The sequence below is a fragment of the Paenibacillus massiliensis subsp. panacisoli DSM 21345 genome, from assembly GCF_000426545.1.
Lineage (GTDB): Bacteria > Bacillota > Bacilli > Paenibacillales > Paenibacillaceae > Paenibacillus > Paenibacillus panacisoli.
Genome location: NZ_KE384535.1, coordinates 265,257 through 380,599, shown reverse-complemented (window position 1 = coordinate 380,599; position 115,343 = coordinate 265,257). Strand labels below are relative to the sequence as shown.

Annotated in this window: 82 protein-coding genes and 1 other annotated feature (1 of these 83 only partly in view); of the genes, 18 read left to right on the top strand and 64 right to left on the bottom strand. The window is 49.1% G+C overall.

From position 1 onward, the window contains the following. The 7 genes from K331_RS0127085 to K331_RS0127055 form a co-directional block, all read right to left on the bottom strand. Positions 1 to 10, bottom strand: partial view of a GerAB/ArcD/ProY family transporter gene (locus K331_RS0127085; protein ID WP_028592742.1) — the start only. It extends 1,121 nt beyond the left edge of the window; the window shows 10 of its 1,131 coding nt (coding positions 1–10); it begins with the start codon at positions 8 to 10; the stop codon falls past the left edge of the window. A 30-nt stretch (positions 11 to 40) separates the two neighbouring features. After that, positions 41 to 1,258 (bottom strand): Ger(x)C family spore germination protein, encoded by a 1,218-nt coding sequence (locus K331_RS0127080; protein ID WP_028592741.1) that lies wholly within the window; start codon positions 1,256 to 1,258, stop codon positions 41 to 43. Positions 1,259 to 1,269: 11 nt separating this feature from the next. Further along, positions 1,270 to 2,877 (bottom strand): spore germination protein, encoded by a 1,608-nt coding sequence (locus tag K331_RS0127075; protein ID WP_028592740.1) that lies wholly within the window; start codon positions 2,875 to 2,877, stop codon positions 1,270 to 1,272. 200 nt (positions 2,878 to 3,077) lie between these two features. Then, the gene (locus K331_RS0127070) at positions 3,078 to 4,088 is read right to left on the bottom strand and encodes a Gfo/Idh/MocA family protein (protein WP_028592739.1); all 1,011 of its coding nucleotides are present in this window, start codon (positions 4,086 to 4,088) and stop codon (positions 3,078 to 3,080) included. A 2-nt stretch (positions 4,089 to 4,090) separates the two neighbouring features. Continuing rightward, positions 4,091 to 5,212: a Gfo/Idh/MocA family protein gene (locus K331_RS30710; RefSeq protein WP_036635988.1), complete on the bottom strand. Its 1,122-nt coding sequence runs from the start codon at positions 5,210 to 5,212 to the stop codon at positions 4,091 to 4,093. Continuing rightward, positions 5,209 to 5,991 (bottom strand): sugar phosphate isomerase/epimerase family protein, encoded by a 783-nt coding sequence (locus tag K331_RS0127060; protein WP_028592738.1) that lies wholly within the window; start codon positions 5,989 to 5,991, stop codon positions 5,209 to 5,211. Before K331_RS0127060 ends, K331_RS30710 begins: the two co-directional genes overlap by 4 nt. Positions 5,992 to 6,017: 26 nt before the next feature. After that, a complete protein-coding gene (locus K331_RS0127055; protein ID WP_028592737.1) occupies positions 6,018 to 7,181 on the bottom strand; it encodes a Gfo/Idh/MocA family protein in 1,164 nt (387 codons plus the stop codon). A 169-nt stretch (positions 7,182 to 7,350) separates the two neighbouring features. On the opposite strand from K331_RS0127055, the gene K331_RS0127050 reads away from it, so the two are divergent. After that, positions 7,351 to 8,178 carry a helix-turn-helix transcriptional regulator gene (locus K331_RS0127050; RefSeq protein WP_028592736.1) on the top strand — a complete coding sequence of 276 codons (828 nt, stop codon included), beginning with the start codon at positions 7,351 to 7,353 and terminating at the stop codon, positions 8,176 to 8,178. 237 nt (positions 8,179 to 8,415) lie between these two features. After that, positions 8,416 to 9,258, top strand: a complete 843-nt coding sequence (locus K331_RS0127045) for an aldo/keto reductase (RefSeq protein WP_028592735.1) — start codon at positions 8,416 to 8,418, stop codon at positions 9,256 to 9,258. A 188-nt stretch (positions 9,259 to 9,446) separates the two neighbouring features. Here the strand turns inward: K331_RS0127045 and K331_RS0127040 are convergent, their stop codons facing one another. From K331_RS0127040 to K331_RS0127010, 7 genes are all read right to left on the bottom strand, one after another. Then, entirely contained in the window at positions 9,447 to 10,079 is a 633-nt protein-coding gene (locus tag K331_RS0127040) for a DUF1963 domain-containing protein (protein WP_051290064.1), read from the bottom strand. 234 nt (positions 10,080 to 10,313) lie between these two features. Beyond that, on the bottom strand, positions 10,314 to 11,069 hold the full coding sequence (locus tag K331_RS0127035) for an SDR family NAD(P)-dependent oxidoreductase (RefSeq protein ID WP_028592733.1): 756 nt from the start codon (positions 11,067 to 11,069) through the stop codon (positions 10,314 to 10,316). Between the two features lie 71 nt (positions 11,070 to 11,140). Then, on the bottom strand, positions 11,141 to 12,868 hold the full coding sequence (poxB, locus tag K331_RS0127030; protein WP_028592732.1) for a ubiquinone-dependent pyruvate dehydrogenase: 1,728 nt from the start codon (positions 12,866 to 12,868) through the stop codon (positions 11,141 to 11,143). Between the two features lie 262 nt (positions 12,869 to 13,130). Beyond that, positions 13,131 to 14,033: a carbohydrate ABC transporter permease gene (locus K331_RS0127025; protein WP_018884579.1), complete on the bottom strand. Its 903-nt coding sequence runs from the start codon at positions 14,031 to 14,033 to the stop codon at positions 13,131 to 13,133. A gap of 40 nt (positions 14,034 to 14,073) precedes the next feature. Further along, complete coding sequence (locus K331_RS0127020) at positions 14,074 to 15,036, bottom strand: ABC transporter permease (RefSeq protein WP_084165592.1); 963 nt, start codon at positions 15,034 to 15,036, stop codon at positions 14,074 to 14,076. 47 nt (positions 15,037 to 15,083) lie between these two features. After that, positions 15,084 to 16,697 carry an extracellular solute-binding protein gene (locus K331_RS0127015; RefSeq protein ID WP_028592730.1) on the bottom strand — a complete coding sequence of 538 codons (1,614 nt, stop codon included), beginning with the start codon at positions 16,695 to 16,697 and terminating at the stop codon, positions 15,084 to 15,086. A 233-nt stretch (positions 16,698 to 16,930) separates the two neighbouring features. Then, complete coding sequence (locus tag K331_RS0127010; protein ID WP_028592729.1) at positions 16,931 to 19,546, bottom strand: beta-L-arabinofuranosidase domain-containing protein; 2,616 nt, start codon at positions 19,544 to 19,546, stop codon at positions 16,931 to 16,933. Between the two features lie 236 nt (positions 19,547 to 19,782). Between K331_RS0127010 and K331_RS0127005 the strand changes: the two genes are divergently transcribed. Then, positions 19,783 to 20,637 (top strand): AraC family transcriptional regulator, encoded by an 855-nt coding sequence (locus K331_RS0127005; protein ID WP_028592728.1) that lies wholly within the window; start codon positions 19,783 to 19,785, stop codon positions 20,635 to 20,637. A 214-nt stretch (positions 20,638 to 20,851) separates the two neighbouring features. On the opposite strand, the gene tyrS is transcribed toward K331_RS0127005, so the two are convergent. The 6 genes from tyrS to K331_RS0126975 all read right to left on the bottom strand — a co-directional run bounded on the left by tyrS (position 20,852) and on the right by K331_RS0126975 (position 28,595). Beyond that, entirely contained in the window at positions 20,852 to 22,111 is a 1,260-nt protein-coding gene (tyrS, locus tag K331_RS0127000; protein ID WP_028592727.1) for a tyrosine--tRNA ligase, read from the bottom strand. A gap of 157 nt (positions 22,112 to 22,268) precedes the next feature. Then, positions 22,269 to 22,508 (bottom strand) — a binding site (T-box leader). A 75-nt stretch (positions 22,509 to 22,583) separates the two neighbouring features. Next, positions 22,584 to 24,656, bottom strand: a complete 2,073-nt coding sequence (locus tag K331_RS0126995) for a serine hydrolase domain-containing protein (RefSeq protein WP_028592726.1) — start codon at positions 24,654 to 24,656, stop codon at positions 22,584 to 22,586. Positions 24,657 to 24,797: 141 nt separating this feature from the next. After that, a complete protein-coding gene (locus K331_RS0126990) occupies positions 24,798 to 26,087 on the bottom strand; it encodes a sensor histidine kinase (protein WP_028592725.1) in 1,290 nt (429 codons plus the stop codon). Next, positions 26,084 to 26,827, bottom strand: coding sequence for a LytR/AlgR family response regulator transcription factor (locus K331_RS0126985; protein WP_028592724.1), 744 nt, complete (start codon positions 26,825 to 26,827; stop codon positions 26,084 to 26,086). Before K331_RS0126985 ends, K331_RS0126990 begins: the two co-directional genes overlap by 4 nt. Before the next feature lie 285 nt (positions 26,828 to 27,112). Next, a complete protein-coding gene (locus K331_RS0126980; protein ID WP_028592723.1) occupies positions 27,113 to 28,165 on the bottom strand; it encodes a threonine aldolase family protein in 1,053 nt (350 codons plus the stop codon). A 7-nt stretch (positions 28,166 to 28,172) separates the two neighbouring features. Then, positions 28,173 to 28,595 (bottom strand): MarR family winged helix-turn-helix transcriptional regulator, encoded by a 423-nt coding sequence (locus K331_RS0126975; RefSeq protein WP_036635985.1) that lies wholly within the window; start codon positions 28,593 to 28,595, stop codon positions 28,173 to 28,175. Between the two features lie 345 nt (positions 28,596 to 28,940). On the opposite strand from K331_RS0126975, the gene K331_RS0126970 reads away from it, so the two are divergent. Next, the gene (locus tag K331_RS0126970) at positions 28,941 to 29,318 is read left to right on the top strand and encodes a VOC family protein (protein ID WP_028592721.1); all 378 of its coding nucleotides are present in this window, start codon (positions 28,941 to 28,943) and stop codon (positions 29,316 to 29,318) included. 153 nt (positions 29,319 to 29,471) lie between these two features. Here the strand turns inward: K331_RS0126970 and K331_RS0126965 are convergent, their stop codons facing one another. From K331_RS0126965 to K331_RS0126900, 14 genes are all read right to left on the bottom strand, one after another. After that, entirely contained in the window at positions 29,472 to 30,239 is a 768-nt protein-coding gene (locus K331_RS0126965) for an ATP-binding cassette domain-containing protein (protein ID WP_028592720.1), read from the bottom strand. Further along, entirely contained in the window at positions 30,236 to 31,036 is an 801-nt protein-coding gene (locus tag K331_RS0126960; RefSeq protein ID WP_028592719.1) for an ABC transporter ATP-binding protein, read from the bottom strand. The genes K331_RS0126965 and K331_RS0126960 overlap by 4 nt, the downstream gene beginning before the upstream one ends. A 31-nt stretch (positions 31,037 to 31,067) precedes the next feature. Further along, complete coding sequence (gene nikC / locus K331_RS0126955) at positions 31,068 to 31,919, bottom strand: nickel transporter permease (RefSeq protein WP_028592718.1); 852 nt, start codon at positions 31,917 to 31,919, stop codon at positions 31,068 to 31,070. Then, on the bottom strand, positions 31,916 to 32,863 hold the full coding sequence (gene nikB, locus K331_RS0126950; RefSeq protein WP_028592717.1) for a nickel ABC transporter permease: 948 nt from the start codon (positions 32,861 to 32,863) through the stop codon (positions 31,916 to 31,918). The genes nikC and nikB overlap by 4 nt, the downstream gene beginning before the upstream one ends. Before the next feature lie 4 nt (positions 32,864 to 32,867). Further along, a complete protein-coding gene (nikA, locus tag K331_RS0126945; RefSeq protein ID WP_156897724.1) occupies positions 32,868 to 34,484 on the bottom strand; it encodes a nickel ABC transporter substrate-binding protein in 1,617 nt (538 codons plus the stop codon). A gap of 123 nt (positions 34,485 to 34,607) precedes the next feature. Further along, entirely contained in the window at positions 34,608 to 35,021 is a 414-nt protein-coding gene (locus K331_RS0126940; protein ID WP_028592715.1) for a (2Fe-2S) ferredoxin domain-containing protein, read from the bottom strand. Positions 35,022 to 35,117: 96 nt separating this feature from the next. Further along, positions 35,118 to 36,338: a GTP-binding protein gene (locus K331_RS0126935; RefSeq protein WP_028592714.1), complete on the bottom strand. Its 1,221-nt coding sequence runs from the start codon at positions 36,336 to 36,338 to the stop codon at positions 35,118 to 35,120. A 502-nt stretch (positions 36,339 to 36,840) separates the two neighbouring features. After that, complete coding sequence (locus K331_RS0126930; protein ID WP_028592713.1) at positions 36,841 to 38,901, bottom strand: iron ABC transporter permease; 2,061 nt, start codon at positions 38,899 to 38,901, stop codon at positions 36,841 to 36,843. Next, the gene (locus K331_RS0126925; RefSeq protein ID WP_028592712.1) at positions 38,898 to 39,908 is read right to left on the bottom strand and encodes an ABC transporter substrate-binding protein; all 1,011 of its coding nucleotides are present in this window, start codon (positions 39,906 to 39,908) and stop codon (positions 38,898 to 38,900) included. Before K331_RS0126925 ends, K331_RS0126930 begins: the two co-directional genes overlap by 4 nt. A gap of 314 nt (positions 39,909 to 40,222) precedes the next feature. After that, on the bottom strand, positions 40,223 to 40,960 hold the full coding sequence (locus K331_RS0126920; protein WP_025681793.1) for an NADPH-dependent oxidoreductase: 738 nt from the start codon (positions 40,958 to 40,960) through the stop codon (positions 40,223 to 40,225). A 392-nt stretch (positions 40,961 to 41,352) separates the two neighbouring features. Continuing rightward, on the bottom strand, positions 41,353 to 42,186 hold the full coding sequence (gene licT, locus K331_RS0126915) for a BglG family transcription antiterminator LicT (protein ID WP_028592711.1): 834 nt from the start codon (positions 42,184 to 42,186) through the stop codon (positions 41,353 to 41,355). Further along, complete coding sequence (locus K331_RS30700; protein ID WP_036635983.1) at positions 42,158 to 43,615, bottom strand: glycoside hydrolase family 1 protein; 1,458 nt, start codon at positions 43,613 to 43,615, stop codon at positions 42,158 to 42,160. Before K331_RS30700 ends, licT begins: the two co-directional genes overlap by 29 nt. 105 nt (positions 43,616 to 43,720) lie before the next feature. After that, a complete protein-coding gene (locus tag K331_RS0126905) occupies positions 43,721 to 45,175 on the bottom strand; it encodes a glycoside hydrolase family 1 protein (protein WP_156897723.1) in 1,455 nt (484 codons plus the stop codon). Positions 45,176 to 45,190: 15 nt separating this feature from the next. After that, positions 45,191 to 47,080, bottom strand: a complete 1,890-nt coding sequence (locus K331_RS0126900) for a beta-glucoside-specific PTS transporter subunit IIABC (RefSeq protein WP_028592709.1) — start codon at positions 47,078 to 47,080, stop codon at positions 45,191 to 45,193. 321 nt (positions 47,081 to 47,401) lie between these two features. Between K331_RS0126900 and K331_RS0126895 the strand changes: the two genes are divergently transcribed. Beyond that, complete coding sequence (locus K331_RS0126895) at positions 47,402 to 47,806, top strand: CidA/LrgA family protein (protein ID WP_028592708.1); 405 nt, start codon at positions 47,402 to 47,404, stop codon at positions 47,804 to 47,806. Beyond that, complete coding sequence (locus K331_RS0126890) at positions 47,776 to 48,465, top strand: LrgB family protein (RefSeq protein ID WP_028592707.1); 690 nt, start codon at positions 47,776 to 47,778, stop codon at positions 48,463 to 48,465. The genes K331_RS0126895 and K331_RS0126890 overlap by 31 nt, the downstream gene beginning before the upstream one ends. Positions 48,466 to 48,616: 151 nt before the next feature. On the opposite strand, the gene K331_RS0126885 is transcribed toward K331_RS0126890, so the two are convergent. The 9 genes from K331_RS0126885 to K331_RS0126845 all read right to left on the bottom strand — a co-directional run bounded on the left by K331_RS0126885 (position 48,617) and on the right by K331_RS0126845 (position 59,608). Next, positions 48,617 to 49,093 carry a hypothetical protein gene (locus K331_RS0126885; RefSeq protein WP_028592706.1) on the bottom strand — a complete coding sequence of 159 codons (477 nt, stop codon included), beginning with the start codon at positions 49,091 to 49,093 and terminating at the stop codon, positions 48,617 to 48,619. Positions 49,094 to 49,416: 323 nt separating this feature from the next. Continuing rightward, a complete protein-coding gene (gene glpX / locus K331_RS0126880; protein WP_028592705.1) occupies positions 49,417 to 50,394 on the bottom strand; it encodes a class II fructose-bisphosphatase in 978 nt (325 codons plus the stop codon). Positions 50,395 to 50,454: 60 nt separating this feature from the next. Further along, positions 50,455 to 51,258, bottom strand: a complete 804-nt coding sequence (locus K331_RS0126875) for a pyruvate, water dikinase regulatory protein (protein WP_028592704.1) — start codon at positions 51,256 to 51,258, stop codon at positions 50,455 to 50,457. Positions 51,259 to 51,271: 13 nt separating this feature from the next. Continuing rightward, entirely contained in the window at positions 51,272 to 51,892 is a 621-nt protein-coding gene (locus tag K331_RS0126870; protein WP_036635982.1) for a helix-turn-helix transcriptional regulator, read from the bottom strand. Between the two features lie 376 nt (positions 51,893 to 52,268). Continuing rightward, entirely contained in the window at positions 52,269 to 52,754 is a 486-nt protein-coding gene (locus K331_RS0126865; RefSeq protein WP_028592702.1) for a hypothetical protein, read from the bottom strand. Next, a complete protein-coding gene (locus tag K331_RS0126860) occupies positions 52,754 to 53,548 on the bottom strand; it encodes a DUF3100 domain-containing protein (RefSeq protein WP_028592701.1) in 795 nt (264 codons plus the stop codon). The genes K331_RS0126865 and K331_RS0126860 overlap by 1 nt, the downstream gene beginning before the upstream one ends. A 122-nt stretch (positions 53,549 to 53,670) precedes the next feature. Next, positions 53,671 to 54,933: a M20/M25/M40 family metallo-hydrolase gene (locus tag K331_RS0126855; protein WP_028592700.1), complete on the bottom strand. Its 1,263-nt coding sequence runs from the start codon at positions 54,931 to 54,933 to the stop codon at positions 53,671 to 53,673. A 303-nt stretch (positions 54,934 to 55,236) separates the two neighbouring features. Next, positions 55,237 to 57,324, bottom strand: coding sequence for an assimilatory nitrate reductase catalytic subunit NasC (nasC, locus tag K331_RS0126850; RefSeq protein WP_028592699.1), 2,088 nt, complete (start codon positions 57,322 to 57,324; stop codon positions 55,237 to 55,239). Positions 57,325 to 57,433: 109 nt separating this feature from the next. Beyond that, the gene (locus K331_RS0126845) at positions 57,434 to 59,608 is read right to left on the bottom strand and encodes an FAD-dependent oxidoreductase (protein WP_028592698.1); all 2,175 of its coding nucleotides are present in this window, start codon (positions 59,606 to 59,608) and stop codon (positions 57,434 to 57,436) included. Positions 59,609 to 60,090: 482 nt separating this feature from the next. Here K331_RS0126845 and K331_RS0126840 point away from each other — a divergent pair, with 482 nt between their 5' ends. Continuing rightward, positions 60,091 to 61,308, top strand: coding sequence for an MFS transporter (locus K331_RS0126840; RefSeq protein ID WP_028592697.1), 1,218 nt, complete (start codon positions 60,091 to 60,093; stop codon positions 61,306 to 61,308). A gap of 142 nt (positions 61,309 to 61,450) precedes the next feature. Here K331_RS0126840 and K331_RS0126835 read toward each other — a convergent pair whose 3' ends face one another. The 3 genes from K331_RS0126835 to nirB form a co-directional block, all read right to left on the bottom strand. Beyond that, positions 61,451 to 61,987: a GNAT family N-acetyltransferase gene (locus tag K331_RS0126835; protein ID WP_028592696.1), complete on the bottom strand. Its 537-nt coding sequence runs from the start codon at positions 61,985 to 61,987 to the stop codon at positions 61,451 to 61,453. 357 nt (positions 61,988 to 62,344) lie between these two features. After that, complete coding sequence (gene nirD / locus K331_RS0126830) at positions 62,345 to 62,668, bottom strand: nitrite reductase small subunit NirD (RefSeq protein ID WP_028592695.1); 324 nt, start codon at positions 62,666 to 62,668, stop codon at positions 62,345 to 62,347. 19 nt (positions 62,669 to 62,687) lie between these two features. Continuing rightward, complete coding sequence (gene nirB, locus K331_RS0126825) at positions 62,688 to 65,117, bottom strand: nitrite reductase large subunit NirB (RefSeq protein ID WP_028592694.1); 2,430 nt, start codon at positions 65,115 to 65,117, stop codon at positions 62,688 to 62,690. A 431-nt stretch (positions 65,118 to 65,548) separates the two neighbouring features. On the opposite strand from nirB, the gene K331_RS0126820 reads away from it, so the two are divergent. Together K331_RS0126820 and K331_RS0126815 are read left to right on the top strand one after the other, a co-directional pair. Continuing rightward, positions 65,549 to 66,127, top strand: a complete 579-nt coding sequence (locus tag K331_RS0126820; protein WP_018884622.1) for an ANTAR domain-containing response regulator — start codon at positions 65,549 to 65,551, stop codon at positions 66,125 to 66,127. A 23-nt stretch (positions 66,128 to 66,150) separates the two neighbouring features. Then, positions 66,151 to 67,209, top strand: a complete 1,059-nt coding sequence (locus K331_RS0126815) for an anthranilate phosphoribosyltransferase (RefSeq protein ID WP_028592693.1) — start codon at positions 66,151 to 66,153, stop codon at positions 67,207 to 67,209. A 209-nt stretch (positions 67,210 to 67,418) separates the two neighbouring features. Here K331_RS0126815 and K331_RS32075 read toward each other — a convergent pair whose 3' ends face one another. Both K331_RS32075 and K331_RS0126810 read right to left on the bottom strand, forming a co-directional pair. After that, positions 67,419 to 67,664, bottom strand: a complete 246-nt coding sequence (locus tag K331_RS32075) for a hypothetical protein (protein WP_018884624.1) — start codon at positions 67,662 to 67,664, stop codon at positions 67,419 to 67,421. Positions 67,665 to 67,943: 279 nt separating this feature from the next. Further along, a complete protein-coding gene (locus K331_RS0126810; protein ID WP_028592692.1) occupies positions 67,944 to 68,876 on the bottom strand; it encodes a family 43 glycosylhydrolase in 933 nt (310 codons plus the stop codon). Between the two features lie 253 nt (positions 68,877 to 69,129). Between K331_RS0126810 and K331_RS0126805 the strand changes: the two genes are divergently transcribed. Next, the gene (locus K331_RS0126805; RefSeq protein ID WP_084165590.1) at positions 69,130 to 69,417 is read left to right on the top strand and encodes a hypothetical protein; all 288 of its coding nucleotides are present in this window, start codon (positions 69,130 to 69,132) and stop codon (positions 69,415 to 69,417) included. 125 nt (positions 69,418 to 69,542) lie between these two features. On the opposite strand, the gene K331_RS0126800 is transcribed toward K331_RS0126805, so the two are convergent. After that, a complete protein-coding gene (locus tag K331_RS0126800; protein WP_133566813.1) occupies positions 69,543 to 70,463 on the bottom strand; it encodes a helix-turn-helix transcriptional regulator in 921 nt (306 codons plus the stop codon). Positions 70,464 to 70,552: 89 nt separating this feature from the next. On the opposite strand from K331_RS0126800, the gene K331_RS0126795 reads away from it, so the two are divergent. Then, positions 70,553 to 71,986, top strand: coding sequence for a glycoside hydrolase family 1 protein (locus K331_RS0126795; protein WP_028592689.1), 1,434 nt, complete (start codon positions 70,553 to 70,555; stop codon positions 71,984 to 71,986). Positions 71,987 to 72,244: 258 nt separating this feature from the next. Here K331_RS0126795 and K331_RS0126790 read toward each other — a convergent pair whose 3' ends face one another. The 3 genes from K331_RS0126790 to K331_RS0126780 all read right to left on the bottom strand — a co-directional run bounded on the left by K331_RS0126790 (position 72,245) and on the right by K331_RS0126780 (position 78,200). Beyond that, positions 72,245 to 75,409: a hybrid sensor histidine kinase/response regulator gene (locus tag K331_RS0126790; protein ID WP_226383707.1), complete on the bottom strand. Its 3,165-nt coding sequence runs from the start codon at positions 75,407 to 75,409 to the stop codon at positions 72,245 to 72,247. Positions 75,410 to 75,618: 209 nt separating this feature from the next. Beyond that, complete coding sequence (locus K331_RS0126785; RefSeq protein WP_028592687.1) at positions 75,619 to 77,649, bottom strand: hypothetical protein; 2,031 nt, start codon at positions 77,647 to 77,649, stop codon at positions 75,619 to 75,621. 242 nt (positions 77,650 to 77,891) lie between these two features. Continuing rightward, positions 77,892 to 78,200, bottom strand: coding sequence for a hypothetical protein (locus K331_RS0126780; protein ID WP_028592686.1), 309 nt, complete (start codon positions 78,198 to 78,200; stop codon positions 77,892 to 77,894). Between the two features lie 224 nt (positions 78,201 to 78,424). On the opposite strand from K331_RS0126780, the gene K331_RS0126775 reads away from it, so the two are divergent. From K331_RS0126775 to K331_RS0126760, 4 genes are all read left to right on the top strand, one after another. Further along, positions 78,425 to 79,699 carry a stalk domain-containing protein gene (locus K331_RS0126775; RefSeq protein WP_028592685.1) on the top strand — a complete coding sequence of 425 codons (1,275 nt, stop codon included), beginning with the start codon at positions 78,425 to 78,427 and terminating at the stop codon, positions 79,697 to 79,699. A 253-nt stretch (positions 79,700 to 79,952) separates the two neighbouring features. Beyond that, entirely contained in the window at positions 79,953 to 81,416 is a 1,464-nt protein-coding gene (locus K331_RS0126770) for a spore germination protein (RefSeq protein ID WP_028592684.1), read from the top strand. Next, on the top strand, positions 81,409 to 82,500 hold the full coding sequence (locus K331_RS0126765; protein ID WP_028592683.1) for a GerAB/ArcD/ProY family transporter: 1,092 nt from the start codon (positions 81,409 to 81,411) through the stop codon (positions 82,498 to 82,500). Before K331_RS0126770 ends, K331_RS0126765 begins: the two co-directional genes overlap by 8 nt. 5 nt (positions 82,501 to 82,505) lie before the next feature. Next, entirely contained in the window at positions 82,506 to 83,618 is a 1,113-nt protein-coding gene (locus K331_RS0126760; RefSeq protein ID WP_028592682.1) for a Ger(x)C family spore germination protein, read from the top strand. Positions 83,619 to 83,695: 77 nt separating this feature from the next. On the opposite strand, the gene K331_RS0126755 is transcribed toward K331_RS0126760, so the two are convergent. Both K331_RS0126755 and K331_RS0126750 read right to left on the bottom strand, forming a co-directional pair. Further along, entirely contained in the window at positions 83,696 to 84,901 is a 1,206-nt protein-coding gene (locus K331_RS0126755; RefSeq protein WP_028592681.1) for an MFS transporter, read from the bottom strand. A gap of 62 nt (positions 84,902 to 84,963) precedes the next feature. Continuing rightward, the gene (locus K331_RS0126750) at positions 84,964 to 86,475 is read right to left on the bottom strand and encodes an MFS transporter (protein ID WP_028592680.1); all 1,512 of its coding nucleotides are present in this window, start codon (positions 86,473 to 86,475) and stop codon (positions 84,964 to 84,966) included. A gap of 172 nt (positions 86,476 to 86,647) precedes the next feature. Between K331_RS0126750 and K331_RS0126745 the strand changes: the two genes are divergently transcribed. Continuing rightward, on the top strand, positions 86,648 to 87,466 hold the full coding sequence (locus K331_RS0126745) for a MerR family transcriptional regulator (protein ID WP_028592679.1): 819 nt from the start codon (positions 86,648 to 86,650) through the stop codon (positions 87,464 to 87,466). Between the two features lie 125 nt (positions 87,467 to 87,591). Here the strand turns inward: K331_RS0126745 and K331_RS0126740 are convergent, their stop codons facing one another. The 3 genes from K331_RS0126740 to K331_RS0126730 all read right to left on the bottom strand — a co-directional run bounded on the left by K331_RS0126740 (position 87,592) and on the right by K331_RS0126730 (position 91,395). Further along, positions 87,592 to 89,235 carry a DUF4179 domain-containing protein gene (locus K331_RS0126740; protein ID WP_028592678.1) on the bottom strand — a complete coding sequence of 548 codons (1,644 nt, stop codon included), beginning with the start codon at positions 89,233 to 89,235 and terminating at the stop codon, positions 87,592 to 87,594. Further along, complete coding sequence (locus tag K331_RS0126735; RefSeq protein WP_028592677.1) at positions 89,222 to 89,755, bottom strand: RNA polymerase sigma factor; 534 nt, start codon at positions 89,753 to 89,755, stop codon at positions 89,222 to 89,224. The genes K331_RS0126740 and K331_RS0126735 overlap by 14 nt, the downstream gene beginning before the upstream one ends. Positions 89,756 to 90,006: 251 nt before the next feature. Next, positions 90,007 to 91,395: a family 4 glycosyl hydrolase gene (locus K331_RS0126730; protein WP_028592676.1), complete on the bottom strand. Its 1,389-nt coding sequence runs from the start codon at positions 91,393 to 91,395 to the stop codon at positions 90,007 to 90,009. A 173-nt stretch (positions 91,396 to 91,568) separates the two neighbouring features. Between K331_RS0126730 and K331_RS0126725 the strand changes: the two genes are divergently transcribed. After that, entirely contained in the window at positions 91,569 to 92,423 is an 855-nt protein-coding gene (locus tag K331_RS0126725) for an AraC family transcriptional regulator (RefSeq protein ID WP_028592675.1), read from the top strand. 48 nt (positions 92,424 to 92,471) lie between these two features. Here K331_RS0126725 and K331_RS0126720 read toward each other — a convergent pair whose 3' ends face one another. From K331_RS0126720 to K331_RS0126710, 3 genes are all read right to left on the bottom strand, one after another. Further along, complete coding sequence (locus K331_RS0126720; protein WP_028592674.1) at positions 92,472 to 93,404, bottom strand: 5'-nucleotidase; 933 nt, start codon at positions 93,402 to 93,404, stop codon at positions 92,472 to 92,474. A gap of 19 nt (positions 93,405 to 93,423) precedes the next feature. Further along, complete coding sequence (locus K331_RS0126715; protein ID WP_028592673.1) at positions 93,424 to 93,867, bottom strand: GNAT family N-acetyltransferase; 444 nt, start codon at positions 93,865 to 93,867, stop codon at positions 93,424 to 93,426. Positions 93,868 to 93,971: 104 nt separating this feature from the next. Beyond that, the gene (locus K331_RS0126710) at positions 93,972 to 94,358 is read right to left on the bottom strand and encodes a MerR family transcriptional regulator (RefSeq protein ID WP_028592672.1); all 387 of its coding nucleotides are present in this window, start codon (positions 94,356 to 94,358) and stop codon (positions 93,972 to 93,974) included. 260 nt (positions 94,359 to 94,618) lie between these two features. On the opposite strand from K331_RS0126710, the gene K331_RS0126705 reads away from it, so the two are divergent. Next, positions 94,619 to 95,659 (top strand): NAD(P)-dependent alcohol dehydrogenase, encoded by a 1,041-nt coding sequence (locus K331_RS0126705; RefSeq protein ID WP_028592671.1) that lies wholly within the window; start codon positions 94,619 to 94,621, stop codon positions 95,657 to 95,659. A gap of 131 nt (positions 95,660 to 95,790) precedes the next feature. Here K331_RS0126705 and ectB read toward each other — a convergent pair whose 3' ends face one another. The 4 genes from ectB to K331_RS33255 all read right to left on the bottom strand — a co-directional run. Continuing rightward, positions 95,791 to 97,059 (bottom strand): diaminobutyrate--2-oxoglutarate transaminase, encoded by a 1,269-nt coding sequence (ectB, locus tag K331_RS0126700; RefSeq protein WP_028592670.1) that lies wholly within the window; start codon positions 97,057 to 97,059, stop codon positions 95,791 to 95,793. Between the two features lie 400 nt (positions 97,060 to 97,459). Continuing rightward, positions 97,460 to 99,367 (bottom strand): serine hydrolase domain-containing protein, encoded by a 1,908-nt coding sequence (locus K331_RS0126690; RefSeq protein ID WP_028592669.1) that lies wholly within the window; start codon positions 99,365 to 99,367, stop codon positions 97,460 to 97,462. Between the two features lie 185 nt (positions 99,368 to 99,552). Then, on the bottom strand, positions 99,553 to 111,054 hold the full coding sequence (locus K331_RS0126685; RefSeq protein ID WP_028592668.1) for a non-ribosomal peptide synthetase: 11,502 nt from the start codon (positions 111,052 to 111,054) through the stop codon (positions 99,553 to 99,555). Between the two features lie 183 nt (positions 111,055 to 111,237). Then, positions 111,238 to 115,343, bottom strand: a 4,106-nt coding sequence (locus K331_RS33255) for a non-ribosomal peptide synthetase (protein ID WP_211237366.1), incomplete at its 5' end; no start/stop codon positions are given.

The window sequence follows — 115,343 nt, the reverse complement described above, 5'->3', positions numbered from 1 at the left end:
ATTTACTCAAGACAGTTCTCCTTCGATGATGGACTAGTTTTTATTCTAGATTTCGAAACGAATTCTGGAACATTCCCGGTCGTTTTATGGTCACGTTAACCTGAATATTCAGATCCACGTTCTTAAACTCTCTTCCCCAATTTTTCTCAAGTCCTCTCCAGTCCTTCGGATACTCACGATGGAGGATATCAGCAAATCCGCCCAAATCTGCCCCAAGCTGCTGCATAACTTCCCAGCTCGCACGAATTTCGTCTCCAATTTGCTTTGCCGCCTGCTTCTCTATTTGTTTGACCGCCGTCACTTGGGACGAATTCAACTTGGACCCAGATTCACTTATATTCGCCTTTGTGTTAACACGGACATTCATTATGTAGTGATATCCTTGTTTCACTAGTTGAAGTCTCGTTTTGGATCGTAGAACAGTAAGAGAGATATTCTGCTTGGATTTATGCTCTGAGGAAGATAAGGACAAGACGGTTCCATTCACTCTATTAGTAAGCCAGCTCAGTCCTCTGCTCTCATGCTGATTCATGAATCCAACGAGGCGGTCGTTCTGAATAATAGCTAGCTCAGAAATTCGAATTTTTAGAGGTGGGCTAACCTCTTTATAAATATCCAGTGATTCCAGCATTTTTTCATTTTCGGAGCTTTCGGCACCCGCTAATGTAATCATAGGTATGCCAATGGCCTTTGCGTCAGAATTCATTTTATAGGCATAGTCAAACACAGTGACGGGTGGAAAAATAGAAGAAATTCGCTTCTCTTTTGTCAGCATTTGCGAAATGCTTGAACCAGGTACCTTCTCAGGTGGGATTAGCTTACGTAGAATACTGTCAGCCTTTTTATCTGTCAGGAGCAGCCACACCGTTTCACGCGACTCCGTGTTACGCAAGTATGTGTCGATGAGTTGGCTGATTCCTTTGTCCATGGCCTCTTTCCCAATGATGACTACGTTATTATGCGCCAAATATAACCTCCGCGGATTGTCCAGGTTGCTTAAATTGGCTGCTTCCGAGATCGTACTGCCTTTTACAGAGAATACATTTATCGCAGGCTGGGAGGTGCCTGATCCACCTCCTGTATTTGAAGTGATGGATGACGGCACGATGACTTGATATGTTGCTAACCAATCATTCCCATCCCGGTCAAATCCAGTAGCCGAAGTAATCCCAATTTCATTAAGCTCAATTCGATTCCAGCATCCTGGGAGAATGAATATAAGAATCACTGAAACATAAATTTTACAGATTTTGAGCATCCGTTACCCTCCTAATTGCCTGAGTGATCATTCCGTTCATCACTTGTCAATAGAGAATTTGGCTTCTGTTCGGGTCCCTGTCTGATGTGATTGATATCACCGATCATGGCAGGCCTTGTTCGCATTTTCCACCAAGGAAAACGAAGTACAAAATCCTTCATATTATTACCTTTGAAGGGCGATGCGGGTAGAAGATAGGGAACACCGAATGTTTGAAGAGATGCCAAGTGAACTAAGATCGGCACCAACCCTACTAAAATGCCGAATAGACCTAGTGAGCCTGCAAGCAACATGAGTGCAAAACGCAACAATCGAACAGCAGAAGCCATATTAATAGCTGGCAGCACGAAGTTGGATATGGCCGTAAACGAGACGACGATGACCATAGCCGCCGAGACAAGCCCCGCTTGAACAGCTGATTGTCCCAATACTAAGGCTCCAACAATAGAGATAGCTGGACCTATTGCCCGCGGCATACGCACACCTGCTTCTCGTATGACTTCAAAAGTCAGTTCCATGAGAAGAGCCTCCACTACTGCGGGCAAAGGGGTATTCTCCCGCTGAGCAGCAAGACTAATTAACAGGGTTGTAGGTAACATCTCCTGCTGGAAGGTAGTTAATGCAATGAAAAAAGAAGGCAGCAGAAGAGCAACGAAGAAAGAAGTGAAGCGAATGATTCGTAAAAAGGAGGCGATATCATATCTTTGATAGTAGTCCTCACTTGATATAAAGAATCTGAAAAAAGTCACGGGAGCAAGAAGTACGAAGGGAGTACCATCAACTATGATCGCTACTAACCCTTCCAATAACCCACCAGCTACAGCATCAGGCCGCTCCGTATCCAAAATCGTTGGAAAAGGTGTGTATACCCCGTCCTGTATAAATTCCTCAATATATCCACTCTCCAAAATACTATCTGTATTGATGGATTCAAGTCGCTTTTTCACTTCCTTAACCACATTCGGATCAGCAATACCCTTGATAAAAGCTACAGACACTTTAGTTTGTGTATATTCTCCAATTGTTAATGAATCGAATTGCAGCTCTGGTGTTCGCATTATTCTACGCAAAAGAGCCATGTTTGTGGAGATGTCCTCCGTAAACCCCTCTTTGGGGCCGCGAAGCACCGTTTGTGAAGTTGGTTCTTCAACCGATCTTCGAACTCCACCCGCAATCGCTACAGTAAAGGCTGCGTTCTCGTCGTCAACAATGATTGCCGCCTGGCCATCCAGGATCGATTTCAGAAGCTTATTTTTATCTGTAGACTTGAGACTCCCTACTGGGAGGTGGGTTTTCAGCCAAGTTACTGGATCGAGCGCATCACGAAGCCTGGTCTCTGTATTAGACAATACATCTAACATCTTCGTTAGTAATTGTTGATCTACAAGGCCTTCGATATAGATAATGGTCACCTGGGAATTGCACGTTTCACTTGAACTGGATAGTGTGCGAAAAACGACGTCTGAACTCCCACCTATTTTTTTTTGAATCCAATCGACTATGCTCATCCGCTGGAGGTCAGAAACATCTTCAATGTTTGTTTTACTAGGCTCGTGATAATGGTCTCTGGGGGCATTTTTAAATGGCTTAAACAATTTTTTATGTTTTTTGAATTTCATAAAAGCCCTCTTTACTATATTTTCCTTAAGTTGTTCGCTTTAATGCACTTTTATTCAAAGCACACCATCAAAATAGAAAAGCCCTACTAGCGTTACCCAGCAGAGCACTGATATCAATTGTGAATTCGTATTGACCTCGAAAGAAGTACGAGCCGTTGATCTTGCTAGACTCTTGGTTGAATTTCTCTATTCGGCTGCCTTTACGAGGTTCTTCTATGAATAGAAGATTCATAGATCTCATGGATCAGCTGTATAGCCTTCAGTCCTTCTAAGGCATCAATCGGGAAGGGCGTACCAGACTTCAGGCACTGATAGTAATGCTGAATCAAATGAACATGACTAATCCCCCAGTAGGATCTTCCCGTGAAGCCGTCGTACGTAGGGGCTCCGCAGAGCATTGTCTCTGCGCCATCCTTCTGAAGGAATAACGAGTGGCTTCGCTGGATCAGCCTGCCCTCCTCAAAGACAATTTCCAGCTCAAGCGGGGAATTCTCGACATATCCATTTGTGGCGTAGAATATAGCTGTGGCTCCATTGGCAAAGCGGACTCTGGCATGCGCCGTATCCTCCACCTCAATGCAATGTCCAAGTGCGTCCGTCGTCACACTTCCGTGAACAGTAGCAATCTCCCCACCGAACCACTGTAGTAGATCCAATGTATGGATGGCCTGGTTCATCAGGACACCGCCACCTTCCGTTGCCCATTGCCCACGCCACGGACTCTGCGTATAATAAGCCTCTTCCCTGTACCAGGTCAGGACGGCCTTCATTCCCACAAGTCTTCCGAGCTCACCGGAGCTTGTCATCTCCTTGATGCGGATGGAAGATTCATTATAGCGATTCTGGAAGCATACGCCGAGCTGTAATCCACTCGTTGAAGCGGCTTCAACCAGTTGCCTACCTTCCGCAAGCGTATGCGACATTGGCTTCTCGGTGAGCACATGCTTGCCCGATTTCAGCATCATTAGTGCCATTGGAACGTGGAGATAATGCGGCGTACATAGATGTACGACCTGAATGTCTGATCTTTGGGTCAACTGATGTATATCACCTAGGGCTTCACATCCATACTCCCTTCCTATTGACTGAGTTCGCTCCAGATCGGTATCGACTACCGCACGTAGCTGAACGCCTTCCAATTCGGATAACGCCTGCGCATGAACCGTGCTGATATTGCCACAGCCGACAATGGCCGCTCCAATCTCCTTCATAGCTATCGCCTCACTTCATCATGATCCACATGTAGTACCTGACCTCCGGCGGATACGAGATTCACTGCTTGAGCCTGAGCTTGAAGACATAGCTCCGCTGCCTTGAAGACATGGTGCTGTGTCATAGCCCGCTCGGTCCGATGCAAGCAGTCGAGGATCAGCTCTCCGAAGAAGGGATAACCCACCTTCCCTCCCACGTCCAAGTAATGTTCTCCTTTTTGATCCACCCAGTAGACATGATCACCTTTCTGGGAGCGGGCAATATCTACATATTTTCGAAGCTCGATATATCCTTCTGTCCCCAGAATTGTACATCTGCCATCACCCCATACGCTGAGTCCACTCGGAGTGAACCAGTCCACCCGAAAGTAGTTCGTTGCTCCATTGTCGCCAACCAGCATGGCGTCCCCGAAATCCTCCAATTCCGGGTAAATGGCATTTGCATAATTCCCCACATGGCTACGAACCACGCTAGCATCCCTGCAGCCTGCATAATACAAAAATTGCTCGATCTGATGGCTGCCAATATCGCAGAGAATGCCTCCATATTTGCTCTTCTCGAAGAACCATGCCGGTCGATCCGGCGCACTCAGACGATGAGGTCCTGTACCCATTACCTGAATGACACGTCCAATGGCTCCCTCTTTGATCAATTGGCCTGCATATACAGCACTTTCCACGTGCAAACGCTCGCTATAGTACACCATGTATTTTCGTCCAGTTCGTTGAACTACTTGTCTGGCTGCCTCCAATTGCTCCAGTTCGGTGAATGGCGTCTTGTCTGTAAAATAATCCTTGCCTGCATTCATTACCTGAATGCCGAGTGGTCCTCTCTCACAAGGTACAGCAGCGGCGGCTACCAGTCGGACGTCAGCATCCTCCAGTATCTCTTCAGCAGATTGTGCAGCCTGCACTCCTGTATAGCGTGCCATGAATTCCTGCACCTTGATCGGATCTGGATCGTATACCCATTTCAATGTCCCGCCTGCTTCAAGCAATCCATTACACATTCCGTAGATATGCCCATGGTCCAGTGCCATAGCTGCAAATACAAATTCTCCTGGCTTTACGACGGGCTTCGCCTCAAAGACTGGGGCATACATCATGCCATTGTTCGTATTCATGCTGTTATCTCCTCCTCGCACTTCCCAAGCAGATACTGCCAGCTGATCTCAATGCTCTCGAACGGATCGCGCTGACACTCGTCCTGTTCCACTACCACCCACTCGATGCCTGTTTCATTACAGGCCTTAATAATCGCAGGATAGTTCATGTTTCCTTCACCAATCTCCGCAAATAGCTGCTTCTCGGCTACGATCGCCATATCCTTGAAATGCACGACCTGCATCCGTCCAGCAGTCTTGCGAATCCATTCCACCGGGTCACCGCCACCTGCCTGAATCCAGTACAAATCCAGCTCCAGGCCGAAGGAAGCGGGGTCCGTCTCATCAAGTATGATTTGCAGGCCAGCCTTCCCCTCAAAGCGCTCAAATTCAAAATGGTGATTGTGATACACGAATTGCAGACCGTAATCATGCTTGAGCTTATTCGCAATGGACCCTGCTTTTGCAATGAAAGCTCGATAGCCCTCTGCCGAGCCCCGGAAAGCCTGAGGCATTCCCCCAAGACCTACGTACGAGCAGTTCCACAGCTTATGCTGCTCCGCAACCGCTTCCAGGTTGTTCTCCAGCCGATCCCACGGAATATGGGTAGCGCATATGGACAGACCCGCTTCATCAGTCAATTGCTTAACCGTGTGAGGGGGTATGGGACCAATACCAGATACCTGCACAGAACGGTAGCCTATCTTGGCCACCTTGGAGAGCGTCTCCCTGAGTCCCTCCTCTGTCTGCGTGTAATTACGCAGCGTATATAGCTGAACAGCCAATTTTTCCGGTGTCATGGCAAGTGTTCCTCCTTCAGTTCGTATTAGTGGGTTCCCGTCACGTCCAGCGTAATATCAGCCGCGTTCTTCTTTACATATTTTGAGTCAGCAATTTTGCTCTCCAGCAGCTCCAGGAACCGATCCTCATCCAGTGGAAGGTCGACCCAGTCATCCTCCCAAGCAGACAGATACATCGCATTGGACAAGGTAAGCCCATGAATACCTTGCTCACCGGGGGCAAGTAGCTGTTCGCCGTGCAGGATCGCATTTGTAAAATTACGTAGAATGCCCACGTGCTGCTCTCCATGCCCGACAGGAACAGGAATGTCGCAGGTCCAGCATTCTGGCGAGCCGAATCCACCAGTGTAGCTTGCATTCCATTCAGGCTCGGGGACGCGCAGTCGCCAGAAGGTAAGCTTCCCATCCTCCACTACGATTTTGCCACGTGTACCGTTTACCTCGAATCGATTCGTACCGGGTGCCTCTCCAGTAGTCGTGACGAACAGCCCGGTAGCTCCATTGGCGTATTCCACATAGGCTGTTACATCGTCCTCGACCTCAATATCGTGGTATTTGCCAAAATAACAGAAGGCCCGGACTCTCGTCGGCATTAATCCTGTCGTCCACTGCCACAGATCAAGCTGATGCGGGTCCTGATTCAGTAGTACGCCTCCACCCTCTCCAGCCCAGGTTGCTCTCCAGCCACCTGAATCATAGTAGCTTTGAGAGCGGTACCAATTCGTGACAATCCAATTGGTACGGCGGACTTCTCCCAGCTCACCTGACGAGATCAGTTCCTTCAGCTTCTGGTACAGTGGATTGGTTCGCTGATTATACATAATGCCGAACACCCGGTCCGAAGCCGCCGCCTTCTCATTCATCTGTCTGACCGCCTTGGTATAGACGCCTGCCGGCTTCTCAATCAGCACATGCAAGCCTGCATCGAACGCCTGAATAGCAAGTGTAGGATGGTCATAATGTGGTGTAGCGACAATCACTGCGTCAATCTGACCCGACTGGAGCATGGCCTCAGGCTGCTCATAGTGATGTATCCCTGCTGGCAGCTCTTCCTTAGCCCACTTCAGGCGCTCTGGAGATATATCACATACGGCGGCTAACTCGGCCCCCTCTATCTGATTCAACAGCTGAATGGCATGGGACTTCCCCATATTCCCAATGCCAATAATTCCGTAACGTACCTTCTCCATTCCGCTTGGATGACCTCCTTGGTTATGGTATGGATAGAGAATATAACGTTTTCATTGGAAGTAGAATACCTGAAACTAAGACATATTTGTATAATACTAAGGTGTTCATGCCAATTGTTTGGATTATAATAAAGACAACTATCACGGACACGAGGCAGGAGGCTGCAATATGTCTGAATCCCTATCCTTTAGCGAGAATCTGCTGGAGAATCTCAAGGTATCTATATCATTAGTTCATTCAAAATCCCAATTTGCAGGCTGGAATCATACCGATGAGGTCCCTTCATTCTGTCGGCTATATTACATTGCAGATGGCGAGGGGTCTGTCATAGTGAATGGTGAAACCTATTATCCCAGGCCTAGACAGCTTATGATCATGCCGGCAGGCTCTGTTCAGACAGCCATGACCTCTCGCTTACATCCCTATACACGCCACTTTTGTCATTTTGACGCCAAGATCGGGGAATGGCCTCTCTTTCCAGCCGATGTCGGCTTGATCCTTGTCGATGCAGCCGATCCCGAGGCAACGCGGAGCCTATTTCTGGACATGGAGGAGCAGTTTCATCAAGGTGGTTATCTCGCTCCATTACGCCTTAAAGCAGCACTTCTTCATATTCTTGCCTACTGTATGGAGCAGTGCGAGTATGCTACAGAGCTTAATCGCTTCCTCTATCATGAGGAACGCCACAAGCTTGGAAGTGTGCTTCAGTATATTGAAGAGCACCTGGATCGCCAGATCGAGATTGACGCCCTGGCGGACATCATTCATCTGCATCCGAATTACTTCATTCCCTATTTCAAAAGATTAATGGGCGTCACGCCGATGCATTATGTCCAGCAAAAGCGAATGGATAAGGCAAAGCGACTACTTTCATTTACGGATCTGTCCATTTCGGAGACTGCTGAGCAGCTCGGTATGGATCTTCCCTATTTCTCGCGTACCTTCAAAAGAGCAACCGGCGTCAGCCCCAGTGCCTATCGAAGCGGTACGAAGTAATCGCCAGAAAGCTACTGTGTCGCCTTCCAGTATCTATAGCACTGCCGAGTATCTATAGCACTTTCAAGTACCTATGGCACTTTGGAGTACCTAAATTACAAAAAAGTACGTTCTTCACAAAACGAATCCTGTGCAGCATAATGGCAATGGTCAACGGTAATGAGCTGAAATTCATTTCATACCATTTGAGCTATTAGGATATTGGCAAAATATATGATTGTGAGCGGAGGAAAAGATATGGCAACTCATTTACAGGATACAACGATATTGGCGAACGGGGTCAAGATGCCCTGGCTTGGACTTGGGGTATTCAAGGTCGAAGAAGGCCCGGAGCTGGTAAGCGCTGTGCGCGAAGCCATCACCCAAGGCTATCGCAGTGTGGATACGGCCGCGATCTACGCCAATGAAGAAGGTGTCGGTATGGGTATTCGCGAAGGCCTAGAGGCGGCAGGCATAGAGCGCGAAGACCTGTTTGTCACCTCCAAGGTGTGGAATAGCGAGCTAGGCTATGAATCCACACTGCAGGCCTATGATGAAAGTCTGCGTAAGTTAGGTCTGGAATACCTGGATCTATACCTCATCCACTGGCCTGTTGAAGGAAAATTCAAAGAGGCCTGGCGAGCTCTGGAGACGCTGTACACAACAGGACGCGTCAAAGCCATTGGTGTCAGTAACTTCCAGATTCATCATCTGGAGGAGCTGATGAAGGATGCAGAGATCAAGCCCATGGTGAATCAGGTGGAATACCATCCTCGCCTTACACAGGTTGAGCTCAGAGCCTACTGTCAGAAGCATGGCATTCAATTGGAGGCTTGGTCCCCTCTTATGCAGGGACAATTGCTCGAGCACAAAGAGCTTCAGGAGATTGCTACGAAACATGGGAAGTCGGTTGCCCAGATCATTATCCGCTGGGACCTGCAGAATGGCGTAGTAACCATTCCGAAGTCCATCAAGGCCCATCGCATTGCTGAAAATGCTAATGTGTTTGATTTTGAGCTGTCCCCGCAGGATATGCAGCTGATCAGCAGCTTGAATCAGGATATGCGCGTTGGCCCCGATCCGGATAACTTTGACTTCTAATTATTTCCGTAGCCAGTATGGCATCTGTATGCTCCAGTCATACAGGTGCCTGCTGTTAGATTATAACAAAAAAGCCGCTGAGCTTTATCAAAGCCAACGACTAGATCCATTATTTCCGCTTGTACATCTATTAAATGATGCAGAATACTTTATATGTGCCAACACATCAAAGCCACTTCAAATTCACCTCAAGAGCACTGTACAAAGAATATACCAGCGTCTTCATCCTCGTTCGAAGGGTGGAAATTGCGTGAAAGCAGCAAGTATCCTACAGAATCACTCAGGTAGAATATATCATTGTACCCTTCAGGATAATCGCCTCCATAGAGCTGAATACAAAACAAGAATTGTTCAAGCTGTAGACCCTCGTTCTGCAAATATCCCGGACTGCCACCTAGCTTCGAGCCCGTGAATGAGGCTTCTGCTTCATCCTCAATCCTATCCCCGAGTGAGATCGCTCGCGCAGGGACTGTAAATTCTGATTCATTGCGTGGTTGTCCTATGGGGTGCGCAATCACCTTCGTAAATCCCATTTTGATCATATTCAGCTCTAGTGGGTCACCATGATACACGATATTATCAAGGAAATAGGTGTTTCTATTATAAGTTGTAAACACAGATATAGCCGTTGCTTCAGGATAGCTACAGCCAAACGTATCATTCAAAAAACGGGCTGGCAAATGCATTGCTAACGTCAGTTTCTCACCATCTGGATTTTCTGGCCACGAGATTCCCTCAGGTAACAGACTTAATCCGCCTGTTCGGGGCTCATTAGCGTCTTGAGTAGTATCTGTGAAAGCCATTGTTGTCGCTCTTGTCACAGTCCTCCTCCTTCACTTTTGGCATAGTTCATTTGGTATGATCTGTTTCTAACCAGTTTTTCAACTACGAAATTCTGATCTAGAAAAGAGGCCACTCGAACCGAGCAGCCTCTCTTACAACATTCATGAACCATCTATATTCTAAAACCATCTTATACACATTCATAGTCGTCATCGCTCAGGCTCCGTCCCTCTCAACCTTACCGGAGCAGCAATGAGTCCATGGAATTCCCTTTACTGCGCCGTAACGCCTCCATCAATGGAGTAGACAGAACCGTTAATGTACGGGGCCTCATCTCCCAGCAGAAATGCAACCAGATTCGCAATCTCTTCAGGCTTGCCAAGTCTTCCCGATGGAATACTATCCAGTGTAGCCTGGAACACTTCCGGGTTATCCTTGCCGAATTGGACCACCATCGGCGTCTCGATCGTCCCCGGCGCGATTGCATTAACCCGAATATTGTCTTTACCATACTCAATAGCTGCTGTTCTCGTAGCGCCGATAACGCCATGCTTGGTTGCCGCATAGGGAGCAACGGATTGCACACCTACGACACCTGCTGTAGACGCCGTATTGACGATAGAGCCTCCACCCGTCTTGAGCATTTCCGTAATGACATATTTCAGACCATACAATACACTTCTCAAGTTAATATCAATAATCTGGTCGAACTGCTCAATGCTATGATCCGCCAGCTTGAGTCCAGGACCGGAAATACCTGCATTGTTGAAGAACATGTCCACTCGGCCAAAGGCCTCTACCGTTGTCTTCACATAATTCTCCACCTCGGCTGCTTTGCTAACATCTGCCTTGACGAAGATCGCTTTGCCGCCTGCGGCTTCAATCTGCTGCACCGTCTCCTGACCGGCTGGCTCCACCAGGTCAACAACCGAGATCAAGGCCCCTTTCTCCGCCAGCTTCAAGGCGGCAGCACGTCCCAGACCGCTTCCCGCTCCTGTGATGATTGCTACTTTTCCAGTATGACTCATGTTCTCTCCTCCTAGGATGCATTAGGACTGCTTCTATGCGGTTGTAATACCCAACCATGGCTAATTATAGACTAGCGTATCAGGTTTGTCTTGGCTAATTCAACCAGTTCGTCTCCTCTTCCGTTCAGCACAGCCTTCATCATCCATAGTGTAAATCCCTCTGCCTGCTTGAGGTTGATTTTGGGCGGGAGGGACAGCTCCTGTCGATTGACTACCACGTCGATCAGTGCAGGGCCATCGTGCAAGAGTGCTCGCTTCATGGCATCCTCAAGGTCTGCTGGGTCTTCAACGCGGATACCCTCGATTCCCATGGCCTGCGCCACCATTGCAAAATTCGGATTAACCAGCGTCGTCCCTGACTCCAGAAGGCCAGCAGCCTTCATCTCCAACTCGACAAAGCCGAGCGCCCCGTTGTTATACACGACGACCTTTACTGGCAGGCGATGCTGGTGCAGTGTCAACAAATCGCCCATGAGCATGGTCAGGCCACCATCACCAGACAGTGAGATCACCTGCCGATCCGGGGCTGCCTTCTGGGCACCAATCGCTTGGGGCAAGGCATTGGCCATGGTACCATGATTGAACGAACCCAGCAATCGCCGCTCTGGTCCCATTTTCAGATAACGGGCTGCCCATACGGTAGGCGTCCCCACATCACAGGTGAAGATGGCCCGATTATCCGCTGCCTCACTGACCACTTTGGTCAAGAATTGCGGGTGAATAGGCTGCTTGCCTGGCTTGCCAACTGCTAGATCATCCAGCTCTTGGCGTACCTTCGCGTATCGATCTACGCATTTAGCAAGATGCTTGCCGTTATGCTCCGCCCTAAGATATGGCAGCAGCTCTGTAATTGTCGCCTTGATGTCTCCACATAATCCATAATCCAGCTTCGTGCGCCGTCCTAGATGAGCGGGCTCAATATCTACCTGTACAATCGTTGCATCCTCAGGATAGAACTGGCGGTACGGAAAATCTGTCCCCAGCATGAGTAATACGTCACAGTCCATCATGGCATGATAACCAGACGAATAGCCGATGAGTCCGGTTAGACCTACGAGATAGGGATTATCGTATTCGAGATATTCCTTCCCACGTAAGGCAATAACCATCGGAGCCTGCAGTCGTTCACATAGCTCCATAAGCTCAGGACGTGCCTCTGCACAGCCCGCTCCGCATAATAATGTGATTCTCTTCCCGGCATTTAGATACGCTGCCAGCTTCAAGAGCTCTTCCCTCGCCGGATGGATGACTGGCTTCGTTACGTGGTATACATGCTCAGGCACAGGCTCTGCAGAAGCCTCAAGCGCGCCCACATCACCGGGCAGGACGATGACAGAGACTCCCGAACGAGCAATGGCAGTCTGAATCGCCATCGTGACCATGCGCGGCATCTGCCGTGGTGTCGTGATCACCTCGCAGAAGTGGCTGCACTCCTGAAAGATCTGCTCGGGATGAGTCGCCTGGAAGTATTCACTTCCGAGCTCATCGCTTGGAATATGAGCGGCAATGGCCAGCACCGGGACACCGTTGCGATGGCAGTCATACAAGCCGTTGATAAGGTGCATATTTCCTGGGCCACTACTGCCCGCGCATACCGCAATGCTCCCACTCACCTGTGCGTCGGCCCCTGCTGCAAAAGCTGCTACCTCTTCATGGCGGACGTGAATCCATTCAATCTGATCTGAGCGGCGGATGGAGTCGAGTATGGCATTCAATGAATCGCCGACGATTCCATAGATTCGCTTGATGCCCGCATTCAGAAGTGCTTCTAGTACCTGATCTGCTATGGATTTCTTCATGGGTGAAGCCTCCTTCGTACGATAGTCTTCCTTCTAGCGGTAGCTTATCCATGTCACAATATACCTATTCTCTTACCCCACGCTTGCCAGGGTTGAATCCCTGCATGTGTTTTTCCCAAGATAGCGTAAGACATAACCATGGACACAAATAACCGAGCAACCATAATGGCTACTCGGTAACGAGCTACTCTGCAATGATCTACTCCGTATTTAAATTGTGGATGTTTATGCTAGACGTACTATGCTGTCTTAATCCACGTCCTCAACCTTTGACGGAACCAATCATAACCCCCTTCTCAAAATATTTCTGAATGAATGGATAGACAATAAGTATTGGCAGAGTAGAAACAATAATCACAGCATATTTCACCTGATCCGCATATTGCTGGGCATATCCCCCCGCTGAACCGCCAGCTCCTGCACCAGAAGCAAAAACCTGATTGGATAGCAGGATATCCCGCAATACAATCTGAAGGGGCTGCAAATGATTGCTCTGGATATAAATGAGCCCTGTAAAGAAATCATTCCAATGGGCTACTAGGTAAAAAAGGGCTACTACCGAGACCACCGCCTTGGAGAGCGGAAGTGCAATCTGCGCGAAGAATTTGAAATGACTACAGCCATCCATCTGCGCTGCCTCGAACAGCTCCTTCGGTAATGAATGCTCAAAGAAGGAACGTGTGATGATCAGATTGTAGACGTTCACTGAGAACGGGACAATGAACACCCACATCGTATTGGTCAGATGAAGCTCCTTCATCAACAGGTACGTGGGAATCAGACCACCATTGAAGAACATCGTAATTACAAAAGCAAACATGATCCATCTTCTGGCCCGGAATTCCGGTCTGGAGAGCACATAAGCCGCAGGGAGCGTGAACAGCAGATTGACAAAGGTGCCAAGCGTTGTATAGATAATCGTGTTCTTGTACCCTGTCCAGATGCGTGTGTCCTGGAAAATCTCCTGATAGCCGAAAAAGCTGATATTGCGTGGCAGCCAGGTCACCTGTCCAGTCGATACAAGAGTAGAATCACTAATCGACGCGATGATTACAAAATAGATGGGATAAGCCACGATCAGAAATACCAACAGAGACAATATCACAACAGCCGCATCAAATGCATAATCCGAGAGCGGTCGTTCTCTTAGCCGAATCTGGTTCAAGGTGATCTCCTCCCTTTGCCCGAGTGATGCCGCTTATCATTTACCATAGACTGATATTGGAGAATTTCTTGGCGATGAGATTCATGGCATATAGGAAGAAAAAGTTGATCAGCGTATTGAAGAGCCCGATCGCCGCCGAATAGCTGAATTGGTTGCTGACAATACCGATCTTGTATACATAAGTTGCTATGACCTCAGAGACTGGGAGATTCAGCGGATTCTGCATCAGAAACACCTTCTCGAAGCCAGTACCAAGCACATTGCCCATGCTGAGAATGAACAAAATAATAATTGTCGGCACCAGTGCGGGAAGCTCTACATAACGGATCAGGTGCCAGCGACTGGCACCGTCGATCTTGGCCGCATCGTATAGCTGCGGATCAATCGTGGACAAGGCGGCAAAGTATATAATGCTGTTCCAGCCGGCATGCTGCCATATGTCCGACATGACATAGATCGGGACGAAGGCCTCCGTCGAGCCGAGCAGGTTCGTACCACCAAGACCGATTGCACTGAGCACATGGCCGATGACCCCTGAATTCGGCGACAGCAGGACGTTCAGCAAGCCCACCATGACTACTATTGAAATAAAATGTGGAAGGTACACCGTCGTCTGCAGCGTCTTCTTGGCACGTTTCCAGCGAATCTGATGAACAAGCAGTGCCAGAATAATCGGGGCTGGGAAGCTGAAGATAATGGTAGCCAGACTGATGACGATCGTATTTTTCATCAAATCCATGAACATATAGTTGTTGAAGAACTGCTCGAAGTAATAAAAGCCCCGCCACTCACCGCCAGTAAGCCCTTGTGTGAAGTTATAATCCCGAAAAGCTAGCTGGATGCCGTACATGGGAATGTAATTGAATACGAAGATGACGATAATCGCAGGCAACACCATGATCCACAGCTGATAGTCTCTTGTAACCGTATTCAGTAATGTGCGCTTGGGTACCTCTGTTGCACGGGAGAGCTTCTTATCCGATTTGGATGCCTGACTAATCATAAGATACCTCCATTCAGCACGAATTGTAGGCGGGAACGATCCTCAGGTTATTGCTTACTCTTATACTCATCGTAGTATCGCTGCATGATCTCCAGATTGGCCACCAGCCCGGTCCGCTGAGCATCTGCCACATACGCATCCCATTGCTCCTCAACGCCGCCCTTCGTAATCCACTCCGACCATTTGGCAATAGCCATACTGATGAATGACGTATTATTAAGTGCCATCATGCTATTATCCTGAGGTGCGTATTTCAGAAAGACGCCAGGCATCACATCATTGTCCAGATCAATCGCATCAAGGGCCGGCTTGAGCGGCTCGGTCTGCTTGCCTACCGATTGCATATCTGTGCCAAGCGTCAGCTTCAGATCGTCCGCAATGTACATAGGGCCATTGTCTGCCCAGGTCGAGGTCCATTTCCAGGTACCCGGGTCCATGGCGCTGTCCTCTGGCGGGAGTATAGTATAAGAACCATCGCCGTTATCCTGAATGTTCGTGCCGAGAGATCCGAACAGTACCTGCATGCTCACCTTGGGATCATATAGCTCATTAATGAAACGCATGGCCGCCTCTTTACTTGGTGAAGTAGCTGACATCTGAACGGTGTTCACTCCATAGTTCAGAGAATTGTAATCATAGCTCCACGACATCGGAGCCGTCGAATCGGCTGACACCTTGAGTGGTGCCAATGACGTATATTGCGGGCTAACCGCATTGCCGAATCGGTCTGATACCTCCCACCCGAAGGTGTATCCTACCTTGGCGGTATCTCCCGAGCCACGTGCCACGGATTGATACTTGGTATAATCCTGCGTGAATACCTCAGGGTTAATCAAGCCCTCGCTGTACAGCTTATGAAGGAACTGCACCAGCTCCTTGTATCGTTCGTCGATGAAGAAATTTTTGACTTGGCCATCCTCCATGAAGTATCCCATGCCGCCGTTATCTGTCAGAGTGATTCCCTGACTTCCGAGTAATACGATCGGCATGAACGCTCCGAAGCCTGTTTTTCCAGTCGGTGCAAAATCCATCGGAATCTCATCATTCGGATCACCGTTCCCATTCGCATCCTGTTCTTTGAAAGCCTTCAGCACGGTATGCAGCTCATCCCATGTGGTCGGCGTCTCCAGTCCCAGACGATCCAGCCACTCCTGGTTGATGAACTGTCGGGTTGTTGTCTCAGGCCAGAAGCGTTGATATTTGGGGAGTCCGTAGATTTTGCCATCCACCTGTGTAGCAAGCGCCTTCGTCTCGGGCTTGGCCTCGAACATAGCTTGGACATTCGGGGCATGAGCCTCAATCAGACCAGTCAAATCCTCGAAGAGACCTTGGAATTGGGCGAAATCAGCATCTGTAATGGAGTTCACACCAACGATGAGATCGGGGATGTCGCCACTGGCGAGCAGCGCCCCCTTCTTCTGATCCCAATCTGCTGATATCTCCTGCCATTCAATTTCTACACCAGCCCGTGCCTCCGCCTCCTTCAGCCATTCCATCTTATCGAGCTGCTGCGTAAGCGGGTGCTTAATCATAATTGCCTTCAGTTTCACCTTCCCATCCGGCGTGAGCTGTGGCTCAGCCGACTCCTGGCCCCCACCGCAAGCAGACAGTAACAAGCTGGTCATACATACTACTAGCAAGACGATGAACATTTTTCGCATAAGCTGCTCCTCCATTGCTGTAAAATGTACACATTATAGATTGAACTGGAGATGCTGAGAGTTCGAGTGCTCGCAACTGCGGTGAACATTTGGAGCTCCGGCCGCTGTTGTCTCCAGATTTCTTCCATGGAAACGGCTTTTGGCCGTGGAAATCCAGAGACAAAGGCGGTCGCTATCCCTCCTCCACTTCCAAACGTCCCCTCCGTTGCCCACCCTTCCTCAATAATACAGGTTCAATTTATATACGGTTCTCTCTGAATGGTTATCAGGTAGCTTCTCTCGGAAGTGAAATCCTCCGCTACCACTCTGACGACTAGCTCTTGACGTTCACCAGATAGCTTCACAGTACGCATAACAGATTCATCAATCAGAGTGCCATCGACATAGATTAGTGCATGATCATTCTGTGGTACAAAGCTTGCTTGCAGTGCCTTAACATTAGCTCCAATGGTCAAGGTATAGTCATTAAGCTCAGGTGCGAAGGCTGGAGACAGTGTTCCTTCATTAAATAGCAGCTGCTGCAGAGCAGCCTCAGCGTCAAAGGCTCTCATCGTTCGTAAAATATGATAAATGCTGATCTCTGTGTCAGAAGCTGCGAAGGTAACTTTCACATGCTGCGACGCTAATCCTTGCTGTTCCAGTCCATCCTGCGTCATACTGATATGATCTGGCAGGAGATACATCTTCTCCGTCAAAGTGCGAGTGTTGGTTCGCGGAATGTGCTCCCGCAGCCAGAAGTGATCATTCAACCGGATCTCCATCTCTTGAGCTGTATGGGCAGTATAATACAATACCGATAAATAATTAGGCTGCTGCGGCTCTACTCGCATCATGTAGCTGAACCAGCCACCTGTATCCGCTTTGCGCAAGCTGTAGCCGTCCCAAGTGCCTGCGGAGGTACGTTCCCCCTGCACCTGATGCTCAAGCTCATACTGATCATTTCCCACGGGGAGGCTATCAACGGTCGCCTTCACCATTCGGCGCTCAGCCTTACTACGCTTGATATGCTGCTGCAATTCCGTTGAGTCAGGCTGCACCAGATGCCAATAAATGCCGTATCGCTCCCGATGCTGCAGATAGTGCGGGGTAAATACGAGACGTTCATCGTCATCGGTATGACGCAATCTGAAGGACAATTCCCCCTTCTCCTGCACCAAATGCTCAGGCAAGCGTGTAAGCCACTCGGCAGGCGTCATGCCAGCTTCCAAAGTGATGAAATCCTTCATTGGCATATGCCGGGTCGGAACGCTCACCATGACTCCAGTCGCGGAGGTACTCAGATCCTCCTGTCCCAGCGCAGCGCTGAGCACTACTGGACCATAGCGAAATCCAACCGCATGCTGTGCATCAGGCAACGCTTCATAGGTAATGCTCATCGGCAGCCTGATGCGTACCTTATCGCCATCGGTCCAGATCCGCTTCAGCGTCAGCCATCCCTCATGGGGTGTGAACATCACATTCTCTCCATTGACCTCCAGCTCCACAGGTGCAGTACTCCAGTACGGTACCCGCACATGAATAGAGCATTCAGCCTGATGCCCCTCTTGGGCTTGAATCTGCAACATGATCTGATCCGAGGTTGGTACCCGTGCATCTACATGCACCTTCAGACCTTCCGTCTCCCAGTCCACTGTCGAGCTCATGAACTGTGTAATGTATAATGCATGCTCGCCTTCATAATACAGACTGTCATTCAGCTTCGTGAAGCTCTCCATTCCCGTCCCTGTACAGCACCAGAAATGCTCAAATTCAGAGCTGTATACCTTGAAATATCCTGTAGCCATTGGCTGAAAATACATCGTCATGCCCGTCTCGGGATGCTGAGAGGATAGAATCGCATTACGGAACGTATTCTCGTAAAAATCAGCATACTTCATATCGCCCGTCAGCTTGAACAGCTCCCGGCTCAGCTTAAGCATGTTGTAGCTATTGCAGGTCTCACAGGTGAATGCCGAACGCTTCGCATCCAGTTGATCCGGTTCACCGAAATGCTCCCATTCACTATTGCCTCCTGTCATATAGCTATGATGCTCCACCACCATATCCCAGAAGCGTGCGCTAGCCTCCAGATAGAAGCTCTCTCCAGTAAGCTGGTAGCGATGCAGTGCACCAAGAAATTTGGGTATCGTCGTATTGGCATGCTTCCCCTGAAGAATATCCCGTCCCTGCTGTACTGGGTGGAATAAAGTCAGTTCATCAAAGCGATGGGCAGCTTCCATATGGGATGGTTTGGCGGTAATGCGATACAGGTGGTACAGTACATCGTTCATCCCTCCGTATTCTACAGCCAGCACCCTATTGTGAATCTCTTCTGTCCAGCCCAATGCCCGATTAGCAACCCAATCGCCTAGCCGATCAGCCAAGCGGTATGCAACCATATTCTGGGTAGCGTGATAAACTGACACAATTCCTGCTATAATCTTATGCATAGTGTACCAAGGTACCCATGCAGGCTTTCCATTCTCTACATGATCGAATAGCATTTCGGGAAATGCAGAAATGTATCCGTTTTCAAATTGACACACCTCTAACTCTTCCACGATATACACGAGCCGCTCATGCAGGTCAGTATCTTGAGTCGTGGAATAGGCTTGTGCTACTGCCGTTAAATAATGTCCTAGCGTATGGCCGCGAATCTCTGTGCTTTCCCAGCCAGGATAAGGCTCAGCCTTGGGTGAAAGTCCCCTGTTCGTTCGAAATGAGGACAATAAGCGATCTGGCTCATAGCGGCGTAAGTAAGCCAGCTCTTTATCAAAAGCGTTGATACAATATTCATCCTGCAGCCGGACCTGAGCGAGCCGTAGGTCCTTGAGCGGGACGTCTAACAGCGTCCCCTGGACGTTTGCCATAAGCGCTCCACACTCCTGTCATCTTTCTCATGCGTCTTACAGATCTCCCCGTCGGGTGACGTAAGGTTCATTCGATAGTACAGCATAGTCATTTGCCATGGCTTGTCGTCTGACCAGACTCATGCTTACGATATTGTGTTCAGCCGGCTTAGATCTAGATTAGCGTGATTTGAAGCCTGAATAAATAGGGCAACGTTCGAATTAGTGGCAAAAGGTTAGAAAGGATGGTGAAGCAGATGTACAGCTACGAGGTCAATATACAATCTCCGGTGCACATGACGATGACGGGGAAATTCTCTGCTCCCACCGCAGCTTGGCAGCATATGGAGCGTGATCTCACTGATTATGAACTGATTATCATGACTCAGGGCTGTCTGTATCTGGAGCTCAATGAGGAGCGATTCGCTGTCGAGCGTGGGGAATATTTGTTCATGCCACCGTATATGCGCCAGCGAGGCTTCAAGCCTTCGGATTGCAGCTTTTACTGGCTTCACTTCTCACCGAATCATGGCATGATCCGAACAGATCAACCCTTACACTCCCTTTCCTCCAGAAAAGAGGCTACCATTACACTTCCGCAGCATGGCACTCTCAGAGACCCTGAGAGACTCATCGTCATGATGAAGCAGCTACAGGATTCCGTAAGAAGCTACAATGAGCAGACCCTAAGCAACTATATGTCTACGGTGATTCTTTGTTCCCTTTACAATCAGCTGCTACAGCAGGCCCCTGTGGCAGACGGGTCCAAGCAGACACAGCTGTACAATGATATTCTCGACTACATCAAGTGGAATTGGCACGAAAATATGAAGGTGTCCCAGATCGCTCAGCATTTCGGCTATAACGAGAAGTACTTGTCACATCTGTTCACCACCATGGGAGGAGTCTCACTTAAGCAGTACATTTTGCAGCAGAAGATGGAGGCTGCCAAGTTCCTGCTTACAGATACGAACAATAATATCGGCGAAATAGCTGCTCAACTGGGGTATAAAGATGCGCATCACTTCATGAAGTATTTCAAGAAGATCGTCGGCCTGACACCTACGGACTTTCGCAATGCCTATGCCAAGCGATTACTCTATTATGAGTGATGAAGCCGGCACCTGCAGCAGCTAGAAGAGCAAAGATCCCGTAACAAAAGACATATAAAGCAGTAGAAGGACTAAAAGCCAAATCGCTGCTTTCAGTCCTTCTACTATTCAACATGGGATACAACTATATAGAATCTTACTCACAGGTACCCGGCTTCTCGATCTTTTCAGCTACCGAGTTTCTGATTTCTCAGGCTCTTCAGCGCTTCATTGTTTAGCCTAGCTTCACCAAGCTGTAGCTCTTCTTGCCTTTACGCACGATAATGAAGCGGCCACCGATCGCTTGCTCGGCTGTAATCTCCACGGCAATATCACTTACACGTTCGCCATTGATGGAGATCGCTCCCTTGGTAATGTCCTCACGCGCCTGGCGTTTGGATGGCTCGATGCCAAGGTCCACCAGCCAGTCCACGATATTCTTTGCGTCTTTGGACGCCTCGTAGGTAGGCATTTCCTTGAAGCCCTGTTCAATTTCATCCGCTGTCAGGGAACGAATATCACCACTGAACAATGCAGCCGTAATCCGCTTCGCTTGCTCCAGCATCTCTTCTCCGTGCACGAAGCGAGTCATTTCCTCAGCCAGCATCTTCTGCGCCTCGCGCTTATGTGGCTCCGTCTCGACCTTCTGCGCCAGCTCATCAATCTGCTCCTTCTCGAGGAAGGTGAAGTACTTCAGGTATTTGACGACATCCCGATCATCTGAGTTCGCCCAGAACTGGTAGAATTCATATGGTGTCGTCTTCTTCGGATCAAGCCATACTGCTCCACCAGCTGTTTTGCCGAACTTCGTACCATCTGCCTTCAGCATCAGCGGGATCGTCAGGCCGAATGCCTTGGCTTCGGCTCCTTCTTTCTTACGGATGAAATCCAGACCACTTGTAATATTCCCCCACTGGTCCGATCCACCAATCTGCAGCTGTACATCCTCATTTCTGAACAGATGCAGGTAGTCCAGCGATTGCAGAATCTGGTACGAGAATTCCGTGAAGGAAATACCGCTATCCAGTCGGCTAGACACGACATCCTTGGCCAGCATCGTGTTGATGCTGAAATTCTTGCCGTAGTCTCGCAGGAATTCGATCACATTGATCTTGTGCGTCCAATCGTAGTTGTTTACCAGACGGATCTGGTTGTCGCCTTCCGTCACGAACAGCTTCTTCATCTGTGCTGTGAGAGCATCGACGTTAGCCTGGACCTGCTCCAAGGTCTGCAGAGAGCGCTCTGTCTGACGACCACTCGGGTCCCCGATTGTACCTGTCGCGCCGCCAATCAGAATAACAGGACGATGGCCCGCAAGCTGGAAGCGCTTGAGCACCATGAACGGAATCAAGTGACCAATATGCATACTGTCGCCGGTCGGATCGATTCCACAATATACGGAGACGGCTTTCTCATTCGCTAGGGCTCTTAGCCCTTCTGCATCCGTCTGCTGGTTGATGGCATCGCGCCATTCAAGTTCATCAATAATATTCATGACCTCATCCACTCCTTCAAATTGTCACGTTCACTTATAACGAGTCTCCTCCCTGGTGTAAGGCATGTTGCCCTAACAGCCCGAGAGAGTTGCTGCTGATGTACAGCTTGCGGCATTTGTTGAAAGACAAAAAAATCGTCCCTACGTCTATTACAGACATAGGGACGATTATATAACCGTGTTACCACCCTGATTGCATCCAGCACATAACGGAGGTCTAGCTTACCGCATGATTAGGATACCACTCTTCTGCGAGTTAACGTTCGCAGCGTCCGCCCAGGGTTAACCGGGATACTCCAGAGTGTAATTCGCGTGCTTCATGTGTACCGGGTCTCATCTACCCCCGGCTTTCTGGAACAGGGATCAAGCAGCTACTGGGCTCTTTCAACGCATATCGTGTATAAGATTACAGACAGTATAAGTGAAACGGCGAACCAATGTCAACCAATGCGCATGTGTGAAAATTGCGTACTCATTTGTCTTTCAGCTCAAGCTCAAATGTGCTGCCTGGATTCCCGCCAAACACAATCATTCCTTTGCCAGGAAGCTGAACTGTAGGATGGTCACTGATGACGGAGGAATGAAGCATAAGTCCCTGCTCATCATAGACAACAAAGTTTCCGCCTTGTGCTGCATTAACGGTCAGGACGCGACCTGCTGTTGTATCGCCCAACTTGAACCATTGTGCATATCCAGTAGATGGAATCGTCACTGTTGATGCACTATCAATCTTCAGTGGATCAATGGCATCCTCTCTGATGTAACGATGTCCTCTCATGTCCATATATTCCGTCTGGTCCTGCTGCGTGAAGCGAAGATGATACGTATCTCTTCCCAGCATGACGGGAATCTCCAGGACATTTAGTGCCTGATTCGCATCCACAATCTTGTTGCCATTGGCATAACCGTCAGCGACAACAAGCTTCTGCGTGGTAACTTCAGGACTCAGGAAAAATACGGAGTTGATCTTCTCGTCCAGCACATAATAGGTCTTACCGTTACGCTCATTCCATACGCTCTGATCCGAAGTTTTCACTGGATTGGCCGGCAGCTTTTGCGCCTCAAAATAGGACATGACCGTCTGGCCGATCGCACCAAAATCCAACGTAGCATTCACTTGCAAATATTCGTTGCCATTGCTGGCACGCTCGAAACTGATGCTGACTTTGCCATCAGGGCTCGTGAATCGTTTCTCTCCTGTGTATACATAGGTCGCTGCGGGGATTAATCCGTCCATCAAGGCTGGCAGCGTAACCTCCCCATCCTTTACGAGAATATCCAGCGTCGTTCCCATTGTTCCATACAACCCGGAGTGTGAAGACATTTCAGCAGGCATGGCTTCTTTCACAGGCGCTGCGAGTTTTGCGTTATCAGCACTTGTGATTTGGGCCTCTTCCTCGACCTTGATCTTTCCTTTCTCCTTCAGCACCTCCATCAAGACACTGGAAGCGAATATATTGTTATAAAAGGATGATCCTCCTGAGGTAACAACAGCCATGGACAGCTGCTCCTCAGGCAATGTAATCAATACGGAATGGTACAGAACGGTATCTCCACCCTTGGATAGCGCTGTAATACCGTAATCACTGAATGGCGCAAGCCGGACGGCATCCCAGCCAAGGCCATAGTTGAAAGTGTTACGTTCCTCGCTTACCCATGCTCCTCTGCGATACTCTGGATATTGCATCGCAGCTGCCGCCTGCTTGGACAGCATATCGGGTCTATTTCCGATCAGCACTTCAGCGAATTTCGTTAGCTCCTCGGCCGTAGAGTATAGGCCACCGGTGCCGAGTACATTCGTGCTCTCAATGGGAAGTTCTGCATCCAACCCAGGAAGAGCTGTGCTCGCCAGTCGTTCCCGATCGAAAGCATTCAGCGGTGTTTTGGTAGCACTCAAGTTAAGCGGCTTACTAATGTGAGTATCCAGGAATTGTGTATAACTCATACCACTTACCCGCTCCACCATAATTTCCAGCAGCTGAAATGAATCATTGCTGTAGACCGAGAATTCACCAGGATCGGATTTTAGATCTTCTGTTTTCAGTTGTGTCAGTAGCTTGTCATGTGCATACGTGTCCGTATCATCGAACAATATTGAATTTTTGTAATGCATGCCATGCAGACCGGATGAATGATTAAGCAGCATCCGTGGAGTGATGCGCTTATAGCGTTCATCTGCCATGCTGAACTCTGGAATGTAGGTGGTGAGCGGTTCATCCAATTGGATCTGACCCGAATCTACGAGCATCATGGTTGCAGCAGAAACGTACATTTTGCTGACAGAGCCGATGCCAAACATCGTGTCCGGTTCAATCTTCACCAGTTCACCCTCTGCCCCTTTACCGAACCCTTCTGATAGTGTATTCGAGCCATGATCCATAATGGCATACTGTACACCTTGCACACCATAGTTCGCAATGAGCTCCTCTGCCAGGTCGCGAGCCGCCTTTTGTATGCGATCATTGCTCTCCTGAGCGGTAATAACAGGGCCTACGGGCATGGCGAATAACAGAATTGCCATCAGTGCCAAACCGAATTTCTTCATCCTTACTCCTCCTCTTCTGAACTATGCTTTTTACATGCATCCATCATATGTCAGAGTACTATGCCTGGAACAAATTTAACCTTGAAATGACGTAAAGAATCCCTGAACAGCATCCTGTCCAGGGATTTTTTTGTATCATAACTATGGAAATGGAATAAAAACCATATTATTAAAGATCCTCTGTTCACTCTCGATTGTCATGTTCCCACCGTAATGCTCACAAATACGCGCGATGTTCGTCAGGCCAATTCCGTGGAATTCTGCATCAGGCTTTTGACTAATCAGGTCAGGCGCTGGTTGCTCCATTTGATTGCGGATGTGGATCATCAGGGCCGACGCAGTCGAATGAATTTTGATCACCATGTGGCGATCCTCTGCTAATCGGATACGTTTGGATGCCTCAATGGCATTATCCAGCATATTACCGAGCACGACACACAGATCATAACGTTCAATGGGCAGTTCATGCTCATGAAGCTGAAGCCTGGTATCGATACGAATCCCGTTGGCTTGCCCAATCTGGAGGGTATTGGTGACTAATGCATCGATAACGAGATTGCCAGTGTTCACACGCTGATAGGCATCCTCAATTTTATGTAAAGTAGTACGAATATGCGCCTGAGCCTCCGCTGGCTGATTGCGTTTCAGACATTCCTCTATATACAGAAACTGTTGATTCGTATCATGGATAATTCGCTTGATATTCTTGAAGCTATGAACAGTCTTCTCATAGTTCGCATCCTGATAATCCATCTGCTGTTGAAGCTGTTCCTTCTCATGAAGCAGCTGGAACTTCTCGATAATATTATCGAACAGGTACACAATCATGACGTTCAGGAACAAGAGCCCACACACGGATATCAGATAATATACATTTTTCTCGCTGTTGGAGGATAGGACATTAACCTGAAAGATGCTAATTAACGGCACGCTCAAAAATAACAAATAGTAGCGATTGTGTAGTGGCAGGCTCCGGCGCCTCGCCATCCAGCGTATTACCCCAATGACTGCAAACATGATAATGCAGCTCAGCAGCAACGTAATTCCACTAGTTAACAGTACATATTGCCCCTGAAAATCAGGATAGCTGGAGTACTTCATATCCATAGCTGGATACAGAACATAAAGTGTTCCCATATGCACGATCGTAATCAAAACACTGTATAGGATGGAGAACAGAATTTTTAGCTTCAGCTCGACACGGTATGCTCCGGTCATGCTGAATATGACAATTAGAGCCATCAGAGATGCTACAGCGGATGGCAGATCAAGCTGCAGATACAGCATGTCCAGCACCACAAATACAGCACAATAGATCAATCTGGTTGGCTTGCGCGCAGCTTTTCCGAATACCGAGTCATAATACAGATTTAGCTGAAAACACATGACAAGTGCAACACAAAGATGAAGCAGCAGGTAGTATCCGTTCATACATCCATACTCATGACCATGAATTTGGTGTAGGCATCCTTGACTTCCTTGAGCTTGGATCTGCCGATCGGAAGCTCTGCTCCGTTAGACATCAGCACTCTTCCGCTCGTGAATTTCCTGACATGGGACAGATTAATGACAATGGACCGATGGATCTGTAGAAAATGGTGCTCTTTTAGCGCAGCTGCATAATTGGATATCAATCCTCTGCTCTCATGGCTATCTTTCGTGGTGACAAATTGCAGCTGGCCTTTGATCGTTAGACTCGCCACGGCTTCAATGGAGATGATGTCGTCATGCTTCAGCACCAGCTCCTCGGATGCCGACTTGATGACCAGGAGCCGATGATCCATTCTCTGGAGATAGTGGCACAGCTTAAGCATTTTCTCTTCAAAGACCTCTATCTCGACTGGCTTGAGGATATATTGAAATGTCACAACGTCGAAGCTCTCCAGCATGTATTCAGCATAGCTCGTCAGGAATACGATCTGCTCATCGCGTCTCCCGAGCTCCCGAATGGCCCGTGCGGTATCAATCCCACTCAGACCTGTCATTTCAATATCCAGAATGAGAATATGAAAGGAGGCATCTCGCTGTTGATAGCGCTCCAGGAGCTGCTCTCCCGAGCTAAACTCCTCAGTTGCGAACTCTACGCCCGACTTGACAGACAGACCCACTAGCATGGTCTTGACCCGCTCCCTTTGTCTTTCTTCATCATCACAGATGGCTATACTATACATGAATGTATTCCTCACTTCCTGAAGCTGTCTATCTCCAACAGTATACAATGAATGGGCCGTGTCATCCTCCATAAAATTCCTTCACACACTCTCCAGCGGTGGAAATGGAACGCCAACAGCCGCAAAGTTAACGGTCAACATCTACCATTAACTTTGCGGCTGCAAGGTCCATTTTAACACGATCTATGTCCATTTAGCGGATGGAGTCCTCGTATGAAGCGGCTTTGTCTGTATATTTATTGCTTCGTTCAAGGTGGTCGCCCGCCAGTAGTATCAGCGAATCATTTAGCCTGCGAGACTTTGTGAATACTGCCGGATATCCCGGATCAGTTGCTCGACATGCTCTTGTCTCGTTGCCCAACTCGTACAGAAGCGCACGGCACTATGTGCCTCATCAACCTTCTCCCAGAATGAGAAGCTGTACCGATCCCGCAAGAAGTCCAACAGATGGTTAGGCAGAATCGGGAATTGCTGATTCGTTGGCGAGGCATACCGGAAGGCGATGCCCTCCGCCTTCAGGGCATCCTGGATCATCATGGCCATCTCCACAGCATGTCTGGAAATATCCAGGTACAATCCGTCCTCGAACAGCATCTCGAACTGGATGCCGAGTAGCCTTCCCTTGGCGAGTAGCCCGCCTTTTTGCTTGATGAGGTACCGGAAATCGCGCTTCAATTCTTCTTTCAGGATGACGACAGCTTCGCCCAGCAGCGCGCCTATCTTGGTGCCACCAATGTAGAAGACATCACACAGACGAGCCAGATCGGCAAGCGTCATATCACAATCACGGGCAGCCAGCGCATAACCGAGACGAGCACCGTCAATGAATAGCGGAAGCGCATGCTCACGGCACACCTGATACAGCGCCTCCAGCTCAGTCTTGCTGTAGACGGTCCCATTCTCGGACGGCTGTGAGATGTAGACCATTCCTGGCTGTACGCAATGCTCCGCAGTCGCATCATTAGCATGTGCCTCATATAGCTCCCGCACCTGCTCTGCCGTTATCTTTCCATCATCGCTTGGCAACGTAAGCACCTTGTGCCCAGTCGCTTCAATGGCACCCGTCTCGTGAACCGCGATGTGGCCGGAAACCGCAGCAATGACTCCCTGATGAGGGCGCAGAATGGAGGAAATGACCGTCAAATTCGTCTGTGTTCCCCCCACCAGGAAATGAACATCCGCATCCTCACGCTCACAGGCCTGACGTATGTAGCTCCTTGCCAATGCACAGTGCTCATCTGTCCCGTAGCCACTCGTCTGCTCTCCGTTCGTCTCAACCAGACGTGTCATAATACGCTCATGTGCTCCCTCTGTATAGTCACACTCAAATCTAATCATCGTATGCTCACTTCTCCCTCTTATCCAGCTTCTCCTGTATTTTCATTATGGAGGCATGTATCTCTCTGATATCTTCCTCACTTAATCCGCGCATCAGGAGTAGGATCTGTTCGTCGGATCGCTCGTTCAGTTCGTGATAGAGATCTAATCCCTTCGGTGACAATCTCAACAGACTCACGCGACTATCAGCATCAGAATTTTGCTTGATGAGATATCCAAGCTTGCACAGCTTGGTGACGATACGACTCATATAGCTTCGATCAATCGCGAGCGCATCGACAAGGCTGTTCGCAATACACTCACCTTGAATGCCAATCTCAATAATGACCCGTGCCTCTGCCCAGGAATGTCCTGTGCCCAGAATGTGTCTGTCCATGACTCCAAGCGTATTGGTGTAATAGCGGTTGAAGCGTCTGATGTCTGCGATCATGTCCCTGCTGATCTGACCAGCGTCGATGATGATCCCCTCCGTTCTTTTTGTGGACTTAGTCAACTAATAGTGTAGTTAGATAATGTGGACGTTGTCAACAATAATTCATCTAAAAATATATCTAGTACATTCCGTCATCAGGACTGGCCTGCGATATCAGGCTATGAAATGCTATTGGTGAAGATTACATGATATAATCGCGAGGAGGACAAGCTAATAGAAGACGTCTGATGCTTGACTGGTATGTTCCTTGCAACTTGTAATACTCATACTAGACAAGCTTGCAGAAGCTGCTTTTAGCTCAAGCCAGAGCTGCAGATCATTTTAACGGGAGTGATGGAATCCATGATTCACAAGCTAGGTCAAATTATGTTGTATGTGAATAATCAGGATCAAGCCGTACAATTCTGGACAACCAAGCTGGGATTCAATGTAGTATCAGAGGATCAAATGGGTGAGATGAGATGGATCGAGGTTGCTCCGTCAGACTCTGGCACCAGCATTGTGCTTCATAACAAAGAGCTTGTAGCCAAGATGTCCCCAGAATTGCATTTGGGCACTCCTTCCCTCATGTTCTATTCCGACAATCTGGAGGAGCTTTATAGAAGCCTGTCCACTCAGGGAGTCACCGTTGGTGAAATGGTCGAAATGCCCACGGGCAAAGTTTTTAACTTTGCAGATGACGAGGGCAATTATTTTGCAGTCATGGAGAAAAAACAATAGCTTGAGGCACATTCGGACTTGAACCGTAGGAGTACACATCAACGTAAGAGCAGCCATATCCTAACTACGCAAATATATGAAAAAGACTCCGGACCCATGAGAATGGATTCGGAGTTCTTCTGCTTTGATATTTATATCGTGAATAAGCCGTACTTAATAGATAGAAATCAATGATTTGGTATACTCGTGTCTTCCCTCGTAAAATAACTGCTCCCGCTCGAATTGATCCACCAGCTGTCCTTCATGCATAACCATAATGCGATGGCTCAGCTGGTGAACGGCTGCAAGATCATGCGAAATGAACAAATACGCTAAGCCTAATGCTTCCTGTAGCTCCTGCAATAACTTGAGCACAGCTCCCTGCGAGAGTACGTCCAGACTAGCTGTTGGCTCGTCCAGCACAATCAGGTCAGGCTCAATGCTGATTGCTCTTGCAATCGTCACCCGTTGACGCTGACCACCGCTCAGCTCATGCGGATAACGATCAGCCAATGAGGCAGGCAGCTCTACTGCTTCCATCAGCTCATGAATGAAAGCCTTACGAGAGGTGCATGCAAAATGAGACAGCTGTAGCTCATGCTGGTATTGCTCATAGGGATCAAGCAGCGACTCTCGGATTCGCAGCCTCGGATTCAACGCTGCGCTTGGGTTCTGTAGCACCATTTGCATATTTTTGCGATAAGGACGCAGTTCTCGTTCAGATAAGCGCTCAATCGCCTTGCCATGAAAGCGAATTGTCCCTTCCGTTATAGGCTCAATTCGCATCAGGCAACGGGCGAGTGTACTTTTGCCACAGCCACTTTCCCCGACCAGTCCGAGACATTCTCCCCGGCTCAGTCCGAAAGATACAGCGTCGATTGCGAGCTTGCCACTGGTATACCTTTTGCTTAATTCTTCTACAGACAGTAAGATGTCTGTCATCGTGCCACCTCCCGTGCTTCTGGAACAGGGACCACAGGCGCTCCAAGTATGGGGGCAGCGGCGATGAGCTGCTTTGTATATTCATGGCGCGGATGGCTGAGCATCTGCTCTCTCCGCCCGGATTCTACGATTGTGCCATCCAGCATCACCGCGATCCGGTCGGCATAGCGTCTGACAAGCCGCCAATCATGCGTAATGAACAGAATGGCGCAACCTGTCTCCTGCTGACGCTGCCGCAACAGCTCAAGAATGCGATGACCTGTCATGCTATCCAGGGCCGTCGTCACCTCGTCCGCAATCAGCACATCAGGGGAAAACAATAAGGCCAGCGCAATCGAGATACGCTGCAATTGTCCACCACTTAATTGAAATGGATACCGCTGCGCCATATCAGCCTCCAGTCCAACCGAGGCTAGCGCTTCTTCGGTCCGTCTGCGGCATTCCGTTGTTGTCACCTTGTCATGAGCTCGTATGTACTCCACAAAATGCTGCCCAATGGTGCGAAACGGTGTGAAGGAGCCTTGATAATCCTGGAAAATGTAAGCCAATCTGCGGCCTCGGATGTGCTGCAGGCTTTTCAGTGACATAGACAGTATTTCCTGATCATCCAGTAGAATCTTTCCTTCTGCATGCAGTGTGGGAGGCAGCAGTTGACCAGCGGCTTGGGACAGCAGGCTTTTCCCGCTACCACTCTGACCGACCAGTGCATACCACTCCCCTGGACGAATCGTCAGTGACACCTTATGCAGCAGCATTCGCGAGCTACTCTGTACGGTGACCTCTTGGAATGATAGCAATTGAAATGCCTCCTTTGGCTTGGAATGTATGTTACTCCTGCTCTGCAGTTTTTCTAACGTCATAACGGTCTCGAAGCCAGTCGCCGAGCCAATTCGTGCACAGCACTACGATTACAATAGCCAGCCCCGGATATAGCATCAGACCCGGCATCGATTGGAAATAAGGTCTCGAGTCGTTCAGCATGCCTCCCCACTCTGGTATAGGTGGCTGCACGCCAAGGCCTATATAGGAGAATGCTGAGATTAGCAGGATGACCTTGCCCAGATCAAGACTGGCCAATACGAGCACCTGCCCAATGATATGTGGCAGCAAATGCTTACGTATGATGGCATGTGGTGGCAGCCCATTTGTACGGGCAATGAGGATATAATCCTTGCGCGATTCGGCCATGACGATACTGCGAACCACTCGAGCATAGCTGACCCATTTCACCATCACGATAGCTAGGATCAGGCTCTCCATCCCAGGACCTAACAGACCGGCCAGAATGATAGCCACAATCATATCCGGAAATGCCAAGAAGCCGTCCGCCAATCGCATGAATATTCGATCAATCCATCCGCCGAAATAGCCAGATAGCAGACCTACCGGAATCCCGACGATGAGGGCCGCAAATAGCGCCAAAAAGCTGTAGCCCAGCGTCTGTTGTCCGCCGAGCAGCAGTCTTGTGAACACATCTCTGCCCAGATGATCCGTTCCCAGCGGGTGCTGCAGGCTCATGCCTTGCAACCGATTACCAAGATCCGTAAGCGTAGGGTCATGACGAAGAAAGAATAATGCATGAATAATGGACATGAGCACGACAACTGCAAAGAGAGAGAGCAGAAGCAGCGGCCACTTTCTGTGGAAGCCTCGCCCTGATTTGTTGATTAAGACCTTCATCCGTTCTGTTCCCTCTCCTTCCATCTTATCTCCGGATTCAGGTATCTGTAGGAGATATCCACTGCGGTATTTACCAAGAATACGATTACCGCCATTACCAGAATATAGCCCTGTATCATCGGATAGTCCCGTTGTCGGATGGAATCCACGACAAGCTTGCCGATCCCTGGATAGGCGAACAGTACCTCTACAACCACAATCCCGCCAATCAGGCTCCCGAGACTGATACCGAACACTGTAATGACTGGTGGCAAAGAGTGTCTAAAGGCATGTGCCCAGAATATCCTCCACTCGGATAATCCCCTGGAACGGGCAGCACGAATGAATTCCTGACCCAGCGCATCCAGCAGGCTGGACCGAAGTAGCCTAACATATACACCAGAGATCGCAAGTCCGAGTGTCAGAGAAGGCAGTACCAGTGATTCAAGGCCATCCCTGCCCATCGTGGGAAGTAAGCTTAGCCGGACGCCGAAGAGATCAATCAAGATGAGACCCAGCCAGAAGCTCGGCACCGCTGCACCCACAATAGATAGCAGACGACTGAGCTGGTCAATCCAGCGATCGCGGTACAACGCTGACAGCGAGCCGAGCGGCAAAGAAATGATGAGCATCACCAGGAGAGATCCGATCGCCAGCTCCATGGTAGCAGGAAGCACACTGAGGATCATTTCCATGACTGGCTGTCCGGTCGCATAAGATGGTCCGAAATCCAGACGAAGCATGCGTGAGAGCCAAGCCCCATACTGCAGCAGCAGCGGTTCATTGAAGCCAAGCTCTTCCCTTACTTGTTCGATCTGCTCTTGGCTTACCGACAACTCGTCTACGTTGAGAATGGTAAGCACCGGATCGCCTGGAGCCAGACGCAGGAACAGGAAGCCGATGAATGTAATCAGGAGTAAAAACAAAGCTACTTCCAGCAGCTTGCGGGCGATAATTTGTATCATTAGGTTAGTTCACATCCAACTGATTCGTAATCATATAATACTCACTGCGACTGGTTACCCAGTTTTTCACCTTTTGTTCGTTGTACGCCACAATCGTGGCAGGATGCAGCACAAAGGAATTGATGACATGCTCATGCACATAGCTGGCTGCCCGTTCGGCGAGCTTGGCTCGTTCTTGCGTGTCCACGGTCGTATTCAACTGATCAATGAACTGTGTCAGTTCAGGCTCCTCTGCCCCACTGAAGTTCAGGGCTCCTGTTGGATGATAGGTAGCATTCAGATAATATCCAGCATCCCCGCGGGGAGCCGTCAGATTACTATAGGTTGCAAGATCCCAATCACGGTTGGAGGCCATATACTCCTCCGGTGTATCAATTTGTCTGATCTCCACCTCAATTCCGATTCGCTTGGCGTCAGATTGAAATACCTGAGCAATTAATGGCAAATCTGCTCTAGAGCTATAGGTGAGCAACACAAGACGAAGCGGTACACCGTTCTTTTGCATGATACCGTTCTGCTGTGAGTAGCCAGCTTCTGTCAACTCCGCCACCGCTACTGACTGTCCTGTTGGATGGTTACCATACGTTGGTGCAAATGGAAGTGATGGCAGAAAGGGTCCTTGAGCTACTTCTCCATATCCCAGCAGAATCGTATTCACAATCTCTTCCCGGTTAATCAGCGCATCCACAGCGCGTCGCACATGAATATCCTTCATCGCCTCACGCTCCATGTTCATTGTCATCTGGTGAACACGGAACGTGGCTGTTGATTCTACCTTCATTCCGGGCTTAGCGCGCAAGGACTCCAGACTCTCTACTTCTGGACGGTACACGATGTCCACCTGACCGGACTCCAGTGCCAGAGAACGCGCGTTGGCATCCTCATTGAATGCAAAAGTAACAGAATCCAGCTTGGCAGCCCCATCCCAGTAATCCTCATATCGCTCCAGTTCTAGCTTGCTGCCTGGGGCGAAGGAGATTAACCGGAATGGTCCCGTACCCACTGGCTTGTTCACAAAATCCTGCTCACTAACATCAATCACGGATACATTCGGATTAACAAGCTCCGATATAAATTCGGGGAACTGCTGAGTGGTTGTGATCTGTAGTGTGCTTCCCTCAGCCTCGATCTTATCAATCTTGAGCGCATTTCTAATTGCAATGCTCTCCTTGACTGCTCGCTCAATTGAAGCCTTAACTGCTGCTGCATCCATCTTCTTTCCATTATGGAAGGTCACGTTCTCGCGCAGGTGAAGCGTCCAGTGCTTCCCGTCTTTTCCCTCCCATGACTCCGCTAGCCACGGTACCACCGTCAGTTGTTCTTCATCCAGCTTCACCAGCGTCTCCGTAATACCTGCCCGAAGCGGGACATAGCTGGAATCTACATGCGGGTCCAATGAACGTGTTGAGAAATTATACAGGAAGCTAATATGCTTATTTTCGCCGCTAGCTGTCTCTACTGAGGACGTAGCACAAGCATTTAGAAATAGAACTGCAAGTACGTTTGCCAGAACTATGGCACACTTGGCTCCACTTCTAAAGCCGAAGCGCCTCCTTCGATTATGTACTCTAATCTGTGATATCGTATGATCCTTTGTATTTACTCCTGCTTCGTGATTCATAATACGCTCCTAAATTTTAATCTTTATCTTATCGTAAAAATTACTAATTAACAGTGTATTCACTTTTTACTTTCCTGTAAAGATTAATTTTATAAAGAAGATGAAATTCATGAACGACAAATCTCACGAATCAGTGGTTTCCATAGGTGTATTTGAGGCATTGTGCGGAGTAACCGTTGATCGCACTTTGTTTACACCTTGGAGCCCGGCGCCTGTTGCAGCCAGCCCTTCACTGTAGATATAGACTGCATGACTACCGAGATAACTACCGGACAAGTGCTGCTGTACCAGCTCTTGTCCGATCTCTGGTGTAACCTCTCTATACCAGATTCCCTCCGGGTAGGCGATTACTACACAAGCATCATTACAGCGACCATTGCAGCGAGTGCGAGTTGTATGCATTGTCTGCTCGGCCCCCTGTCTTACAATCTCCGCCCTGATCGCGTCTGTCACTTCATCTGCTCTAGCTCGCATACAGCTTGCCCCGTTGCAAATGAACAAATGACAGCGAGTTCCTTCAAGATTCCAGGTAGCCATTGGCGCCACTCCTTTTTTTCCTTGTTGATGGAATGCCCTGACGCATCCGAGTCTTCAATTGCCCGCAAGCGTAATAGGGGCATGCCTCACATCATGCTACTGCAGCTGTGGATCGCCGGAATCATCAGCATCACTGAACCAAGGCAGCGGATTCTCGAACCTGCTCCAGTCTCCAGCTAGCTCATCCTCTCGAACGAGGCATTGATCCAGCTCTGCCTCCAACTCGGCCTGCTCCATATCCATGCCAATCATGACCAGCTCCGTTAGTCGATCGCCCCAATCGCTATCCCATCTAACTGCTATCTCTGGCTCGTATTGCAAAATCTCCTGTTGCTGGGCAGCTGGTAGAGCAGCAACCCAATATCCTGCAGGCCCAAACTGAATGGAAGGACCGGCCTGGCTGAGACTTGCAGCCACATCTTCCTTCGCAGCAACCCATACGAGTCCTTTGGCTCGCACCACTTCCTCAGGCCAATGATTCATGAAGTCTGCCAGCCTGGACGGGTGAAATGGTCTCCGACGTCGATATACAAAGGAGCGAATTCCGTATTCCTCTGTCTCCGGTGTATGCGACTCCTGCTCTAGCTCCTGAATCCAGCCCGCAGACATGCTGGCCTTCTCGAAGTCGAACAACCCCGTATTCAGAACTTCAGAAGGGTCCACTTGCCCGTTCACAGTCCGGATGATTTTGGCGCCTGGCTGCAATTTCCGGAGAATTCCCTCAAGCCTGTTGAGCTCGTTCTCCTCTACCAGATCACATTTATTCAATAACAACACATCACAGGTCTCAATTTGATCGATTAGCAGATCAACAACCTCGCGGGTATCCTCCAAGCCTGCGGCCTGATCACGATCCAGTAAGCTCTGACCAGAGGCAAAATCATGCCAGAAGCGATAGGCGTCCACTACCGTTACCATGCAGTCCAATCTGGCCAGCCGCGTAAGATCAACACCGGTCTGCTCATCGGCATAGGTGAAGGTCTGAGCCACCGGAATAGGCTCGCTGATGCCTGTCGATTCAATCAGGATGTAATCAAAACGCCCTTCATTCGCCAATCGTTCGATCTCCTGCATTAGATCATCACGCAGCGTACAGCAGATGCATCCGTTGGACAACTCCACCAGCTTCTCCTCTGTACGCGAGAGCGTTGCCTCGCCTTTGACCAGAGCAGCATCGACATTGATCTCGCTCATATCATTAACGATTACGGCTACCTTAAGGCCTTTGCGATTATTCAGCACATGGTTAAGCACGGTTGTCTTGCCTGAGCCCAGATAGCCACTTAGTACAGTTACGGGAATTCGTTGATTTGTCATCTGATTCTACTCCTTTTATTGGGGAATTATGTTAGCTACTTATGATTAGATTTGTATTCACTTTTGTTAATTAGTAATTATTACGATTAACAAACATTAATATATAACCCTTCCAGCGCTGTGTCAAGCAGATTTCCAACGAAACAAATGATATTTCAAAAGATTAGACGAGCAGACATAGCTTATATTGGGGCATAACGTATGACGTAACGGAGGCTATATATGGGCATATTCATGACTTTTTAAATGACAAAAAAAAGCGGGAAGCGCCATGCGCCTAACCCGCTTGTGTACGTGTTACTTTATTCTATATCTTCTCGCTAAGCTTCACCCTGATATAAGAGCAGCGTCCAGTGCTGCTTATATCTTTCTATCTTTACTATCTTTACTATCTTTACTATCTTTACTATCTTTACTATCTTTACTATCTTTACTATCTTTACTATCTTTCTGTCTTTCTATTTTTCTATCTACTATTTATCGTCTATACGGGTGCTTAACTTCAGCCCTTGCCAGGCTTCCGCCAATTGCTGCGATACATCAGGTACAGGAAGTAAGGTGCACCAATCAGTGCAATCAGCAAGCCTGAAGGTACCTCTGTGGGAGCAATGACTGTTCGCCCTACTGTATCTGCCAATACAAGCAGTACAGCTCCCAATAATGCCGACAACACGATGGAATGGCGCACATGATGTCCGATCAATACGCGCACGATGTGTGGTGCAATCAGGCCAATGAAGCCAATCGTCCCTACACAAGCCACAGCACCTCCGGCCAGTAGTACTCCCGCCAGCATTGCCCATAGACGGGTATGGCGAACAGAAAGTCCCAGTCCCGTCGACGTATGGTCATCAAAGACGAGCAGATCAAAGCGGCGGGCCAGCAACCATGCACCTGGAAGTAGCACCGCTAGGAAAATTCCAATCGTCCAGACCTGCTCCCAGCTCCGTGCATATGTGCTTCCCGTTAGCCAGACATACGCTGTACTGCCATACAGGGAGCCACGAACGATCAAGGCTTGAATTCCCGCGCCAGCCATTGCCGAGACCGCGATCCCCAATAGGATGATGACCGACGGACTGAGTGCCTTATTCCATGACAGGAAGAAAATAATGAACGCTGCCGCACCCGCTCCAATGATGGCTGCAATCGGCAGAAGCACAATAGGAATCTGTGGAAACGCAACCAGCACCGCCAATGCTCCAAGACCCGCTCCTGACGATACCCCTAGCACAGATGCATCCGCCATCGGATTGCGGACGGCCATCTGAATCAGCACGCCACTGACAGCCAGTGCAGCGCCTGCTCCAGCAGCAACGAGCGTGCGTGGAATCCGTAGCTGAAGCATGGCAGAATGAAGTCCTTCTCCTTGCCCTATCAGTGTATAGAACCAATCGATGAACGGAATCTTCGTTCCTCCGAACATCGTACTGAGCAGAAGCAGCAACAGGGTACCTGTTCCAAGCGCCCATGCGAGTCCGACGTAGCGAACACGTCTGGAGCGGCCTCCGACACTCATCGAGGTCTGATGATTCCCACCAGCAGCGAGCTTCATGCGAGACAATACAAGCCAGATTAGCCAAGGGGCACCAATCAGTGCCATCATGGCGCCTGTCGGCATCTCCATACTTCCATTGCGAATCATTCGTGCCAGGACGTCTGCTGCGGTCAGCAGCACCGCGCCCCATAAGAACGTACCTGGTATCAGCAGTCGGTGAGACCTGAGACCACTGAGCCTCACCAGGTGGGGGGCCACCAGACCGACGAACCCTATCGGACCAATGACGCTGACGATCACGGCAGCCAATATTACAGAGAGCAGCAGACCGATCCCCCGTGTCAGATTCACACGCTGACCAAGCGAGGAGGAAGTCGCTTCATCCAGGTCGAGTACATCGAACTGTCTGGAGAGCAACCAGACAAGAGCAGCTACTCCCACAACCCATGGCCATGCATACGCTACACCGCTCCAATCATTCTGGATCAATGTGCCTCCACCCCACAGGAACAATCCCTGCGTCTCGAATGCAAAGAAAATATGTAGTGCACTAGTGAACGAGCCCAGCACCATCGAGACGATCAGCCCGGACAGAGCAAGTCTTACTGGCGTTGCGGAGCGACCTCCACTCATGACATAGGCCATGCCGGCTGCCAGCAGTCCTCCCCCCGCAGCGAACAGGAATGGGGAATGCTGCAACAAGCTTGGGAACATCACCGTACCTAAAATAACACTAAAATACGCACCTGCATTGATCCCCAATGTATCCGAGGCTGCGAGTGGGTTCTTGGTTATCGTCTGCAGTAAAGCTCCAGCGACTCCAAGAGCTCCTCCTGCCAACAAGCCAATGACGGTTCGGGGCATGCGCAAATCCCAAATCATGTTATGCTCCAGTGACTGTTGACGGTGAGCTAAGGCATCCCATACTGTAGCTAAGGGAATAGCTGCCTCACCGTAACAGAGACTGATGAAAAAAATCAGCAAGAGGGCGAGAATCCCGCCCCCAAAAATACTTGTCATTCGCCAACCATGTTGTGATGAATGCTCTGCTGTACCGCCGGTCATTTGGTAAGCTCACCAACTACCTGATCTACCAGAACTTTGGATGAAATCGGCCCACCGAAGGTCCACGAGGTACCATCCAGCGCATAGAGGCGGTTTTCTTTAACAAAATTCAGTTCCTTCCAGACAGAGTTATCCTTCATCGCATTCCCGAATACATCATCATCCTTTTGTGTTATATAGATGAAGTTACTGTCCTGTACTGCTGGCAATGCCTCAATCCCCTTCGTATCAAAGCCGTACGCCTCATGCTTCTCGGCTTTCCAGTCGTTGATCATCCCGATCTTGGCCAGGGTACCAGCGACTACGGAATTATCCGCGAAAAGACGCAGTGTCGCTGCATTTTGCACAGTGAACGCCTGTGTTAACACATAATGAAGATCAGATTTTCCTGCATCAGCAAGCTTTTGCTTGGCTTCAATATAATGCTGATCCAGATCACTGATGACCTTTGCAGCCTCATCTGTCTTCCCTACCGCTTTGGCGATTTCATTGAAGACATCCACCATGCGATCATAATTGTATCCGTCACCCTCATAGAAATTGAATTCCATAGTCGGCGCGATCGCCTTCAATTGCTCATAGATCGCAGCATTATTGTCTGAGTTGGACAGAATCAAATCAGGCTTGAGCGCAGCAATGGCCTCCAGATTCGGCTCCCAGCGCATACCGACATCCGTTACACTACTGTCCAGAGCCGCCTCTGGGGAGACCCATAGCTTGTAATTTTCATTGTCGGCGCTACCAACAGGCTGTACGCCCAAGGCAACCAAGTCTTCTGTGAGCGTCCACTCCAGTGCAACCACGCGCACAGCAGGCTTATCTAGTGTAAGCTCACCGTATTTGTGCTTAAGGGTGATGGGTCCTTCAGCAGCTGCCGTAGTGTTAGACCCTTCATTCGTACCGGTATTGGAGGTAGCGGTATTTCCATTCCCACCTGCTGCTCCACACCCTGCCAGCACCACGACCAGTGCGATTAATGTGATCCATGAACTCCAGATTTTCTTCATATTCTCCTAATCTCCTTGCTTCATATAGAATTTTCGCACATAAATGATAATGATTATCACTTGATAATTATCAGTTACAATGAATCTCTTGTCAACTACTGAGATGCTTAAATAGAACAAGAAAAAGCAGCCTCTACAGTAATTACTACTGGAAGCTGCCCCTGACCATCGTGGATATTTCTTATATGAACGTACAAACGCTATATTGAGCCTATGCAAGCCATCACTTAGGTTGCACACATTAGATTACAATTCGTACATATTTCAATCGGTTTACAAAGTCCAAATTGGATATTCCACTCCGAATCTGGTGGTTATCGATCTAATCCAAAGCCCTGCTTCTTCACCATATGATGCACGTGAGGGTAGTACAGACGTGTGTAGTATGCAGAAATCGTATTAGACCAGTTGCGTCCTTTCTCTGCTCCACGTTCCGTCAGATATTGACCATACTGTTCATTGAATTGCTCAATCCACGGGGCGAGCTCATGATTATACGTCTCTTCATGATAGAAGGTAGCCTTGGGAAGACGAGGCTTCAAGCCTGAGCGATCCGCTGGATGACCCACGACAAGTCCGCAGACAGGAACTACATATTGAGGCAGTCCGAGCAGCTCAATCAGTTCGATCGGATTCCGCCGCGCTCCGCCAATCGGAACAATGCCAAGCCCCATCGACTCAGCAGCAGCGATCGCAAAGCCCAGAGCAATCCCTACATCGGTCGCCCCCACAATGGTCGATTCTACACTGTCCGTAATGACAATCTCTTCCCCTACCATCTCCATGGCTACCCGCGCCTTGTTGAAATCCATGCAGAACAGCAGAAATACAGGCGCATCCGCAATCCATTTCTGATTACCTGCGAGCTCGGCAATCTTCGCCTTACGCTCAGCGTCCTGGACACCAATGACCGTTACCTGTTGACCATGAATGGAGGTTGGAGCAGCTTGCGCAGCATTAATAATGGCATCCAGCTGTTCCTGACTGACAGGCTCATTCGTATACGAACGAATAGAACGATGATCCTTCAGCGTATTAATGACTTCATTCATACGATTCTCTCCTTTTATCTATTACCGTTATCTAGTTTTGTTGTACAATGCATCAAGTGTGACAAGAATCCAAGTCAGCACTCCCGTACCTGAATCTGCTACATCTTCAGCACCTACAGCAATTGCAACATAAACAGAATACCTTATATCCTCGTAAGTTAAAAGTTCTACAACTCCAGGAAGCATGTAAATCCCGTCAGCACGCGACGTAAGCTGGATAAGCAGTTTGTTCGCACATCTTACCCTAATGTTATGGTAATAAGTAGACAAAAATCCACCGCCTCTCTCTATGAAAAAAAGGCTGATTCCCGCAGGACCCGCATTTCCTGGGGAACAGCCTTAATTTCTTGTATTGCATCAGAGATTCTTGCGATGCCAAATCACACTCTAATTTAGCGATGGTTGACTACACGCTCAATGTGGATGGTCAAATACAGCATTTCTTCGTTGGTCAGCTCACGCTGGTATGTCTTGTGAATATACACCTTGATCCGTTCCACACAGGCGAAGGCTTCTTTATATTGCTCCTTTACCATCCCAAACAGTGCATTGTCCGTGCTGGTGGCATCTGTTCCGTTGATCAGACGCTGGGCGAAAAATTTCAAATGTGTAATGAATCGAAAATATACGAGCGAATCTTCATCATATTCAAATGCAAAATGCTTGCGGACGATGCTGAGTACATCATGCATGACCTTAGTAATATCAACCATATTACCCATGTTCTCATTCAGCTCGGCATTCACCAGATGAAGAGCAATCTGTGCCGCTTCGTCCTCCGAGAGCACTACACCCAGATCCTGGCGCAGTATTTGAAGGGCCTTTAGCCCAACCTCAAACTCTTCTTTATAGAAGCGCTTGACCTCCCATAACAGCGGATTCTTGAGGTCCATCCCCTTGAAAGCGCGCTTGATCGCAAAGCTGATATGATCCGTAAGGGTGACATATATGCTATCATGCAAAATTTTACCCAACTGGAGCTTGGCATAATTAATAATTTTCTCCGACGCCTCCATGTGCTCCATTGGTATTTCCGCAAGCAAGGCCTGCAGCTTCTCTGACAGTCTCTTATTGTCCAGTGTGAACATCTTCTCAATCTTGTCATTATCGACATGGTCACCGGCCTTCTTCTGAAAAGCAATCCCCTTCCCCATAATGACCGATTCCTTATGATGCTCATTCATGACGATGATTACATTATTGTTCAGTATTCGCTCTATTCTCATCTGAATCGTCCTTTGCCTGTAAGAGAATCTCTCCATTCGTAGCGATGACTTGCTGATACCAGTAGAAGCTCTTCTTCTTCATGCGGCGCAGCGTTCCACGTCCTTCATTGTCTTTGTCCACATAGATGAAGCCATAGCGCTTATTCATCTCCCCTGTGCCAGCACTGACAATATCGATGGGTCCCCACCAGGTGTATCCCATGATCTCACATCCATCCAGCATAGCCTGATGAAGCTCTATTAGGTGCTTATTGAGATACTGAATACGACTGTCATCCACAATCGTTCCGTCCGCATGAATCTCGTCCCGATCACCAAATCCGTTCTCTACGATGAAGATGGGCTTCTCGTACCGATCATAGATTTCATTACATACGTAGCGCAGTCCTTTCGGATCAATGGGCCAGCCCCATGAGGTCTTTCGCAGATGCGGGTTATCCAGCCCCATAATACCACCAGTATTCCCCAAAATCGGCATGCCTGCCTTATGCGTCGTACTGCGATAGTAGCTAAATCCAATGTAATCAGCAGGATAGTCCTTGATCAATGCCAAGTCTGTCGGCTCCATGACCAGCTTGATATCATGCTCTCTGAAGATTCGCTCTGCATACTTGGGATACGCGCCGCGCAGCAGCACATCCGAGTAGAATAGTGAACGGCGCCGTAGCTCGTAGCTCTCAAATACATCATCAGGATTACAGGAATTCGGATAGATAATGCTTAACGAGAGCATACACCCCATCTGGGCACCCGGAATGATTTCATGCAATAGCTTGGTGGCCGCAGCACTAGCCACGAACAGATGGTGGCTGGCTTGGTATATGTCCTGCAGCTTATGCTCCGGGTTCCGTAGCTCAATACCACCTGCAGCCAGCGGAATCGTATGCATGTGGTTAATTTCGTTGAAGCCCATCCAGTATTTTACCTTGTGTCCATAACGTCTGAAGATGACCTCGCAGTAGCGAGTAAAAAAGGCAACAAGCTTCCGGTTCGTCCATCCTCCATATTCCCGCACCAGGTGGAGCGGCGTCTCGAAGTGGGAGATTGTAATGACTGGCTCGATCCCATAATGGAGCAGTTCATCAAATAATTGATCGTAGAACTGCAAACCGGCTTCATTCGGCTCCTCCTCATCCCCCTTCGGGAAAATCCGGGACCAGGCTATCGAGGTGCGCAGACATTTGAAGCCCATTTCTGCGAAGAGTGCCACATCCTCCTTATAATGATGATAGAAGTCAATGGCCTCATGACTTGGATAGTACACACCTGAATCAATTTCCTCATCCAGCACGCCATTTACGATTCCATGTCGCAAGGCATCATTAATAGATGGGCCTCTGCCACCCTCCTTCCAAGCTCCTTCTGCCTGGTTGGCGGCTATGGCGCCCCCCCATAGAAATTGCTTGGGAAATGCTGTGTTTGAAATCATGTCTTCTACCTCGTTTCAATAAGTAGTCGTGATTATAGTAGTCGTAATAATAGGAGCCGTGATGGTGGCCATTATTCTAAGAACGTACTTGTCCCTGTGCCTTCTTTACAATTGCTCACCGTTACTCTCAATGACATTTTTATACCAGTAATAGCTTTCTTTCTTGATACGGCGCAGCTCTTTAGCGTCCAATTCATCCCGATCCACATACACAAAACCATAACGCTTCTGATACCCATTCAGCCAGCTCAACAGATCTGTGAAAGACCATGCGCAATAGCCTAGGACCTCTACTCCATCCGAGATCGCATCCTGAATGGCAGCTAGATGGCTGCGAAGATAGGCGATACGATAGTCGTCACGGACGAGCTCGCCCTGCTCCAGCTTGTCGAACTCGCCAAGTCCGTTCTCAGTGATCAGTACTGGCAGCTGATAACGGTTCATAATGCGGCGCATGCCAATACGCAGTCCTTGCGGATCAATGTCCCAGTCCCAATTGGTAGTCTCCACAAAGGGATTAGCCGCAGTCTTGTACAGCCCGGGTATACCAGAGTGCTTGGTAGAGCCCTTTGCACCAGATGTATTTTTAAGCCCAAGCTCAAGCTCGTTATGCAGTCCATAATGCTCTACTGTGGTTGTACGGTAGTAATTGACGCCCATAAAATCAGGCTTGGCGGATGCCAGCAGCTCAAAATCCCCAGGCTCGACCGTCGGTGTCAAGCCATTCTCCTCCAGATACCTCCAGGCCGTAGTCGGATAACGTCCCCAGGCGTAAATATCCATCCAGAAGTAATTGTTCAAGTCCTCGCTGTTCTCATAAGCCAGCACATTGGCTGGATCAGAATTGATGGGATAATACGGCTTGTAAGCAAAGCTCGGGCCAATCAGCCCGTCAGGAACCCACGAACGAAAGGAGCGAATGACGGTGGCATTAGCCAGATTCGCAATATGGTTGACTTCATACATGCGCTTGCGATCACGAACGCCCGGTGGATGAAGTGCCGTCTCATAGCCGTAGCTTACAAAATAGTTCTGTTCATTCAGGGATACCCAATACTTTACCCGATCCCCATAACGGCGGAAGAGCGTAACTGCATAATGATCAAAATCCTCGATAATTCGGCGCGACTCCCATCCTCCGTACTCATCCATCAAAGCCTGCGGCAGATCCCAATGGTACAGGGTTAAAATCGGTTCAATGCCATGAGCAATCAGTTCATTGATCAGGTCATCATAGAAGGCCAGCCCCTGTTCGTTTACCTCCCCCCGTCCAGTTGGATAAATACGGCTCCAGGCAACGGAGAAGCGGTAAGCCTTCAGGCCTTGCTCAGCCATCAGTGCAATGTCTTCCTTATAGCGATGGTAGTGATCGACAGCTATATCCCCATTAGAACCTTGGAACGTCGTTCCTTCCTGCTTGGTGAAAGTATCCCATACGGAAGGCCCCTTTCCGTCCGCATCCCAGGCTCCTTCAATCTGATAAGCGGCGGATGCCGCTCCCCACAGAAAACCGTCCGGAAACGGTGATTTAGTGCGATGATCCACAGTCTCAACCCCCATTTTTTTAGTTTGTCATTATTCATGCAGCTTCAGCAGCGGCTCACGATACAAGACCTGACGCTTGGCTGTCGCCTCTACACGGTGAAATGTATTCAGATTCGTCACTATGACAGGTGTCGTCAGTTCAAGACCTGCTTGGCGAATCGCTTCCAGATCGAACTCCATCAGGAGTTCTCCTTCGCGAACCTGCTGCTGCTCGGTTACTTTTAGCACGAACGGTGCTCCTTTGAGCTTAACGGTATTCAACCCAACATGAATCAGGATTTCGAAGCCATCGTCTGCTGTAATACCAATGGCATGCTTGCTCTTGGCTATGGATGTTACGGTTCCGGCGACCGGGGCATAGATTTTTCCTTCTTCTGGTATTATAGCTACCCCGTCCCCCATAGCACCGGAAGAGAATACCGGATCAGAGACTTCTTGAAGAGAAATGACCTGGCCGCTAACTGGAGCAGCTACGCCTGTTTCTTGAGCGTCTGCTACCGGAATGGAAGAGGCTTGCTGTTGCAGGGTCTCTGCCTTGCTCCTATCAGACGGTGCTACCTCTGCTTGCTCCTCAAAGCCGAATATATAAGTCAGTACAGCCGTAATGACGAAGGCAGCAGTGATTCCAATCAGGAAATAGACAAAGGTGTCGGTTGCAAAGGCAGGCAATGTCGTAACAGCTGGAAATACATAAGCAAGTACCGTGGAGTGGAACGCACCGATAAACGCACCACCGATCACACCGCCTATAATCTGGGCAATTAATGGGCGTTTCAGCTTCACTGAAATTCCGTACACAATCGGTTCCGTTACACCAGCCAGAATGGACGGCATCAAAGCAGATAAGGCATAGGCTTTTAGCTTCTTGTCCTTGGCCTTCAGGAACACTCCTAGCGCAGCGCCGGAGGAAGCAAAGGTAGCTGCTGCGGAGGGCGGCTTGATCGTATCGAACCCATGCAGACTAAGGTTGTTCAGCATCGCCGGGACGATCCCCCAATGAAGTCCGAACATGACAAGCAGTGTCCAGCCCCCACCGATCAGAGCGCCCATGATGAGCCCGTTGGAGCTGCTGAGATAATTAATTCCTGATGCGATCCCATTTCCGAGATATACACCCACCGGACCGACTGCAGCGGCGGCCAGCGGCACCATAATCATCAGAGATAGCAGCGGTACGGCGAACATCTGGATATTGGCGGGAATGATTTTTTTAAGGTAACGTTCCAGGTAAGAATAGACCCAAATGGTCAGCATCGCCGGAATCAATGTTCCTGTATAAGACATGAGTACGACTGGAATGCCGATAAAGCTGGTGACATCTCCGATGCTCTTCATCAGACCTGTAAAATTCGGCTCAAGCAAGGCGCCCATGATGGTCAGGGAAACGAACATATTCGCTCCGAAGTGCCTTGCCGTCGAAATGGCTAATAGCAGCGGCAGAAAATAAAATACGCTGTTGCCAGCGGCTGCCAGAATCTTGTAGGTACTGCTGTCCTGAGACAGCACCTCAAGCGTCGTGCTTAGAATCACCAGCACAGCCTTCAGCATCCCTGCCCCGGCTAAGGCCGGTACGATTGGCGTCATAATCCCTGACATGGTGTTGAAGAAGCGTGTGATCAGATTGCCGGATTTTTCACCTTTGGCCTCTTCCTTCGCCTCTCCTGCTGCCTTGATGTCATGCTGTGCAATGATCTCTTTGTATACAGCATTAACATCATTGCCAATGACCACCTGATACTGCCCGTTTCCTTGCACCACCGTTATTACTCCATCCAACTGTTCAAGCTGCTGCTTGTCCGCCTTTGCGAAATCCTTTAGCTTAAAGCGAAGCCGCGTCATGCAGTGATAAAGCTCAACAACGTTTTCCTCGCCACCTACATGCTCTACAATACGATTGGAGAGCTCTGTAAATTTGCTCATTGTTTAATCCCCCTTAGCTGTGTCATATGGTCTTGCGGGACGTGATCAGCAACAAAAAAAGACCTAAATCGTAAGAGTTGGCAGAATACATACGTATCCCATGCTCTACAATTTAGGTCTTGCCTGCTTTACCAGTAACAATCCCGTATTCGGTTAGGTGCTTACAACACCAAATTAGCATATAAGATTTTTGATGTCAACGCTTACTTTTCTACTCTTTCAATTCGGCTCTTGTAGAAACCAATAACGTTGGGATAAGATAGCTTTACATTTTTAGACTGCAAGGGGGCACATGGAGAGCGTTAGACTCTCCACTACACTATGAAAATCATCTCATTTTTCTTACAGCTTGCTCTACTCACTACATTTTACGGTGCAGGGCTACTGCTTCAGATGCTCACCGGACTCCCGATTCCTGGCAGCATATTCGGGCTGTTACTGTTGTTTGTGGCACTCAAACTACACATCATTCCAGAGAATTGGGTCATGCATGGAGCTACATTTCTGCAGAAGTATATTCCCCTCTTCTTGGTGCCTGCCACCGTTGGGGTCATGAACTACTTCCACGTGTTCACCGGTGGTGGACAGTGGCTAATCTTCATTGTAATATTCAGCACGCTGCTGACCATGGTTCTCTCCGCTAAAGCCACACAGTGGCTCAGCAAGCTGACGTCAAATTCCGAGGAGGCTGCCACATGCTCGAAATCCTTCTCGAAGCAGCCATAGTTATAGCTATCCTGGTGCTGTTCACTGTGCTGAACGCACTGTACCGGAAGCTCAAGTGGGCGATTCTCGTACCAACCTTGACTTGCTCTATGCTGATTATCATCCTCCTACTGGGTGTGGGAACCTCTTATGATGTGTTCATGAGAGGCGGACAGTGGCTCAATTATTGTCTCGGCCCAGCGGTTATAGCGTTAGCCTATCCCATGTACAAGCAGCTGGATGTTTTGCTAAAAGAATGGCGGGCTGTACTTGGAGGAACTGCTGTCGGAATTCTGACAGGCATGTTGAGCGGCATCGGGTTGGCTTTATGGATGGACTATCCCACGGAGCTGATCATTTCCCTACTGCCCAAGTCGATCACAACACCTGTGGCGATGGGCATTGCCGGAGGATTAGGCGGGAATGCATCCATTACCTCGGTGTTCGTGATGATCGCCGGCTTTACAGGTGTCGTACTCGGACCTATGATTTTCAGATGCTTCAGAATCACTAATGATATCGGGCTAGGCATCGGATTTGGAGCCGCTTCACACGCGCTTGGGACGAGCAAAGCGGTAGAATTCGGCCCGGTTGTGGTCTCTACGAGCACAGTTGCACTTACGCTCAGCGCAGTGTTCGGCTCAATGCTAGCTCCGCTCATCGTATGGCTGCTACCCTGATAGACTAGAGATATAGTCATCAACACGCATAATATTTTTCAAGTTTTGGGGCCAATTAGAACCTTGTTCATGCTGACTACAAAAAAGCCCTCGCTAAAAGGCGAGAACTGGAATTGAAAAGTTGAATCTGTACGGCACGTTATTATCGCTGCTATCGTGTTTCTTTTTTTAAAGGCCATTTCGTGTTGGAGCTTTCAAGAACAAGTTCTCCTTTGGGGAGGCCTGCTCCACCATAAATAGTTATTAAATAAGTGCCTGAGGGAACGAGTGGATTACTGTCATTATTTATGACTTCTACAGTCTTACCTACTGCAACGGTCTCATTAAAAATAACCCTTTTCTTGCTGATGTGCTGCACCTCAACTCTATAGGGTGCGGCTCCTGTATTTTTTGCATACAGTTTTATATTTGGATATCCAGCAGTCACAGAATAGGTATTCGTAGGGTCCATTACATTCCCCTTCAATTCCCATGTTAGTGAATCCTTGATTGAAGGGTTATCTTTAATGATTTCATTTTCTTCTTTGGATACTAAAATGTCATTTGCCGACACAGTACTACTAACTCCAGCAATAAGTGAAATAGACAATAGAGTTGCGCCCATAATCTTCGTAACTTTGTTTGTCATTCGTTTGAGTTTCCTTTCCATGTAATTCTAATAGTCTAGCACAGCTAAATTCATACGTCCAAATTAGTAATATTCTTACAAACAACTGCTTAGGAACACCCACTATACAGCATATAATCAGCTATACCTTACATGACCAGGAGGAATTAAAGAACCCCTCTCATCATTATAGATACAAAAAGAGCGTACCCGAGCAGGCTGCCCAAGTACGCCAAGTACGGAGTATTACACAATGGCAATAAAGTCAAAGCTATATTAACCACATTCCAATCCTGCTGGATTAAAATACGGATAATACCGAACTACAATCTAACTTCATAGAATTAATAGGAGACTGCAGCGGCCAGATCACTTTGCAGTAGCGGCAAACGGTGCATGCTGCGCACGAACCGGACTGTCTTCGTCTCGGAATACATGACCACCGAATGCGTCTCAGCCTGATTGCGCGGCAGGTACTTCACACCTGGCAGGAAATCGCCAGGAGTTACTCCCGTGGCTACGAACAGCACGCCCTGATCACCGACCATTGCATCCATACTCAGCAGTGCATCTGGGTGCTGCAAGCCCATCCGAATGCAACGGGCCACATCCTCATCGTTTTCGGGAAGCAAGCGCCCCTGAATTTCACCACCCATGCATTTCAGGGCAGCTGCCGCCAGAACGCCTTCCGGGGCACCGCCGGACCCCACATACATATCCACACCGCTATCTGTGCAGGTGTCAATGGCAGCCATAACATCCCCATGACCGAGCAATTTGATACGCACACCTGCTCTACGCAGGACACTAATCAGATGCTCATGACGGGTACGGTCCAGGATGGAGACTGTGAGGTCAGACAGGGACTTATCTAGAATACGTGATGCCTTAATCAAGGTATCTTCCATGGAATCATCCAATGAGAGCTTGCCAGCCAGCTCCGGTCCCACAGCCAGCTTCTGCATATAGATATCGGGAGCGTGCAGCAAGCTGCCCGCTGGAGCAGCGGCAATGACGGACAGGGCATTATTCAGCCCGTTAGCCACCGTCTCTGTGCCTTCCAATGGATCTACAGCAATATCGATTTTGGGCCCCTTCCGGTTACCCACTTTTTCACCGATATACAGCATGGGGGCTTCATCCATCTCACCTTCGCCAATGACGACGGTGCCATCCATGGATACTGAATTAAAATGAGTTCGAATGGCTACGGTAGCGGCATCATCTGCACTATGCTTGTCACCGCGACCTGTCCATCTGGCGGATTCCAAAGCAGCCGCTTCTGTAATACGTACCAACTCCAAGGCCAATTGACTTTCCATAACCATCATCCCTCCATATATACGCTTCTTGTTTCATTTGTAAGCAAGCGTTAATTAGCGTTACAGCTCTTTAGTAATAAGTCCCGCAGTCTCTTCAATCGCTTTATCTGTCACGTCAATAACCGGGCAGCCGAGCTCGGCGAAGAGCTTCATGGCGTAATCAATTTCCTCCTGAATGCGCTCCAGTGTGGCGTACTGCACATTATGCGGCAGTCCCATGACCTTCAAGCGCTCACTGCGAATCTTCAGCAGATCCTCTGGCTTGATCGTCAAGCCGAATATTTTACCAGGTAATGCCTCCCATAGCTGCGCAGGTGCCGTCAGCTCTGGAACGAGCGGGAAGTTCACCGTCTTGAAGCCCTTGTGTGCCAAAAACATCGAGAGTGGTGTCTTGGATATGCGCGAGACACCCAGCAATATGATATCCGCTCTTTGTATTGCGCTTACATCCTTGCCATCGTCGTATTGTACTGCGAAGTCAATCGCTTCCACTCGCCGAAAATACGTATCATCCAGTCGATGGAGCAGACCCGGCTTCTCTTTGGGATCATTGTTGAAGGTATCAGCCATCGCTTGCATCATCGGCCCCATCACATCCACAGCCCGCACATTCAGTCTGACCGCTTCCTCCTTGATGAGCTCTCGCAGCTCGGGCTGGACCAGTGTATAGGCCACAAATCCACCACGCCTTGCGACCTCCTCCATCATCTGGGTCAATTCCTCTTCATCTCTTACATTCATATATCGTTTGATCTCTGTGTTCGGCAGCTCGAACTGTCTCATCGTAGCCAGCACTACCGCCTCGGCTGTCTCGCCAATCGAGTCTGAGCATACCGCTATAAAGTGACTTGAAGACTGAACCATCCCATTCCTCCCACTATTCCTCTGCTACCATATCCAGCAACATTTTAATGATATTCGTCTTGGTAATGCGACCCACAACCTTCCATTGCTCCCCAGGCGAGTCTGACTCTACCGGAATGACGACTGGAAGACTGTCAATCTGATGAGAAATAATCTTGCGAGCTGCGTCCATAATGGTGTCTTCCGGAGATACTGTGACCACATTCGGTTGCCTGGTCATAATCATACTCACCGGAATGGTACCTGCTGTAGGATTACCGAGTGTGACCTTCAGAAAATCCTTCCGCGACGCTACACCTGCCAGATGTCCGTGCTCATCGGTAACGATCAGATTCCCGACATTCGCCAGAAAAAGAGATACTACGGCATCCTGAATCGTCGTCGTCTCCCGGACAATCACGGGTACGCTATGAATGTCTCCTACCTTCATTTGCAGAAGGCGGAATTTCTCATCCCGGTTCTGTGTGCCACGCTTGCCGAGAAAGTAGCCTACCTTGGGCTTGGCATCAATATAATTCAAGATTACCAGCTTGGAGAGGTCTGTCCGCAGGGTGGGCCGACTGACATTCAGCATTTCTGCAATCTGCTCACCAGTAATCGGTGCATGCTTTTGTACAATGTTTACAATATCCATTTGTCTTGGTGTTAGTTCGATCGTCAATCCCTCCGCTTCCGTTCCATGCAGGCTGTGCAGGTCCCGGAATCCACATCGTGTCGCTGACCGCTATATCTGTTCAGCACCGTTATCATTATCCCGCCGCCCGCCTCCTTCATGAGGTCTATTATGATGCCAGTCAGAAGGTGATTTACCAACTTATTGCTTTATTGATTCATATAATACGTCATATATATTTTATATGCAACATTATTACCCCAATATAAGTCATAATTATTTTCTATGACTGTTATTGTGATTCATAATGGAAAGTGATGTTTCATGGTACCACGTGAAGTAAAAAAGCCCGCTGTCCAATATTCTGGATCAGCGGGCTTATGAAATCAGTTATAATTTATCTTCCAGCCAGTGACAAACCAATTTCCGAGATGACTGCACTTCCCAAATACGTGCCAGTGAAGACGAATACAGCTACAATGGCAATTTTCCAGGACGTCTTTCGAAGATCCACCAGCCTGTCGGCCACTGAAATACCCGCAAAGGTAAGGATCGGGGTTGTAATAGATAGGAAATTGACATTCGCAATGGCTGTAATGAACACGTCTGAGACAAGACAGCATACCAGGGAGGTAATGGCTACCCAGCCCAGCACCGGGAATTCCGCCAGGAACTTGATCGGCTGCTTCTTCATCACCTCAGCAATCAGAATTCCAATGAATGAGAACAGCCACAGCACAGCCAAGCCGGATACCGTTCCAAGACCAACATGGTTACCCTCGCCCGCACGCCAGAATTTGACCTGCTCCGTGAAGAGAATAAGACTTACGCTTAGCAGCATGATCAACGCATATTTACCATATTTATGAATTACCGGATTCATTAACGATCACCTCTTACCATGAATTTGTACATGAAGCGCTGCAGAGGAACTGCCAGGAAGACCATGGTATAGGTGCCCAGGAAACTGGTAAGCAATTGGCTTGCTGCTGCGTAGCCATTGATCGTCTCCGTCATCTCCGGGTTGATCGCAATCAGAGCCGAGGATGCCCCTGTCATCATGCTGGCCGAGCCAACGCCTGCAGACATGGCTAGCGCTTCAATAGAGAAGCCCAATGCATGCAAGACCGGAGCAATAATACTGAAGAACAGCGTGCCAAACAATGTACCTATAATATAGAGAGACAATACACCTCGTCCTTCAGGCGAATCCAGTGTATACTTTTCAGAAATATAAGCCAGCTCTCCTTCGCGTCCAAGTCCCAGTGTTGACCCGATGGCCTCTCTTCTCAATCCTAGCAGAATAGCGACAGGCAGCCCGAGCAGTATCGTTCCGAGGTTGCCAATCTCCTGAAGCAGGAACACCCAACCTACCTCCAGGATCTGATCCAGCTTCGGCGCTACATCAGCCCCATAACGAGCCATTAGCGGAAGCATAATAAATATCAAGTACTTACTGGCGAAGTTCACATTCGTCTTGCTGTAAATTTTGGTCATGATACCTTTGCGCAGAGCGGGAATGCCCAGCACCATCGTGATCAGAATAGCGAATACAAGTGGAAGCAGACTAATGCGGATATTACCTACGGGTATGGATTGGATACCAATGAACTCTGCCACAGTAATGATTAACAGTGCGAAAGCAAGCAGATAAATATAGGATTTCGTTTTAGTCATAGTTCAGGCTAACCTCATTTCTAGTCTTATGTTCTGATCTGTGTCAGCTCACCTTACCATTCACCATGCATTACATGTCAGTACTGCCGTTATATATACCGTCGGATTATTCAAACCTTGGGCTAAGGAGTCTCAACAATGGATGCTAGCAGCTGCTCATAGGAAGCAAAGCTTCTCCGATACAACCGACTGCGGTCGATGCTACCGCTCATTCGCTCCAACACCTGCGTCAGAAATCTTGGGAACACTTCATAGATGAACTCCGGGTCAATGTCCTTGAAATCATCCCCATGGATCGTCCCCGTGAAGCCACTGTAGCCGATCTGAATACATGGCATCATGTAGGCAAGATCACCAATGTCTCCTGCGGCACTGATTGCGTTATTATTGTAGATATCCTCGATTTCATCGTTGGCAAGGAAGGCCTCTCGCACGAATTCGGACAGATAACGATCCTGCACAAATGGCAAATACCCCATTTGAGTAGCAATGTCTACCTCACCCTGAAGAGCCAGTGCACTTCCCAAAGCAGCCTTGTCCATCGTCTTAGCAGCTAGCTTCATGTAATCTACTGTTTGGGTACGGAGATCACTACCGACAGTGATATGATTAGGGATTACATTCGTAGACATATCGGACTGCAATACAATCGGGTTCATTCGAATCTTCTCCGTATCGCGCAGCTGCTGGCGAGCCAGACCAAGCGCTACATTGAACAACGTTGACATGCTGTAGGCATTCTTACCACTGAAGGGATCGAAGCCTGCATGCGAGGCTTGTCCTTTGAAAGTATATTTTTTATACAAAAAGCCAGCGAGGTCACAATTAATCTCAATTGTTCTGCGCTCGAATTCCCCACCCATAGCGTGCACGCAAATTCCAATATCAATATCATCGAAGACGCCGAGCTTCATCGCTTCCGGCTTGCCGCCATAATAGGAGATCTTGCCTTCCTCAAGCAACTGATCCCGATAGGCCAGGTCCAGATACTCTTCCGCAGGCACGAAGACAAAGGTGAGCGCATAATCCAGCGCTTCATAGGCTTTGGTGTTGTAGTAGTATTGATAGAGAGCAAGGGCGATGGCAACCTGGGTGTAGTGCCCACAGTTATGAGCCGCACCTGTTGCCGGATCGGCCTGCCAATGCGAGGGTGCATAGACAGCATCCAGCTCGGCAATGAACGCAATATTTAGCGACTTGCCGGTGCCGAGAGTAGTCTTGAGCCCTGTGGTGCTGAAGCTCTCCAGCTCAATATCCGGGTTCACCCGCTGAAGAAAATCCTTTACCAGTTTATTGGTCTGAAATTCCTTATAGCCAAGCTCTGGATTTTGGAATATTGTTCGAGAAATAGCGTGGATTTCTGAAAAACTCGATTTAAAGTCCATAATTCTCTCCTTATTTCCGAAAGATTTCACACAATAATGAAAACAATGTTACTTTATATCTTTTCATACTGTCAATCACAAATTAATAAAAATTAACATTTTGTAGGCAGTTTAAAGCTCCTAAAGAGATGAAGTCCCATGATGCAAAGATCCTGTCCAGCATGCATATAAGAAGGCAAGCATCCGTATAAATACTACGGATACTTGCCTTTTCACATCTGCATCCTCTGATCTGTCGACACTCCACGTAATTCAGTACATTCCTGTAGATCATACTTCCCTGCATGCTGCTCAACAGTTCGGTTAGTCCAAAGTTGCTGTCCGTATGCGAACAGCGGCCGTTTTGAAGCCTGGCATTTTGCAAAATGGGTCCAGCGCCGGATTCGTAGCCTTGTTCACATTCTGAATGCCGCCCCAGTGCATGGGGACGAAGATCGTATCTGGGCGAATCGCAGCACTGTACTTACTGCGCACAGTGAAGCTGCCCCGCCGGGATGATATCTCTACCCATTCACCTTCCCTAATCCGGTACTGCTGAGCTGTCTGTGGATGAATTTCCACGAAATTATGCAGCTGTCTGGCAGCCAGTGCAGGGCTGCGACGGGTCTGTACACCCGTCAGATAATGAGCCAGCACCCTTCCATTAGTTAAGGTCAACGGATACTCTCCATCCGGGAATTCTGTCTGCTGAGGAAGCTGGAACGGTGCGAAGACCGCTTTTCCATCTGCATGAGCGAATCGCTCTGCAAATAGCATGCCTGTACCCGGATGTTCCTCTGCGGGACAGGGCCAGTAAATTCCTCCCTCTTGTCTCAGACGTTCATAGGTTATTCCATAATAATCTGCTGTTCCGCCTTTGCTCGCAATTCGCAGCTCTTCGAATATTTCTTCAGCCGACGTATACTGGAAGTATTGCTCCTTGCTTAGGCTCCGTGCCAACTCCCGCAGAATCATCCAATCATGCCAAGCTTCACCTGGAGGTGGCTGAACGGCCTCACGCAGAAGCACACGTCCCTCCAGATTCGTCATGGTTCCTGTGTTCTCCAGATAGGACGTCACCGGCAGTACTACATCTGCCATCCGCGCAGTCTCGGATAGGTACATATCTGCAACGATGAGGCAATCCAGCTTCTTCAAGCCCTCTTCCACTCGATCTGCATGCGGACTGGAGACGACAGGATTGGAGCCCATAATGAACAGCGTACGTATCTCCTGCGAATTCATCCGTTCAAGTAGTTCATAAGCAGATACACCTTGGCGCGGCAGATCCTCCGGTTGTATTCCCCATACAGAAGCAATATAAGCTCGATCCGCATCGTTCTCAATGGATCTGTAACCTGGCAGCTGGTCTGCCTTCTGTCCATGCTCTCTTCCGCCCTGCCCATTGCCTTGTCCGGTCACCGCTCCATAACCACAGCCCTCGCGTCCAATCTTGCCTGTAGCAAGCACGAGGTTCAGCAGTCCCCTCACAGCCAGATGACCGTCTGTCTGCTGCTCTACTCCTCGCGCTGTGAATATAATCCCTGTCGGAGCATCGCCGTACATGATGGCGGCTGTACGCACCTGCTCAAGCGCAAGCCCACAACGATCAGCCATCTCGGCCAGATCAAGCCCAGCTAGCTCAGCTTGCAGCTCTGCATAGCCTTCCGTCCGACTAGCAACAAAATCCTCATCAACCAGTCCCTCAGACACGATGATCTTCATGAACATAGCAGCCAGAATAGCATCCGTGCCCGGCTTGATTGGCAGGTGAATATCTGCGAGGGCAGCCGTAGCTGTATATCTTGGGTCGATGACAATGATCTTCGTCCCCTTCTCCTTGGCTTGGAGAAAATACGGCATTAGCGTAGGCTGGCATTCCGCTATGTTGGTACCCGCCAGAATAATACAAGAAGCGGCGGCAATATCAGACAGGCGGCAGGTCATCCCTCGATCCATGCCGAACGTCTTGACGCCTGCCGAAGCTGCTGCTGACATGCAAAAGCGACCATTATAATCTATATATCTAGTGCCAAGCGCCACCCTAGCGAACTTACCCAGCATATAGGCCGTCTCGTTGGTCAATGAGCCACCCCCATATACGCCGATAGCATTCTGGCCATATCGGGATGTAGTCTGCTTGAATTGCGCAGCTACCAGACTCAGCGCCTCCGCCCAGCTAGCAGGGGTAAGCTCGCCATGTTTTCGGATCAGCGGCTGCTTCAGGCGATCGCGCCCCTGTGCATGCTGATGGGCATTTTGCCCTTTGACACATAATCTTCCTTGGGAAGCCGCGTTAGGAGCTCCTTGGACAACGAACGACTTGCTACCCTGTGGAGTTCCCTCCTCCAGCCGTATATCAGCCTTGCATTGTACACTGCAAAAAGGACATTGCGTCAATGTAGTTAGCATCCCTTTTCCCCATTTCTATTTAGGATGAATTATGCTCATTGCCATCTAAGATGAATAATGCTCGTTGCCTCCCTAGGTCTAGCTGCCCTCTATCTTGTTTTCTTTTTCTCTAGGTTTGCTCAAGTGGTACTCTCACACGGCGTTGGATCAAGTCCAATAAGCTTGCTCTCTGCTCCAGATCCAACAACTGCTCACGCACCGTGGTGAGTCCTATCCGCTCTAGCCACTCAGACATTCGTTCATCATACTCGCTGGTATGTCTGTAGAGCTGCAAGCATGCCATTAGAAGCTGAAGCGCATGCTCCTCATCCTCTTCCATCCCGACAAGCTGCGCCTCACAGATTGGCGAGTGTGAATGACCACCAGCATAGACTTCCCAGCCTATGGGACTTCGCATCAGTCCAATCGATTGTACGTGCAGGACCAGAAAGGGATCGTTGATAGTATTGACGACAGCGTTGACCCTAGTTGGAAAAACTATACCGCTCCAGCTCTCCGAGAGCCGACTCGCTAGTCTTCTCCCCTGTTCAGCCAATGCTCCCGACATAGGGTCAGCAGAATGACTCATCACATACAAGCTGTTGCCTGAAGGGGTCAGTTCCTGATGAGCCGATTCATTGTGGGTCTGCTGTAATCCTTGTTTTTCATGCAAAATGTCAATGTAATATTCAATTGCAGGCATGCAGAGCCCACAGCCAGCCGGTGACCGCCACCCAAGCCTAGCCATAGCCGCTACAGCCGTCAGCCCTGAATCAGATTCGCACAGCTCGCCCAAGTGGCTACGCAAGGAAGCGTGAGTCAGATCAGTGCATTCACATAGTGGCGCCTTCCTCTGGACTGGCGAAGCAGCAGCCTGGCTAGTGTTTCCCACATCGGTATGAGCGTACTGTACCAACGCCTTGACGATATTGAGACATCCGCCACAGGAGCCGGAGGCTTTGGTATGTGCTCTGACTTCGTCCGCCGACTGCAGATTATGCTCACGAATCGTATTCATGATGGTTCGCTTACTCACAGCGTTACATGCGCAGACGGTCTCCTGATCTGGCATGGAAGCCACCAGGCTCAAGGAGCCATCGTTTCCCGTATCCGCCCGAGCAGCTGTCATTGCCGCTAATTCGCTGACAGAAGCGCTGCTGCGCACCATGCCTACCAAAGTCGTTCCTTCCATCGTATCGCCGAATAGCACAGCACTATGCACGACACCATTCTTGGCTGTTATCCGCTTGTAAGTGCGACGAATGCCATCATATTGCTGGATAACAGTGTCTGTTCCGGGCTCGCTCAGATTGCCGACCGAGAATACATCGACTCCCGAAACCTTTAGCTTTGAATACGGAATGGAACCTCGGTACCCCTCATGCTCTTGTCCGCACAGATGTGCAGCGAGCGCTTTGGCCTGCTCGTATAATGGTGCAACCAGACCGTAGGTAATTCCGCGATGCTCTGCGCACTCCCCTACAGCGTAGATATGAGGCTGGCTCGTTCGCATATAGTCATCCACCACGATCGCTCGCCCCATCTGTAGTCCACAGTTTTTGGCTAGCGCAACATTAGGGCGTATACCGATGGCCATCACCACAATATCCGCCTTCAGCTCAGTGCCATCTGCGAATTCGAGGCCAGTAACCTGCTTCTTGCCCTTAATTCTCTTCGTATCCGCTGATAAACGAAATTGCATACCTTGGCCTTCCAGCTCCGCCTGCAGCATCCTGGCGGCTGGCTCATCCAGCTGCCGGTTCATCAGATATGAGGTGTTGTGCACAACAACGACCTCCATTCCCAGGTGCAACAGCCCGCGCGCAGCCTCAAGCCCCAATAGTCCGCCACCAATGACAACTGCCTTCTTATAGCGCTGGGAATATTCCACCATTCTGCTGCAATCCTCAATATTTCGAAATGAAATCACACCCTCCAGGTCCACACCCGGAAGCACCGGAATGAAAGAGGATGAGCCGGTAGCTATGATTAAGCGCTCGTACGTACGACAAGTCCCTGCAGTCGTCAAGACAGTTCGGGCATGCGGATCAATATCAATAACCCGTTCCCCCGTAATCAGCTCAATGCCATGCTCTGCATACCAGCTATAATCGTTTAGAATGATATCATTCAGCTCAGCCCCGCCTTGCAGCATTTTGGATAGCATAATCCGGTTATAGTTGGGCTGCTGCTCATCCCCAATGACCGTAATATCGAATTGGTCTGGTGCGAGCTGTATAATCTCTTCTACGCATTTGATTCCAGCCATTCCGTTACCAATGATGAGTAGTCTAGTTCTCTCCATGGCACTCCCCACTTCCAGCTCCCAGCTTGTATTAATAGCTCTCATTCATCAAAGTCAGAAAACCTAACTCAATCGTTCACCTGCAGCGCAAAAGCCTCTTGGTGAACGTTCCCTCTCCTGTAGACAGAAAAAGCCCTTTTCCATTAAAAGAAAAGGGCCCCATTGCCGATTACACGCAGCACCTCGTTGTGCTGCTCATATTAGTTCTAATATAATCTGCAATTTTAGATAAGTCAACAAAATTAACATCAAAAAAGGTTTAAAAACGAAAATACAGGTTTTTATAAAATTATGTGTCATGAATATTGACATTTAATATTTTAGTTTTTATAATTTGAATCAAAATAACATGGCTACATGTTCATCCAGCGAAGGCACAATGACGTGCTATTTCGTGTCGGCAAAGAGGCCGCCAACTTATGTCATCAGGACAAGTTGCGGCCTCTTTTTGGGTTGAGCAGGCTATACAGAGGAGTGGTTAGATGGATAAGACGAGTTTTTGGAAAAGCGGGCACAAGCCTACCCTATTAAGTTCATTCTTGTATTTCGACATCAGCTTCATGATCTGGGGCATGATCGGGCCACTTAGCGTACTCATTGCCCTCGATTATCCTATGGACCCGGTGCAAAAAGCCAACCTGGTAGCTCTCCCAGTGCTAGGCGGCTCCATATTACGTCTGTTGCTCGGCTTTCTATCCGATTACATCGGCCCAAAGCTAACGGGGCAACTGGGAATGGCCACGACCTTTATTCCTTTGTTACTGGGATGGCTATGGGTCGATTCGCTGGATCAGCTCTATGTTGTAGCGCTGCTGCTCGGCGTAGCTGGCGCTTCCTTTGCAGCCGCCCTGCCGCTTGCAAGTCAGTGGTATCCTAAAGAGCATCAGGGATTGGCCATGGGGATTGCCGGTGCAGGCAACAGCGGTACAGTCCTCGCGACCCTGTTCGCCAATCGGATCGCTGAGCACTTCGGAAGCTGGAAGATCGTGTTCGGCCTGGCTGCAATTCCGATGTTCATCGTCTTTATCCTGTTCTCCATCTTGGCCTCCAATAGCCCCAATCGCCCTGCACCCAAGCGTCTAAGCCATTATGCCAAGGTGCTGAGCCAAGGGGATGCCTGGGTATTCTGTCTACTCTATTGCGTAACGTTTGGTGGGTTCGTAGGCTTGGCGAATTATCTTACTATTTTCTTCAACGTGCAATATGGCCTGTCCGCTATTCAAGCTGCTGATATCGCAACCATATGTATTATCGCAGGCAGCTTTTTCCGACCAGTAGGTGGTTATCTGTCAGATCGCTTCGGCGGCATCAAGGTACTTACAATGCTTTACGGAGGTGCGGCACTCATGCTGGTAGGTGTATCCTTCCTGCCATCACTGCCTGTAGTCGTTGCCCTTCTGTTCATCGGCATGATGTGCCTGGGTGCTGGTAACGGCTCCGTATTCCAACTCGTGCCACAGCGTTTCTCTAATGAAATTGGATTAATGACAGGCATTGTTGGTGCAGCAGGCGGTCTCGGCGGATACGCGCTACCATTAATACTCGGCAATATGTATAAGGCTACAGGCTCCTACTCTCTCGGCTTTATTACGATCGGTATGGTTGCTGTGCTGGCCCTGATCCTGCTGCTCGTCATGCAGGTCAAGTGGCGCTATACCTGGCTGTCCTTGAGCACCAAGCGGGCGGGCGAGACTGCGTAAACAGAGATGAAGTTCAAGGGACTTATCCCAGACGATTCATTCGTCCGGGGTAAGTCCCTTTTATTGCAATAATAGCTATATCAGCATTTTGCAGCATTCGATTCCAATCACTCTTGGAATCCCTGTAATAATGAATGCATGGCTAATCTTGAGGCTTCATTATGGACAGCATAATGTGTTCCTCCCACTTGCCAGCAATCATCACATTTTTTCGAGCCAGACCCGCTTGCTGGAAGCCTGCCTTCTCAAGCACTCTTAACGAGCCAGCATTATGAGGCATTGCACCTGCTTCAATACAATGAAGATCCAAATCTCCAAACGCATACTGAACCACTAAGTTCACGGCTTCCGTAGCATAGCCTTTACCGTTATGCTCCTTATCTAAAAGGTATCCCATGGTCGCTTTATGAAGAGAGCCACGATTAACATGAAATAGTTGGATCGTGCCAATCAGTACATCGTCTGTATTGGTAAAGATACCAAAGTAATAGCCTTCATCCTTCTGGGCATCCAACTGCTTCTGTGCAATCAGGTTTGCCTGACCTTTGAGGGTATAGAAAGTCTCCTCGCGGGACACAGCATACTTCTCAAAAAATGTGCGATTATCAGTCTGCAACCTAAGACTCTGATGAACATCCTCTTGATCCAGCGGTCTAAGATAGATTTGGGTTCCTCTCAACTGACTTCCTCCAGTACAGGTTAATAGCTATAAATGAATTAATATTATAATAGTAAGTTTGTTCCTTCTGCCAGTGCTATAACCAGAGCAATGGTGAGTGTAGTGTCGTTGCAAGCGCGGGAATCCATTCAGGCAAAAAAAAGAAGAGCGACCAGCTTCGGGGATTGACTCCTGTCTCACAAACAGGGGTCAGTCCCTTGCCAGCCCTCACCTTCTTTTACACTTTAGCGCCACAATCATTTCATCACATCATATCAGGCATTTGTGTCGTTATTCATGCAGCCGCATGCGACGCATCCATCACTAGCCCGCTCCATATTTAATACAGTCTGACCCGCCATTAAGCGCGACAGGCTTCTACGCTCCATTGACCAGAATGTAGACATCCCCACTTTGTTCGTCAATCTCTGTGACAAAAGTAGTCACTCTTCCTACATCCGGCTCATGTACTTTGCCGCTTGCCAGGTCGATCTTCCAATCATGTAACGGACAATGAACCTTGTGACCACAGACCATCCCTTCAGACAGCTTTCCTCCTTTGTGAGGACAGTGATTCTCCAGCGCCTTGATGCTTCCATCCTGCAAGCGAAATAATGCTACCTCTTTATCCTCTATGCGAAGGGTTCTTGCACCCAATTTGTCGATCTCACTCAGATGTGCTACACGAATCTTGCTCTCCATCTCTTTTCCCCCTCCTATATTACTCTGTTACAGCCTGCAGGCCAGCCAAAGGTTCGAAATTCTTGCGAAGTCCGCCGTCCTCGACGATCTCTTTCCAAGGATCTCTTGTGTAGCTTAACGTCTCATCCAGTCTGCCTTGCAGGCGCTTGCGCTCCTCCGGGTCCGAGAGAGCTGTCTTAACCGCTTCAATACCGACACGCTCCATCCAGTGGGCTGTACGCTCGTTCCAGGTGGCCTGCTCACGGTAATATTGCAAATAGGCCGATGACCATTCCAGCACTTCCGTTTCTGTCTTGACGGTGCATAGCAGCTCCGCTGCACGTACCTTGATGCCCCCATTACCGCCGACATACAATTCCCAGCCTCCGTCAATGGCTACAATACCGACGTCTTTGATGGCAGCCTCTGCACAGTTACGCGGACAGCCGGAGACAGCAAGCTTAACCTTGGCTGGCGCATTCATCCGTTCAAATGCCTTTTCCAGCTTAATACCCATATCCATTGCATCCTGTGTGCCAAAACGGCAGAACGTATTACCTACACAGGTCTTTACCGTTCTCAGGGTCTTGCCATAAGCATGCCCGGAAGGCATATCCAGCTCCTCCCAAATCTTCGGCAGGTCCTCCTTCTTGACGCCAAGTAAATCCAGCCGCTGTCCACCCGTGAACTTCACCAAAGGCACTTCATACTTCTCAGCGACATCTGCAATCTTCTTCAGATCAGCTGGCGAGGTAACTCCACCATAGATTCTAGGTACTACGGAATACGTACCATCCTTTTGAATGTTGGCATGGTATCGTTCATTGGTGAAGCGGGATTCCTTCTCGTCCACATATTCAGCTGGCCATAGCATCCCCAGGTAATAGTTCAGGGCAGGACGGCACTTGGAGCAGCCTCCTTCCTCTTCCCATCCCAGCACATTCATAACTTCCTTGACAGTCATCAGACCCATTTCTTTAATACTGTCTACGATCTCATCCCGACTCAGCGAGGTACAGCCACAGATACCTTCCTTGACCGATGTCGCCTCATCTCCCGCATATAAATGAAGGAGGCCCTCCACTAGTGGCTTACAGCCTCCGCAGGAAGCAGACGCCTTCGTGCAAGCCTTGATCTCGCCGACTGTTCGACAACCGCCAGCAACAGCGTCTGCAATGTCCTTCTTGCTCACACCATTACAGCCGCAGATGATCTCGTCCTCACTCATGGCCTCAAGCATGGCCGAGCCTGAATTGCCCGCTTGACCTGGCGCATATCCGAGCAAAAGCTCTTTTTCCCGGCCTGTAATAGACTCACCACTTTTAATCAGCGAGAACAAGGACGCTCCATCGGAGGTATCCCCGAACAGTACAGCTCCGACGAGACGCTCGTCGCGGATGACAATCTTTTTATACACACCATCTATTTCGTCCTGATAACGCATCGATCTCATACCTGGCTCATCGTTATAGTAGCCTGCAGAGAATACATCGACACCAGATACCTTCAGCTTGGTGGAGGTTACGGAGCCTGCGTAGCCCTCGCTACCAATTCCCGCCAGCTGCTTGGCTAGTACCGCACCTTGCTCATATAGAGGGGCTACCAGACCATAAGCGATCCCGCGATGCTCTGCACATTCACCTACAGCATAGATATCCGGGATGCTGGTATGCATGAAGTCATCCACAATAATACCGCGGTTCGTATCTAGGCCTGCGGATTTGGCTAATTCAATATTGGGCTTGATCCCGACAGCCATCACGATCAGATCCGCTTCCAGAGTGGTACCATCCGCGAAACGAAGTCCATTCGCCCGCTTGCGTCCCATGATCTCTGCCGTCTGGTGGCTTAGCAGGAACTTCATTCCTTGAGCCTCTAGCTCACGCTGTAGCATCACAGAGGCCGGTCTATCCAGTTGGCGATCCATAAGCCCATCACTATTATGAATGACAGATACATCCATCCCCAGATTCAAAAGTCCCCGTGCTGCTTCAAGGCCCAGCAGGCCACCGCCGATGACGGCTGCCTTGCTGTATTTCTTGGCGCTCTCCATCATCGTGTGACAATCTTGGATGTTGCGGAAGCCGATGACACCCTCTTTATTGGCTCCAGGAAGAGGTAGAATAAAGGCATTGGAGCCTGTGGCAATAAGCAGCACATCATAAGCTACCTCCACACCCTTGAGAGATCTCACCACTTTATTCGCAGGATCAATGTGCTGGACTGGATCCCCTGTGTGAAGGTGAATCCCGTTTTCTTCATACCAATCCCAATCATTAATGACGATATCGCGAATATCCGAGCCTCCCGCCAGGACCGTCGACAGCATAATGCGGTTGTAATTCGGGTGCGGCTCCTCTCCAAAAACAATGATCTCATACGCATCAGGAGCAAGCTTCAGCAAATGTTCTATTGTTCGTATACCTGCCATTCCATTTCCGATCAGTACCAGTTTCTTTGCATTTCCCATCCTACATATCCCCCTTCTGCGAGCTTCAAGCCTTATGGCAGCACGGAAACAGAAAAAGCCCGCTCATGCGCAAAGAGACATCGCTCTATGCTACACGAAGACGGGCTTCATTGCCGCTTCCAGACAGATACGCCGTTGTATCCATCAGATTAATGACCTTGTAAGTTAAGGTAATATTAACTTTAATATAAAAGGAATCCACGATGATGTCAACTATCTTTACGCAAAAAGTGTTTAACCTATAAAGTAACAGAAGAATAAGGTAAAAAGAGGCAATAAAAATCACATTTTCAGAAAAAAATGATTGCTTTTTTGTTAAAACACCTCCAAAATGTACGAAAAGACACCACTACTGATGCGAAACCTGCTCGTTAGCAAGCAATCATATGTTAGCTTATATAACCCGATACTACAGGAGGGAAATTCCCAGCATGCGTTCTTTTCTTATTATTGACGCCCAACCGCCGGAGAATCTTTCCAAATATCATCCTGAATCCATCATGTTATCCTACGGTTATCAGGTGCATCCTTCCGGTAGCGAGGCTATCGTTCGTGAGTCCATCCAGCATGCGGATGCCATGATCCTACACCTGCCACTCTCTTCAATAGAGACATGGGGAAATACCCTCGTCAAGCAGAGGTCCTTACCTATCTTCTGGTGGTGCAGTACCGAGACGGCCCAGTCGTCGCTGCAGGATTGCGAAGTAAATGTATCCATTGACGGAGTGCTTACCCCATCTATGACGGAGCAGGAGCTTCACTGGTCACTGCATTTTGGAGAAAAGCGATTCTTCGAGCGCCAGCACTGGCATAGCGAACGGGAGCAACTGCACGCACGTCTGGAGGAGCGGAAATGGATTGATAAAGCTAAGGGGATACTTGGACAAATTAACGGCATACCCGAGGCCGAAGCCTATGATGTCCTGCGCAAGAAGGCCATGAATGATCGCAAGCGTATTGTCGATGTAGCAATCTCTATTGTCAAAGCGCACGAAATGCTCAGAGCATAGTAATCCGAGAAGGAGAATTGACGATGAATATGATCGATGTCTTGAAGGAGGTTGGACGTGGCAAACGCGGAGCCCGTGACCTCACCTACGAAGAAGCCTTGCAGGCCGCAGAGCATATTCTTGGCGGCACAGCCACACCTGCACAGATCGGTGCCTTCCTTGCTGCGGAACGCATCAAGATGGAGAGCGTTGAGGAGCTTGAGGCATTCGTGCTAACCTGCCGCAAGTATGCTCAGCGACCTGCACTGCAGCAAGGCATTGATTTTGCTGGCCCCTACGACGGTAGAGTCTCGTCCTTCATTGCCACTTTTCCAACAGCGTTTCTGCTTGCAGCAGCGGGCTTACCAGTCACACTTCACGGAACCTCTCCGCTCCCTCCAAAATGGGGCATTACATTGTCAATACTCCTGAAGGAGCTGGGGATTCATCCTGAACAGGCGGCTAACGAGCTCATGGCCAGAGCAGCGGTAACTTCAGGAGTGACCTATATGCATGCCGAGGCATGGTGCCAACCGCTCAAAAGGCTTCGCTCCATTCGTGTGGAACTGGGACTACGTACTGTACTGAATACCATGGAAAAGCTGGTGGACTACAACCATTCACCATACATCGTGTTCGGTGTTTTCCATAATACGGTATTCGAACGAACTGCCAAGCTCCTGAATCGCTTGAATTACCAAAGTGCATTGATTATTCAGGGCGTTGAGGGTTCGGAGGATCTTCACATTAATAGACCTACCCGCACTTACCGGTTGGATGCTGGTCATACAACCATGGAGGTCATTGATCCGGAAATGTTCGGTCTGGAGGCTGAGCTGCCAGAGATGACCTGGACTCCTGCTGCCCAGATTCGAGTTACTGAAGAGGTCCTGCGTGGTGAAGGTCACATGGCATTCATGAATCAGGTATTGCTAAATGGAGCAGTCCGCTTGCATGTCGCTGGCCGTGTGGATTCTATTGAGGAAGGAATCTATACCTGCAAGCTCCTGTTGGAGAACGGAGAAGCCTGGCGCACCTATACCGGCTGGCGTTCCGTTATGCAAGAGAGTCTGCAGGCGGAGGCCCCCTCTTCCAGTCGTTAAGGATATTAAAGATGTCACGCAAAAAAAACGTCTTTCGACGTACTTCCACAGAAGATAGACCGCGTTTGGCTGAAGTTTTCTTACGATATCGAATTTGCTCAGCTTCGCTAAAACTTATAAATTCAATTATATTCGAAAAAAAAAGCTCTCCCGACGGTTCGGGAAAGCTTTTTTCTATTGCTGGCTTGGACCACTCTACTTGCAAGCAGCTATCTGTATGTACGACTCGACATGTAGTAGGTCTGCGAAGGGGCTACATGCTGTGACTGAAAATAAATGCTATGGTCTGTCTGAATCGCATTTGAAGTTGACTGGTCTGCAGGTCGGGTACTTACATTCATTCCGTCTGTTCCTTGAGGTGCCAGATAACCGATGATACAGGCCAGCAAAAAGCATACAGCGCTAAGCAATGCCGCTCTTGCCCGAGGGTGTCGATCTGCGTAATCCCGTAGCATGACATCCATCCTTTTCAATGAGTTTCCTAAGATACTCATAGCATATCATGGCTGACAGATCGCAGTAACTTGCCTGAGACGAGGATTTAACCTCGACTTTAGTCTAAGTCTCCCCCTAGACCCACAGCTCAAGCCCTCCTCCTGTCGTTACAATCTTTTCACCTAAGCAAAAGATATTCACTCGACCAGAAGCATTGATGTATTGCCTGTATTGCCCATGTGTATGCTTAATAATCCCAGCCTGTTCCACTATGGATAAGCCTGTCTGCGCGGCCCAGACTACAGAAGCGGTCGTGATAGCCTTAGCTCACATTCCGCATTGCGATCACACCGAAGTGTGCCCCCCTCTACCTTGAGCTTGGCGACCTGGATGGACGTTCTGCGCTGCCCATAGGTAGTAAGCTCTTCATGGGATGAGCTTCGCCCCGGATGGGTGAAGTAAAAGATGTACGCCTCTTCTCCCTGAACGACCACATCTGCATGTAGCCCTACCCCAGAATCGTCTTGGCGTGTACCTGACTGCTCCAGAATGAGACCTGTTCGCTCCCACTGCTCGGCATCCGTCGATCGGAATACTCCCTGCCCTCTCCATTCGTCCACGATCATCCAGTAGGAATCAGACATAAAAAATACATTCGGCCCTTCATGTGCGCAATGCGTCAGCACCGGGCCCACCACTTCCCAATCGACCAGATTCGTACTATCCGCAGCATACGTGTGGGAATGATTAGCTTCATCCTTGTACCACATCCGGAATGTACCATCTGGCAAAGGATACACACACGCGTCAATGACCCGATCCGAGCTAAGCGACAGCCGCCCCATTAGCGTCCACTGCTGAAGATCAGGGCTCGTGTAATGAATAATATGCCGCTCATGTCCGGCCCACTCCGCAGGCACACCTTGAATGTAGCTCACATACATATGATAACTACCTTCATGATAAATGATTTCCGGTGCCCAGAATGTATTTCGTCCCCATTCAAATTCAAGTCCTTGAAGTGTCCCTCGGTACAACCAGCTTCGCCCCTCGTCTCTGGATACAGCGACTCCAAGATCAGTTCCGTGTACCCAGGCTACGCCTGGCCCCTCCACCGTTGCTCTGCGATTTGTGTAAATCATCCACCATTCCTCTGTAACATGGTTCCAGATTACGGTAGGATCTGCTGCTCCATCCATGATAGGATCTCTGAATAAAGGACTGCTCTTCATAAACACTCTCTCCTTCGGATATAAATATAGTAATCTATAATCCAGAATCGAATTTAATTAACAATATAGTTGATATATTCATAAATATATTACTATATTTCAACCAGAGAATACTACATCCTTCATCCAATGGATAAAAAAGAAAATATTATTATTTTCAGTCCCATAATTTTCTTGAAAAGTGATATAGAATCATATAATATAGAACATGAGTTTCCATACATACAAAAAAAGAAATGGGGTTAATTACAACATGTCAACACACGTACAGTCCAATTTATCCAAACCAAATGCAGAATTCTCCAGTCATCCACCAATGTCTGTGAAAGATTGGATGATCACCATCCTGATTCTGGCGATTCCTGTGGTCAACTTGATCATGATGTTCGTTTGGGCATTCGGAGGCGGAGCAAATCCCAGCAAAGCCAACTATTGCAAAGCTGCTTTGATCTGGGCTGCCATCGGTCTTGTGATCTACGGTATCATCATGGTTCTTACACTGGTAGTCTTCGCATCTGCAACGAGCAGCCTTAGCTATTAATACATGTTGTCCTGATTCGGAAATGTGTAGCTGCATCAGGAACAGCCAGACGTCAATACTGACGTCTGGCTGTTTTATTTTTGCTTTAACTATTCTTTATCGTTCGCTTCGTATTCTATTCTTTCTTAATAATCCTGGTTCCGCAAATGCTCTACGGCCTTTTGATGTCTAATCAACAGCTGTTCACGAACTTTATCGGGCTTCAATACCGTCAATTCCGCGCCAAAGGACATTAAGAAGGAATATAACCTCTCGCCTTCTTCAATATGCACAGACACTCTAAGCCGCCCATCCGTCTCTCGCCGAATGCTAAGCGGGTCAAAATAATCAGGTACCCTGTAGGCAATCGCCCGTGAGAACAACATCTCAAGCTGAACCGTCTCATGCTCCTCATGCAATCGTTCCTCTACTGAAGCGGCTGAGCTTGAATCTGCTACCTCTGACACAAACCGTAGCTGTGTGATCCGTTTGATCTTGTACGTCTCTAAGCCCGTCTCCTGTTGTGCTATATACTTTATTCCTTTGAAATACCATGAATTGTTCTTGAAAATGAGCTTGACTGGCTGTGCCGTCTCCTTGCTCGCCTCTCCATTAGAGTCTACATAGTCAAATGCAATCATCTGTCTCGTGAATATTCCTTGCTTCACCTGATTGAATAGCTCCATCTCCTCGGCAGGAGCACTGTCCCATGGCGAATATTCGAACTCAATCCAATCCAGCTTATGGTCGAATAGGGTTGTGAGACGCTTAAGCATATGAGCACTGTTCAGATGAGGTATCGCACTGACACTGTATAGCCCCAGCAAAATCTCATTCTGTTCATCCTCACTCAGTAGAGACTTGTCCATGACATAGTTATCCATCAAATGGATGCCACCATGCTTCCCCATCGTGGTATAGATCGGGATGCCGGCAGCACTTAGACGATCAATATCACGGTATACCGTGCGTACAGATATCTCAAACAGCCGCGCCAGCTCAGGCGCTGTCGTTTTCTTTTTTTCCAGTAACAATAACAGCATTCTGAATAATCGGTTCTGTTCCATAACCTGAGTATACCATGACAGTAGTTGTCAGGGTATACATGCTACACTGATGGTGAAGGCTTGACCACTCATGAAGGAGGATTCACAGGATGAAGATGAAGGAAGGTTTCTTTTGGGGCGGCGCTACGGCAGCCAATCAATTCGAAGGTGGATGGAATAAGGGCGGTAAAGGACCTAGCACCTCGGACATGATGACTGGAGGCACGCATACGACTCCTCGACGCATTACGCCTGTACTGGAAGAGGGAACGTATTATCCAAGCCATGAGGCGGTTGATTTCTACGGGCATTACAAGGAAGATATTGCATTAATGGCTGAGATGGGCTTCAAAATGTTCCGCATGTCCATCAACTGGTCACGGATCTATCCGAACGGTTATGATCTGGAGCCTAATGAGGAAGGCTTGCAATTCTACGACGATGTATTTACTGAATTGAAGAAGCATAACATCGAGCCGCTGGTTACCATATCTCACTATGAGACCCCGTTTGGTCTGACAGAGAAGTACAACGGCTGGGCTTCGAGAGAGGTCATCGACCACTATATCCGTTACTGTAATACGATCTTTAATCGCTATAAGGACCAAGTCACTTATTGGCTGACTTTCAATGAAATCAACTGTCTAACGATGCCAATGGGAGCTTACATGGCTGCAGGCATTCTCTTCGATGGCAAAACTACGCTGACGGATGGAATCGACAATCCACAGATCCGTTTCCAGGCATTGCACCATCAATTCGTGGCCAGCGCCAAGGCTGTTCAGCTTGGTCACCAGATCAATCCGAATTTCAAGATCGGCTGCATGATTGCCTTTATGACCACGTATCCGAACACTTGCAACCCGGATGATATCCTGCTGGCACAGAAAAAAGATCAGATCTCCAACATGATCTGTGGCGATGTCCAGGTTCGGGGAGCATACCCAGGCTTCGCCAAGCGCTTCTTCGCAGAGCAAGGCATTCAGATTGAAATGGAGCCTGGCGATGAGCAGACACTTCGTGATGGGTGCGTTGATTTTTATTCTTTCAGCTACTACATGTCCCTCGTAGAAAGCGCTGATCCATCCGTGGAGAAAGTCGGCGGCAACCTGCTCGGGGGTGTCAAGAACCCTTACCTGGAAGCATCCGACTGGGGGTGGCAGATTGACCCGCAAGGCCTGAGATATACGCTGAACCATCTCTATGATCGTTACCAGATTCCACTCATGGTTGTAGAGAACGGACTCGGCGCTGTGGATGTCGTTGAAGAAGATGGCACCATTCAGGATGACTACCGCATTCAGTATTTGCGGGATCACATCATTCAAATGCAGGAAGCTGTCGCTGATGGCGTTGACCTGATTGCATACACCATGTGGGGATGTATTGACCTTGTGAGTGCCTCCACAGGTGAGATGAAGAAGCGTTATGGCTTCATCCACGTTAATAAGGACAATGATGGCAATGGGGATCTTAGCAGAACCCGCAAGCAAAGCTTCCACTGGTACAAGCAAGTCATTGAGTCCAATGGTGAGAAGCTGTAACCTTTCATTTACGTAATAGATTCATTTTTAGCATCAACTCATTAGCTTCAGCTAAATAGTTGCACTGTTGGATCCTGATGAATACGTAACATTAATAGACCCAGCACTCCATAGTGCTGGGTCTTCTTGATACTAACCATCTGTATTGGTCTTCTGTTCCGATCTTCTGTATTGATCTACTTTTACTTAACTCCTCCGTATGAACAGGTAACGGATTACAGTTCGCGGCATCATTATAGCCAACGTTGTACTATGATCTCACTTCACTTCTGCAACTGGAACCATGAAAGACACCACCGTTCCTGCACCAGGACTGCTGGAAATCTGCAAACCTTTCCCATATAACTGTCTTAGCCGCTTGTCCGTGTTCTTCAAGCCTACTCCGCCAGTTGAAGCTGAGCCAGGTTGCAATAAGATCTCAAGCTGCTTCTCATCTATACCGACTCCATCATCCATGACCATAATTTCCGCCTGCTGTCCATAGATAGCAACAGCAACGGTAACTGTTCCCCCGCTTCCTCTCACTAGAATCCCATGCCTCAAAGCATTTTCAACTAAGGTCTGCAAGGATAAGGGCGGAATCCTCACCTTATCCTCTGCATCCTCGGCAATGTCCCATTGAATCTGAATTCTATCGCCAAAGCGCTCTTGCTCTATATATAGGTAGGACCGCAGCAAATCCAGCTCATGCCCCAGCGGAAGCAGTTGGTACATATTTATGGGATCGAAGCTACGATGTAGATAATTACCAAATTCATGAAGCATCGTAACCATCCGATCTGTGTCAACCTCACTTAGGGATGCTATGGTATTCAGCGCGTTATGCAGAAAATGAGGTTGAATCTGTGCCTGAAGCCATGCGGCCTCCATACGGAGGCGCTCCCCAAATGACTGCTTCAGAGACACCCACGCCCGAATGCGAAGTCTAAGCTCCATGGCCCCTACAGGCTTGGTGACATAATCATTCGCACCTGACAGAAAAGCAGTCTGCACATCCTCAGGCTGGTTGCGTGCGGTTAACAAAATAATGGGAAGCTCAGATATCGAGAACTGCATACGAATTCTCTCGGTTAGCTCATAACCAGACATATGCGGCATCATGACATCTGAGACTACAAGGTCCCACTCACCTTGATGAAGCTTCAGCAACGCCTCCTTACCACTTAACATGCTAGTGATATCATAATGCTCCGAAGCTAGCATATCGCGAAGGATGTCAAGATTAACGGGGTCATCATCAACAATTAGTATTCTCGGACGCTGGCCCTCTGACAGCAGTTCTGAATTCTCTATTGAACCCGCCTGCTGAATCCTAACCTCATCCAGCCATGCACTATTCGCATGCTCGCGGAGCAAGGGAGTATCTGATATTGCTGTGAATACAGCTGCTGACTCTATTCGCTCCTCCTGACCTGCATTGCGATCCGCATAGCTTTCCTGAACTGAAGCTGCCGCTGCAAGGCTGAACGAAAATTCAGACCCTGTACCTGGAATCGAATGAATGAGCAGCTCACCACCATGCAATTCGACCAATTGCTTGGTGATGCTTAACCCAAGCCCAATGCCGCTGCCGATAGCGGAAATGCTGGAGTCACCTCTCTCATATGGCTTTAATATCCTGGCTTGCGTCTCTTGATCCATTCCAATGCCCGTATCCGTGACACAGATGACCACCATACCTTTATGGGATTCTGCTGAAATGGTGATTGTACCTTCCTCGGTATACTTGATTGCGTTATGCACCAGATTGAATAGAATTTGTAGCAGTCGGTTCTCATCAGCCAGGACAGGTGGACAGCTTGCAGGAATGTCAACGACAAGCTCAAGCTTTTTCCCTTCTGACAAATAACGCAGCATATCAGTCACACCATGAGCCAATGCGTGAAGGTTCAACATTCTTTTATTCAGGCGAAGATTGTGCTCCTTCAGCAGTGTGACATCCAGTAGATCGTTCAGAAGCAATGCCATGCGCCTACTCACCTTGATCATAAGCTCCAGTCTGTCTTGACTACGAGACCCGAGCTCCCCCTTAGCCTCATCCAGCACCGACTGTGCCATATTAATGATGCCATGCAAGGGATTACGCAGCTCATGGGAAGTATTCGCCAGGAAGTCATCCTTCAGCTTGTCTGCCTTCTGCAGATCAGCGGCCAGCTTCTGCACTCGTAGCGTATTCTGATAGAATCGGTTGAACCAGAAGGCTGCAAATCCAAGGAACGCAATAATCAGATCGATAGGATAGTAAGGCATATCTGACCAGAAGTAAGCCTTAATCATTCCGCTGCTAACCTGATTTACTGTTACAGCAGCTACCGATAGTAGAATGAGAAAAGCATCCTTCTCTCCTCTATAAATTGCACCTAGCACAAATCTGGGGATAAAGATCACGTTGATTATGAACAGCACTAGCAGCATTTTCCGTACCGGAACAATCCACTCCAACGGAACAATAAGCGCTACCAGCAGACAGAGCACACCAAAGATATTAAACAAACGCATGAATCGCTTGAACGTTCCCTGACCGAACATGGCATGCCCGAACCAGGTCAGACACAGCCCAATGCCCAAATAGCTGATTAGTCTGATTTTGGTGGTCCAGAACATATTCATGGGGAACCATTCCATCAGGACACGATCATCATCTGACAGGATCGCGAAAAAAGTAAATATAAGCAGTGCGGTAAAAAACAACACGGATGTATTGCGGTAGCCCAGGAAATATAAAATGATACTGAAGAAGGCATGCATTAAAATAACGACAGCCACCGTTAGCTGCAAGGATTGCCTGAGCAGGACCTCGTGGCCAATCGCTGCCGCCGTACCGAGCTTGATCGACTGCGTGATGCCTCCTGCGTATGCATAATCAAAATTGGACACCTGAATCACCACATCCAGCTGCTGCGCATCAGGTCTAAAGTACGCTGAATACGGGTTGTTATTAGGATCATTCTGTTCTACCGTAATCGAGGGATGACCATTCTCCATGACCAGCTCATGATTGATGTACAATCTGGATGCCGTCTGAATACTTGGTAAACGAAGTCCGTAAATATCATTCGGTTCATCCACCAATACCCGCAGCCTGTATGTACCGATCCCAAAATTCGTTCCCGTAGCTGTCTGCTCCTTCCAGCTGCCAGGAACCTGTATCCACTGACGATCTACAGCAACGTCTTTACTTGTAAGCGAGGCTGGCTCCAGCAGCTGTTCCGGGTAAAATTCCCATTCGCCGTTAATGGTCACGATGCGCTTGTCGTCAAAGGGCATACCACGCAGATCGAGGATTCCCTCCTTGGCCAGTGGCGAAGGCGGCTGTATATTGTAGTTAAGCCATAACAGTCTGATACCTAGTATTACAACTACGAATAGTAGAAGTATAGATAGCATTTTCTTCCCGGTTAGCGAGTCTATAAATTTTTGCAAGGCATCCAATCCTTTTCACAAATTTCGTACAATCTATGGTGACGGTCAAATTCACTAGTTGATTATATCAACTGACTTGCTGTTTTGTAACGAGTGGAGTGAACCGAATCTCAAAATTTTATTAAGAAAAAAGACACCTTCTGTACTTTACAGTAACAGTAGGTGCCATGAGAATTGTATTAGGATATATAACGAATTCAGACGTCCAGCTATTGAACATCTGGTCCTTGAAGCTTTACCCCCAGCACAGACCAGGCTACACACCAGGGACGTTGCTCCTGCTTATCTTTCGGAATCCAATAGCAGGACTCGATCTGGTCTGGGTCCGGTACCAGCATCAGCATACGAAGTATCAATTTGCGAACATCCTCAGGATGGTCTGCACGAGGGTACGGATAATCAAGCTTAACGCCAACCTTCTCGGCAACCTCGGAGCTATGGGAGAGCTCATATTCAAAGCTGGTATTACCGCCCATACTCAAGATACCGGAATAACCGCTTGTAAATTCACCAGACACCGTACTGCTAGTAATGTGCACAGTTGAAGTCTTCTTCTCGAAAAAGGCTGAAGTCTCACCAGGCACCCAGCTTACATCCAGTGCCAGACTTCGCTTGACATCTGCATAATGTGGGATGTCCGTGAAACGATGCAGAAATGTCCTGTAGTCGTGTGAATCTAGCCTCTCATCGTAGCTCTTTAATATGGGAAGCACATCAAAATCAACATCCGCTGCTGATGCATGGAAGACATGGCTTAGGACTCCAAGAGATCGCTCCATCTTCCAATCGTATAGCTCATAGGTCGTTCTTACGATATGCGGTGTCAGGTACACGTAAGTAACGGAGCTCTCTCCGGGAATTGGAACAATTGTCTTGTCGATGTGTCTCGTAAGCTCCGAGATCTCGGAGCTATGCTCTGCGTGCTCAGCAGCAAATTTCAGAGACAATTCTGCGCCGACCGGAAGACTCCCTCCAGCCTGCACATACGAGCCCATGCGAAATCGTGTGGAGATGGCAATCTGCTCTGTTGTCGATCGACCATAAAAAAAGGTGGAGCCACTCTCCTTACCGGAATGTCCGTTGGTGACGTAGGGAGGCGCTCCCTCGACAACTCCGATAAGTGCACGAAATTCATCCCCAGCCTTTTCTTCAGCCTGCCCTACCTGTCTCATCACATCTGATTTGTACCGACACATGACGAGATTACTGCCGCCCTGGTTCACAAAGTTCTCGTCATTATAGTTCATATACAGCCAGATCTCCTGACGCATCTCCCCCTTCGTGCCAATAGGAACGAAATACTGAAGTGCTCCCATGTAGACCCAGGTTGGATATTTCGTATGTCCGTGCGTCCTAGTATATGCGCGGCTCCATTCCCCAGTACGAATGTTAAATGTCTTCATTTGGTTGTTCTTATATCCAGCCCAGCTGTGCGGACGGTGCCATCCATTGATGAACAGCTGCACCGAAGGATCTTGGATTCCACCCTCGATCGTGCCTGACTCCAGCGCAAGAAAGTCTGCCCGCCCATCATACTCCTCATGGTGTCTGCTTTCGGTCTCCCGCAATCCGCTACCTGTGGACCCATGGGTGTCTAGCTCGCAGCGGAAGCTGGCAGTCCAGATATTCGAATAAATCGTGACTACCCCCATCATCAGATGGAGATTACCATCAGGGTGAGCATAAGCACATGCACATACCTGCTTTACATTTTTCCAGTGGGTGTTCACCTCTTGGTGCCAAGCTCCCGATTGATCCTGATAGACGATGCCAAGCCTATGCTCCGATTCCACATGCTGGGCGCCAAGCAGATACAATCGACCCTTCAGGGAAAGCGCACTGAACTGCGTACGACAATTGAAGGAATATGGAATTCGTTCTGGCTTCGACCACGTCTCACCATCAGAAGTAGTCACATAGGACAGCTGTCCGTTCTCAGTCCAGAAGACATGTAATATTCCTTGATGAACGACGCTCGCCAGATTGGCTATCTCCTGATGGCCATTGACATTATAACCGAGCTTGTCATAGACCATCTGGTTAGCAGCCAGACACTCCATGACTTCCTTATCCTTGAGCTGCTTCAGTCGGACCCGGGTATAAAGGATCTGATCGCGATTATTGGAGGTCGATCTTTTGTGATAGAAGAAGAAGGCGCTCCCATGAAAATACGTACCATTCACACCTTCAAATTGCAGGCTTGCTTCGGGGATGCGGAGATTCGTATACGTGTTGGACATCTTGTCACCTTTCTTTAAGCTTCATTTACGCTTCGTTATAGTAGTTCATTTGTACTTTCCCTCCAATTGTAATGTATCTCGTTCTTAGGCGAACCTAACTTTAGTTAACTTTGATACAAATAATTTTTGAAATGTATACGAGTTACGCTTTATAAGGCAAGTTTAGCTCCAGATAGCAAAAAAAGGCCGACATCGCATTGCACGATGCCAACCTGACTCCTCATTCATACAGCAATACTATGCTAGCCTTCGACTATATCGGCATGCAGAGCACTTGCGATCTCCATCATTTTAGCCACCACAGCCTCATGAGCAATGGCCACATACACGTCCCCCTCATAGTGACGGAAAGGAATGTCCGCGTCTACATGCTTCCACATGAAAAAATCCCCTTCAATCGTCATGGTGCTCTCTGCACCGACGACGGTAAGCACCTGTGAGTATTCAAAGTCTGGCTGCTCTGCAAAGTAAGCCTTGCATTCCTCCAAGGAAATGGCTGGCTCTGGATGCCCCTCCTGCATGGAGCGAGTAATGCGAAAACGCTGATTCATCGTCATACCTCCAACCAATATATTGCAAATTTATTTCAAGTTCTAGCCCTCATACTCTATAATGCTTACCTGCTCATGTCAATGGCTTCAAATGTGGCTACTGCACTCCACCCTTTATAAAGTGATACTATTGGAACAATATGAGAATTATGAGAATTTTGATATACTATGATGTGATAGATGGTAGATGATAGATTATATGATGAGTTGGGAGAGAACAATGGATGTTGTATAGACGAGCTGGTAAAATAGCAGCTGCCTCAATTCTTGCCTTGTCCTTGCTTGGCACTACATCATCGTTCAGTGATGTACATGCCGATTCAGGGATTACCGTCATGCTGGACAATGTACCATTACAATTTGATGCAGCTCCACGGATCGAGCAGGGAGTTACCTATGTACCGTTTCGCTCTATAGGCGAAGCTCTCGGCATCCAGATCGCCTGGGACAGCAAGGCACAGACCGTGAAGGCGGTCGGATTGGTTAACGGACAGACGACAGAGGTCCTGCTGCAGATCGGCAGTAGCACAGCTACTGTAAATGGGAATACAATAAAGCTAACGGCAGCACCACTCCAACGGGACGGACGACTACTCATCCCGCTTAGCTCCTTCAGCAGTCAATTCGGTGTGAACGTAAGCTGGAACCAACAGACCCGAACGGTCTCTCTCGTATCGCCACAGCGCGCGATGCATCTGAGAGCCTTCTATGCGTTACAATCTTTTCAAGAGAGAGATCTGGTAGCTTCTATGAATTCAGTCGCTTTTGGCTGGAGTCGTATTGATCGTAATGGGCAGTTTACTTTGCAAGGGGAAGAATATCGGCTGCCTGCCGCCGCTGGTGATGTGACACCTCAATCCCTTGTAGCCGATGCTACTTCCAGAAGCATACAGCCCTATCTCATGGTCTACGCCCTCGACGGAAACGGTGAATTGACGAAAATGCTAAGTGACAGCAGTGCTCGTCAGCAATCCATTAAGGGCATAGCAGCTGCCGTGGCCGAGAATGGATTTGGCGGGGTTGTGCTTGATTTTGAAGGCTTGGGCTTCAAGCTGGACGCTGTGCAGCAGCAGAAGCTCCTTAACGATTATGTGCAGCAGTTACGTGCCGCGCTGCCCGCAGACATTTCTCTATCACTCGCCGTACCTCCGCTTAATAGCGCGTATAAAGGCTATGATTATAAGACTCTAGCTACTATTGCAGATGATATCATCATAATGGCTTATCAATATAATCCTGCCGGAACCAAGGCACAGGTCCCGGAGCCTAACAGTCTTGTCGATAAAGCCATTCAACTGGCGCTGGATGCCGGGGTTCCGAAATCGAAGCTTCTATTAGGCATTAGCCTGAGCAGCGAGACTCCCTCTTCGATAGATGATAAGCTTGGTCTCGCCAAGCGTTATGATCTGAAGGGTGCAGCCTTCTGGCGGCTGGGATTATTCCGGGCGTATGATACGCCTATGGAGGATGCAATACATGCTTCAGTTATAAAAGAGTGATCTGCAAGGAGAATAGAATAGATTCGCATATTGTGCAAAAGGAAAGCGGGTGCTCATGTAGAGCATCCGCTTTCTCCGTGTATACTTACCCAACTGATAACATTATACAGAGCCTGTTTTCCACATTGTCTTGATTTGTGGATACGATTGCTCCGAGTAATTCAAGTATAGGGTTTAATATTGCTTCAAATTAGGATAATTTCCCCTGCATTGGCACACATTACGTGTATGTCATACAACAAGAGGTGTGTTCGTGCCCTTATCCCATCCTGCATGTACTGATCTGCAAAAGAACATTGCCTATATTAAGCAAGCGTTATTCCATACCGACGATCTGGAACAGCAATCCGTTGAGGTGCATGGACAAGAAGGCGTACTCCTATACATTGATTCACTCGTGGATCAGGACTTGATTCAGACGAATGTGCTAGCTCCCTTATATGAGAAAAGCGACACAGACGCCCATCAAATATTCACTTCACTTGGTAGTCAAAAACAGACGGATTTGCATGCAGCTGTAGATGCTATGCTCGAAGGACAGTGTATTCTGGTCATTGATGGAATTCGTGAGTTCTATACGTTCTCCACTGAAAAGCTATACAGCCGTAGCACCAATGAGCCAGAGAACGAGGCGGTTGTTCGTGGACCGCACTATGGCTTTATCGAACAGCTCACCGTCAATCTGAATCTGGTTCGCAGACAGCTTGAGAGCCCTTCACTTGTCGTGAAATATGACTATGTTGGTCGGAAAGCGCGCACCAAGGTAGCTACCTTATATATTCAGGACATTGCCAACCCGGACCTGATAACGCGAGTAGAACAGCGGATACGTGCAATCTCCTCTGACATGGTATTGGCGCCTGGCTTTATCGAGGAATTCACGGAGGACTCCCCCTTCTCACTGTTCCCGCAGCAGCTAAGCACGGAGCGGCCAGACCGGGTCGTAGCTAATCTAATGGAGGGCCGCGTAGCGATCCTGACGGATGGTAGTCCAGTAGCTCTTATCGCTCCGGTCACCTTTTTCTCCTTCTACCAGAGCCCGGATGATTACCATGGACGCTGGATAATCAGCTCATTTCTGAGACTCATTCGGATGATGAGCTTCATTATTGCCTTCACGCTCCCTGCCGTGTACATTGCGACGATATCGTTCCATTGGGCCATTTTACCCGTGGAGCTGGCACATACTGTCAAGAAATCCTTGCAAAATATTCCGTTCCCCGCTCTTGTCGAAGCCATGCTGCTGGAGCTGATCTTCGAGGTGCTCCGCGAAGCCGGGATTCGCCTACCGAGCCGGGTGGGACAGACCATCGGAATTGTAGGCGGTCTCGTCATTGGGGATGCCATTGTGCGGGCTGGGCTTGTCTCCTACACCATGATCATCGTCGTATCCCTCACCGCAATCTCCTCATTTCTGGTGCCCTCGAATGAGATGAGTGCGGCTGTCCGAATTCTTCGGTTTCCGTTGATGATCGGTGCAGCACTGTTCGGATATATCGGGATTGCCTTCGGCCTAATTATTCTCACGATCCATTTATGCAAGCTGGAGAGCTTTGGTAGTCCCTATTTCGCTCCACTTGCCCCTTTTCGCCCTGGTGACCTGAAGGATGTACTCATTCGCTTCCCGCTGTGGGCACTCCGTGAACGGCCACATGACCCTAGGCCTCAAAGGCTCCGGCAACAGTATTTCTCTAGGAGTTGGAAACGACGTGAGTAATGAGAGCACGATCACACGAGGACAATTATTTTTCATGATTATGAAATTCGAGATTGGGGTCGATATTTTATCCCTCCCGTACCGGATTCATCTGATTGCCAAGGGTGGAAGCTGGATTTCGGTCCTTATAGGCGGAATGCTCATCCAGCTCATTATACTGATGTGCTGGATGCTGCTAAGACGCTTCCCCACCTCTTCTATTTATCAGATTATGATGCGCATTACCGGATGCTGGATCGGTTCCATCCTGGTTATCGCTTATGCTGCTTACTATGTACTTATGGGTACCTCTGTACTCGTCAACGCGTATGACGTCATCAATCGCTGGATGCTGCAGAACACACCACGCTGGGCCATATTGGTTCTGTTTATGTTCAGCAGCATGTACCTGATCCGCCAAAATCTGAGGACCATCGCACGCGTACTTGTCTTGATCTCCTTTCTGATCGCTCCCATGATGCTGTTGATCAGCTATGGGATCATGCAGACCAATCTACTTTACTTGCTGCCCCTGACCGAGGCTGGATGGCCCCATATCATTAGTGCCTCGACCGAATCATTGATGGCTATGTATGGCTTTGAATTCTTTCTGGTCGTGCTCCCGCTTGTTCAAGGCACCAGCAAAAGCAAGCTCGGAACGATTACTGCAGCCAGTGCTGTCGTGTCGCTCCTGTACGGATTCACGGTATTCATATGCTCCACGGCCTTCAGCCCTCAGCAGCTTAGCATGATGCCAGAGCCGGTAATCTATCTGCTTCGATCTATTCCACTAGGTACGATGGACCGGGCAGACTTTATATTTCTGCCCATTTGGATCATTTCTATCTTTGGTGCCATCTGCGGTAATTATTATGCGGCTTCATATGGAATTGCCTACTTGTGTAAGCTCAAAAGCCATAAGAACGTGGTCCCCTTCGTTGTCCTGGCTTCGTGTATCATCGCTTCCCTGCCGCAGCGGCAGGAAGATCTGGAGGCCATTAGCACCATCGCCAACCAGTCTGCCTATTATTTTCTTATTATTTTGCCGCTACTGCTGTTAATCCTGTCTTATATTCTCAAGAAAAAGGAGGCGCCACAGACTTGAATAGGATGCGAAGCTCATTTGCTATATTGACCCTGCTAATCTGTACAACAGGCTGCTGGGATCAGGAGAACCTGAAGGATGCACGACTCGCCAATGCGACAGCATACGATCTGACTCCGAACGGCAAGATCAAGCAGACTCTGGAAATTGTCAATGACTTCGATAACAATCAGGAGAGTGGCGCCAATGAAGTTCATTCAGGCATAGGAAGAAGCATCCGCCAAAGCACCGATCAGATTCGAAGCAAAGTAAGCGGAGATATTCGTTATTACAAATACGGAGTGATCCTGTACGGTAAGGAGCTGACAGTCAGGGATATCTATCCATATATGGATGTACTGTATCGCGAGCCTGACTATCCAACCTCACACGTCAAAATTGCTATTGTGGATGGAGAAGCTGGAGAACTGCTGCAGGAAGGAAAAGTCGGTAATTTGTTAGTAGGTGAATTTTTGAGTAAAAAGATCAGAAGCTTGGAGGAATTGTGTATGTTTCCCGACATGACGCTGGAGACTCTGCTCCCTCCAATGCTTGACCCTGGACAGGACTTCGTGCTGCCCTATTTAACCAAGCAGGATAAAGACATCGTTGCCCAAGGAATTGCCTTATTCAGTGGACAAAAATTCACGGGTACGCTGAGTCGGGAGCAGAGCAGCCTATACGTCATCATGAGCGGGAAATGGAAAAAAACAGCGCGCTTCGTCAAGAAGGTTAACCCCGGACCTGTCGATGATCCCGAGAATTATATTGCCTATGAGGCAGTAACCCGAAGCATTAAGCGCAAGCTTGTAGTCAAGGTCTTCAGGGATGGGCAGATTGATGTGTACTTGCGAATCAAGCTCCCGATCACTGTCGTTGAGTATGCTGCTAATCATTTGCACAAGAAAGAGACACAGCAGCGCCTGAATCGGGAACTCACCGATCAGATGACCGAGGATGCGGAGCGAATTATCCAGCAGCTGCAAGATAGCAAATGCGACGCCTTCGGCATCGGCAGACAACTCATTGCCCATCACCCGGCCTTGTGGAAAGAGCTTGATTGGGACAAAGATTATGCAGAGGTTCGCTTTCATCCCCAAGTCCAGGTAACCATCGTAGGTAGTGGTGTACTGAACTAGCGCCTTGACCCGATCAAATGTGAATATAGAGCCGCTACCACTCTACCGAATAATTATCATCTGGAATCAGATTCCGCTTATGCTTCGCTTCTGGGTACGGCGAGCTTCAAGCGAGCTGTGAAAAAGATACATGCGATCGTAAGCGTGGCAGCAATGAAGTATGCTCCAAACAGCTCCACCTGGTGCACAATGAACCCTGAGCTCGCACTGCCTAGTAGAAGTCCACCCATCATGAGAGGCAGTATGACGCCATTGGTTCTTCCGATATATTCCTCCCTGATTTCCTTGATCATCATGGCACTGAATACCACTTGGAAGAAAGCTGTTGTGATCCCGGACAATACCCGTGCACTGGCAGTGAGCATAGGCCACACCGACAATACTTCGATTAAGGTTATCACACCCCAGATCAGCATGGTTCCTGTAATGATGGCCCGTCTGTAACGGTTCATCCAAGTGGCGAGCAAGGCGGCAAGTCCTCCACCGACCAGCATTCCCACCCCTTCAGCGGCAGCGAACCATTGTACATATTCCTTGGGCAAGCCCAAGCGCTCCATCGTGACAAAGACATCCAGAGGCATCGTAATGCCCATAGCTAGTCCTGTAATGAGGAACATCACAGCGATTAACCTCAGATTGGATTGTCCCATGACGTATTGCAGTCCAGCCTTGATATCTTGTATGGGGGAAGGACGTTCGGCAGACTTCTCCCGACTTGAAGCAGGCAAGAAGAGCTGGACGATGGCTGCCGTGGCAAAGATACCAAATAGCGCCACCATAGAGACCTCAATACCAAGCTGAGTATATACGAGCGTGCCCAGCATCGGTCCGAAGATGGTGAATATGGCCATTAGACTTTGATTGATGCCAATAGCCGTCCCTACCTGATCCATTGGAATGTGCCTGCGGAACAGAACGGCTGACGAAGGCTGGGAAAATTGACTCACAATCGCCGAGATGACTGTAGCCGCAAAAACAGCCTGCCATACACCAAGCGATATGAGAAGCAGGATAATGAGTATCGACAACGCACTTAATGTATCGCCTATAACCACTGTTCGCTTGGGATTCCACCGATCTGCAAAGGTCCCGCCAATCAGCGAGAATACAAAAATAGGCAAGTATTCCATGGCTGTAAGCATGGACACGGCTGTCGGATTGTTATGGGTCTGCTCCATAATATAGAACAGCAAGGCCATGTTCCGTATCCATATTCCCATTTGTTGAAGTAAATCTGCAAACAGGACAATCACGAAGACTCTATTGTGCAAAAGGGATTTCATGCTTCCTCCTCGATACCAGGCTATCTGCCCATGTTCATTTGAAATATAATGAACTATTAAAATTAGTAAAGCTGCTGTGAACTAGAGGAGCTACTGCGCTTCGAGCGAGCCCTTGCTATATCTACTACCAGAGAAGCTGCTAGCAGAAACACTGTGATTCCTGCAAAGACGACCATGAATGATTCATTAAAAGCCGTATGAGCAGCCGCTGTTAATGCCTCTGATGCTGCTGCAGGCAATGATTCAGACACCAGCTTGGCTTCATCCAGACTGTCCTTCACAATGCCTGGCAGATTCAGTCCCGCAGGGATCTGAAGAGATAACGTGTAGATCAGACCCGACAAGCTTCCAATGATCGCAATGCCAGAGGCTCCTCCCAGCTCAAAAGCTACCTCCTCTATTGAAGCTGCCATGCCTGCCTTATGGGCGGGCGCATATGTCATTATCGAATGAGATGCAGCCGTCATTGCCGCACCGAGCCCTGCCCCAAGCAATGTCAGACCAAGCAACTGTCCGAGCATGCCTCCTTGCAATTGTAGCAGATAGATAGCTGTACCCGCACCTGCAACCAGCAGTGTTATACTCTTGATTCTTAGCACATCATACCGATGCAGTATAGCGCCCGTTATAGGCCCGGAAGCCAGCGCAGCAATGGGAATGCACAGCGTGTATACTCCTGCTTGGAGCGGAGTCATTCCTTCCACCAGCTGAAGTCTTTGTGTGATTAAATACTGAATGCCCAGCTGTGAGAAGGCGGCCACCACTGCTGTAACGAATCCGACAGAGAAGCGAAGCGTTCTGAAGAGCGACAGATCAATTAAAGGATGTAGACTTCTGAGTTGACGACGGATAAAGATAATCATGGCCACAATTCCAACCAAGAAGCTAACTCCTGCCAGCACCATGGAGCCATCGCGGCGGGTGATCTCTTTAATGGCATACACCAAGGTCACCAAGGCGATCATGATCTGCACAGAGCTGACCAAATCCCATCTCTTGCCCGGATTTCCTGGATGGACCGGGATATAGAGCAACGTAAGTAGCAGGGCCAGCACCACAATCGGTATATTAACCAGAAAGACAGAGCCCCACCAAAAATGCTCCAGCAACAGTCCACCTACAATCGGCCCAAGTCCCGCACCACCAGCGGATACAGAGCCCCATACTCCGAGTGCAAGGCCCAGCTCGCGTGGCTCCGAGAAGGTAATTCGAATAATCGACAAAGTCGCTGGCATCATCATGGATGCTCCGACGGCAAGCAAGACTCTCGCAGCCACCAGTACAAGCGGGCTTGGGGCAAAGGCGGCGACGATCGAGGCCAGACCAAAGACAATCAGACCTCCAGTAAAAATAAATCTATAGCCTAGACGATCTCCCAGTGTGCCCATAGCAGGCAGCAAGCCAGCCATGACTAATGAATAGCCGTTCAGAATCCATAGCTTCTCCGATGCAGAGGCACCAAGATCATGGGTAAGACTCGGTAATGCCGTATAGAGAATGGTCATATCCATCACGATCAGCAAAAGTGCGCTGGAGACAATCCCTAGAACCACCCAGCGTTTGAAAGTAGACATGTGTTAAGCTCCTCCTTGCAGGACTAAGAATAAAAGTGTGTATAGAAAAAACCTAAACTATCGGGTAACCCTATAGTCAAGTAGTATTTCATCATTTACAATAACCATAGCCAGATGAATATGTACCTTTGCTTATGATGAACATTTCCCTTTACTCATGGAGGATTGACTCGTGTCTGACATTCAAAAGCAATACTTCACCACCAGTGAATTGGCCAAAGCCACAGGAGTTACCAAGCACACATTATTCCACTATGACGAGATTGGACTACTCAAGCCAGAGTTCGTCAATGAGAAAGGCTACCGTTACTACTCCTTTTATCATTGCTACGCACTGGATATTATCCATGTCCTTAAGAAGGCTGGAAGCTCACTGCAGGAGATCAAGGAATTCATGCAAAATCAGAATGCGGGGCTGTTCGTAAATCTGATCCAGCAGAAGCAGCAGGAATTGGAGCTGGAGCAGTTAAGATTGAAGCGGATGCAGACCTTTCTGAGCGGTGCGCTTGACATGATAGAGGTGGCTCACAATGACCCCCGCTCGTCTCCCCTGCTGGAGACCTGCGAGGCGGAGTACTTCATCAGCACAAAGCTCAGTGGGCTAATGGATGATAAGGAATTCGTAATCAAGCTGACCGAGCACCGGGATTATTGTGAAAAGCACTTCATCTTGCACGAATTCCCGCTCAACACGATTATTGACAAAGTGAACTTCGAGGCAGGCCAATACTATCCCGATTACGTTGCCAATAAGCTCAGCCTACCGATGGCTGGAGATAAAGTGCTCGTCAAGCCTGAAGGTAGGTATGCCGTCATGGATCATAGAGGCTCCTATGAGACCATGCCGCACACCTATGCTATTCTAAAGGATTTTATACAGAGCAAGGGTCTAAGCATTAGTGGAAATGTCTACGAGACGGAATTACTGAACTATCTTGCAGAGAAAAATCCTGACCAGTTCATCATACGGATCTCGGTAGGGGTGTCGTGAACTCGACATATATACCTGATCCTTGTGCCGACTGATCTGATCACAATTGGTAAAGCCCCAAAAAGGGCAGCACCCTCCTGTTCGAGAGTCGCTGCCCTTTATTTTCAAAACTACCTGTTGCCCAGCTATTCTGTAAGCTGTATACGCAGCTGCTCCCCCTTCTTCAAAGTCGTATAGTTCCATACGTAGAGTTTGAGGTCCGTACCAGTAAAATGATCAAACACATCCACGTGCTTGGAGTCCAAGCCACTGCTGAATTGCGGCATGGAGTACTGCTTCTCTCCACCTTCGAGATAGTACGTCTGGTTCACCTCTCCAAAGTCTGCACTCGTGCTGTCTGACTCGACGTACAGATTCCCATCCTTCGTGTAATAAGTCCAGCGAATTGGAAAGCCTTCATAATCCGTGCGAATGGTCTGCGGCTGTGAGGATATGTTGGTCAAGTGAACAGAAGTGCTACCACCGGCGTGCTCATCCATCCGATCCTTGGCAATGAGGACGACAGGCTGAGCATTGATTGTGCTCGGGTCCAGAACGACCGATTTCACTGGCTCGAATCGTACTTCTGTCTGGTGTGGGTCATGCTCGCCCTCAAGCTGAACCCTGCCATTCATCAGTTGTCCTGCGGCCTCTAACTGGAAATTCTCATAAGGAATCCGCAGGTTCTCTTCAGCATGCTTTAGCGTCACCCGGATCTGGGTAGGCGTCACGATCAGCTCGCTTATGCTGGTGTCACCAGTTACTGTGGACAGCGGAATATCCAGTTGCTGCTTGTAGGTGCTTTTCTCCATTTGCTCGCGTGACAGAGAGAGGTTCAGCTTCCACTCGCCTTCTGTACGTGCTTTTACATGAGTGTAGGCCAAAGTAAATCGTTCGCCCTTATCCAGCAATTCCTGCTCGTCGAATAACTGCCGACTTGAATAGGCCCCTGTCGCTCCTGCTGTACCATACTCGGGAGCTTGCGCTTCTTGTAGCATGTCATTGTCTCGATCATAGGCGCGAATTCTTGCCCAGGTATCCTCCTGTACCTCTTGATCAGTAAAGCTTACTGCTGAATGGATGCGGATATAATCGGAGGACGCCGGAAAGGACTGGATCGTGACCGATTGAATACCGTCCTGCTGAATTTCGAATTTCTGTGTCTCCTTATCCTTCGGATTCCATGGGATTTCCTGCTCCCGGTCCTCAAGATACCGAACGTTCGTGATGGCAAATTGCAGCTCCATCTGGTCCGACTGCATGACCCAATTCGATTCGAAATAGCCTTGATAGACACCTAGCTCAGCATTCCACTGTTGGACATAGCGACCTTCCAGCGGTGAGCCCTGGCTATCCTTGAGCACAATCTGATCATACCGGATCTCCTGACCCTCTGTTGCTACTCCTGGTCTAATTGTATATAGAAGCACTGTACGATTCTCATCAATAAAGGCCGTATGGACCGTCAATGTAACCCCATCAGCGGTTACGCTCTGTTCGATGGGCTGTCCATAGCCAGCCTGCAGAGCCATCTGAATGCCAGGCTTACCTGACAGTAGCTGACTCCAGTCGTATTGTATCGCAGCATAGACCGGCGTGGCCATCAGAGCAACAGTTAGTCCTGCCGCTATAGCTGTCTTTTTTTGTCTATACCATCGAGGTGCGGGGACGACCTCTTCTTCCATTCTCAGCTCATCCCTCTGAATGCTCGTCCACAATCGGTCAAAATCAGGGTATTGCACACCTTCATCATTCATATGCTCTTGAACCTTGTTTTCAATGGAGTCCAAATCCGTTCTCTCCCCTCACATCAAATGTTTTCTGATGCTCCAGCTTCCGCCTTAGCATCTTCAATGCTTTGTGTATTCTCGAACGCACGGTTCCTTCCGGAATGTTCAGGATCTGCGCAATCTCAGGTACGGACAGATCACCGATATATCGCAAGGTCAACACGCTGATCTGTTTATCCGGCAGCTTATGCATCATCTCCTCCATTTCAGCAAAGGATGCCCTGGCTATGGCAATGCTATCTACCGATCTCTTGAAGAGCGCTTCCTGGTCATGAAGAACCTGCAACTGCTCCTGCTTACGTGCCTTCGTCTTATTTCTCCTGATCACATTCAGACACTGATTCATCGCAATTCGCATAATCCAGGCCCGCAGATGCTTCACGCTCGACCAATCCTGCCGAAATACGGTTACGAATACATCATGGCATGCATCCTCTGCATCCTGACTGTTCTTAAGCATGTAGAGGCAGGTACGGTAGACTTCTTTATTGTAGGTATTAAATAGTTCATGCTCGGTCACCCCCGGCACTCCTTTCTTGTTGGACTATATTATAGACAAGTCAACACAGGAAATGATTCACTTTTTTTTGAGCAGAACAAAAATGCCCGCCATATTAGCATGGCGAGCATTATTCGAGCAAGCTGACAGGGGACGGTTTAACAGACCTCACTCTTGTGTTGCGTTGTTACCTGGTGCAGGATGTTGTTCAATACATTTTGTTTATTAATGCATTTTGTTTCTTATTGTATTTTGTTTTCTTGTGCAGCTTGTTACTTATACCAGATGGACGGGATGATATCCTTCTCACGCTCAAGCAGTTCTGCAATGATCATATCCGCATCATGAATGGAATTCACTAATGGATCTGTTAACATAGCCTTTCTCAATTGGGTATAGCTCTGTTCGACCACGGCTGCTGCGGTTAACTCATGCGTATCCAGCACCAGCTCCTGCATCCCTCTTATCCCCCGAGGCATCTCCCCGACAGGAATCGGTCGGACTCCCTCCATACTAACCTCGCATAGCAGCTCCAGAAACGCATCGTCATTCATGTTGCTCACAGCTCCCTGATTCAGGGTATTAATAAAGAATTTCTTGCCCAGATTGCCCACCATGCTCTCAATGATATCTGTGGCATGATCTGGCCCCAAGGTGCTCATATATTCTCCTATGGGAATAGTTCCATCTATGAAGTCATCCACTTGCTGCCACATCTCCTCATGACGCTTGTAGCGGTCCTCCGTCTCCCAGATTGACAACGGTGGAATGACATCCTTCGTCTTGCCCAGTCCCTGCCAATAGCGAACGTATTCCTTCGTATGAGCTGTGCAGGTCGGGATATAACCGAATATATCATATAGCTCGTACGTAATGGCATCGTTATGAAGAGCCTTGGCGCCCGTATCTCCACCATCATTCTCGGTACCAGCGGATTCTCGCAAAGCCTCGGCAATCCGTGGCATGACATCCCTTCCGTCATACTTTGCCTGAAGCAGCCAAGTAAAATGATTCACTCCGGCGACGTGGAAATCAAAACGCTCATCCACTTCACTCGTGTATTCCTTTGCTTCCTGAATAATACCTGCGCGTAGTGCGTAATGGATCTTCTTATGCGGCATGTGATGGCTGTCGCACAAGGCAAATGTTTTCAAGGCTGGTGCATAACGACTCAGCGCAATGCCATGGACCGTGGAAGGATTGATGTAATTAATAACCCAGGCCTCAGGGCATAGCTCCTCGATGTCTTTGGCACACTGCATAATGACAGGCAGCTCACGCATCGCCCGAAAAATACCACCTGGACCGATCGTATCCCCGGAGCACATACGAATGCCATACTTTAGCGAGACCTCGCAATCTATACCACGATATTTGACCGAATCCTTGGCGAAGCTTAGCACGACAAAATCAGCCCCAGGCAAGACCTCCCGCCAGTCTGTAGCTCCTTCGATCCGAAGCTCCACCTGATTATCACGAGCCACCATCTCCGCCAGGCGCACCATCTTGGACAGCTTCTCCGGGTCGGAATCCACCAAGGCGAGTGTTCCTTTATTCAGATAAGATGAGTGCACCATCTGCCAGATGGATTGACGACCGAAGAACAGACTCCCTGCACCAATGACCACTACCTTGGGCCGCTCTATATTTGCATTTATCATGATTAGCCTCCCTGAAATAATAGGTTCTACGTTCATTATAGTTAGGTTGGCAGAAAACAGAATATGCGTCGGTACGAAGTACATGTCAAATAGTAAGGCCATGGAAGCGTTCTTAGCTTAAGTGTTATAATAGCCATATATATAGCATGTCAGAGGGTGAAGGGGAAGTATTCATGAATGATAAGATCGCGGGCATGGGAATGCTTAATGAGCTCTCCGAGCTGATCACTATTCGTATGAGCTCCTTTTGGGAATCGGAGCATGGCGAGAGCTGGATCGAGCACAAGATGCATCATGATTACGATCTGTGGTTCCTGCAGGAAGGAAAGGCAAAAATCACAGTACATGGTAAGGAACATACGGTCATGCCTGGCGATGTGGTATTTTTCTATCCTGGGGTGCCTTACACTGCCGCAGCCTGTGAGGGAGCATGTCGCTTTATGTATGTGCATTTCGATTTTCGTATCGGCCATAACGAGCGGATCTTGAGTGAGCTTCAGCTCCCTGGGATCATTTCTGCCTCCTTGATTCATGATGAGACCTTCCTGCTTGTCCAGGCTTATCAGCGACTGAAGCAGCAGGGAAGCAGATCAGGGAACCGCTTATACGTCAAGGCCTGCCTCACAGCCGTGATTGCCAAAATTGTCGAGCTGCATGCATTGGGCCAATACCACGGAAAATTTCTCGATAGTGACACGAAAATAAGAACATCGGAGCGAAGTCTGGATGTGCTGCAGCCAGTTCTGGCCTTTATAGATGAGAACCTGCACCAGAGCTTCAAAATGAGTGAGCTGGCAGCGCTTGTCGGTATTTCTGAGAAGTATTTCATCTCGTATTTCAAAAAGGCGCTCGGGATCACGCCGGGGCAGTACATTTATCAGATTAAGATGAATCGCGCCCGCGACTATCTATATGAGAAGAAATATAGTATTCAGGAGATTGCCGCCTTTCTTGGCTATCCTGATCCTTTTACCTTTTCAAAAGCCTTCAAAAAATACTACAACGTGCCTCCTTCCAGGTTCGATTAGTGAGTTCTAGATGATCAGGGCATCCCACTCCTTCAACAGTTGTATTTCTCATTGCTTATCAAGCTTATTATTTATTGCTCCAAATGGAACATGAACGGAAGGAAATGTTCTGGCTACACCCTCAATATGACCTACTTGATCATCAAAGAATATGTGTGGCTTGAAGACATTCAGCACTCTGATCTTCTCTACTCCTCCAAGAAAGAAGGCTTCATCAATTCTGATATCTAGCTTTCTAAGTGTGTTGATCATTCTCTCATGTGCAGGTGCATTTCTGGCTGTAGCAATGGCTATTCTTATTCTAGGCTTATAATCAGGGTCATTTTGATTTTTCAATATTTCTTTTTGTTGTAATTTAGAGATTTCTGTGAAGAATCTGGATAGTGGCCCGGCTGGTAAAGGAAGGCTAGCCATCTCTTTCTCATGTGAATGAAACTGGTCGAGTGCTCCTTGTTGGAAAATAGACTCGGCTGAATCATCCGCTATAATTCCGTCAAAATCAAAAGCGATTCTTATCTCATTATCTTGCTCATCATCAATATAATCCGAAGGATACATACATCCTGCTGGATATCCGTGTTCGACAGCCTCCTTGACGTCATCTGGATTGCCAGATAGAAAAAGGGCTGCATTAAACGCTGCCATATATTTAAATGGATTACTCCCCGCAACAAACACAGCTCTACTTATGGTTAGGCCATAATGTTCAATGGACTTAAATACTCTGAGACCCGTATCCGGGTCATTTCGTGACAGCAGGATCACTTCCACTAATTGATCTTCAGGTGTGTTGATACTTAACAATCTCTTGATAAGTGGGTAAGCAACACCATGTGCTAAGATTTCATTTTCATGTTCTCTCTGATAGTCTCGATAAGCCGCTTCCCCTTCTTCCTGGAATACACGATCAGACTCCGTTAAGTCGAACAAGGCACTTGAAGCTACCGCAATCACAAATTTATTAGTAATATCGAATGGCATTCGTCTGATTCCTTTCTCTTTACACACCGACTGTCTTTGACATAAAAATATCTATGGAATCCTCACGATCCACTTTAAACCCGAAACGTTCATATAGGCGTTTGGCAGAGCTTCCTTGAAGAACATTTAAAGTCACCAGGCTGCCTGCGACATGATCTTGTGTAAGAAAATGATTCATTATTTGGCCACCAATGCCTTTACCTTGATATTCGGGGAGTATGTAAAAATGCTCTAATAAATACCCTTCGCCTAACGGCTTGAAGGCAATACACCCAATAAAGGTAGACTCTGCTTGTATGATCCACGTATGTTCAGGGGTAAACGAATCCCGGAAGCGCTCGCGAACCTTCTCCTCATGAAATCTACCTAGCCTAGTTAAATCATCATACAGCACTATTGCCCTCAGATTCGCAAGGGTCTCCACATCTGAAGATTTGGACTGATGAAGAGTAATCTGATCCATCTGACATCACCACTTTCCTGGTTTCCATCTATGCTTTCCTGGCTTCCATTCAGAGATCGCCAGAGTGTCCCTCATCACGATTCCACACTGGCAACTACTCGCAGCTAATTTGGGTCTACCCTCAGATTTGCCTCACTTACCCGTAATTTCCCGTCATAATCTTTGATTTTATAATCCAGACGCTGAATCGTCTCGTCGATCTCTCTGCGCCGGATAATCAGCTTCTCTCTTTCCTCGATCAGAATGCTTTTGCGTTCCTCTAGACTCTCTTCTCCCTTGGAGAATAAGGAGGTGTACTCCATTAGCGCCTCGATGGTCAGACCCGCGCTTCGCATGCATTTGATGAATTCAATCCATTTGAGATCTTCTTCCGAATACTTACGGTCCCCCTTCTCATCCCGCATAACAGGGGGAATCAGACCAAGCTGTTCATAATACCGGAGTGTTGCTGAAGTCAGATTGAACTGCTTGGCTACCTTGGCAATATTCATTCGTTCACCTCGTGCTTCTTCATTCATATTTGAATTTAACACGTAAAGCTCAATTGAAGTCAATAGTTCACAATCCATCTACCAAGACTACCAAACATATCATTTTCAAATCATTTTCAAATATTTTTCAAAATTCCTCTTGCTATAAAGTTAACTTGAAGGTCTATACTTCAAATTGTGCAGGGCAACCCCAGATCAATAGCTCGGGTCTGCCTTGCTAGAATGCTTACTTATAACATCTATTTAGAGGAGCGAATAACATGTGTGAATCTCGTGTATTAAGTGTGTCTCACGCCAAAGCGAACTTTGAGACAACTACAATCCAGCGTCGTGACCTACGTCCAGATGACGTCCTGATCGACATTAAATATAGCGGTATTTGCCACTCTGACATCCATACTGCTCACGGTGACTGGGGCGCAGCCATTTTCCCATTAGTACCTGGTCATGAGATCGCTGGGGTTGTTCAGGCCGTCGGCTCGGCTGTCACCAAATTTGCCGTCGGCGACCGTGTTGGGGTCGGTTGTTATGTCGATTCCTGTGGAGAGTGTGAATACTGTCAACAGGATCTGGAGCAATTCTGCACAAAAGGTGTAGTCTCTACTTACAATTCCTTGGACTATGATGGTCAACCAACCCATGGTGGCTACAGCCAGAAGATCGTTGTAACGGAGCGCTTCGTTGTGCGTATTCCTGACGCTCTGGACTTGGATGTAGCCAGTCCACTGCTGTGTGCCGGGATTACTACCTACTCTCCTTTAAGACACTGGAACGCAGGGCCCGGGAAGAAAGTAGCCATTCTGGGGATGGGCGGACTGGGTCATATGGCCATTCAATATGCTCATGCGCTGGGAGCTGAGGTTACCGTTCTGAGCCGCTCTATGGACAAGAAGGCCGAAGCCTTGAGCTTTGGTGCAGACCATTATTATGCAACCAGTGATTCCGAGACCTTTACTACGCTGGCTGGGCGTTTTGATCTAATTCTGAATACCGTATCTGCCAATCTGGATGTGGATGCCTATTTATCCCTGCTCCGCATTGACGGAGCCCTGGTGAACGTAGGGGCACCAAGTCAACCGGATCAGTACCATGTATTCTCCTTAATCATGGGCAGACGCAGCATCGCCGGTTCCCTTGTAGGTGGTATCCGCGAGACGCAGGAAATGCTGGATTTCTCCGCCGAGCATAACATTAAGCCTCAGATCGAAGTGATTTCTGCCGATCAAGTGGACGAGGCCTATGAGCGTGTATTACGCAGTGACGTTCGCTATCGATTCGTCATTGATGTAGCTACACTGTAGTCATCGTAAAACAAAGCCGTTCCAGCGCAGAACTTGCTTTTAATGGCCTGAGACTCTCCAGCTATTAAAAGCAAATCAACTTGGAACGGCTTTCTCATTTACTTATTTAACCATGACCTGCCCAATACATGCTACATAACCGAAGTAACCAGCGAGCTGTATACCTGCTCCATACTTTCCTCGAGAATATCGCAGCCCTTGCGAAGGTTCTCCATGCTTACCGTCAGCGCAGGCATAATCTTAATCACGGTATCATTGCGTCCTGCCCGCTCAATAATAAGACCTCTACGGAAGCAGAGCTCCGTAACCTCCTTGGCGAAGGCCTCGCCCAGATGGGATACATCTATCCCCCAGATCAAGCCCATGCCACGGATTCTGATGAAGGGATCTATCGACTGGATGCTGTCCCGCAAAAATTGCTGAACGAACACCTCCTTCTCCTTCACCTGCGCTTCTAGCCCGATGGCATCTCTGAATTCCAGTGCCGCTTTAGCCGCCACAAAGGCCAGCTGATTGCCACGGAAGGTGCCATTATGCTCACCCGGGCTCCACACATCCAGCTCCGGCTTAAGCAGCAGCAATGACATAGGTAGTCCATAACCGCTGATCGACTTGGACAAGACCACGATATCCGGTACAATCCCTGCCCGTTCAAATGAGAAAAAGGAGCCTGTCCGTCCGCACCCAACCTGAATATCATCGATAATGAGCAAAATATCATGCGCTGTGCACAAATGACGTAAATCCGCTAACCAATCGGCATCTGCCATGTTAATTCCACCCTCGGCCTGGATCGTCTCCAGAATGATCGCAGCTGGCTTTTCTACCCCCGAATGGGAGTCGGTGAGCAAGTGCTCCATATAAGAAATGGTATCCAGCCCGCTAAAGGTATTGTAGTACGGAATAAACGTTACATTATCCAGCGTAATACCTGCGCTCTCGCGTATCGATCGACTGCTGGTTACGGAGAGACTTCCCAAGGACATGCCGTGGAACGCACCCATGAAGGCGAATATTCCATTTCTCTTCGTCACCTTACGAGCTAGCTTCAGTGCAGCCTCGACAGCATTCGTGCCTGTTGGTCCGCAGAATTGCAGCTTATAATTCAGTTGCTTAGGCACTAGAATACGCTCCGAAAAGGATTCTATGAACTCCTGCTTCGCTGTCGTATACATATCCAGGCCGTGCATGATTCGATCTGCCGTTACATAATCCAGAATGCGCTGCTTCATGAAATCATTATTATGACCATAGTTCAAGGCCCCTGCTCCAGCAAAAAAATCAATATACCCTTCCCCTGAATCGGTGTAAAGCATATCGTTCTTGGCTTTGTTAAATACAACCGGAAAGCTTCTGCAATACGATCTTACATTGGACTCCAGTACCTCAAATGTGTTCATCATTACTCATCCTCCCATTGACCTGATTGGAAATCGTTCCACACTCGGAAAGCAATAAGTGTACATATGTAATCCAATTTGCAAAGAAGATCCAAAGCCTCCGGGATCAAGCAGACCCTATCCAACTGTACATTCACAAATGCGTTATTGATTCGTTGGAATGAGGGTCTGATGATCACTGTAACACCACCTAACAACAATTATATTTTTATAAATCCCAGAAACCTCTTATCACATAAAAATGTAATTAAATATATCTTATTCAATAAAATACCACATTTTCCCTTGAAGTCAATTTTTTTTCATGGTGAAATCTGTTAATTTTTGATTTTATTTTCTCTGTACATGCTGTACATTGTAAAAACGCCTCTACGTAACGCTTCTAATCGTCCAAAGAGCATCAAGTGTAATGGATCGGCAAGAAGTTCCAGTAATAGAGATATATCGTATGCAGCAGCGTGATGACCGCAAACATGATTTTCCCCGTCGATCGGCCCCTGCCTTCTCCCCTAATCAGCTTGTTGGCATTTACGATGATGACCCACATTGCAATCAGAGCAGATATCAGCGGCAATGTACAGATTCCCCATATATACCAAGCCGGATAGCCATATACGATCTGGCTGTTGCCATAAATGAACTGCACCCCGAGGAACACCGTGTTCAACAGTGCGATTACTGCAAGACTGGTAGAGATCCGTGCCTGGGTCCGCCGTATAGCTCTATTCACATACCGTACTACCCACACCAATAGAGCCAAAATAAAAAATAAGGAGGCTGCTGCGTAATTGATGAGCAACATACGAGATTGATGCCATATCGCTGTCTGCTTGAACGTCTTGCTGTCCGGAGCAATAAGCGTCCATACACCGTCCTGCTGATATAGCAGTAATCTGTTGCTCCCCTCCTTCTCGACCAGCAAGCCATCCCCAGCCGTCTGGAACACCCTGTCTGTCGTCTGGTTCTCGTTCGGGAACTCTCCATTGACGATCAATGTATGTTCATCCTGCAGGCTTACGGTGTACTTCATGCTTCCAAGCATGCGAATCCACTTTCCCCAGCCATGAACCGGATTCAAGGTAGCCTGATAGACACCTGCGACCTCCTCTGGCAGTTTATCCTCTTCATTCACTGCTGTCTGAAGTGACTTAGACGTATCTGCCTGCTCCTCTGCTGGAAGTCTTTCAGCGATCGCATTCACTACCGCTCCATGCAAAGCCAGTCCTGAGTTCGCTGCATTGACTGTGACAAATATGCCTAGCTCATGCGACGGGATCAGTACCATTTCCGATATAAAACCATCAATCTCACCGGTAGCCCACAGCATCGGTATTCCATTCTCAAGCTCACCGCGGAAAAATCCGTACCCTACTCCATCCAGTCGCTCATCTACTGCGAATTGCTGCGCATGCATCGCTGCAACCGTCTCGCTCTCCAGCACTCTTTGCCCTCCGTACAAGCCTTCATTCAGGTGCGTGATCAAATAATGAGAGAACTCTTTTGGCGTCACGCTGAGTGCTCCAGCCCCCGGGAGATGGATGTATGAGAAAGGTTGTTTCTCATAGCTGCCATCCTGCCAGTAATAGGATTGGGCAAGCTTCGGATTATCCACAGGCACGTCTAGCGTAGCACTCGGCATATCCATGGGCGCGAAAAGTTTGGCTTTGAAATAATCGTTCAACTGCTGCCCACTTACCTGCTCCACCACATTCCCGATCAATCCATAGGCTACGTTACTGTAATCATACTGGCTGCCAGGCTCACGAATGGGCGGTTGCTTCTGAAAATAATCACGCAGGTACTCTTCTGCTGTCAGTGCTCCTGTCGGGGTATGGCTATTAATCCCATACACAGCCTCATCCAGCCCCGAGGTGTGGGTAAGCAGGTGATGCATATGAAAGGGATGATTATCATATTGCGATGCTTGATAGCTGCGAAGATAGCGATTAATATCCTCGTGCAGATCAAGCTGCCCCCTCTCGACTAGCTGCATTGCTGCACTTGCACTGAAAGATTTGGTCAAGGAGCCTACAGGGACAATAGTCTGGGCCGAATCAAAGGCCGTAGAGCGTTCCAAATCTGCATACCCATAGCCTTTACTGAAGAAAATATCTTCCCCCTTGGTCACAACAACTGCTGCGCCTGGAATGTGCAACTGCTCCAATCCTGTACTCATTAGATCATCCATCGCTTGTTCCAATGAATCTGGCGTCAAGGCTGCTGCGCCCCATACTGGGGTATAGGACTGGTTCCAGAGCATCAACGCTGTAAATAACATTGCCAGGCAACGCATGCTTTTGTTCATCATGTGAAGTACCATCCTTACCTAATGATGTGTTAACTCATTGCCTTGACGGTGCTTTGCCACATGCTTTGGTAGCTATAGCGCCTGGCATCTGCTTGCCACCGCAGCAGAGGCATCATGCCATCCTCTGCTGCTAGGACAAGTAATTTGAAGATCAGTGATTTCGGTGAAGGTAAGAAGTGAACCGATCAGCGATTATCGCTGATAACGAGTCTGGACTTCCCCGTCGCCTCCCCTTGTTGCCAAATATGACGGATGATCTTACGAATGCTCTTGGCATTCTCCTCCACAAAGCCTGGTTCAAGAAGCTCATAGTGATTGCCGATCATGGCCTGCTCTACATAGCTGCCTTGTGTGGCATCCTTCCATAGCAGACGATTGTCACCGCTACCCTTAACCGCTTCTGAGCCGACTGCCACAAGTCCGTAAATGTCAGCCTGCAAGCACTCTGTATTCAGTAATTGATTACCATATACTGCGTAAGCGAGCATTTTGCGACGATAGGAGTCATTTAGCAGCTCACGATAAGCCTCGGGCACCTGCTCCAGCATGGCCTCAATTTCCTGCGTTGTCTCCTCCGCGGTAGAGGATGAATATTCAGTACTACGCACCGAATCAAGTATAATGATGCCTGCCACCGAATGTCCCTGCTCCTCCAGTGCAGCTGCCACCTTATGCGCCAGATTACCACCAATGGAATAACCAAGCAGCATATACGGTCCCGTCGACTGGGTATTGACAATTAAATCTACATAGCTTGACAGCAGCTTCCTTTCATCCATGGCTTCCTCCGGGAACTCCAGCCCGTACAGAACCGCCTCCTCGTTCAGTTGCTTTGCCAGCTCTGCGAATGACAATGCATAACCAAGCATAGGCGGGAAGCAGAACAGGGTTGCATACCCATGATCATTAAGACGAAGGATCGGCTGATCCTGTCCTGTCTCCAGCTCTGACTTCATCAGTGCCAACGCCTGCTCCTCAATCGTTGGGCAATCCAGCACGGTGCGAATCGGAAGCTCAATCCCCGTGGCAAGCTGAATCTTGCGCACAAGCTCCAGTACCTTCAAGGAATGGCCTCCCAGCATGAAGAAATCGTCATGGATACCCACCTGCGGAAGATCAAGGACCTCCCGCCATATGGAGGCTAACATTTGCTCAACATCAGTATGAGGAGCTACATACTCAGTACCATGATTCACACCAGCTTCCGGAGCTGGCAATGCCTTGCGATCAATCTTCCCGCTCGTCGTCAGCGGCATGCGCTCCACCTGTACGAAAGTAGACGGAATCATGTATCCGGGCAAAGCACCCGCCAGCTGTTCGCGGATGTCACGTACCGTTAGCGATGCATCAGCCGTAAAGTAAGCACAAAGCTGGTGCTGACCCTTTCCATCTGCTACTGCAATGACCGCACAATCACGTACCGATGGAATACCTGCAAGCTGAGCCTCTACTTCACCTAGCTCAATCCGGAAGCCGCGTACCTTCACCTGATCGTCCATTCGTCCTACGAACTCCACATTTCCGTCAGGCAGCCATCGTGCCAGATCACCCGTCGCATACATGGTCTGCCCATGAAGGTATGGATGCTCCACGAATCTCTCCGTGGTTAGTTCAGGCCTGTTCAAGTACCCCCTGGCAAGCCCAGCACCAGCGATGAACAGCTCTCCTACAACCCCTACGGGCTGTAACTGCCTATGAGCATTCAAGATGTAGACACCAGTATGCCGAATTGGCTTGCCCAGATGTACGGCTGTACCCTGTTCGCATTCGGTTGCAAGGGCATCAATTGTCGTCTCTGTCGGACCATAATGGTTGTGCAGTCGGTAGCCCTTGCTTAGTAAGACATCCTTCAACGCATCCTCAAGTCGCTCACCACCAGAGATCAAGGTCTCTAGGCTATCGAGCTTGGGCTCCTCAGCCAGAAAGGCCCGCATCAGGACTGGCGGCAAGTCCAGCATGCCAATATCATGTTTAGCAATATAACGGAGTAGCGACGACTTACTGAGCAGCGTATCCCGCCGAATGCAATGCAGCTCGCCTCCATGCAGGAGCACGGCGAAGATCTGCTCGACACTTGGATCGAAGGTATATTCAGCTGTCAGCACAATGCGATGTCTGACATAGTCAGCATAGCGATCTGCGAACCAGTTCACCGTGTTCGCTACACTGCGATGAGCGACCATGACTCCTTTTGGCAAGCCTGTTGTTCCAGAGGTATACAGCACATACATAAGGTGCTCTGGCCCAGCAGCTGACGGTAGATTGGAGTCTTCTTGTGCATAGACTTCAGGATGATCCAGCACTACCTTCTTACCACTGAACGAAATATCCTCTGCAAGTCCTTGCTGCAGCATCAGAATCGCAGTGCCGGAGTCCTTCAACATATATTCAATCCGTTCAGACGGATAAGAAGGGTCGATCGGCACATAGGCTCCACCAGCTTTCAAAATTGCCAAGATCCCGACAATCATCTCAATGGAGCGCTCTGCCAGCAGTGCAACACACTGATCTGGCTTCACTCCTTGATTACGCAGTGTTCTTGCCAGTTGATTAGCCCTCCGATTCAGAGCATCGTAGCTCAATCTCGTGTCCTCGAAGACTACTGCATCCAGCTCTGGTGTCCTTGCAGCCTGCTCTTCGAATAGCTCATGTAATGTGAAGCTAACAGCTTCATGGAGCTTCTGACCCGCCTCCCCTGTTGAACGACTTGTTGAACCAGTCACGAATGGATCCGTTGAGCTGTGAGCTCCGTCCGTTCTATTCGTTCTATCCGTTCTGTCAGCTCTGCCAGAATTGCATTGCTCAAGTGATACCTCTTGTTCTGCACCCCAGCCGTTGAACTCATGCAGTATCTCGTGCTCCTCCTGAGGGGTAGCTAGTCTGATATCGCTGATCACCATGTCTGGATTGGCTACAACCTGTTGCAGCACATATGCAAAATGTCCGGCAATTCGTTCAATATCAGCCTCTGAATATACCAGAGCATTGTATCCAATGCTCAGACGGAGTCCTTCTCCTGGCATGACGGCGAGATTGAAATCATAGTTCGTCTGCTCGAATACAGTCACATTATCAATGGAAAACGGAGCTTCTTCCTTGTGCCCCAATTGCTCAACCTGCTCATCCACTGGATAGTTCTCGAATACCATAATATGCTGAATCAGATTCTGCTTCTGATCCGTCAAGGCCTGAATCTCGAAGAGCGGGTACGTATCATATGCATGGGAAGCCATAGCCTGTTCCTGCATTCGCTTCATGACCTCTGCAAAGCTCTGTCCCGCCTCACTTCGAACACGTACCGGAATCGTATTAATGAAGAGACCGATCATCTCCTCGACACCGTTAATATCAGATGGGCGCCCTGAGACGACACTACCGAACAGTACATCTTCATGCTGATTATATTTCTGCAATACAACTCCCCATGCAGCTTGGAGCAGTATATTCGTCGTCACCTGATGGCGCTTGGCGGTGTCTTCTACCTGCCGGGTCAGCTCCCGATCCAAATCCCTCACCCAGTCACTAGCAGCATAGCCATCAGTCCGCTGGGACTGGGCGGATAAAGTACCCGGAATCAAAGTCTGCTGATCATATCCGGTCAGGTAGCCTTTCCAGTGATCTTCTGCCGCCTGGCGATCCTGAGCTTCCAGCCATTCGATGAAGCGGCTGTATGGAACAGGAGGCGCCAGCTCCGGTATCTGGCCAGCTTGCAAGGCTGCGTAGCCTTCGAACACTTCTCTGTTCACCAGGGACAGACACCAACCATCCATTACAATGTGATGAAAGCTCCATATGAAGCGGTAATTGTCTTCCGACGTACGCAAAACTGCTACACGCAGAAGAACGTCTCGACGCAGATCGAAGCCTCTTGCTTGATCCTCCAGCTTGAACTTGGCTAATCGGGCCTCCTGCTCCTCTGAAGCCAGCTCTCGTAAATCCTCATATATAAAGCCGCATTCCCGGCTCCGATATACGACCTGTAGCGGTTCTGTCTCACGACCAAAATAAAAATGGGCACGGAGCGCTTCGTGGCGCTGCACAAGCATGTTCAGACTTTCTGCGAAGGCCTGGACATTCAGCTCTCCTTGCAAATCATAGCTGAACTGCTCTACATAGGCATCATGTGCAGCCATCTGTCGATCCAGCTGGCTGTGGAACAGCATCCCTTTTTGCATGGGAGTCAGACCGTAGACATTGACCACCTCTCCGTGCACATTCATCTCGGCCAAGAGACGATCAAGGCTATCTACATCAAGGCCCTTATAGGAAATATCGCTTGGCGTAAGCTCAGGCTGCTCCTTGCGAATACAGTGCAATAATATATCTCTGAGACTCGCTTCCAATAATCTCGCCAAGGTCTCCATCGTGTTTGAACGGTAGCTGGTAGTACTGTAGCTGATCGTCAGACCGAGCTGACCTCCCGAGATCATCCCATTGAAATCAAGTGTATATGTCCGCGCCATCGTGGGACTCAGTGGCATCCCTCCGGTATATGAGGAGGACTGAAGCTCATTACTCTCCATGTCCTGGTCAAATTGCCCAAGGTAATTGAAGCTAATCTCTGGATTGGCTTCAAGCTGTGCCATGCTCGGCGATCTGCCTGAGTCTGTCATATATTTGAGGATGCCGTAGCCGATCCCCTTATTCGGAACGCTACGCAGCCTCTCCTTCACATGCTTGATGCGCTGGCCCAATGTCATCGCTTGAGGCATGTCGAGCAATACCGGATATTGGGTAGTGAACCAGCCAATCGTCCGGCTAATATCCACTTCCGGGATAATGTGCTCTCTACCATGTCCTTCAAGCTGAATCAAGAATCTCTCTTGCCCACTCCATGCCTGCAAAGCCATACCGACTGCCGTCAAGAGCAGATCATTCATCTCTGTGCGATAGGTGCGGTTGGCAAGCTTAAGCAGTTGCTCAGTCTCTTCCATGCTCCATACGGCGGTGACGGTCTCGCTATCGGCAATCAGTGGCATTCTTTCGCCGGCTTGATCGTTATCAGTCTGGTCATAATCCACTGGTAGCGGAGCCACATCTGTCTGAGCAATCGCTGCCCAATAGGTCTGTTCCTGCTCCATAGCCGGACCTTCTGCATAAGCACGGAGCTGCTGAGCCCACGTCTGGAATGAATCTGTCTTGTGCGGCAGCTGAATGATCTCTTCACCTTGGGAAGCCTGCTCATAAGCCGTTGCCAGGTCTTCAAACAAAATACGCCACGATACGCCGTCCACTACCAGGTGATGAATGACAATCAGCAAATGGTCGCCATCCGGGCAACGGAACAATCCCAATCTCATGAGCGGACCCTGCTCCAGAGAAATACTGGCTTGAAGCTCATTGCACAAAGCCTCAACCTTCTCTGTTCGTTCCTCCTCATTCAGATTGCTATCCATGCAATCGTAGACCTCCAGAAGGTATGCTTCACCATCCTCCATCCGTCGGTTCCAGGCCGTAATTTCTCCTTGAACATGAACGTCATCTACCACATGGTCTGAATGGCTGTTCGCTGTATGGAAGACGATTCGCAAGGCATCATGATGCATAGTGATCGCTTGAAACGCATGCCGCAGCGCTTGCTCATCGTAGCCCTCAGGGCGATAAAGCATGACAGACTGGTTAAAATGATGTGGCTCCGCGGTCTGTTGCTCAAAGAACCAGCGCTGAATCGGAGTCAAGCGTACCACGCCGCTAACTTCTCCTTGCTCCGCCAATTGAGTCACAGGCTGAACATGTGTGGATAGCTCAGCAATCGTCGGATATTTGAACAAATCCTTCATTTCTAGCCTATGACCAGCCTGGAACAAACGGGATGACACCTGGATTGCCTTGATGGAGTCACCACCTAGATGGAAGAAATTATCCTGAATTCCCACACGCTGAAGACCAAGTATCGCTCCCCACGCATCAGCCAGGGCTTGCTGAACCTCCGTCTGTGGTGCTACATAATCCATGCCTGAATCCACATGCTGTTCCGGTGAAGGGAGCGCTTTGCGATCTACCTTCCCATTCGGCGTCAAAGGTAGCTCTCCCAGCTGAACGAAGTAGGATGGCACCATGTAGCCGGGCAAGTCTTGGGATAGTGCTTGACGCAATTGACCGGCCCCCATCTCACGGTCTGTTACGTAATAAGCACATAGCTGCTTCTGTCCCAGCTCATCCTGCCTTACGACAACAATGGATTCCTTTACTCCAGCTACAGAGGACAGACGGCTCTCAATCTCGCCCAGCTCAATGCGGTAGCCGCGGATTTTGACCTGCTCATCGATTCGACCCTTGTACTCCAGCACTCCGTCAGCACGCCAGCGTGCCAAGTCACCCGTGCGGTAGCAATACTCTCCAGTGCGATAAGGACTGACAATGAACTTGTCTGCTGTCAGCTCTGGCCGGTTGAGGTATCCACGTGCCACACCGTCACCACCAACAATCAGTTCACCCCAAGCTCCAACAGGCTGTAGCTTGAGCGCTCGATTGACAATGTACGTCGTGGAATGGTCGATAGGCCGACCGATTGGAACGGCTTGTGTCTGTGGCTCGGTAATATCATAGATCGTCGAGAACACAGTGTTCTCCGTCGGACCATAAGCGTTGATGATTCGAAGCTGCGGGTGAGTCTCCATCACACGATTCAAATGTGGTACGGATAGCACGTCTCCTCCGACAATTAATTCCTTCAGCGGTGTGAACAAGTCAATGTCCTGCTGCGAATGCTGGTGGAATAAGGACGTAGTGAGAAACAAGGTGTTGATGCTGTGCTGCTGAATTGCCTGCTTGAGTTGGACCGTATCCAAAATCGTGTCATAGCTCACCAGATGTAGCTGTCCGCCATTCAACAGCGTCCCCCAGATCTCGAACGTTGAGGCGTCGAATACGACCGCCCCGGTCTGCAAGAGCCGTGTATCCTCGTTGAGCGTGGCATGGCTTCTGTTTTTCGCCAGTCGAACGATATTCCGATGCTCGATCATGACGCCTTTCGGATTGCCTGTCGTGCCGGAAGTGTACATCACGTGGGCAAGATCGGTTGATGCTGCCTTCACAGGAAGATGCTCTTCTGCTAAGGCCGAGCCAGTTCCGTGCAGGTTATTAAGGCTCTCAGATTCCCCGGCATCGCCTGCAGTCTCGTGCATCTCACTCCCTTCACACAGCGAACCACCTTGCCACTGTTGCTCATCACTCAGATCCAGGATTGGAATATCCGCCGCAAAGAACACCTGATCATAGCGCTGAGCCAGAAGCAGCTCGGCACCTGAGTCCTCCAGTAGATAAAGGATGCGCTCTTCCGGGTAGACAGGGTCAACGGGGACGTAGGCCCCACCTGCCTTCAGAATCCCCAGCATACCAACAACCAGCTCGATGGATCGCTCAGCCATCAGTGCTACACACTGCGTATCTGAGCCCTGTCTGCGGCGAATCCCTCGAGATTGCAACATTCGTGCAAGGTGCTCGGAGCGTTCATTAAGCTCTCGGTAGGTCAGCCTTTCGTCAGCAAAGGTGACGGCTATCTGCTCTGGTGTACGCGCTGCATATTCCTCGAATATGACGTGCACAGGCAAATCTTTGGGATACGGATAATCTGCGACCGTGTTGTTGAACTCTCTAATAATCTGTTCTTTTTCCCGCGGCGTGATGATCTCGATGGCAGACAGCGCTATGTCCGGTTGCTCAATGACCGCATCCACCAACTGTCGGAAATGCAAGGCCAGTCGCTGAATCGTCTCTTGGTTATACAGCCGCGTAGCGTATTGCAGACCACAAGCAATGTCTTCTCCATCTTCAAATGCAAATAGACTTAGGTCGAACTTGGCAGCCGTCTGCTCGCCTGGATATGGCTCCATTCTCAGACCATTCAACTGCTGCTCGCGCTGTTCCAGATTTTGCAATGCAAATACAGTGTCGAATAGTGGATTACGACTTAGATCCCGATCAAGCTCTAGCTTCTCGATCAGCTCCTCCAATGGATAGTCCTGATGCTCAAAAGCCTGTAACGTATGCCCTTTAACCTCCTGCACATAATCACGGAACGACTTGCTACCCTGCGGGTAGCTGCGGATGGCCAATGTATTGACGAACATTCCAATTAGTGGAGCTAGCTCGGCATGCGTCCTACCTGCAATGGGTGAACCTACAATGATATCCTCTTGACCGCTGTAGTGACTGAGTAGAGTCGTGTATGCAGCCAGGAGCACCATGTACAAGGTGGACTCCGTCTGCATCGCAATGTGCTTCAGACCTGCGCTTTGCCGCGCGTCAAGTGTAAATGGCAACACATCTCCTGCAAAGCTTCGAACCGCCGGACGCGGGAAATCTGTCGGCATATCCAGAACTGGCAGCTCACCAGCGAGGGTACCAAGCCAATATGCCTCCTGCTCCTTGTATCGTTCGCTTCGATGCTGCTCCTGCTGCCACAGCGCATAATCCTTGTATTGGATGCGTAGTGCTGGTAGCTCATCCTTGGCGTACAGACGGACAAGATCCTGCATAAGCACCTGAACGGAGGTGCCATCCGATATGATATGATGCATATCCAGTAGCAAAATGTGCTGCTCCGCACCTACAGCAATCAGTCCTGCCCGGAAGAGCGGTGCCTGGTTCAACTCAAATGGGCGAATAAAGTCCTGTAGCAGCTGATCCGTCTGCTCCCTGTTAGCACCATGAGCTTCGATGTGTTCAAGACGGAAGGACACCTTGTCATGCAAGCGCTGAACAGGCTCGCCCTGCACGGTATCAAAGCTGGTGCGCAATGTCTCATGACGCTGAATCAGTTCCTGAAAGGCTTGCTCCATGGCATTGATATCAAGCGGGCCGACCAGTGTCACAGCACCCGGAATATTGTAGCTGATTCCGTCCGGTTCAAGCTGATTCAGGATATACATTCGCTTTTGCGCTGAAGACAGCACGTAGTGTGACTGCTGCGGTGCAATTGGAATCGCAGTATAGCTTGTCTGCTCCAGTGTCTCCAGCACCTGTGCAAGCTGCTCGATCGTAGGGTGGCCGAACAGGTCCTTAAGCTGAAGATTTTTGTGCATTTGTCTATGCACTAGCGAAATAACATGCGTCGCCCGCAGGGAATGTCCTCCAGCTTCGAAGAAATTGTCCTTAATGCCAATCCTCTCGACATTTAGCACCTCCTGCCAAATACTCACAAGATGCTCCTCCATGGAAGTCCTTGGAGGCTCATAGACGCTACCGCCATGCATGCTTCGCTCCGGTTGTGGTAGTGCGCGTCGATCGACCTTGCCGTTCGGTGTGAGCGGTAGCTGCTTCAGCTCAACAAAATATGAAGGCACCATGTAGCCCGGAAGCTCTCGAAGCAAGGCGTTACGTAGCTCCTGCATCTGTGACGCGACTCCCGCCATATTTCCCTCTCGGATAGCAGCCGTCTCCGTATCTGCCATGGCTGTCTCGTTGGCAAATCTACTAGTTGGCTCATTAGCAGCATCGCTAGTTATCTCCTTAGCAACTCTCTCTTTAGCAGCATTGTGAACCGTCACCTCAGTAGCCCTATTGCCCTGCAGCACAACATATGCGCACAGCTGCTTCTGCCCCTGCTCATCCTCATGTGTCACGACAATCGCATCACTTACCACTTCCAGCTTCAGCAGCTGTGCCTCCACCTCGCCTAGCTCGATCCGGTAGCCGCGGATTTTCACCTGAGCATCGATTCTTCCCTTATACTCCAAGGTCCCATCTTCGCGCCAACGCACAAGATCTCCAGTCCGATAACAGCGCTCAGCACTGCGGAATGGACTATCTATGAACTTCTCAGCTGTCAAATCCGGCCGATTGCGATAGCCGCGGGCTACTCCGTCTCCACCGACGAGTAGCTCGCCCCAAGCCCCTACAGGCTGTAGCTGCATCGCTCGATCCACTACATAGGCTGTCGAGTTCGCAATAGGACGGCCTATCGGCACCGCTTCCGACTGAATGCCAGAAATAGCATGCGTAGTCGAGAAGGTCGTATTTTCCGTCGGTCCGTAGCCGTTGATCAGTTTCAGTGACGGGTACGCTTCCAGTACACGATTCACATGTGGTACAGACAGCACATCGCCACCGATCAGCAGTTCTTTCAGACCAGCGAACATCTCCACGTCCTGCTGGGATAATTGGTTAAAGAGTGGCGCCGTTAGCCACATGGTCGTGACACCATGAGCTCGTATAGCCTCTTTTAATCTCGCAGCATTCAAGATAACGTCCTGGCTTACGAGGATGAGTTGGCCACCGTTCAGGAGTGCTCCCCAGATTTCGAAGGTAGATGCGTCGAAGACAACGGCCCCCGTCTGCAAAATTTTTGTATCCGCATGAAGCTCTGCGAAATTTGTATTCTTCACCAACCGCACAACATTTCGATGCTCGACCATGACCCCCTTGGGCAGACCAGTCGTGCCTGAGGTATACATGATATAGGCCAGTCGATCGCCGCCAATTAACGGTTTATGAGCCTTTAGCTGGTCAGTCGCTTCATCTATGTTGTCTCCACGACCATACACAGATCCAGAAGCTGAGGATTCCGGCTGACCTGCACCATACACATCTTCATCCCGCAAATTCAGAATGGTTCCCTTATAGTCCAAAGGTCTGTGCTCAGCTCGTGTCACCAGGAACAGCTCAGCGCCTGAATCCTCCAGCAGATAGCTCACACGCTCCTCCGGGTAGTCTGGATCAATCGGCACATACACGCCGCCGGCTTTAAGAATGGCCAGCATTCCAACGACCATATCAGCGGAGCGCTCAGCCATGATCGCAACAGGCTGCTCCAGGGCTACTCCTGCTCTCCGCAAGGTAGCGGCTAGTTGATTAGACTTCTCATCTAGCTCGCCATAAGTCATACTGCCTTGCTCCTCGACGAGCACGACCTGATAAGGAGTCTGCTTGGCTTGCTGTGTGAATAGCTCTTCAATGGACGCCTCTCGTGGGTAATCCACGGTGGTATCATTGAAGGTAAATTTCAGCCTATCTGCATCCTGTGCGGATAGAATGTCTACACTGGACAACATTAGCTCCGGTTGGTGCAGTACAACGGCATAGAGCCGGGATAGCTGCTCACCAAAGGATGCAATAGCCGTTTCATTGTAATAGCTATTATTGTAGGTCATTGTAAGAGAAGCGATGTCATCCTCCCACTTGAACTGCATATGCAGCTCTGCATCAACCTCACTCATCCAAGCTACTTTATGAAGATTGTGTAAGGAGACTACCGTGTGAAATAGCGGCTTGTCTGCGTTGCTGCGCGGAATATCCAGCCCCTCCGTGTAGGTCCAAAAGGGGATGTTCTGGTGCTCTATAGCTTCACTGATACCTGCTTTGATCTGTGAGAGCAGACTCTTGAAGGTTGTGGCAGTATTCAGCGTGCTCTTCAGGATGAGCATGGAATTGAGCGGCTTGGCAGCACTACTGCCAGTCTCTGCAACAGGAATGCCCAGCAGTATATGCTCCTCGCCTGTATATTTATGTAATAGGCTATTTACTCCAGCAAGCAGCACCATGTATACAGCCCATGGATTACTGCCAGTGATGGATGATATGCGACTTGAGACATCAGATGAAAATGTCAATGTATATGTAGCATAATCAGCGTGTGCTGCTACATCCTTCGGTACATGAGTTGTATAAGGCAGGGTGATGATCCGATCCTCGGGCTCCAGCTTCTGACTCCAATATTTTTTTTCCTTCTCAAATAAAGCTTTCAATGACATCCCTCCTGCTTCATGGGGCTTCTCCCCGCTTGGAATGGTGCTTGGCTAATAACTTGAGCTCGTTTATCGGAAAAATACAGTGCAGGCAGGGACAGCAGACTCGCTGCTGCCCTCTGCACATGCAATGTGAATCAAACCTGTTGGAACAGTATCGGAACTTCAACTTACCGTCAGATGCTAGAAAGCAAAATCAATGGAATCCGGCGTGAAGCCTTTCGGTTGCTCGTCTGTGTGCACGTGAATATCACCAAGTGGTACATCTGGATTAGCGACTACTTGCGACAGAATCGCGATGAAGTCATTACTGAGTCGCTCCATCACGGCGGCCCCGAACAGCTTGGTGCAGTATTCAAAGGATCCTCGCAGTACACGATCCTCCTCACTCATGGATAGAGTCAGATCGAATTTGGAAATCCGATGCTCCTGCTCATACGGTCGGAAGGAGAGGGATTCCAGACTCGCCTCCTGTGACTCCGTATTTTGCAGCACGAACATGGTATCGAATAGCGGATTTCGACTCGCATCACGAGGGATATCTAGCTTCTCCACCAGCTCCTCTAACGGATAATCCTGATGCTCGAATGCTTGCAGCGTACGATCTCTCACCTCAAGCAAGTAGCTGTGGAACGTGTGATGATCCGTAGGCTGATGGCGAATCGCCAACGTATTCACGAACATACCAATCAGCGGCTCAAGCTCTGGCTGTGGACGACCGGCCACCGGAGTACCGATGATTAGATCATTCTGGCCACTGTATTTGGACAACAGCAATGTATAGGCACCCAGCAGGACCATATATAACGTGCTTCCGGTCTGCGCTGCCAATTGCTTCAGCTGTGAATACACAGTTGGCTCGACTGCAAAATCATACAATGCTCCCTCGAAGCTGCGTGTTGCAGGTCTTGGATAGGCAATCGGCAGATCAAGTACAGGCAATGGGCCCGTCAAATGCTCAAGCCAGAACTGCTCCCGACGCTGGTAGCGCTCCTCATGTATCTGCTGCTGCTGCCATACCGCATAATCCTTATACTGAATACGCAGCGGTGGAAGCTCCTGTCCTTCGTACAGTTGTACCAGCTCTTGCACGATATTGTTCGACGATGCTCCATCGGAGATGATATGGTGCATGTCGTACATCAACAGATGGCGGTCGCCTCCAGTCCGCACAAGACGAACACGCAATAGCGGTGCAGATCGGAGATCAAAGCTGCGTACAAAGGAGTCTATATGTGTCTCCAGCTCCGATTCTGCGCCCTCCAGTCGTTCTATCGCGAATTCAACCTGCCCATGAATCCGCTGCGCAACCTCGCCATCCACCATCTCAAAGCTGGTACGCAGTGTATCATGACGCGCAATAACTGCACGGAAAGCCTGCTCCAGACGATCAGCATCCAAGGCTCCTGCCACTTCCAATACACCCGGCATGTTGTAGCTTGTATCTCCGCCTTCCAGATGGCTCAAAAGGTATACTCGTTTTTGGGCGGAGGAGACTGGATAATATGCCTGCTTTGGTGCGGAAGAAATGGCTGTGTAGACAGTCGTTCCTTGCTTCGCAATGAGTCTGGCCTGCTCCTCAATGGTGACGTACTGGAACACCTCACGCAGCGTAATCAGACTTCCCAGCTCCTGATGGATTCTCGCCACAAGCGTCGTCGCCCGCAGAGAATGTCCGCCTACATCGAAGAACGAGTCGACGATGCTCACGCTAGACAGCTTGAGGACATCCTGCCATATGCGTGCAAGCTGTGCTTCCAGTGCGGTCCGTGGTGCAATATGCTCACGTCCACCACCAAGTCTTGCTTCTGGTGCAGGCAGCGCCTTGCGATCCACCTTGCCACTTGCTGTCAGTGGGAATTGCTCCAGCTGTACAACATAAGTCGGGATCATGTAATCCGGCAGTATTGGCTGCAGAACGCTTCGCAGCTCCGGCAGATTCACTGGAGATACTGCCATGATATAAGCACACAGATCCTTGTGCCCATCCTCTTGCTCCCACACGGTGACCACCGCACCATGGATATCGTCTACCTTGAGGAGCTGCGCTTCGATCTCGCCCAGTTCGATCCGATAGCCGCGAATCTTCAACTGTTGGTCCATCCGGCCAAGATACTCAATACTTCCATTCGGTAACCAACGAGCCAGATCCCCCGTTCGATACATCCGGTCAGTCTGATGACTAGCGGATGAATGTTCGGTCTCGACAGCATGTACGGACTTCACGAACGGATTGTGCAAGAATTTTGTTCTCGTTAGCTCCGGTAGATTCAGGTAGCCTCGTCCTACACCTTGCCCACCAATATAGAGCTCGCCTGCCACCCCGATCGGCACCAACTGCTGCTTGCCGTTCAGAATATACAGAGACTGCTTGCCGAGCGGCGTGCCGATGGATAATGTGTGCTGTCCTTGCTTCAACAGTTCATCAAGGCTGCTCACATCCTCCACAGTATAAGCGGTAGCATCCACAGTTGTTTCTGTAGGCCCATACACGTTGGTGATAATCGGATGATACCCGGACCACTTGTGCATGAAGGTGTGAAGAAGAGCTACCGGCAGCGCCTCGCCACCAATCAGGTAATGCTTGACCTCTGGCGCCTCCGTTACTGCAATTGTCTCGTTCAGGATTTGCAAATGCGCAGGTGTGCCATCGGACAAGTCAATGTTGTACGTACGGTAGTAGCCAATCAATAGCTCGCCGTTCAGACTCACATCGCGGGAGACAATATGCAAGGTGTGACCTAATAATAGGGCCGCAAAGATTTGCTGAACGGATGCATCGAATACATAGGCCGACAGCCAAGCCACCTGCAATGGTCGATCATAACGGCTGTATACACGTTCAGCGAGAGCATCCACCAGATGGTTGACGCTGCCTTGCTCGATTAGCACTCCTTTCGGTTGTCCGGTCGTACCTGACGTATAGATGATGTACGCCAAATTATGCAGATCCACCGTGGAAGTCAGATTATGGACTTCCTGCTCAGCCATTTGAGCTGTAACATCCTCGTCGTCGATTACAATAGCTTGGACCGTAGCGGGTAAGCGAACCGCTGAATGAACTGAACTGGATGTAATCACCACACGTGCTCCACTATCCTCAAGCATGTATTGAATCCGTTCCTGCGGATACATGCGATCCATCGGAACATACGCGCCTCCAGCCTTGAGTATGCCGAGAATACTCACAGCGATATCAGCCGAACGCTCCAGCAAAATACCAACCGGTTGGTCAGCTTCCACTCCTGCTGCTCGCAGCAGACGAGCTAATCGATTCGCCCGCTCATTCAACTCAGCGTAGGTCATACTTGTATCCTCAAATACAACCGCGACCCGTTCAGGATGCTGCTGTACTTGTGCCTCGAAGCGTTCGCTAAGCGAGAGTCCCAGCTGCTCCGCACCTTGACGATGATCTCCCCCGCGTAGACTGTGTAGCTGCGGATCGTTAAATACATTCAGAATGTACTGACTTTCTTCTTCTGTAATCAAGGCGATCTCGCCCAGCAACACATTCGGATTCGCTGCCACGGCTTCTGCCAGACGAACGAAGTGTCGGGTCATTCGCTCGATGGTCTCAGGACGGAACAATGCCGTCGCATACTGCAACCCAAGCTGGATGCCGTCCTCTTCCTCACGCGCCTCCAGTGTCAGATCGAACTTCGCTGGCGCTTGCTCCATCTCATAAGGACGGAAGCTCAGCTCTTCCAGCTGCTGCAGCTCCCCTTCCTCCGTCGTATGCAAGGTGAACATCGTATCGAACAACGGATTACGGCTCATATCCCGCTTCACATTCAGCTGATCCACCAGCTCCTCGAACGGATAATCCTGGTGCTCGAAGGCCTGCAATGCGCGAAGCTTCACATCCTCCACATAGCTACGGAAGCTCTGCTCCGCACTTGGATAATTCCGCAGGGCCAGCGTGCCAACGAACATCCCTATTATCGGCGCCAGGTCTGCATGTGGACGCCCTGCAATCGGCGTACCGACGATAATGTCCTCCTGTGCCGTGTAGTGATGCAGCAGCGTCGTATATGCTGCCAGCAGCACCATGTACAGGGTCGATCCGCTTTGGGTCGCCAGCTCCTTCAGGCGATCACTGACCTCTCGATCCAGTCCGAACACAATCGTGTCCCCTTCACTGCTGCGTACTGCCGGACGAGCATAATCTGTCCGTAGATCCAGTACAGGCAGCTCACCGCGGAACGTATCCAGCCAGTAGGCTTCCTGACGCTGCATCCATGCTTGCTGTGCCTGGCTGTGCTGCCAGATGGCATAGTCCTTGTATTGCA

Bases quoted from the DNA above. Each gene is read 5' to 3' on its own strand.
- K331_RS0127080 (WP_028592741.1), bottom strand. From the start codon at position 1,258: ATGCTCAAAATCTGTAAAATTTATGTTTCAGTGATTCTTATATTCATT.
- K331_RS0126975 (WP_036635985.1), bottom strand. From the start codon at position 28,595: ATGATCGCAGACATCAGACGCTTCAACCGCTATTACACCAATACGCTT.
- K331_RS0126920 (WP_025681793.1), bottom strand. From the start codon at position 40,960: ATGAATGAAGTCATTAATACGCTGAAGGATCATCGTTCTATTCGTTCG.
- K331_RS0127075 (WP_028592740.1), bottom strand. From the start codon at position 2,877: ATGAAATTCAAAAAACATAAAAAATTGTTTAAGCCATTTAAAAATGCC.
- K331_RS32075 (WP_018884624.1), bottom strand. From the start codon at position 67,664: ATGCTACGGGATTACGCAGATCGACACCCTCGGGCAAGAGCGGCATTG.
- K331_RS30700 (WP_036635983.1), bottom strand. From the start codon at position 43,615: ATGATTTCAAACACAGCATTTCCCAAGCAATTTCTATGGGGGGGCGCC.
- K331_RS0127005 (WP_028592728.1), top strand. From the start codon at position 19,783: ATGTACAGCTACGAGGTCAATATACAATCTCCGGTGCACATGACGATG.
- K331_RS0126775 (WP_028592685.1), top strand. From the start codon at position 78,425: ATGTTGTATAGACGAGCTGGTAAAATAGCAGCTGCCTCAATTCTTGCC.
- licT (WP_028592711.1), bottom strand. From the start codon at position 42,186: ATGAGAATAGAGCGAATACTGAACAATAATGTAATCATCGTCATGAAT.
- K331_RS0126725 (WP_028592675.1), top strand. From the start codon at position 91,569: ATGAATGATAAGATCGCGGGCATGGGAATGCTTAATGAGCTCTCCGAG.
- nikB (WP_028592717.1), bottom strand. From the start codon at position 32,863: ATGATACAAATTATCGCCCGCAAGCTGCTGGAAGTAGCTTTGTTTTTA.
- K331_RS0126870 (WP_036635982.1), bottom strand. From the start codon at position 51,892: ATGGATATTGTAAACATTGTACAAAAGCATGCACCGATTACTGGTGAG.
- K331_RS0127060 (WP_028592738.1), bottom strand. From the start codon at position 5,991: ATGACACCGGAAAAATTGGCTGTTCAGCTATATACGCTGCGTAATTAC.
- K331_RS0127035 (WP_028592733.1), bottom strand. From the start codon at position 11,069: ATGAGTCATACTGGAAAAGTAGCAATCATCACAGGAGCGGGAAGCGGT.
- K331_RS0126810 (WP_028592692.1), bottom strand. From the start codon at position 68,876: ATGAAGAGCAGTCCTTTATTCAGAGATCCTATCATGGATGGAGCAGCA.
- K331_RS0126705 (WP_028592671.1), top strand. From the start codon at position 94,619: ATGTGTGAATCTCGTGTATTAAGTGTGTCTCACGCCAAAGCGAACTTT.
- K331_RS0126820 (WP_018884622.1), top strand. From the start codon at position 65,549: ATGCGTTCTTTTCTTATTATTGACGCCCAACCGCCGGAGAATCTTTCC.
- K331_RS0126720 (WP_028592674.1), bottom strand. From the start codon at position 93,404: ATGCCATTCGATATTACTAATAAATTTGTGATTGCGGTAGCTTCAAGT.
- K331_RS0126930 (WP_028592713.1), bottom strand. From the start codon at position 38,901: ATGACCGGCGGTACAGCAGAGCATTCATCACAACATGGTTGGCGAATG.
- K331_RS0126885 (WP_028592706.1), bottom strand. From the start codon at position 49,093: ATGACAAACAAAGTTACGAAGATTATGGGCGCAACTCTATTGTCTATT.
- K331_RS0126795 (WP_028592689.1), top strand. From the start codon at position 70,553: ATGAAGATGAAGGAAGGTTTCTTTTGGGGCGGCGCTACGGCAGCCAAT.
- K331_RS0126995 (WP_028592726.1), bottom strand. From the start codon at position 24,656: ATGAAGAAATTCGGTTTGGCACTGATGGCAATTCTGTTATTCGCCATG.
- K331_RS0126860 (WP_028592701.1), bottom strand. From the start codon at position 53,548: ATGACTAAAACGAAATCCTATATTTATCTGCTTGCTTTCGCACTGTTA.
- K331_RS0127055 (WP_028592737.1), bottom strand. From the start codon at position 7,181: ATGGAGAAGGTACGTTACGGAATTATTGGCATTGGGAATATGGGGAAG.
- K331_RS0126780 (WP_028592686.1), bottom strand. From the start codon at position 78,200: ATGAATCAGCGTTTTCGCATTACTCGCTCCATGCAGGAGGGGCATCCA.
- K331_RS0126750 (WP_028592680.1), bottom strand. From the start codon at position 86,475: ATGTCTACTTTCAAACGCTGGGTGGTTCTAGGGATTGTCTCCAGCGCA.
- nikA (WP_156897724.1), bottom strand. From the start codon at position 34,484: ATGAATCACGAAGCAGGAGTAAATACAAAGGATCATACGATATCACAG.
- K331_RS0126900 (WP_028592709.1), bottom strand. From the start codon at position 47,080: ATGAGCAAATTTACAGAGCTCTCCAATCGTATTGTAGAGCATGTAGGT.
- K331_RS0126980 (WP_028592723.1), bottom strand. From the start codon at position 28,165: ATGATTAGATTTGAGTGTGACTATACAGAGGGAGCACATGAGCGTATT.
- K331_RS0126985 (WP_028592724.1), bottom strand. From the start codon at position 26,827: ATGTATAGTATAGCCATCTGTGATGATGAAGAAAGACAAAGGGAGCGG.
- K331_RS0126815 (WP_028592693.1), top strand. From the start codon at position 66,151: ATGAATATGATCGATGTCTTGAAGGAGGTTGGACGTGGCAAACGCGGA.
- K331_RS0127010 (WP_028592729.1), bottom strand. From the start codon at position 19,546: ATGGCAAACGTCCAGGGGACGCTGTTAGACGTCCCGCTCAAGGACCTA.
- ectB (WP_028592670.1), bottom strand. From the start codon at position 97,059: ATGAACACATTTGAGGTACTGGAGTCCAATGTAAGATCGTATTGCAGA.
- nikC (WP_028592718.1), bottom strand. From the start codon at position 31,919: ATGAAGGTCTTAATCAACAAATCAGGGCGAGGCTTCCACAGAAAGTGG.
- poxB (WP_028592732.1), bottom strand. From the start codon at position 12,868: ATGAAGAAATCCATAGCAGATCAGGTACTAGAAGCACTTCTGAATGCG.
- K331_RS0127020 (WP_084165592.1), bottom strand. From the start codon at position 15,036: ATGATTAGTCAGGCATCCAAATCGGATAAGAAGCTCTCCCGTGCAACA.
- K331_RS0126805 (WP_084165590.1), top strand. From the start codon at position 69,130: ATGTCAACACACGTACAGTCCAATTTATCCAAACCAAATGCAGAATTC.
- K331_RS0127045 (WP_028592735.1), top strand. From the start codon at position 8,416: ATGGCAACTCATTTACAGGATACAACGATATTGGCGAACGGGGTCAAG.
- K331_RS0126855 (WP_028592700.1), bottom strand. From the start codon at position 54,933: ATGGACTTTAAATCGAGTTTTTCAGAAATCCACGCTATTTCTCGAACA.
- K331_RS0126845 (WP_028592698.1), bottom strand. From the start codon at position 59,608: ATGGAGAGAACTAGACTACTCATCATTGGTAACGGAATGGCTGGAATC.
- K331_RS0126690 (WP_028592669.1), bottom strand. From the start codon at position 99,367: ATGATGAACAAAAGCATGCGTTGCCTGGCAATGTTATTTACAGCGTTG.
- K331_RS0126940 (WP_028592715.1), bottom strand. From the start codon at position 35,021: ATGGCTACCTGGAATCTTGAAGGAACTCGCTGTCATTTGTTCATTTGC.
- K331_RS0126895 (WP_028592708.1), top strand. From the start codon at position 47,402: ATGAAAATCATCTCATTTTTCTTACAGCTTGCTCTACTCACTACATTT.
- K331_RS0126785 (WP_028592687.1), bottom strand. From the start codon at position 77,649: ATGTCCAACACGTATACGAATCTCCGCATCCCCGAAGCAAGCCTGCAA.
- K331_RS0127050 (WP_028592736.1), top strand. From the start codon at position 7,351: ATGTCTGAATCCCTATCCTTTAGCGAGAATCTGCTGGAGAATCTCAAG.
- tyrS (WP_028592727.1), bottom strand. From the start codon at position 22,111: ATGAATATTATTGATGAACTTGAATGGCGCGATGCCATCAACCAGCAG.
- K331_RS0126935 (WP_028592714.1), bottom strand. From the start codon at position 36,338: ATGACAAATCAACGAATTCCCGTAACTGTACTAAGTGGCTATCTGGGC.
- K331_RS0126990 (WP_028592725.1), bottom strand. From the start codon at position 26,087: ATGAACGGATACTACCTGCTGCTTCATCTTTGTGTTGCACTTGTCATG.
- K331_RS0126840 (WP_028592697.1), top strand. From the start codon at position 60,091: ATGGATAAGACGAGTTTTTGGAAAAGCGGGCACAAGCCTACCCTATTA.
- K331_RS0126755 (WP_028592681.1), bottom strand. From the start codon at position 84,901: ATGAAATCCCTTTTGCACAATAGAGTCTTCGTGATTGTCCTGTTTGCA.
- K331_RS0127015 (WP_028592730.1), bottom strand. From the start codon at position 16,697: ATGCGAAAAATGTTCATCGTCTTGCTAGTAGTATGTATGACCAGCTTG.
- nirB (WP_028592694.1), bottom strand. From the start codon at position 65,117: ATGGGAAATGCAAAGAAACTGGTACTGATCGGAAATGGAATGGCAGGT.
- K331_RS0126970 (WP_028592721.1), top strand. From the start codon at position 28,941: ATGATTCACAAGCTAGGTCAAATTATGTTGTATGTGAATAATCAGGAT.
- K331_RS30710 (WP_036635988.1), bottom strand. From the start codon at position 5,212: ATGAATACGAACAATGGCATGATGTATGCCCCAGTCTTTGAGGCGAAG.
- K331_RS0127070 (WP_028592739.1), bottom strand. From the start codon at position 4,088: ATGAAGGAGATTGGAGCGGCCATTGTCGGCTGTGGCAATATCAGCACG.
- K331_RS0126800 (WP_133566813.1), bottom strand. From the start codon at position 70,463: ATGGAACAGAACCGATTATTCAGAATGCTGTTATTGTTACTGGAAAAA.
- K331_RS0126965 (WP_028592720.1), bottom strand. From the start codon at position 30,239: ATGACAGACATCTTACTGTCTGTAGAAGAATTAAGCAAAAGGTATACC.
- K331_RS0126715 (WP_028592673.1), bottom strand. From the start codon at position 93,867: ATGGATCAGATTACTCTTCATCAGTCCAAATCTTCAGATGTGGAGACC.
- glpX (WP_028592705.1), bottom strand. From the start codon at position 50,394: ATGGAAAGTCAATTGGCCTTGGAGTTGGTACGTATTACAGAAGCGGCT.
- K331_RS0126875 (WP_028592704.1), bottom strand. From the start codon at position 51,258: ATGGTTCAGTCTTCAAGTCACTTTATAGCGGTATGCTCAGACTCGATT.
- nasC (WP_028592699.1), bottom strand. From the start codon at position 57,324: ATGCTAACTACATTGACGCAATGTCCTTTTTGCAGTGTACAATGCAAG.
- K331_RS0126710 (WP_028592672.1), bottom strand. From the start codon at position 94,358: ATGAATATTGCCAAGGTAGCCAAGCAGTTCAATCTGACTTCAGCAACA.
- nirD (WP_028592695.1), bottom strand. From the start codon at position 62,668: ATGGAGAGCAAGATTCGTGTAGCACATCTGAGTGAGATCGACAAATTG.
- K331_RS0126760 (WP_028592682.1), top strand. From the start codon at position 82,506: ATGCGAAGCTCATTTGCTATATTGACCCTGCTAATCTGTACAACAGGC.
- K331_RS0126890 (WP_028592707.1), top strand. From the start codon at position 47,776: ATGCTCGAAATCCTTCTCGAAGCAGCCATAGTTATAGCTATCCTGGTG.
- K331_RS0126865 (WP_028592702.1), bottom strand. From the start codon at position 52,754: ATGAATCCGGTAATTCATAAATATGGTAAATATGCGTTGATCATGCTG.
- K331_RS0126730 (WP_028592676.1), bottom strand. From the start codon at position 91,395: ATGATAAATGCAAATATAGAGCGGCCCAAGGTAGTGGTCATTGGTGCA.
- K331_RS0126905 (WP_156897723.1), bottom strand. From the start codon at position 45,175: ATGGGGGTTGAGACTGTGGATCATCGCACTAAATCACCGTTTCCGGAC.
- K331_RS0126925 (WP_028592712.1), bottom strand. From the start codon at position 39,908: ATGAAGAAAATCTGGAGTTCATGGATCACATTAATCGCACTGGTCGTG.